Genomic DNA, 115,343 nt, shown 5'->3' with positions numbered 1-115,343 from the left:
AAAATGTAGTGAATACTTTGAAAGGCAGAACTACAGTTACAACAAATGCTCTGGAAGGATTGAAAGTGGTCGATATCATTGAACGCATCTATTCTCTTCGTCCGGCATCGTTACTTAAATCGAATTAACATCCATTTTTTTCCATGCATCAGGAATTATTACAAAAAAAGAAAAAACTTGCTGTCCTAGGCTTAGGCTATGTAGGATTACCAATTGCACTTGAATTTGCAAGTAAAATAGAAGTGATCGGTTTCGATATTAACGAAGAACGATTAGATAAAATGCGTAAAGGCATTGATCCAAGCGGTGAATTGTCTGCTGAGCAATTCAAGAACAAATCTATTGAATTCACATCTTCTCTTGATAAATTAAAAGAAGCTTCATTTTTCATAGTAACAGTTCCAACCCCAATCGACGAACACAATCTGCCGGATTTAAAACCACTGTTGAGTGCAACTAAATCGATCGGCAAAGTTTTGAAGAAAGGCGATTACGTTGTTTATGAATCAACAGTATATCCCGGATGTACTGAAGAAGATTGTTTACCAATTCTTGAAGAGCTTTCAGGATTGAAATGTAAGACTGATTTTAAGATCGGCTATTCTCCTGAAAGAATTAATCCGGGTGATACAGAACATACCATTACAAAAATTCTTAAAGTAGTTTCAGGATGTGATGAAGAAGCATTGAATGAAATTTCAGAAACATATCAGATCATTGTTAAAGCAGGCGTACACCGTGCTTCATCGATCCGTGTTGCAGAAGCAGCAAAGATCATTGAAAACACTCAGCGTGATGTGAACATTGCCTTGATGAATGAATTAAGTATCATTTTCAATAAAATGGGAATTAATACTTATGATGTTCTTGAAGCTGCCGGAACAAAATGGAACTTCATCCGCTTCCAGCCGGGTCTGGTAGGTGGACATTGCATAGGAGTTGATCCGTATTATCTTACTTACAAAGCACAGGAACTTGGATATCATGCACAGGTGATCAACAGTGGTCGTTATGTGAATGACAGTATGGGATTTTATGTTGCCAAGCAAACTGTAAAGAAAATAATTGCACTTGGAAAAGATGTTTCCAAGTCAAAGGTACTTGTACTCGGTGCTACATTTAAAGAGAATGTTGAAGACATCCGGAATTCAAAAGTTGCTGATGTAGTCAAAGAACTTATTTCTTATGGTGTAACGGTTGAAGTGAGTGATCCGCGTGCCAACAGCTCAGAGCTTAAACTCGAATACGGATTTGAACTAACGAAAAATATCGGCAACGATTATGATGCCGTTATTATAGCGGTCAATCATTCTGAATACAAAAATTTCGACGAAACCTGGTTCTCAAAAGTTCTTGGCAAAGACGGATTGATCATTGATATAAAAGGGATTTATAAAGGAAAATTTTCAAAGACTCATTACTGGAGTTTATAAAATGAAAATACTTGTTACCGGTGGTACCGGCTATATCGGATCTCATACCGTTGTTGAACTGATCAGCAAAGGTTATACTCCCGTTATTGCTGACAATTTCAGTAACAGCCGAAAAGATGTTCTGGCGGCAATTGAAAAGATCACAGGGCAAAAATTAATATTTGTTGAAGTTGATATTTGCAATAAAGAAAGTGTACTGAAGATCTTCAAAGAGCATTCAATTGCTGCTACAATTCATTTTGCTGCATTCAAAGCAGTAGGAGAATCAGTAGAGCAACCTTTAAAGTATTACAGGAATAATCTCGTTTCGCTGATAAATTTACTGGAAGTATATAATGAATTGAAACTTGATAATTTTGTTTCTCTTCTTCATGTTCCGTTTATGGACAAACGCAAGAGTTACCGGTTTCAGAAACTACTCCCTTATCAAAGGCAGAATCTCCCTATGGGAATACGAAACAGATCGGCGAAGAGATCATGGCAGAAACTCTCAGGTTTGCAGAATTCAATGGCATTGCATTGAGATATTTCAATCCTGCAGGCGCACATGAATCAGCGCTGATTGGTGAATATCCATGGCAGCCGCCTAGTAATCTCGTTCCTGTAATCACACAAACAGCAATAGGTAAGCGTGAATCCACAACAGTATTCGGAAGCGACTACAATACAAAAGATGGAACTTGTGTAAGAGATTATATACATGTAGTTGACATTGCTAAAGCACATATTTCAGCAATAGAGTTACTCATAAAGAAAAAGAATTCTTCGAAGTTTGAAATTTACAATCTTGGATCAGGGAATGGCAATACTGTTCTGGAAGTAATCCAAACGTTTGAAAGAGTTACCGGACAAAAGTTAAATTATAAACTTGGTGACCGTCGTGCGGGTGATGTAGAGAAAGTTTATGCCGACACTACAAAGGCAGGCAAAGAATTAAACTGGAGAACAGAATTGAGTCTGGAAGATATTGTAAGATCGGCCTGGGCCTGGGAAAAACATATCAATGAATAAAATTTATAAAAAAACTATTTTGATTACAGGCGGAGCCGGATTTATCGGTTCGCATGTTGTTCGGTTATTTGTCAATAAATATCCTGATTACAGAATTGTAAACCTTGACAAACTGACGTACGCCGGGAATCTTGCCAATCTTGTTGATGTTAGCTCGAAGCCAAATTATACTTTCATAAAAGGTGATATTGTTGATGCTGAATTGATCAATAAACTTTTCACTGAAGAAAAGATCGATGCTGTAATTCACCTTGCCGCTGAATCGCACGTCGACAGAAGTATCTCCAATCCGATCGAATTTGTAATGACTAATGTAGTCGGCACAGTTAATTTACTGAATGCAGCAAGAAAATCGTGGAGTGATTTCAGTTCCGGAAAAAATCTGTTCTATCATGTTTCTACTGATGAAGTTTACGGAACATTAGGAGAAACAGGTTTGTTCACTGAAAAAACATCATACGACCCGCATAGCCCCTACTCCGCTTCCAAAGCAAGTTCAGATCACTTTGTGAGAGCCTATTATGACACTTACAAATTGCCTGTTGTTATTTCGAACTGCTCCAACAATTACGGGTCATTTCACTTTCCGGAAAAATTAATTCCACTTTCAATAAATAATATTAAGAACATGAAGCCGATTCCTATATATGGAAAAGGTGAAAATATCCGCGACTGGCTTTTTGTAGAAGATCATGCTTCTGCAATTGACACAATTTTTCACAAATCAAAAACCGGAGAAACATATAATGTTGGCGGCAATAACGAATGGAAAAATATTGACCTGATCAAGTTATTGTGTACGATCATGGACAAGAAATTGAACAGAAGTCCGGGTACCAGCGCTTCTCTGATTACCTTCGTTAAGGATCGTGCCGGACATGATATGAGATATGCAATTGATTCTTCGAAATTACAAAAGGAATTAGGATGGAGTCCATCATTAAAGTTTGAAGAAGGACTCGAGAAAACGGTTGAATGGTATCTTACGAATGAAGAATGGCTGAAAAATGTAACTTCAGGAGATTACTTAAATTTTTATGAGCAACAATATGTTGCCCGATAACAGTATTACAAAACGAAAAATGGCAAATAAATTTCATTCAGAAGATCTTAGCAAATTTTCTTTTCTCATCACAGGCGGATCCGGATTTATCGGATCTAATCTTGTAGAATATCTGATTGAAAATAATGCAGGAAAAGTTCGTGTACTCGACAATTTGCTTACGAGTTCGCGTATCAATATTGAAAAATTTATTGGCTTACCGAATTTTGAATTTATCGAAGGCGACATTCGTGATCTAACTACGTGCCATCAGGCATGTGAAGGCATCCATTTCGTTTCCCATCAGGCAGCTTTAGGATCTGTACCGCGCTCAGTGAAAGATCCGATTGCCACTCACTCTATCAATGCAACAGGTTTTCTGAATATGCTCGTTGCTGCGCGCGATGCAGGGGTTATGCAATTTGTTTATGCCAGTTCGTCTTCAGTATACGGCGACCATCCTGTACTTCCGAAAATCGAAGCTGAAACCGGAAATCCACTTTCTCCTTATGCAGTAAGCAAAAAAACGAATGAGCTTTATGCAAATGTGTTTGCATCGACTTATAAAATGCGCATCATCGGATTAAGATATTTTAATGTCTTTGGTCCAAACCAAAGTCCTGAAGGTGCATATGCAGCAGTGATTCCATTGTTCATGCAGGCAGTACTTGATCACAAATCGCCATTGATCGATGGTGATGGAGAACAAACGCGCGATTTCACCTACGTTGAAAATGCAGTTCAGGCGAATATGCGGGCTATGCTGACAAAAAATGAAGGCGCTCTGAATCAGGTGTACAATGTCGCAGTAGGCGAACGGATTTCAGTGAATGAACTATTCAGGTTAATAGCCAAATTAACTGATTCAAGCTTAAAACCAACGCATAGAGAAACCCGTCCCGGTGATATTCGGGATTCACTTGCAAACATCAGTAAAGCAAAGGAATTTCTCGGATATGAGCCCACTATCCGCGCAGAAGAAGGATTAAAACGTACCTTTGCATGGTTCCGTACATCCGGAGTTAATACAAAATAGCATGTCAATTTTTAAATCTCTCTTCGGTACAAAGAAAAAAGAAGAAGATTATCCGAAGCTAACCGATCTTTCTGTTTTTCACACAGACATTCACAGTCATCTTATTCCCGGTATAGACGATGGAGTACAATCACTTTCAGAATCTATAGAAATGATTCAGGGCATGGTCGATCTTGGTATCAAAAGGATCGTAACTACTCCGCATATCATGAGCGACTATTACAAGAACACACCGGACATCATCCGACGTGGACTTGATGATGTCAGAAAAGAATTACAGAAACAAAATATCAATATAGAGATCGACGCTGCTGCAGAATATTATCTTGATGAAGGATTTTTACCTAAGCTAAAACAGAAAGATATCATTGCTATCAAAGACAAATATCTTTTATTTGAAATCTCATACATCAATCCACCTGACAATTTACACAGTATCATTTTTGAGATCAATGTAGCTGGTTACATTCCTGTGCTTGCACATCCTGAGCGCTATCCTTTCTGGTATAATAAGTTTGAAGAATTTCAGCGTATCAAAGAAACCGGTGCATTGTTACAATTGAACACTAATTCTCTCACCGGTTACTACGGTGGCGGAGCAAAAGCCATTGGAGAAAAAATGATCGATCTGAATATGATCGATTTCATAGGCAGTGATCTCCACGGACAGCGCCACCTCGACGGATTAAGAAAAGTTGTTTCTGAAAAACACTTACATAAACTTGCAGCTATCGGTGTAAAGAATGCAGGGATATAAGTTGAATAGTGAATGGTGAAAAGTGAAAAGTGAAAAGTGAAAAGTGAAAAGTGAAAAAGGTATCTGCAAATGTTATCCGCTTACACCCCTTCATAGTCATTTACATTCTTTTCGTTAAGCCCAACAGCATCACCTACCCCAAGTCCCGTCAGGGACGCCCCCAAGTCCCGTCAGGGACGCCCTCTACACAGAACCACAACATCGTACCCCAAGTCCCGTCAGGGACGCCCTCTAGGTAACACAGAACCACAACATCGTACCCCAAGTCCCGTCAGGGACGCCCTCTAGGTAACACAGAACCACAACATCGCACCCCAAGTCCCGTCAGGGACGCCCTATCGGTACCACAGAACCACAACGTTGTATCCCAAGTCCCGTCAGGGACGCCCTATCGGTTCCTAGAAGTGCACAAGCCTGACCCGAGATACCACCTCACCCCTGCCAGCACCCTTAACCATTTCAACAAAGTAAAAACCTTTTCCTACACCTGAGAGATCAAAACTGATACTATTTTCCCCTATGTCTATTTTGCCTTTATACATTTTATAAACCAATCTACCGGACACATCAATTAAACTTATCTGAACATCCCTTGCATCAACAGAATTGAAATAGATCGTAGCAATTCCTGATACAGGATTCGGATAAACTTTTATTTGTAGGTCGTTTGTAATTACTGAAGCAACCTCGGTGATGGTTACTGACTTTGTTACTGCAGTACATCCCAGAGAATCAATTACCATTACATAATAATCACCATCCTGAGTTGGTAAAAAATATTGATTTGTCTCGCCGGGAATTGCAACGCCTCCATTATACCACTGATAGGAATATGCCGGAGTGGAAATGATCGTGTCTCCTGAAGTGGTTAAGAAAGGGATACCAGGACCGGGATAAACTGTTATATAATTTGGAAAGACAGTTGAATCACAACCAAAAGAATTACATGCTACAAGAATTACATCATAGGTACCTTGAGAAGTGTATGATATTGCAGAAGGATTCTGCAAGGAAGAAGAAGCAGGTAATGCACCAGGAAAATACCAATTCCAGGAAGTGGGATTATTTAATGACTGATCGAGAAAATCTATTGTACCATCATTGCAAATAGACACACTGTTGCTGGTGATCTGACCATCCGGCAATGCTCCCGGTGAAAAGCAGGTCATTTTAAAGAACACCGGTTGATCTGCAATTCCATTAATCTTCACCGGACCATAAGAGCCGGGAGTAACAGGAAAATCTTGCGAGTGAGTTGTTGAACTAATTAAGATTGTATCATTCACACCACCATTGTCAAGTATAGATACTTTCGGTGAAGGAAAATCATAGAAGCTACCGGAATAATCGGCATCACTTCCACCAACATAAGTTGATCCACCACACCCATAACCTGTTCCGCTTGCATTTAAGTTAACAACAAAAAAATCATATGTACCTGCATTATTTGGCTGCAGGCCACCGGGAGAGGTTGGAAAGAGATCTTGTGATATTCCGGAAATATAAGCTTCACCGACACTATTGATTGCTAAACCTGTTCCAAGATCACCCCAGTCACCGCCAAGAAAAGTTGAATAGACCAATCCTGATCCGGCGCTATTTAATTTTGTGACAAATGCATCGGTCATCAAAGCATGTACCGGTTGCAATGCTCCCGATGTAATTGGAAAAGTCGGAGTGTAAGTAGTTCCTGCAATAAAAACTTCATCCGTAGATTGATCTACAGCAATTGCATTACCTTCTCCTGGTCCAATGAAAGTAGAATAACTTATCGATACAGGCATTGTTGTCGACAATTTTGTAACAAAAACCATTGTTCCATCGATGCCTCCATTGAAGACGTTATTATAAGCTCCCGGAGAAGTCGGATATAACATTGGACTAGAATTATTAAATACAGTCCCGGTAATAAAAACATTTCCATTTGAATTAACCGCAATGCTTTTCCATGACATAAAGAAAACTGTCCTCCTCCTATTCGTGTGGAATAAACCAAACTATTATTTCCGGTTTGATTGATATCAAATTTAGAAACGAAAACATCATTATCACCGGTTGGAAAAGCCTGTGAATTTTTAACAGGAAAATTGCCTGTTGTTGTATATCCTGTAATATAAGCAATCCCGCTTGCACCTAATGCAATTCCATAACCGCATTCACCACCTGTTCCACCTAAAAAAGATGAATATACTAAACCTGTACCGTTGGGATTCAACACGGTTAAGAAAGCATCTGATCCGTTACTGTGAACAGGTTGATATGCATTAGCAGTTGAAGGAAAATTTGTTATGCCTGTTATATTCAGATCCACTATTCCGGTAACAAATGCGCGTCCAAGATCATCCACTTCGATATCGGTTCCGAACTCAGAGGAACTTCCCGGTAAATATGTTCCATATATCAAGGTAGTACCATCACTGGAATATTTAGCAACGAATATTTCCGGATAAACATTTCCCGGTCCTGAGTAGGCGCCGGGAGTAATCGGAAAAGTACCATCGACCATCCCCGTGAGAAAAACATTTCCTGCATTATCCATTTCATTCGCAAAACAGTAATTGATATTATTTCCACTGCCGGGAATATTTGTATAAGATGCCCACACCATTTGAAACAACGGATCAATTATAAGGTCATAGTGAATGTCATAGCCATTTGCAGCAGTAAAACCAAAAGTTGAATCATTCAGTAAAACATACCTGATATCTATAAATTGTTTGTTGCCATTTTTAATTTGCCATGCAACAGGTCTCCTCTGGACCTGCGTATGCCATTGAGTTCTTACTTCCAGCTCACCGGCACTATTAATAGTCAAAGCTTCTACCCCTTCATAAGCTGATTGAATAGAAGCGATCGAACTACCGGGATGCAGAATATAGTCATACTTCAGATCATATTGATGTCCATAAAATTTCAGGTCAATCTGATTGTAAATATTTTTATAATTTATTTCGGAATATTCCTCAGGATGAATCACCCAATCGGAAGGATCATTTCCAAAAAGATACGACAACTTACTTTCAACCAGTCTTTCCCCCGATACATTAATTGTCGCTGCAGCATTTAAGAATTTCAGATTCCAAACATAATAAGTATGAACTTCTGAACCATCAGGATTCTCTATTTCTTCGCCGGCATTACAAAAACTGATTCCATCGTTCAGCAATGAAACACTGGTAGCTGTATAAGATCCTTTATAAATAATTTCAGGAATCCACTGTCCTTGATTTTTGATAAAACTAACCTGAGAATTACTTCCCAAATTGTTGACGATCGGAGATCCGGCTGCTACATGAAGTGTTTCCATGAGCATCACAAATAAAATAATAATTGGTGTAGTTTTTTTCATAACGCAGGTTAAATGTAAGAAGCTTAATATTCCATACCTATGAGCTTATCCCATGTAGGTTAACGATGTAGGTGATTGATTATGAAGGCAATATTCACCTTTTAAATTAATGAATACGCTTAAAGTTGCTGAACGGGAATAATTGGGTTATGAAGAGTGAAAAGAAGTAGAATGAAATGAAATGAAGTGAAATGAAGTGAAATGAAGTGGAATGAAGTGGAATGAAGTGGAATGAAGTGGAATGAAGTGAAATGAAGTGGAATGAAGTGGAATGAAGTGGAATGAAGAAAAAAGAAAAAAGAAAAAAATCGGGTATCTACAAATTGCTTGGTATTAGTTCATAGTTATTAGTTATTCGTTATTCGTTATTCGTTAAAAAGTTTTTTTTTGAAAATTAAAGACCCAGTGGATATTGAATTTATCAATTAGAGAACCATATTTTCCGCCCCATGGCATATCATTCAGAGGTTCTGTGATTTTACCGCCGGGGCTTAGTTTTGCAAAAAGTGAATTAATCTCTTCATCGCTTGTGCAATTCAAACATAGATGAATAGTATTGCCTTCAGATCTTTTTTCCATATTCAGGTCAGAGGCCATTAAGACAATATCTCCGCTTGTAAGCATTGAATGCAAAATTTTGTCTTTCATTTCCGTTGGCATTTGAGCAGCCATTTCGGGCATCTCACTTACGGTTTGTAAAATAAGTTCTCCACCCAGACATTCTTTATAAAAGTTCATTGCTTCCCGGGTATTCTCAAAATTCAGATAAGGATTAAGTTTTGCCATTTGCCTTTCATATTATTTATACAAGAACAAAATTAATCATTGGCAATTAAAATCGAATGGACAGTAACGACAATTTGAGGGGTTAATTACGACAAACAAAATTATCCGTTTTACCAATCATGCGAAACATACACATAGCGTAAATCCAGTTTCGGATTTTTAGCAGGCAATTGCAACGATACTAATTTCTTGTTTGATCTTTTGTCTATAAAAGTTACTATCTGGTAAGTTTCTTTCAATTTCTGCTCCTCCCTCTTTTCAATATCCTTCTTTGCAGCATTAAACTGAGATTGATTTTCAAAGCCAAGCCATGGCTGATCCTGATCATACACAATTTCCTGTACCGGTTTTATTGCCGAATAATTTAACAATATCGCATTGAGAGAATAATAATAATCAAGTAAATCGTAGTGATACATTCCAGCGGTTGAACTGCTATAATAGTGAGACAATACATCTACTGAGTCCCCCATTACATAAAGTTGAAACGGAAGAAATGCACTATCAGCTTTAGACTTTTCCTCTATGAACCCTGTATCGGAATAGGAAAAATATCTTTCTGTAATATTAAAAACACTATCCTTTGCACAATACTTTTCTTCAACAAGCACGACATCATAATTTATACTATCCAGTCTGGCATATAATTTTTTTTCTTCCCTTTGAGCAATCAAACGATTGAAATACTGATTGTAATTTTTGTCTGTCATTTTCAAATGACTCTTCGTTAAAGAATCTACAGTAGAGGATATAGATTGAGCACAGGCAAAATCATAAATCAACAGAAACAATAAACCGAAATACGCTTTTCTCATGAAGTTGGTATATATAAGTCGAAAGTTGCACCCTGATCTACTTTACCATGGGCTTTTATTAATCCGTGGTGATTGTCAACAATCTTTTTCACAATCGCCAATCCGATTCCTGTTCCCTTATATTCTGATCTGCCATGTAAACGCTGAAAGACTTCAAATATTTTCTCACTGTATTGCTGTTCGAACCCAATTCCATTATCAGTCAAACTGATATGACAATATTCTTTTCCACTTATCAATGCAGGTTCATTAAATTTATTTGCAAGGCCAAGTTCACCCATTACAATAATTTTTGATAGACGTTTTGCATCCGAAAATTTAAGCGAATTACTGATCAGGTTATAAAGTAACTGTCTAAACTGAAAGGGAATTACTGAAAGCGTTGGTAAAACGTTTGACTCCAGTACTGCCTTTTTATTATGAAATTCTTCTTTCAGATCTTCTTTAACTTCATTAAATATTTTATTGAGATCTGTGTAGACAAATTTTCTTTCGCTGGAATTTGTGCGTGAGTATGAGAGTAAATCTTCGATTAAAGTCTGCATCCTTCTTGCGGCATTTTGCATCCTTTGAAAACTGTCTTTCCCTTCTGCAGAAAGATTTGCCTCTTCCTTCTCCATGATGCGGGTAGAAAAAGTCTGAATTTTACGTAACGGCTCCTGCAGATCATGACTGGAAATATATGCAAATGACTGAAGTTCCCGGTTGATCTTTTCAAGTTCTGCATTCTTTTCTTCAAGCTGCGTCGTTCTTTCTACGACTAAATTTTCAAGTGAATTAGATAACTCTCTGAATTTTTTTTCACTTTCTTCAAGTTCCCTTTGGTGGTTTTTTAAATCTGTAATATCTCTGATTGTTCCAACTAACTTTTCCGGTTTTCCTTCTGCATCATAAAACACTTTTCCTTTACCTTCCATATAGTGAATTGTTCCATCACTCCAAACCAATCGTGATTCATAAAATAAACTTCCTGTTTTAAAAGCTTCTGCAAAAGCCGCATCTCTGATTTCTCTATCATCAGGATGCAGATGTGATAAAAGCTGTTCGTGTGTCAGTTTTACATCCTGATCGTAACCAAAGACTTTTAAATATCTCTTTGAATATAGAACATCTCTTGTTCTCAAATTAAGTTCCCATGTTCCCAATTCACTTGCATCAAGTACAATATTCAATCTTGCTTCACTTTCTTCAATCTTTCTTCTCGTCAATACTTGCTCAGTGACATCGGACGCAATTACAAGAATTCCGGATATTGTGCCATCAGATTCCCGATAAGCATCATATATAAAATTTACAAACTTTTCCTCAATTTTCCCATTGCGCGGTAGACCAACTGATCTTTCAGTTCCTTCATACTTTACACCAGTGGTAAAAACACCAATAAGAAGTTCATCGAAACCTTGTCCTTTCACCTCAGGCAGTCCGACAAATAAAGGTTTATTCATTACATCATCCGAAGTTTTTCCCCAAAGCTCCAGCATCATGTTATTTGCAATTTCGACAACAAAATCTTTTCCACGCAAAACACACATTGCAACCGGTGCCTGCTTGATATTATTCAAGAACCTGTTCGTACTCTCTTCAAGAGTTTTCAATGCTGTAACTTTCCCTGTCGTTTCAGTACAGGTTACGAATACACCTCTTGGCTTACCCGACTCATCTTTTACCGGACTATAACTGAAAGTCCAGTAGACATCTTCCATCTTTCCATTGCGATAAATCGGGATCAACTGATCTTCACTCCATGTAGCATCACCTGTTGTTAAAACCTTATCGATCAAAGGACGAATAATATGCATGATCTCCTGCCAGTAATCTTCTGCACGGCCACCAAGGATATGCGGGTGCTTTCCATCATTACCCAAACTTGGGCGATAGGCATCGTTATAAAAACAAACTAACTCTTGTCCCCAAAACAGGAACATCGGAAATTTAGAATTTAATATTATGCTGATAGTAGTACGCAGACTTTGCGGCCATCCTGAAGGATCCCCGACAGATGTTTTACTCCAGTCTTTTTGTCTGGTCAGCTTACCCATTTCACCACCACCGGAAAGAAACTGGAATTCAGTAGTTGTTTGCTCCTTCTGCATAATAAAAAATTACGGTTTGAGTATAAAATCTTCTCGCCCAGGTTGCAAATTGTCAATTTTCGCTGAATTAACCAAAGCCTTTTGGATAACTTTTTTAAATTTAGAAAAATCACCCGGTTTCTGAATATAGTATGTTGCACCTTTTTCATAAAGTGTTTGTACATATTCAATGTTAAAAAATGTAGAGAAAATAACTACAATCAGATTTTTCAGATTTTGATTCTGACGAATTTCCTCCAGACATTCCAATCCCGATTTTATTGGAAGATTCAGATCCAGAAATAAGATATCATAGGAAGAAGCGCTAGTGCTGCTTAACAGATCCATCAATTGCACTCCATTTCTGACAACCTTTAGTTTTGCCGAATAAAATAATTCATCAAGGGCAATTTGAAAAAATGTGCTGTCCTCATCATCATCATCTGCTAAGATAAGATTATTGATTATTTTTCTCATTCGAAAATCCAATTAATCTGAACAGGGTAAACTTTCAAAAGAATTGCATAAGAACTTATGCGTATTTAACCCTTCAACCAGAAACAACAACAAATGAGCACATCTTTACTCAAAGTGTGTTTCATAATTTACCCAATATATTAAATTTAATAGAAAGGGTCAAATTATCCCTTTAGGTATATAAATATCAAAAGTTGCACCATGTCCGGGCCTGCTACATGCTGTAACAATTCCATTATGATTATTAACAATCCGTTTTACTATTGCTAATCCAATTCCTGTTCCGGCATATTCATCTTTACCATGGAGTCGTTGAAAGACACCGAAAATTTTATCTTCAAACTCTTTCTTGAAACCGATACCATTATCTGAAATCGAAATTAAATAATATGAGATCCCTTTCATTAGATTCTTTTGTGGAACCGTTTTGGAATTCACGATCTTCGAAGAAATAAGTATTTTTGGAATAGTATCAGGCAAAGTAAATTTCAAAGAATTACTGATCAGATTATACAATAACTGACGAAACTGAAATGCAATAACTTTCAAAGCAGGCAAATTCTTCAAGACAATTTCTGCTTTCTTTTCTTTGATCTGAAGTTTTAGTTCAACCAAAATTTCTTCTGCAACTTTATTCAGGTCACATAATTCAAATTTTCTTTCTGTCGTATTTAAATGCGAAAACGTTAACAAGTTTTTTATAAGTGTTTGCATTCGCATAGCTTCCTTATCGATGATCTTAAAATATTTCAGACCATTCTCCGACATCAGGTTTTTATCAATTTCTATGATCCTTTTTGAATAGGTTTGAATTTTCCGGAGCGGCTCTTGCATATCATGACTGGAAATATAAGTGAATGCTTCAAGTTCCTTGTTGATGGTCAGCAATTCAGCATTCGTTATTGCTAAATTTGAATTTGAGGCCTTTAACTCATTTGTTCTTTGCAAAACAGCAGCTTCCAGTTTTTTTTCTTCCGCTCTATGTTCCAGAATTTCTCTATCATACAATTCCTTTTCTTTTGCTTTGAGAAGTTTTGTTTTCGTCCGTAACTCAGTAATGTCGCGGATCGCAAGCAGAATAAGTGGTTCCCTATTCGTCTTCTGGATGATCCGGTTTGCATTAAGCAACATCACTTTCTCACCTATATTCGGAAAGATATGTGAAACTTCATAATCATGAAAACTGGAATTCTTCGGAATGATCTCTTCCAGTAATTTCCTCAGATGGGGAATATTCCATTGGCGGTTTCCAACATTAAATAACTGAATACCTCGCACTTCATCTTCTTTCACATTAAATTCCTTGTAAAAAGAACTATTAGCCGACTTAACACACAAATTTTTATCAAGTACAATCATTGGCTCATGAATGGTTGCTGTAATCGCTTCTGAATAATTATACGACTCATCTAAAAGGTCATTTCTTGTCTGCAGTTCCTGATTTGTTGTAGTCAACTCTTCATTTGCACTTTCAATCTCTTCCTTCGATGTTTCTAATTCTTCGTTAAGTGTTTGCAACTCTTCATTACTCGAAACTACTTCTTCATTTGCACTCTGTAATTCCTGCATGAAATTTTCCTGTTCGTGAGAAAATGCCAGCGCATCCGCATGTGCCAATGCAAGTTCTTCCTCTAATTTTTTAATTCGTTTATCCTTTATAACCGAAGATGCCTTTTTACCTGAGATTTTACTATCTGTTATTTCAGGTGCTGCAGTTAATGTGAAAACTACAAGTAACAATGGTTCTTCCCATTCTATTGGAACCGGGAGAATTTCTAATTGAAGTAAATTATTTTGATTATTGATCAAAAATTCTATTCCGGATTTTATGACTCTATGCTTTGTTCTGATGACTTTAGAAATAGTATTTCTTAACTCAAATGCTATTTCCGGTTTAGCCATTTTCAGGATATTGAACGTCGCTTTACCGGATGGATTTGCCAGATAAAGTTCCGTCGGCCCTTTAAAATGCTGAATTTCCATGTTGTAATTGATGGTAACATTCGCAGGAATAAATTCTTTTAACAATACTCTATCAATAGACGTTTCAAGATTACTCAATGCTGTGGCAGTTTTCTTCTTGCTCCCATTAAAAGAAACTTTGTGATTTATTGGAAGTTCAAATGTTCCGGATTGATTTCTTGCAAGCCGTGGTGAAAGAGCCGGAAGAGAAGCAACACCAATGTTCTTCTTCCTTACATAGATCTTGAATTTTTTATTGAAAGGAACAAACAAGTTTGTAGACAGATCAATAGATTCTGATTTACCAACCATTAAAAATCCATTCTCGTTTAAAGAATAGTGGAAAGTTCTGACTGCTTTTTTCTGCGCAGGATTATCCAGATAGATAAACAAATTACAACAACTCACAAAATCCAATCTTGAAAAAAGCGGGTCGGAAAGCACATTATGCGGTGCAAAGACACACAGATCCCGAACTGATTTTATTATGCGGTAAGCACCTTCTGATTTTGTAAAAAAACGCTGAATTCTTTTTGGAGAAATAGACTCAAGATCTTTTAAAGTATATAATCCGATTCTGGCTTTAGCAATTGCACGCTCACTCAAATCAGACCCGAATATTTGTATTGGAATATCAGCAGAAATATCGTCCTGAAGTTCCATCAGCATCATAGCAATAGAATACGCTTCTTCTCCAGTAGAACAAGCCGGCACCCAGATCCGCAAAGTTTCACCGTCCTTCTTGTTTTTTATCAGGCGTGGAAGCAATGATGATTTCAAATATTTATAAGTGTCCGTTTCTCTGAAAAAACTTGTAACGTTAATCAATAAGTCCTGATATAAGATCTCAACTTCTTCTGTTTTCTCATTCAACAACTTTACATATTCTGAAATTGTTTTTATTCTGTACAACAGCATTCTTCTTACTATCCGACGCTTGATAGTATTCATCTTATATAAAGTGAAATCTCCACCGGTAGTCTTATGAAGTAAACCAAGAATTTTCTTAAGATCAGGATTATCGTTTTCTATCAGGCTTTCACTTTCAACTTTTATTTTCCTGTTTTTTACAAATGGATGTTTACTTAAATGAATAAGTTCAAGTGCAATTCCTTTTGGCGGCAAAATAAAATCCACTGCTCCGGCAGCAATTGCAGATTGTGGCATGCTCAGAAATTTAGCACTTTCATTTTGCGCAAAGGTCAATCCGCCCTGGTGTTTAATATCCCTCATTCCGGAAGTTCCATCATTTCCATTTCCACTCAATAGTACTCCGATCACTCTGTCATTTTGAGCTTCAGCTAAAGAAGAAAAAAGAACATCAATTGAAACAACAGAACTTGTTTTCGAACGAGGCAACAATTTTATGTGGCCATCGGTAACTTCAATTCCTTTGTTGAATGGTATTACAAATACATTGTTCGGTTCGATGAGATCCATGTTATCGATCTCCTGCACTTTCATAGCAGTAGTCTTTGAGAGTATTTGAACAAGCAAACTTTTATGATCCGGACTTAAATGCTGAACATAAATAAATGCCATCCCTGTATCAACAGGAAGATTCTTGAGTAATTCGGTAATAGCTTCGAGTCCACCGGCAGATGCTCCAATTGCTACAATTGGGAAAGACGCTTTTTTAATAGCTTCCTCTTTAGTCATAGACTTTGAAGAAGTTTTCTTCGCAACTGATTTAATTTGTAAAGCAGATTTTTTCTTCTTAGATTTTTTATCAGTTTTTTTTACTGCAGATGACTTTTCTTCAACGCTTTTCTTTGAAATATTTTTTTTTCCGGATGTTTTTTGTAAAGCGACTTTTTGTAAAGATTTCAATGAGGATGATTTAAACTGTAATGCAAAAATGCTATTATCGTGAAGATAACCTTTCTAACTGAAAAACCCTATAAAAACAAGTTTATTTTTAGCTGGAGCTATTAAAAGGAAAACTTCATGCCAAACAACTCCAAATCGGTAGATTGCAAATGAAAGAGGCAAGAATATGATATATTAACCCGTTGTTCGAAATTCAAAACGTTCGCCCTTCGACTTCTCTCAGGGACCGTTGGGTTTTGGGCAGATATGTGTGAATTTTTTGCGAAGAAAATTCCCTTAAAATTGAAGTTAAATTTTCTTCGCAAAAAATTCACACATTACCACTTATAAGACGCTCCCCGAGCGAAGTCGAGGGGCAATAATTTCGAAGAACGGGTTATATTATTAACTTTAGTTCTCATACATTTCCATCTGCAACCTTGTTTCTTCCAGATCAAGTTCCCGTTCAACCTTTCTCAAGATCTCTTCACTGGCCAATCCACTTCTGTGTAATCCTTCAATTGCTTTCCGTTCAACCTTTATGAGGTCGATCTGCATTTTTGAAAATTCATTAAAAACACTTTGCGGCAACTGCTTTCCTTTTCCAAAGTAATTAGCAGGCAATTCTGTTTTTTGCAAACGATTATATTTTACTTCATACTTACTCTTGATGTTTTGCAACAATTCTTCAGAGGTCATTGCAAGATTTTCTTCGATGTGAGAAATTGCAGTAGAAACTATTTGAGTACGGACAGTATATTCTTCCAATACTATGGAATGTGGCTCGATCTTTAACTTTCTGATCAGCCATGGCAATGTTAGGCCGAGTAATACAAGTGTAGAAAGTATCACACAAAATGTGAGATAGATGATCAGATCTCTATGCGGAAAAGTTTCACCATTTGGTAACGTTAATGGCAATGCTAATGCAGCAGCCATCGATACCACACCTCGCATACCGGCCCACCCGAATACAACCATATTCCTGGGATCAAATGGTTCTGTTTCACGGATACGTTTGCTTAGCCAGCGAGGTAACATGGCAGATGGATAAACCCAGATAAAACGAACAATAATCACTGCAAAGCTGATCACTAATCCATACATCAAAAGTTCCGGAATCGAATAGTGATTGATTCCTTTCAACACACTTCGCAATTGAAGTCCGATCAGGATAAAGATCAGACTATTCAGAATATAAATGATCACTTCCCATACTGAATATGCCATTATCCTGCTCTGATGACTAAGCGCTTCCCCTGAGCGAAATGAAATATATAATCCGGCAGTGACGACTGCCAGTACTCCGGAAAAATGAAAGTGTTCCGCTAATAGATATGCAGCAAATGGCGTAAGAACTGTAAGTGTAACCTCAATCACAGGATCACAGACCCAGCGTTTATGTACTTGCAAAATGAGATAAGCCAGTGTTAGACCTAAGGCAATTCCGGCACCGGCAACTACTATGAAATTTAATCCGGCCTCCCATAAAACAAAATTTCCGAGTGTAATTGCAGCCAGTGCGTATTTGTATGCGATCAGACCACTGGCATCGTTTACCAGACTTTCGCCTTCAAGTATTGCAATTAACCGTGGACTTAATCCTAATCCTTTCGTAACAGATGTTGCTGCAACTGCGTCCGGAGGAGAAACAATAGCGCCAATCAAAAATGCAAATGGCCAGCTTAATCCGGGAATGATCAGATGAGCAACAACAGCAACTAAAGCAGTTGTAAAAAATACGAGTCCAATGGAGGCCAGGCTTATTGGTCTGATAGCTGATTTGAATTCATGCCAACTTGTATTCCATGCAGCTGCATAGAGAATTGGAGGAAGAAACAACAGGAAAACAACTTCCGGACTCATTTCCACAACAGGTAATCCCGGAATCAGACTGATCATTACACTGGAAATAACCAATGCTATTGGAAATGGAAAATTATATTTCTTACTCAGAATTCCCAAAAAAGCAATCCCGAAAAGCAGGATGACAATTATGCTGACGTTATCCATAAATGTTTAAGTTGTGTGAAAAAACAAATATAGGTTTTTAGAAATTACTTTTTATTTCTTAATAAAAAGCAAATAAAACTATCAGATTGAAATATCATTTCTTAATTATTTTCGCAACTTTTTTTATGTCATTTATGTGTACTTCAAGAAAATAAATTCCTTTTGAAAGAAAATCAAGATTGATCTCTTCGTCATCATCAAGTCTAAAATTTTCGGTCATTTTCCTGAATACTTCTTGTCCTAAAACGTTTCTTATTAGTATACATGAAGTGGTATTTGTTCTTTCATCCAATGAAACTAAAACTGAGCCGGTAAATGGATTTGGAGAAACTTTCAGCCCATCATTAATATTCAAATATGCATTGACACCAAGACCTAACGAAACATAACAAGTATTTGTAGCAACAGGATCATTCAAATCAAAATAAATAAAGGCAGTATTTTCGATCTGGTCGGTAATTGTAGTTGACGAAAGTGCTTGAATCCTGTACATAATATTTCCATGACTAAGTGCTTCATTGGTTCCGCTATCAACAAGATTTATATTGGTAAATCTAAATTCAATAACCCTATTAGGATAAAATATAGTCCGATAATTATGACTCGAACTTACAACTTCAATTGTAGATATATCAAGATTAACATCTATTGTATCCAGAATTCTGATCTCATATGCTAGATCGTTACCTGTATTTTGAAAATGAATTGTAAAATCAATATAACGATTTGTTGACGACAAAACTGTAGCAAGATCAGTCGGTGATGCAGTTTTGAAATTTGGATCAAATGAATTTGAAACAAGATGGTTAGTGATCTTTATATTATCAGAAGGCATTATATCTGTTCCACTGGCAGTAACTCCTGCAACATACTCAACATAAGAACCACTTATCAGACCAGTTGGTGCAGTAAGGCTGATTATAATATTAGAGGATTGCATTAACGAAAGTCCTGAAAAACTCCAGATAAGTGAATCCCCGCTAAGACTATAACCTGGAACAGAAACAGAATCAATAATAAATCCAGTTGGCAGTACAAAATACACTTGCCCGTTCTCCATTGCAGGTCCTTTATTAGAGTATGTTAAAGTAATATTTATTGGCAAACCAGGTCTGGTAGTATTCCGACTCAATGCACACGAAACCTGCATATCATGAACTCCAGGTATTGGTTGTATAGCAAAATCTTGACCACTCAGTGTTGCTCCACTACCTGAGAAATTAATTGTTCTGTTAGCAGGAATAGATGTAAAATAGCTTGGCAAGTTAGCTACACTTAATGTATAATTACCTGTAGGAATATAATCAGAGAATTCTCCGGTGCCCATACAACCGGTATAATATGGAGGAGCATTTAAAAATCCATTCGAGTAAGGTAAATCACCTATGTCAAAAACTGAATTAGAATTCATATCCAGATAAACCCGGCCTGAATATATATTGCTTCCGCGCACATAAAACCCATTTAGCAGTTTCATTGAGTCATCAAGCGCATTATAAAAGTTCACGTCATACAAACCAAGTGGTGCAATAAAAGGAATTGTAATAAATGCAGCCTGATAACTATCATCATCTATTGAGAAATCCCGTCTCCTTGAATAATTAATTGTGTATGATCCCTGGTTAAGGGTGAATTGCATTGTCCTTGTAGCTTGCCGAAAATGTGTATTAACACCGGAAATAGCCGGAAGTAAGGTCTGACCTTCATAACCATCCGATGGAGTTATCCCAGTCAGTTGAGGAACATTACTGGATGTTATAGAAAAAGTATTTGACCAGGGCTGAATCGGTCCTCCAAAAGCGTTTTCCCTTACCCGCCAATATGAAGTACCATTAACTGCAGTCAATGTTACTTGAGTGTCAAAAACATAAATTGTAGCCTCCGGGATAAAAGCAGGAGATTTACTTTGTTGAAATTCATAAGAGAAAGCTGAAATATCAGTCCATTCATAAACTACTAAACCTCCGGGAACGGTCAGACCGTCAGCAGGAGCTATCAGTGTTGGTTGGCAAATTCCGTTTTCAATATTTAGAAAAACAAGAAACAAAGCTATTATAGTCGGAAAGATATTCTTCATTAAGTACTGCTTTTAATTAGTTTAAGAATTTTATAAATCTATAAAATAATAAAGAATTCACAAAATTAAAATAGAATTAATGAATGAAAATAACTAAAAGTTAAAACACACGCCCTGTGTAAATACCACTTTTACACTCAATACGATAAACATATACTCCTTCAGGAAGTCTGAAGTCAAATTCGTTCGTATTAGTGCATGAAAAAATTATTCTTCCATTCATATCAAAAACAGTTACCTTAAAATTTCCTGACATATTATTTACAACATAGCTGTCTGTCCCTTGCTTAGAAATAAAAGGCTTATCGTTCTTTTGAACTTCAAGATCAATAAAATTAATCAAGCCATTATCGTCAGCTTTTAAAAAATACAACTTTGGGTAAGATGCGGTATGTTGCACCTGACCACACACTACGACTGAATGATCAGATGATTCAATAATTGAATTCCCGGCACTCGCTACACAGCCGATTGGACCTGGCAAGCAATAATCACGTTTCCATAAAAAATTACCGATTGAATCTGCATTTATAATAAACAGATCAACATTGTTAGATTGATCAATCGTTTTTCCGGTAATATAAATTCTACCATTCTGAAATATATCGAAAGACGTTGGTATATTATCATTTGATGTTGTCAGTGTCTTTCTCCATACTACATTTCCTGATGAATCAATTTTCATTAAACAAACTTGTGTGAATCCAAGCGTATCGAACGATTGTCCGCAAATTATAAATCCATTATCAGACGATTGAATCCTTATTCCACTTATTTCAGTTGCATAATCATATACTGAAGAGTCAACAACAATTCCTGACATATCAACCTTTCTGACGAAGGTTTTAGTTGCACCGTTCAAGACACCAACTCCTAATACATAAAAATGATTATTCTTAAATACCAGATCACGCACTGAGTAAACATCCGGTATTCGTGAGAAATTTTGTATCACGGTAACATTTCCTGCAGAATCAATTTGAAAGAACAATACACCGGTTGAAGTCAGATTATCAGCAAACCCCGTGATCAGATTGTTATTACCTATTACTAGCTTTGTATTCTGAAATTCCTTCAATGAATCCGAAATTATTGCTGTCCAGATTTCGGTTCCGGTAGAGTCAACATATTTAATTGCAACTTCCTTGCGAACATTCGACATATTGAAATGATCATATGTTACAGGAAAGATGAATCCACTTTTGTATGGAGTCAGTTCACCTACGATCTCATCAATTGTTCCATTGGAAAAATAGTTAGTATGGAGAACATTCCCATTCTGATCAAACTGAGTAAGGCATTCCGTCGAAATACATGAACCACAATCATCAGACAATGAGGTAACATAAAATTTTCCGTTTAACTCTGCAACCGAGACACCATACTGTTTAATTCCGATCTGCAAATATGAACGCTCAAAATTAGACTGTGCAATTGTGGGTGACCATTTGCAAAAGATTAAAAGAAATAAAACAATTTTCAATTTCATAATACGATGAATTTGGCACCACTAAATCTATTAAATTTATCAGTTAAATTACAAAAATATATTCCCGGCGACAAATTTTGCAATGAAATACATTTATTTGCTGAACCGTTATAAATTATCCTCCCACTGAAATCAAAAATAGATAGTACTTTATAATTTTCAGAATCCCGAATATTCAATACATTCATATGTTGATCGTAATAAAAGAAGTTTCATTCTGAACATCTGATTTTTCTCCTGACGTCCGATAAATACCATGGTTGATAAGGATCGATGAGGTAAACCACATAAATCCTTTTATACGATTATCTCCATTTGTAAACGAACAACCACAATTTGAGCAGGAAGAAGCTGTTGCGGATAAGAGATTTGTATACCAGGTATTTTCAACATCGTGGAGTGTAGTTAATGGCGATGAAAGATAATTTCCCAGAAAATCATCCCAGTAGTTTCCGGCATTTGGATAATTAGCACAAACAGCTTTCGGGAATGTGGAAGATTCTGCAGACATCAGGTTTAGAATTTCAGTTCCGCTCCTACCCGATGGCTGACCGAGCCAATAAAGATTATCGCAATTATAACCAAACAATACATTTGGATTCTGATGATAATCCACAAGCAATATTCTATCGACAAATGTGAGATCGATCTCATCAGCCTGTCGTTGCGGATCAGGAACGGTAACCAGGGGTGAATTAAATTCCTTCAATCGAAGTTCCATCTCTGATCTTAGATTCCCATATTTCCCAGCACAGATCACATTTCTTCTGATAAAATTCATCAGCTCCAGGAGATCCTGATACGCATAATACTCTTTTGAATAAACAGCATCATCACTATAGGCCGGGTGGTCGGAATAAAAACCGGATGTCCAGTATTCGTATTCAACACTCAGGTAATCAATATAGCCGCCAAAATATGCCGATGTCGAATTATAGTTTGCTATTCGTACCGCGGCTTTAGCCATTTCACCTTTAAGTAATTCCCTTCCTTCGGAGAATTGATTGACATTTGCAATCCGCATTGCATCCGGCGGAAAACAATCCGTTCGAACCACCAATTTTCTCCAGTTGATTCGTGGCGTGAATGTATATTGAACAAAACTTTTATCGCTGATCACAATTCCGACCTTAATATTGCGTGCATGAGCAGCATTCACAAAATAAAAAATGTCAGGTTCAAATGCAGGATCACCGATCACATATCCGTTTGGAAAATCAGTCGAATTAGAATTGTGGTCGAGGCCGAACAGTGCAACATAGGTAATGTTTCTGTTTCGGATCTCATCCAGAAAATCAATTGCTGCAATCGCATTTCCTACGTGAATCTGATAGATCAGATCCTGAGCACAATCAACATAGGTACCACGGATTCCAACGGGAGGTTGTGACTGAGCGAATGTAGAAACAGCAATTAAAATAGTTATGAGGAATAGTAATGATCTTTTCATGTTGATTGAGGTTTGCAATTGTTTATGCAAACCTAATGTCACATGATTTTTTTTACAACCAATAAAAGCAGGAACTTATATGCAGAGAATATAATTAGCCGTTCTGATTCAACTGAATTAATAGTCCTGACTCTTAAATTTTGGATGGCACTACATTCTCCGCACTAGCATTCAGAGAATGTACAACAGAATAAACAGCAATACTGATCACAGAAGCAAAGAAGCACCAGACAGAAACCAGATAATCATTATAGAAAATAGTTGTAATCACATAAGAGATCAGAATTGCAAATCCTAACATCCACATCCGCTTTATTCCTGAAAAGAATGGTGGAAAGATCGTTGCCAGCACATATAAAATTCCACAAACAAAAGCAGCTGACTGCGGGTATTGCTGATCGTATGCAATGTGCATTCCATCGCTCTGTGCATTTACCGGATAATTTAGAAGGCAATAACCTAAATAAACTGAAACGGCTGTCCCACATAATAATAATATTTTTCCGAATGATTTTCCTTTACCTGTATCATTCATTTTCATCACAGCAAATGGAACCCAAAATGGCCAGACGATTTGTGCAAAGAAAAGAAATATGAAAGTCATGCTTACTTTCAACTCTGCAAATGCTGGTTTGGTCAATGATAACCATAGAAATCCTTCCGAGAACTGTTGAATGGCAAATATGATTGGTATACTTGCGAAGAAAATCTGTGATGGCACTCTGACTTTTCGAACAGAAATAGCACCGATAACAGTCAATACAGTTCCTGCAGTGAAACTGGCATTAGCAGAAAAACACATACTCCGATTTTTAAGTAAGCTACAAAATTTTTCTGATAAAAATTATTTTTCTGAAATAAACTACCTGTCAAGTTTGTCTAATGAGGAATTCCAGCCGGCTGTACACTCTTTTATCAATTCAACCGGTATTCCGGGCTGTTCAATTGTCATTTTTGTTTCACCATTCGCTTCTTCAAATGCAACATGGACCTTTACATTCGACCAATCACCCGGCATATTGTAATATTCAGGAGAAACAATATTACCATCATGGTCAGCGAAATAATCATTGTAAAAAATTTCTTTCATCGGATTAATTTCTGTGATTTTGCATATAGACCAAATCTCTTCGCCTTTTTCCGAAACCATATTCGCAAAGATCTTTCCTCCTGGCTTGAAATCAATTTTACAACTTGTGCAATCATACTCTTCCGGCCCCACCATTTTTTGAAACTTGCAGGTTCTGACCATGCTTTCCATACTTCTTCTAATGGCAGATTGAAATTTCTCGTGATCTTAACAGTACCGGTCTTTCCATCTGTTGTTGTATCGTTCATTTTTCTTTCCATGGGTTCTTGATTTAATTTTCTGAAAGGAAAATATATGCCAAATGAATAAAACACTAAGTCCACTAAAAATCGTCACAAGAGCACTTATGAAAAAAAGCCTCACTTGTGCTCTTGTGCTAAAAACTTAGTGATCTCAGTGTTAAATTATTTTAATCGTTAATGGCAAACCACCACTCTCTCCACTTCAATCATTTCATCCGCAAAACATTTCACAAAATAAACTCCATCAGGAAATCTTCCCACATCAATTGATTCTCCATTAAAATTATCATCCTGATAAACGATTTTACCAATTGAATTAAAAATGCTGATCGATGAATTTTTATTTGCTTTGAAATTAATAATATTCAGATTTTCATTCGCAGGATTTGGAAAAATTGAAAAATCAAGATTCGATTCATTCTTAATATTATTGAACAAAGGATTTCTGATCACATGAATATCGGCCCGGTTTCTATCGTGTGCAATAAAATAAACTGAACCATCAGGAGCAGCGCAAACATCTCTTACTCTACCGTATTCAGAAGTGAGATAAAAGGTCTTTACTAGAACACTGTCGTAAGTTGCGTTCATTGTATACGCTATCAATCCCTGATTAAATCCTGTAACTGCCTGAATGAGTCCGTTGAATTCCGGAATTGCAGCATTGTTATAGAAATCAATTCCTGAAGCCGGATTCCTACCTACATCAATCGGAAAAACTGCGATGCTGTCATAGTAATCGCAACTGTCTGAATTATTAAAGCAACTGTCACCATCATATATCCACCAGCCATAAAATCTTCCAGCTTCAAGCAGATTCACTTCATCATACTGCATTCCGTATTCGGAAACAATTAAATTTCCATTGGGAGTTTGTACAATTCCCTGCGGATTGCGGTGACCATAAGTGAAAGTATAATCAGCTCTCGGATTATCTATTGGAACGCTTCCATCAGGATTTACACGAAGTACTTTTCCGCTATTATTGAAGAGCGTATCAAACTGAGAAAAGTACTCAGCCGTTGCAACATATAATTTATTGTCATCACCAAACAAGATGCGGCCTCCTGAATGTTCACCGCCATGATACCAATCCAGAATGAATTGCGGGTTGTAAAGTGAATCGCCTGTGAGACTGTAATCATACTTATAAACCTGGATGTTGTTACCGGCAGCATAATAGTATGCAGAATCAATAGCCAGGTAAACGAATGGATTATTTTGAAAATCATGATGAGTAGCAACACTCATAATAAATCCTGAATCGATTTGAAGAATGGTATCGACAATATGAGTTGTCGGATCATAAGTGCAAAGTCTTGTCTCATTTGTATACCAGAGTTTTTGATCCGGTCCCCAGAAGATATCCCATGGACCGCTAAAATATCCACCGGTAAAATGATTCGTATCTACGGCTACTGAAATTTCCACAATCGTATTGCCGATCGTATCAGTAACTGTTTGTGCTTTTGATTGAAAACAACAGAACGAAATAATAATCGTAAAAATTAGAAGGTGAAAGTTCATCTTTTTCATAGGATCAATTATGGATAAATCACTCTTTTATAAATAACAGCGAATGAATACCCTGATCAACAAAACGAATAATATAAATCCCTGAACTCAGTTCTGTAAGATCTGCCTCAACAATAGAATCATTTGTCTTTCCAATTTTCATTGTCATAACAATTCTACCGGAAAGGTCACACACTTTAATCTCATCGCTTATGTTTGCGAAGTTACCGGACAAAACCACTCTTCCATCAGACGGATTCGGATACAGAACATATTGATTTAAACCTGGATCAGCGCCAATTCCACCAATGATTTGTCCTACTCCTGCATCACAACTTCCAGATGAAACATTCTGCGTGTGATCCACATAGACATAACCGCTGGAATCAAGATTACCATTGATATCGTACGTATACCAATTAGTAAGGTCACCTGAGGTACATTCATGCATTATTTCTTCAATTAATAGTCCGCTGGCATTATAAGTAAATGAGGCAGTATCAAGATAGCATTCATCATAACCAAATGTTGAATCGATCCACATATCCCAGTCATAAGCTACCAGTTGATTTCCTGCATTGAAGTATTGCTCCTTTTTTACATAAGGGTGGTTAATCCCACCATTATCCCACACAAATTGCTCTTCACGGATCTGATTCAAGTTTGCATCATAAGTATACTGAACAAGTAAAGAGTCAACAGACCCTGAAGATTCAAAATTTCTGAAATAATAATCGACCAGATTATTTGGCAGGTAAGTATAATAATACGATAAATTATATGTCGAATAGTTCTGTGAAATGGATTCTATAATTACCCTGCCGGCAGAATCATATGTTACAATTCTTCCGGTTGCAGGAATAAAAACTGAATTTATTACAGCACCGGAAATGGTTGTAATAGAATTAGCGACCGAATCATAGATGAGAGAATCCATACCAGTCCCATTATATATAATCACTCCATCCCGTAATTTAGTTCTGGTTGTAATTCTAATAAGAAGATCACCTGTAGAATTGTAGATAGAACGTACTGAATCAATATGCTCATCATTATTAACAGTACCAAGTGAAGTATTTACGATACAATGTTCCGTAAATACAGAATCTACAACTGTGTTTTGCGCGAAGAGATTCAGGGGAAGAAGGGCAATAATAAAGTAAAAATATTTCATGGTTTTTGAGGTTTTAGTAAAGATAAATAATAAACAATATTGTGAATGTAATATTATATGAATTTTGGCCAATCCTCTTAAAATCCGGATGAATATATTACGCAAATTCTGAACGAAATCGCATAATAAGGGCATGAGTTCTTCAAAAAAAATATGTACTTTTAACCTTCCTAAAAAACAAAAAAACTTATGTTAAAAAAGCTATTATTCTTACCAGTCATTGCATTTCTATTAGTAGCATTTAATGCAGCTACAACAACCTGGAAACTGGATACTGCGCACTCCTATCTGGGATTTTCTGTTGGTCACCTTTCTGTTTCTGAGATCAAAGGTTCAGTCGTGATGACAGAAGCTACGATCACAACAACATCAGAAGATTTCTCTGATGCTACTGTTAGCATGAAAGCCGATATGAATACGATCGACACAGACAATGAAAAAAGAGATGCACACTTAAAAACAGCAGACTTTTTCGACACAGCGAAATATCCTGAGCTTACATTTCAAAGTACTTCATTTAAAAAAACAGGTGCTGATAAATATGTGATCAAAGGCAACCTTACAATGCATGGAATCACCAAAGAAGTGACATTGGATGCAACAACAAAATCAGGAACAAATCCAAACAACAACAAACCGATCACAGGAATGAAGATCACCGGTTCCATCAACCGACTTGATTTCGACATTTCAAAAAGCGCACCTGAAGCGGTGTTGACGAATTCAGTGGCGATTGAGGCGAATTTGGAGTTTGGGAAGGAGTAAACTTATTATCCTACAAATTCTATTCGACGACTGACGTGTTCATTAATTACCCAAAGAAAAAATGAACCGTTGTTGCTTAATAACCGAAAAGGTCCCTACTTGATGACAGAAGTGTTTCATTCAAATCGAAAGTAATAAATGAAACGCAGTCTCTTAATAACCGAAAGGGTCCTTATAGGATGACAGAGGTGTTTTATTAGCAACGAAAAAAATAAATGAAACGTCCTCGCTTAATAACCGAAAAGATCCCTCCTGGATGACAGGTCAAGTAGACAATATATGAAGCGGGGAAAATAAAAAGTATTTTTGGCATAGCCAAAAATACTTTTTATTTTTTCCCGCTTCGACATAAATGATAAGTAGCAGGTGTCATCCAGGAGGGAACTTTTCGGTTATTAAGTCAATAGCTTTGTATAAAACATTTTCATTATTAAAAACTACTTTTTCACTATAAGACCGATCACAGTAATGAAGATCACCGGTTCAATCAACCGACTTGATTTCGACATTTCCAAAAGCGCACCGGAAGCGGTGTTGACGAATGCGGAGGCGATTGTGGCGAATTTGGAGTTTGGGAAAGAATAACTTTACAGGATGACAGAGTTGTTTAAATAGCATCGAAAAAAATAAATCAAACGTCGTCTCTTAATAACCGAAAAGGTCCCTTCTGGATGACAGGTCAAGTAGCACAATAAGTTAAACGAACTCGTGATACAGGAGGGAACTTTAGGTTATGAAGTCAACACAGTTCAGAATAGAAACATTATTGATCATAGTTGTTCCAAGTTATACTTCCATCAGTCCACACCAATAATGATTTTCGTATGTTAATTTGTTTTTCGCATTGTAACTAAACCAATAATAACTCTAGTAAAACCTATAACCTCCTCTTACCTCCAAATCGAATCCAAATTCTGCCAATTAGATATCAGTTGACAATTATCGTTATCTCTTCAGAATTTAAGGTTTCGCCATTACAAATTATACTTATAGGTGCCAAGGTAATAGTCTCAGGTTTTAGAACTTTAAATTTATATTTCACAGATTGTACAGTAATCTTTTTACCATTAACGATCTCAGAACTTATAGAGGTTTGACTGCCGAGATACTCTGTAGTTTCTGAAGATTCAAACCGTTGATAGCTGTGGATTAAATCAGAACAATTATTTTGATAGGAAATCACAAACTCCTGTCCGGCTTTAACTCTAATAACTTTTTCAACTGCTCTGAATTCTGTTTTATCCGGATCTAAATCAATTTTACTCTCTGTATTGCTTTTAAATTCTTGATTAAATTCTTCCAGCTCCTTTTGAAACTTCCTATGAAATTCAGATTCCTTACTATTGTTCCATGCTACAACACTATCTGCAGCAGAGATTCTTTCATTTAGGACAAAAACACTGCCACCTTTCAACCTGTATTCTCTTTCATTCTTTGTATAAATCAAATCAGGCAAATTACATTTTCCGACAGTAGACGAAGACACAACCATTCCAATTTTAGTATTTTCATCCTTTGTTTCAATTGAATATCCAATTTCTTTTGTCTTTATATGAGTAATATTTTTCACCGATTTAACATGAAATGCACTGATGAATTTAGAGTACGAAGAAGAATCTTTTTCTCTTGCTTTATCTTTCTCACTAATTTTATAACCCTGTGAGTATTTCCCAACAAGGACATATGTTATTCTAAATGGTTCGTTGATCTTTACTGTGTCTTTCGAAGACTTGCAGCTTTCCATTTCGACTTTTATTTCTTTTATTTTAAACTTGTCATCGATCTTTATTGTCTTTGCCAATTCGGTGTATTCTGCCTTACAATCTTCTTTAAAAGGATCATCTATACAATTCATTTGAATATAAAATCCTTTGCACGGAATTGAAAATTTATGGCTTCTCAATTTATATTTTATTCCACTTTTAGTTTCTACTGTATATGTCATAACTGCATAAACACTTTCAATACCCGATATCATAATAGTTTTTGGTTCTTGAGAATATTTCATATCTATAAAAACACTAGATGCATCAAGGTTTCTATTATAAATCAGATCTTTGAATTCACTAAAATCATCAGAGTACTTTATTTTACTGTTAATAATGATCGTTGGAATCATACCATGGTACGATTTATTATACTTACAAAATGCTCCAACCATTTCCTCATCTTTACCTTGGAAATTTTTTTTAACTCCTCATAATTTGAAAAATTACCCAAGTTTGAATTTAGTTCTTTATTATTCGTTTCAATCCAATAAGCAGGTCTCTTCATCGAGAAACCAAAACGGCTATTCTCAAATAACTCTTGCGCATTAGTTACAGTGAAATTAAAAACAAGGATGAGTAGAAGTGGAAATTTATAGTTCATATTTCTTTAAGCCAATTTAATGAAACAATAATAACTAATAAAGAGAAAATAACTAATACAAAAAGCATTTGAAGAAAGCTTTCAATACTGCAAACTTAACAAATTGAAAAAATTAGTTCAACTGTGATTTACACCACCACCCCACTCATTACCCCCACAAAATCATCAAACAAATAAGTACTGTCATGTGGCCCCGGAGCTGATTCAGGATGGTATTGAACAGAGAAAGCAACACGGTCGCGGACACGCATACCTTCGATTGTATTGTCATTTAAATTGATGTGCGTGATCTCTACATCTTTTGATTTACGCATCTGGTCTTCGATCACGGAGAAGCCGTGATTTTGTGAAGTGATCTCGCAACGACCGGTGATAATATTCTTTACAGGGTGATTGATGCCTCTGTGTCCGTTGAACATTTTGTATGTACCGACACCGCACGCTTGTGCAAGTAACTGCTGGCCCAGGCAAATTCCGAAAAGTGGAATGTTTTGTTTGAGGATATCTTTGATGTTGCTAATAACATCTGTCATCGTTACAGGATCGCCGGGACCATTACTCATCATAATGCCATCCGGTTCCCAGTCGTGAATATCTTTGTATTTTGTATTGGCAGGAAAAACCTGAACGTAACAATCTCTGTCTACAAGATTGCGGATAATATTTTTCTTCACACCGAAATCCATTACTGCAACTTTACGTTTTGCATTCGGATTACCTGCGAAGTAAGGTTTCTTCGTACTCACTTTACTCGACAATTCCAGACCTTCCATAGAAGGAACTTGTTTCAATTTTGCCTGAAGAATTTCTATGTCAGTTGTATCAGATGAAATGATACAGTTCATTGCACCTTTAGAACGGATATGACGCACGATTGCGCGAGTATCTACATCTTCTATTGCAACAACCTTGTTCCGTTTAAAGTACTCGTCAATCGATTCCACTGCACTCTTGCGGCTGTACTGTAAAGAAAAACTTCTGCAGATCAATCCGGAGATACTGATGCCGTCGCTTTCTACTTCCTGCGCATCACCGGCACTAATACCATAGTTTCCGATATGAACATGTGTCGTAAGCAACATTTGTCCGAAGTAAGAAGGATCCGTAAAAATTTCCTGGTAGCCGGTCATGCCGGTATTAAAGCAGATCTCCCCCGTCGCAGTCCCCATAGCCCCCGCTGCCGAACCATGAAAAATGGTTCCATCTTCTAAAAGTAAAATAGCCGGGGATTTTTGTTGGTATTTCATGACGAGAGAAGTTTGGCGAAGGTACTGATTTTCTCCTTTCTGAGATCGGAGTGTTTATAAATTGATTCTTCTTGGGGGTTCAAAGGTTTTCAGGTTTGCAGGTTTACAGGTTTGCAGGTTTGCAGGTTTGGGGTTTCCACAGAATGTGCCTATTTTATCCCTTTAATTGTAATTAATAGATGGTAATAAAGAACAAATTTACCTACAACGCTAAACCTGCAAACCTTAAACTTGCAACCTGCAAACCAAAATATCAACCAAATTCCCATCCACTATAAATTCCGTATTTTGCGTCCAAAACAAAACCACATGGAATCCACTTTCGACCTTGCCCGCACCAGTCGCGGAACCCTTGAAAAATTTCTGACTAAATATTCTCTGGAACAATTGAATAAGATCCCGGCGGGATTCAACAATAACCTGATCTGGAATATAGGACATATCGTGGTTGTGCAACAGATGCTCATTTACAGATTATCTGGCTTACCGATGCTTGTAACTCCTGAAATGGTCAACTCCTACAAACGGGACTCAAAGCCGGAAGGCGATGTTTCGCAGCGGGAGGTGGATGCAATCAAAGCACTTCTTCACCATCCGATCGACAAAACTCAGGAGGACCTGAAAAACGGAATTTTTCAGAATTACACTGAATTTACTACCCTCACCGGCTATACCATCCGTAATGCTAAAGAGGCCATCATGTTCAACAATTTTCACGAGGCCATACATACCGGTGTGATGATGGGAATCAGGAAGTTTTTATAAGGGCTGATTTAAAGTTTGCAGGTTTGGCGTTAAAGGGGCTTTTTTCGAATTGTTCCTTTGACGGAAATTTCTCCTTTCAAAAAACTAAAGCTTTATGAATCTACGATTACAATTACCTGCAGAAGTAACTAATCGAACAAAGTATAATCCGGTTTTAAATTCACTCACATCAACCGAAGGGTTCTTTACGTTATCAAATTTTTTGTGATATATAATATTCCCTAAAACATCAGTAATACTTATTTCAGAAACTGATTGCTTCGTTGTAATATTTAACAAGAATGAAACCGGGTTCGGAAAAATCTGGACTTCATCATAATTAATATCCGGATTCGCTTTAGAATTAAGATCCAGTTTTGCAAGAATTACATTATAAGAACTGACACAATGTAAAGTGTCGGGTCCAAACACTCCCGGATCGCTTTGGGAAATTCCCACTACATTAAAATTATCATTTGAGTCATACACATTATCATAACCATTGTCATCTGATGTACCTCCCGCCTGAATCACCCAATTTACATCGCCGGTCAATGGATCTAATTCTGCAACATACAGATCATTCACCGGAGGTTGAGTAAAATTTTGCAGAAGCGTATTACCAAACATAATAGAATCACTGTTGAATGATCCGGAAATTCCAATCTTACCAGACGGACTCCAGTCTACTCCGAAGATCTGATCAACTGAGCTCCCTCCGATCTGAAATTTCCACTCTAAATCACCGGAAGAATTCATTTTTGTGATATAGGAATTTAATGTCCCTTTGTTTACTAAATATTCTGAACTATCTAAAAATAGTGTATCACACTGAAAGCTACCTATAAAATAAATATTTGAAAAGTCATCAGTAGTAACTCCAAAAGATTTATTATGATAACTTCCAGTACCTGAAAAATTTTTACCCCAAACTTCATTACCTGCGGCATCGTATTTCAAAGTAACCACATTTTGCCTTTGAATGTTATTAAACAGAGTATCGTTTGCAAATATAAAACAAGGGTCATAAACATCACCGATTACTATTACATTTCCGGAAGGATCGGTTGTAATTCCCATTGTCCTCACAGTAGACCCTCCACCATATGTACCATGGAAAGTTTTTGCCCAGACACACTCTCCTGAAGTATCTAATTTTGCAACATATCCATAACTTTGATTTGAATCAGCGGGAACGGTCAAATTGCCGAAATCTATCAATTCAGCATAACACGTTCCACCAATAAAAATATTATCTCCATCGGAGTAAATTGTATAAGTGTTAACCAAGGAATAACGAGAAGAACCTTTAATACTTTTCGCCCAAATAACATTCCCGGTTGGAGAATATTTTATCACAAAACCATTGTATCCGCCTCTTGATTCAATATCAATTGAATCGACAGTAAGAACAGAGTCATTGAAATTTCCTGCTGCATAAATATTTCCTGAGTTATCTGTACAGATCTTTAATATACTTTCAACACCATCTCCATGAACACCTCTTCCCCACAGAACATTTCCTGACGGGTCATATTTTGCAATGAATGAGTCGTAATATGTTCCTGACGCCGTATCATTCCCAAAAACAATAGTTCCATTCCAGAAAGTTCCTGAAACGATTAAATTATCGGAGTCATCGACAGCAATACGCGTATCTCTTATTTGTCCTGCCCCTGAATTTTGCCTCGCCCAGATCCATGAAGGAGTTTGCGCATCAGAAAAAGTGCTGATTAAAATAAACAACAGAAAATAAACACTACATATTCTTCTGATCATTGCTTGATAATTTTACTGACTACATTTGAATCTCCATCATTCAATTCAAGAAAATAAATTCCGTTTGTCAAAAACTCCAGATTGAATGTAGTAAATTCATTGCCTTTCAGATCAGATACTTTCTTACTGAAAACAATCTGGCCAAAAATATTTTTGACATTGATAATTCCTGAAAAGTTATCAGTTCGATTAAGGTTAAATGACATCTCTCCGGTAAAAGGATTTGGAGAAACTGTGAAGTCAGACTTACCGAAAAGTTCATCTAATCCTACACTGATTGTCACGTAACATGTATTAGTCATTACAGGAGAATTTTGATCAAAATAAATATAAGCAGTATTCGAGATCTGGTCTGCAAAGGTAAGAGTCGGCAACGCCTTTAAACGATAAGTGATATAGCCGTGACTCAGTGGTTCGTTTGTCCCGGTATCAGGAAGATTTATTCCGTTGAAATGAAATCCCATCACACGGTTCGGATAAAACACCACATTAAAATTATGACTGGAACTTATAACTTCAAATGTTGACAGATCGAGATTTGTACTTATTGTATCAAGTATTCTTACGAGATATGCAGTGTCAGTTCCTGTATTCTGAAAATGAATCGTGAAGTCTGCAAATTGTCCTGTCACCATCTGCAATACAGAAAGATTTTCCGGTGATACAGTCTTATAATTCGGATCAAATGAATTTGACACTAGCTGATTTTGTGCGTGAATATTATCTACAGGAAAAATATCTGAGCCGCTTGCTTCGACTCCTGCGACATATTCAATATACGCTCCTATGGGAAGACTATTTGAGACGGAAAAATAAATGACAATATCATCACTTCCTCCGATCGGCAATCCTGAATAATTCCAGAACATTGTATCACCGCTCATAGTATATCCGGATACAGATGCTGAATCAACAGTGAGACCTAACGGAACAATTGCATAAACACGTCCGCTTTCAGTGACCGGTCCTTTGTTTCTATATGTAAGTGTCATCTCAATAGGAAGTCCCGGACGCGCATTATTTCTGTTCAATGCGAATGAAACTTTTACATCGTGTACACCGGGTATTGGTTGAAGAGCGAAATTCAAGCCGCCTACAATAGAATCATTTCCAAGTAGAGTAATTGTTGTATCAGATGGAACAGAAACATAATATGAAGGAAGATTGGCTACATTCAAAGTATAAGTTCCTGCAGGAAGAAAATCGGAATAATTTCCATTCGGTAAAGTATTGGTATGAGTCGAAGAAGAGGTAGTAACGATTGCCTGTGAATATGGTATGTCACCAGCATCATAAACTGCATTTGAATTCATATCAAAATAGACCTGCCCTTGATAGATATTGCTGCCATGCACATAAAACCCATTATGTATAATCATTGGACCATCTATCGCATTATAATAGTTAACATTATACAAGCCCGTAGGAGCTCCTTGAGGTACCGTGAAAGAAGCAGATGGATAGGTTGTGTCTGTCGACCAATAATCATAACGCCTATAATAAGTGAAATTAAAATTTCCCTGGCTGAAATTAAACTGCAATGTTGAACTCGCTATTGCGAAATGTGTATTAACCCCAGATAAAGTAGGTTGAAAATTTTGTCCGACATATGCGTTATCAGGATTGATACCTGTCAGCTGAGGAGAACTTGTTGAAGTTACAGAAAAAAATTCGACCACGTACCGAAATAACCGCTCTTAACACGCCAGTATATTGTACCATTTATAGAGTTCAAGGGTAATTCTGAAACAGATGAATGGGCTTTAAAAACTGTAATAAATGTGCTGTCATAACTTACCTGCAAGGAATAGCCGGTCGAACCGGATACATCTGTCCAGTCAAAAAGTATCGTTCCTGCCGGAACAACTTGTCCATTTGCAGGACTTAATAATGTTGGCTGAGAAAAACTTTTTTCCGTTTTGCAAAAGATGAAAGCTAAACTAAAGATCAGTGTAATTATTTTTTTCATGTGCGGGTTTTTATTTTTTCTCTTTACTTCCAAACTATTCGATAAGCTAAACCACTTCAAAATTTGTTGTTTTTCCCTATGAAGAATTCTGATAGCAGAATAAAACAAATATAAAAAATTAAAAATACAATTCTGTTTTTTAATGAGTTGGGAGTCGAAATTTGTGAGTCGAAAAACGAATTATGACTCACAACTCACAAAAAAAAAGAGGACAGAACTTCCGCTCTATCCTCTCTTTCAAATTTTATTAGTAACCGACTACTCGTCAGATTTCTTTTTCTTCGCTGCTTTTTTAGGAGCTTCTTCACCTGCATCAGCTTTTGGTTTCTTTGCTGCTGCCGGTTTCTTTGCTGCTTTTGGTTCTGCAGTTTCAGCTGCATCATCAGTTGCTTTTTTCTTAGCACCACCACTACGGCGAGTTGCTTTTTTAGCAGGAGCTGCAGATGCTTTTCCTTCACCACCATAGATCGTGTTGAAATCTACCAGTTCCATCATGCACATTTCTGCATTGTCGCCGGGACGATTTTCAATCTTGATGATACGAGTATATCCACCCGGACGATCAGCAATTTTCGGTGCGATCTCACGGAATAATTCTGTTACAGCATCTTTGTCTTGCAGATAAGAGAAGACAGTACGACGTGAATGCGTAGAGTCGTCTTTACCGCGAGTTAAGATCGGCTCAACATATTTGCGGAGCGCTTTCGCCTTTGCAAGCGTTGTGTTAATACGTTTGTGCAGGATTAGCGATGCAGCCATATTAGAAAGTAATGCCTTTCTGTGGCTTTGCGTTCTGCCGAGATGATTGATTTTTTTACCGTGTCTCATTTTTCTATTCTCTTAAAGCGATCACCGTTCTGTTCCGGAGATCATACTGAATTATTTTTCCTCCGGATTATTTGCGATCGAGGTATTTACCGACATTCATTCCGAATGTTAGATTTTTTGAACGTACCAGTTCTTCTAACTCTGTAAGTGATTTCTTACCGAAGTTACGGAACTTCAAAAGGTCTGCTTTGTTATAAGAAACAAGGTCGCCCAGTGTTTCAACATCGGCAGCTTTCAGACAATTAAGTGCACGCACTGAAAGATCCATATCAACAAGTTTAGTACTCAACAGCTGACGCATGTGAAGTGTATTCTCGTCTAATTCTTCAGTCGGTGTTTTCTCTTTTGTCTCAAGTGTGATTTTCTCATCAGAGAAAAGCATGAAGTGATGGATCAGAATTTCTGCTGCTTCTTTCAATGCTTCTTTCGGGTGAATAGAACCATCAGTCGTGATCTCCATGATCAGTTTTTCGTAATCTGTTTTTTGTTCAACACGATAGTTCTCGATTGAATATTTCACGTTACGGATCGGCGTGTAGATAGAATCTACAGCGATCGTTCCGATTGGAGCACTGCTGTTTTTGTTTTCTTCAGATGGAACATAACCGCGGCCTTTGTCGATGTTAAGATCGATCGTAAGTTTCACGCTTGTTTCCATATTACACAATACTAATTCCGGATTCAACACCTGGAATGCAGTAGTGAATTTGCTGATATCGCCTGCAGTAAACTGAGTTTTACCGCTTACACTGATCGTTACTTTTTCAGTGTCTGTTCCCTGAATCTGTTGTTTGAAACGCACCTGTTTTAGGTTCAGGATAATTTCAGTAACATCTTCTACAACACCTTTGATGGTAGAGAACTCATGATCCACGCCTGAAATTTTGATTGAAGTAATTGCATGTCCTTCTAATGAAGAAAGCAAAATTCTTCTCAATGCATTACCGACGGTAATTCCATACCCCGGTTCTAGTGGACGGAACTCGAACACACCGTGACGGTCGTCAGAGTTAATCATGATCACTTTATCCGGTCTCTGAAATGCTAAGATGGCCATTGTATCGTTTGTATTTAAAGGTTTGATTGGTTAAAAATGGAAAGTATGTAATGAGATCTTTCCGCTCTCTGTAAACACGTAAGTGGTGAGTTGTAAGCAGTGAGTGGCAAAGCGAAACTGTGCTACTCACTACTTACTGATTACTACTTACTGTATAGTTCGACAATCAACTGCTCCTTGATCGATTCTGGGATCATGTCGCGTGATGGTCCGCTAAGGACTTTTCCTGTCATTGATGCTCTGTCCCACTCTAACCATGCATGACGGCTAGCTGAAGATGGAGCATTGCTAACGATCACCTCAAGAGCTTTTGATTGCTCACGAACTGCTACTACGTCACCCGGGCGACAAGTATAAGAAGGGATGTTAACTACTTTACCATTCACAGTGATATGACGGTGAGAAACTAATTGACGAGAAGCCATACGTGTTGGTGCAAGACCAAGACGGAATGTAACGTTATCTAAACGAAGCTCGATCAACTGTAAAAGGTTTTCACCTGTTACGCCACCTTTGCGGGAAGCACGGTCGAAAATTTTCGCGAACTGACGCTCCAGAATTCCGTACATGTATTTCACTTTCTGCTTTTCCATTAACTGGACAGCGTACTCGCTTTGTTTAGCACGTTTCTTAGTTTGTCCGTGTTGTCCTGGAGGATAGTTCTTTTTTTCAAGTACTTTATCCGGTCCGAAGATTGGCTCACGAAATTTACGTGCGATCTTTGAAGTAGGGCCTATATATCTTGCCATGGTAAATTATTTCTGATCTTTAATAAAACTAAATAAAATTATACTCTACGCTTTCCTTTAGGACGGCATCCGTTGTGAGGGATTGGAGTTAAGTCCATGATCTCAGTAACTTCGATACCTGATTGGTGAAGTGTACGGATAGCTGACTCACGTCCGCCGCCCGGTCCTCTTACGAAAACTTTCACTTTACGAAGTCCAAGGTCGAAAGCTGCTTTCGCGCAATCAGCAGCTGCTAACTGAGCAGCATACGGAGTGTTCTTTTTCGAACCTTTGAATCCCATTTTCCCTGCTGACGCCCAAGAGATAACTTGTCCTGAATCATTCGTCAAAGAGATGATGATATTGTTAAAAGTGGCGCTGATAAATGCTTTACCGAACGCTTCTACTTTCACCACTTTTTTCTTAGCGGCTTTAGTACTTTTGTTTGTTGTTTGTTGAGTTGCCATGAGGATCAATTACATTTTAGTTGCCTTCTTCTTGTTGGCAACAGTTTTACGTTTACCTTTTCTGGTACGGGTGTTCGTTTTAGTACGTTGGCCACGAACCGGAAGGCCATTACGGTGACGCATACCACGGTAGCAGTTGATATCAACCAGACGTTTGATGTTCAGTTGAGTTTCAGAACGCAGCGCACCTTCAACTTTTAATTCGTTGATGATTGTACGGATCTTCGTAAGTTGATCGTCATCCCATGCATCTACTTTCACGCTTTGGTCGATTCCGGCTTCATTCAGGATACGTTCAGCCGTTGAGCGACCGATTCCGAAAATGTACGTGAGGCCAATGACGCCTCTTTTGTGTTTTGGTAAGTCAATACCAGCAATACGAGCCATTTATTCTTGGTTTGTTTGTTTTGTTTTTATATCAGATGTTATCTAAAACCTGTCGGGATTACCCTTGACGCTGCTTAAAGCGTGGATTCTTTTTGTTGATAACATACAATCTTCCTTTTCTGCGAACGATCTTGCAGTCGACGCTTCTTTTTTTAATAGCAGGTTTTACTTTCATCTCTATTATTTTTGGTGAGTAGTAAGTGGTAAGTGGTAAGTAGAATCCTTACTCAAGTTCACTATTTGCTATTCACTATTCGTTTATGACTATTCGTTTTTGTATTCCTTTTTCAATATTTGTATGTAGTGCTACTTACTACTTACCACTCACTACTTACTTATATCTGTAAGTGATTCGTCCTTTAGTAAGATCGTAAGGTGACAACTCCACTTTTACTTTATCACCGGGAAGGATTTTAATATAATTCATTCTCATTTTTCCCGAGATGTGAGCGATGATCTCGTGACCATTTTCCAGTTCGACTCTGAACATTGCATTTGACAATGCTTCAGTGATCGTTCCGTCTTGCTCTATGTTTGCTTGTTTTGCCACTCTCAGTTGGTAACTTTTGTATTTATGTTATTCTTTAATGCTTCTTCAATAAATTCGAATGAGCTTAGTATATCCGCTGTGCCTTTTCCTATTGCCACTGTATGTTCAAAATGTGCCGAAGGTTTTCTGTCCGCTGTACGGATCGTCCAACCATCTTTCTCATGAACTACTGCTTTCGTTCCCATGTTGATCATTGGTTCGATGGCAATAATTAAACCCTCTTTCAGTACTAAGCCGGTACCACGTTTTCCGTAATTGGGAACTTCCGGTTTTTCGTGAAGGTGCCGACCTATTCCATGACCGACTAATTCACGAACCACAGAGAAGCCGTGTGATTCTGCATATTCCTGAATTGCTGAACTGACATCACCGAGTCTGTTTCCGACAATGGCTTTTTCAATTCCTTTCAACAGCGACTCACGTGTTATTTTCAATAACTGTGCACTCTCTTCTGCAACTTCACCGATAGCAAATGTATATGCAGAATCGCCGTAGAAACCATTTTTAAGTACACCGCAATCCACTGAACAAACATCACCTTCTTTCAATACATCTATATTAGGGATGCCATGAACGACTTGAGCATTCATTGAGATACACAATGAATTTGGAAATCCATTGTAATTCAAAAACGCCGGTGTCGCCTGGTGATCACGGATAAATTCTTCCGCAATACGATCCAGCTCCAGTGTGGTAATGCCCGGTCTGATAGCTTTCGCTACTTCAGCAAGGGTTTTGGCAACAAGCAAAGAACTCTCTCTTACTAATTCAATCTCTTCTTTCGTTTTATAAAATAGCATCGTAATTGGATGTTATATTATTAAACAGCCGAAGCGGCTTGTGTACTTCTTCCTTTGATTCTTCCGGTCTTCATTAATCCGTCGTAGTGACGCATCAATAAATGACTTTCTATCTGTTGTAATGTATCTAATACAACACCCACAAGGATCAGCAAGGAAGTACCACCGTAGAAGTGAGCGAAGTTGTTGTTAATATTCATAAGAAGGGCAAACGTTGGCAGGATGGCGATGATCGCAAGGAAGATCGATCCCGGAAGCGTAATGCGTGATATTACATCATCAATGAATTCTGATGTACTTCTTCCCGGCTTGATGCCCGGAATGAATCCGTTATTCTTTTTCATATCATCAGCCATCTGATTTGCATTTACTGCGATTGCAGTATAGAAATAAGTGAAGAGGATGATCAATGTAGCGAATACGAAATTATACCAGAATGATGTGAAGTTTCCGAATGTTGCAAGAATACCTTGAGAAGCAGCTGCATCAGGGAAGAATTGAGCGATCGTTGCAGGAATGAACATGATCGCCTGAGCGAAGATGATCGGCATTACACCTGCAGCGTTTACTTTAAGAGGAATGTACTGACGTACTCCACCGTATTGTTTGTTTCCAACGATCTTCTTGGCAAAGTTGACCGGTATTCTTCTGGTCCCTTGTACGAGCAAGATGGTGAAAGCGATTACTGCACCTAAGGCGACGAGTTCTAAAAGAAGTACAACCATTCCACCATTTGAATTTGCACGTGACAGAACTTCATCACGGAAAGACTGTGGTAGACGGGCAATGATACCCACCATGATGATCAGAGAGATTCCGTTTCCAAGACCTTTGTCCGTGATACGCTCACCTAACCACATTACGAATATAGTACCGGCAACAAGGATAACGATCGATGTGAACCAGAACGTGAAAGGAGAAACCAGTTCAGGATTAGTTACTGAGATGATTGCATTCGGAACTTGTGCACGAAGATTCACGATGTATCCCGGAGCCTGGAAAGCTGTGATGACCACAGTTAACCAACGGGTAATATTATTGATTCTCTTTCTTCCTGATTCACCTTCTTTCTGCATTTTCTGGAAATAAGGAACTGCAATACTAAGAAGCTGGATCACGATCGATGCAGAGATGTATGGCATGATACCAAGTGCAAAGATCGAAGAATGCGAGAACGCACCACCGGAAAACATATCTAACAGACCCAATACACCACCAGAAGTCTGGTTTTGCAGAGCTGAAAGTTGATTAGGATCAACACCCGGTAACACGATGTGTGTACCTAGACGGTAGATCAAAAGAAAGAAGAGCGTATTCAATATACGTGTTCTTAGATCTTCGATCTTAAATATATTCCGGATAGTTTGTATCAGATTTTTCATACTTGAATTTAGATGGTAGTTGTAGAACCGCCTTTTGTTTCAATAGTAGTTGTAGAAACGCCTTTTGTTTCAATTGTAGTTGTAGAACCACCTTTTGCTTCGATTGCTTCAGTAGCTGTTTTAGAGAAAGCGTGTGCTTTCACTTCAAGTTTTGATTTTACTTCACCACGACCTAAGATTTTCACTCTGTCGTTTTTTGAAGCAAGACCATTTTTTACCAGCATATCAACGTCGATGCTTGACACTTTTAATGTTTCAGCAAGTGACTGAAGTGTATCAAGGTTGATTCCGTGGAATTCTTTACGGAATGGATTCTTAAATCCGAACTTAGGAATACGACGTTGCAAAGGCATTTGACCACCTTCGAAACCACGCTTAGAGCTGTAACCTGAACGTGACTGTGCACCTTTGTGACCACGCGTAGAAGTACCGCCGCGACCTGAACCGGTACCACGACCGAGTCTCTTATTTGTTTTTACTGAACCTTTAGCAGGTTTGAGTGATGATAGATTCATGATTAATGTCTTGTCAATATTAACAATCGCTAATGTATTGCTTAATTTTGTGTTACTGTTACCAGATGCTTCACTACGTTGATCATTCCTTTGATCTGTGGAGTATGTTCCACTTCAACTGAACGGTTCATTTTTGTCAATCCTAAAGCATTCAGAGTTTTCTTCTGATTACTTGGGCGATCGATACCACTTTTTACAAGTGTAATTTTAACTGTTGCCATTGGTTATGGTTGTTATATCATTAAGGCGATTAGCCATTAAATACTTTGGTCATTTTAATTCCGCGGTGTTGAGCGATAGTAGCAGGATCCCGCATGTTTGACAATGCATCTATTGTTGCTTTTACCACGTTGTGTGGGTTAGAGCTGCCTTTTGATTTTGCCAATACATCATGGATACCAACGCTTTCAAGTACTGCACGCATGGCACCACCTGCAATCACTCCTGTTCCGGGCGCGGCAGGTTTAAGGAAAACCAATGCACCGCCGTATTTACCGTATGATTCGTGAGGAACTGTTCCTTTCATGATCGGAACTTTTACCAGATTTTTTTCGCATCGTCGATACCCTTCTGCACTGCATCGGTTACCTCTTTTGCTTTTCCAAGTCCGTGACCTACAACTCCTGCTTCATCACCAACTACGATGATTGCTGCGAAGGTGAAAGCACGACCACCTTTCGTTACTTTAGTAACACGGTTTACAGTTACGAGACGATCTTTCAATTCGATCTCGCTTGACTTAACTCTCTTTACGTTTGTTGCTGACATAGTACTTTTATTCAATCAAAATGAATGATAATTAAAACTGTAGACCTGCTTCACGGGCACCTTCTGCAAGAGCCTTGATACGGCCATGATAAAGGTAACCTCCACGGTCAAACACAACGGCACTGATTCCGCTTTGCTGTGCTTTTCCTGCGATCATCTTACCTACTTCTTTTGCGACATCAACTTTATTTCCTTTTACGGTAAATTCTTTTGCACTTGAAGAAGCGGCAACTAATGTTACTCCTGCTACATCATCGATAAGCTGGGCATAAATTTGTTTATTGCTACGGAAGACAGATAAACGCGGACGTTGTGCTGTTCCTTTGATCGTACGACGAATACGTGTACGGATACTATTTCTGCGGAGCTGTTTTCTTAACATGATCTCAATTATTTTTTAGCGGCTGACTTACCGGCTTTTCTTCTCAGAACTTCGCCGCTGAATTTAATACCTTTTCCTTTGTAAGGCTCAGGAGCACGCAATGAGCGGATCTTTGCAGCAACTGCACCTAGTAATTGTTTATCTGCGCTTTCTAAGATCACAGTTGGGTTTTGCCCTTTTTCTTGTTTAGTAGAAACTTTAACTTCTGCAGGAATTTCGAAGATGAAATGGTGAGAGTATCCAAGTACAAGATCCAATAACTGACCGTTGTTTGTTGCTTTATAACCTACACCTACTAATTCCTGTTGCTTTACAAAGCCTTCTGATACGCCAATGATCATATTACTGATCAATGAACGATATAGGCCATGCAGAGCGCGATGTTGTTTCGCTTCTGAATCACGATTCACAGTTAGTGTAGTTCCATCGATAGCGATAGAAACTCCATTAACAAGTACCTGTTTAAGTTCACCTTTCGGGCCTTTAACATGCACGGTCTTCCCGTTTACTTTGACCTCAACTTTGGCCGGAATCGTTATTGGTAATTTTCCAATACGTGACATCTGATTTCTTTTTTAATGATTAATAAACATAACAAAGTACTTCTCCACCAACTTTTTCCGTCTTCGCTTCTTTATCGGTCATGACACCTTTAGAAGTTGATAGAATGGCAATACCAAGACCGTTGATTACACGCGGCATAGCTTCTACGCCTGCGTATTTACGAAGTCCGGGTTTGCTGATACGTGTTAAATTACGGATCGCAGGAACTTTCGTAACCGGATGATATTTCAAAGCGATTTTTATAAGGCCTTGTTTAGTGTCCTCTTCGAATTTATAGTCGAGGATGTATCCTTTTTCTTTAAGGATTTTTGTCATTTCCTTCTTTAAATTCGAGGCAGGTATCTGCACGATGCGGTGATTTGCTCTCACGGCATTTCGAATTCTTGTAATGAAGTCTGCAATAGGATCTGTCATTGTACTATTTTTAAACTTGTCCTTGTTTTAATTATTTATTACCAACTAGCTTTTGTAACTCCCGGAATTTTTCCATTCAGAGCCATTAAACGGAACACGTTACGTGATATCCCGAACGTACGCATGTAACCGCGTGGTCTTCCTGTTAATTTGCAACGATTGTGCATACGTACAGGTGAAGAGTTTTTTGGAAGTTTGTCAAGTGCTTCATAATCACCGGCAGCTTTAAGTGCAGCGCGCTTTTCAGCATAACGGGCATTCATACGCGCACGTTTCACTTCTCTTGCCTTCATTGATTCTTTTGCCATGAGTATATTTTCTTTAGCTGGATTATTAATTTGTTCTGAATGGTAAACCGAATTCTCTTAAGAGCTCCATCGCTTCTTCGTCAGTCTTTGCAGACGTAACAAATGTGATGTCCATTCCGGTTACTTTATTTACTTTATCGATATCGATCTCAGGGAAGATGATCTGCTCAGTAACTCCTAGTGTGTAGTTACCGCTGCCATCAAAACCTTTCGGATTGATTCCACGGAAATCACGGATACGAGGAAGAGAAACAGAGATCAAACGATCAAGGAATTCGTACATGTTCACATCACGAAGAGTAACACGTACTCCGATCGGAACATTCACACGAAGTTTGAAGTTCGAGATATCTTTCTTTGACTTTGTCGGTACAGGTTTCTGTCCTACGATCTGAGTCATTTCATTCAATGCTGAATCAATAAGTTTTTTGTCACTTACTGCATCACCTACACCTTGATTCACACAGATCTTTAACAGACGTGGAACCTGCATTGAGCTTTTGTAGTTGAATTTTTTTGAAAGAGCAGGTACAACTTCTTGTTTATACTTGTCTTTTAATCTTGGAACGTATGCCATTATTTGATTACCTCCTCAGACTTTTTAGAATAACGAACTAATTTGCCTTCCACTTCTTTGTAAGCTACGCGAGTAGTTTTTCCTTTGCCGTCGACCAGCATCACATTTGACATGTGAATAGGAGCTTCTTTTTTCACGATACCACCTTGAGTGTTTTTTGCGTTTGGTTTAGTATGCTTACTAACCAGATTGACCCCTTCAACCAGGACCTTACGATCCTTAGAGATCACTTCAAGGACACGTCCTTGAGAACCTTTCGAATCACCGGCCATCACTTTCACGATATCGCCTTTGCGTAGGTTGAGTTTGGGTTGTTTATTGAATTTTCTTTCCATTGTAAGGAACTATTAATCGTTAAATATTAAAGTACTTCTGGTGCTAATGAAACTATTTTCATGAATTGCTTCTCGCGAAGTTCACGGGCTACCGGTCCGAAGATACGTGTACCACGTAATTCGTCTGTAGCTGTAAGAAGCACTACTGCGTTGTCGTCGAAACGGATGTAAGAACCGTCATTACGTTTTACTTCTTTTTTCGTACGTACGACAACCGCTTTTGATACCGTACCTTTTTTTACGTTTCCTGAAGGAAGAGCATGCTTAACGGTTACTACTACTTTATCACCTAAGCTGGCGTATTTCTTTTTTGTACCACCCAACACCCGGATACAAAGAACTTCTTTGGCTCCGCTATTGTCTGCTACTACGCATCTGGATTCTTGCTGTATCATCTATATCAGTTGTTATTCGTTTATCGATGCGATTACTTTGAGGAGTAACCGGTAAATTATTTTGCTTTTTCTAAAATCTGTTTCAATCTCCAGTTTTTTGATTTACTGAGAGGGCGGGTTTCGGCGATCAGAACAAGGTCTCCGATTCCTGATTCGTTTTTCTCATCATGTGCCATGAATTTCGTGGTCAATTTGATGAACTTTCCGTATTTCTCGTGTTTCACTTTACGTTCGACAGCTACGACGATGCTTTTGCTCATCTTGTTGCTGACAACAACACCGATACGTTCTTTACGTAAACTGCGTTTTTCTGTTGAAGTATTTTCCATTGGTCTGATTACCGCTTTTATTAGTTAGAATCGGTTTTTTGACGACTCGTTAATTCTGTATGAATCATCGCTATGCCGCGACGTGTTGCACGAATCTTCATTGGGTTCTCGATTGGAGAAACCGCATGATTCATTTTCATTTTCAGATAGATCGCTTTCTCTTCTTCAAGACGTAAGCGAAGTTCATCTGTTGTTAATTCTTTGATATCTGCTATTTTCATTGCTATCAGTTATTATTCTTTTTTCGGATCAGTACAGATTATTGTGCTGCTGCTGCATAATCACGGCGAATGACAAATTTTGTATTCACTGAAAGTTTTTGTGCGGCTAAGCGTAATGCTTCGCGGGCGATGTTTTCCGGAACACCTTCTGCTTCGAATATCACAGTTCCCGGTTTTACAACTGCTACCCAGAATTCAGGAGCACCTTTACCTTTACCCATACGAACCTCTGCAGGTTTACGTGTGATCGGCTTGTCAGGGAAGATACGTACCCAGATCTGACCTTCACGTTTCATGTATCGCGTTACCGCTACACGAGCTGCCTCGATTTGTCTGCTGGGTAACCAACCTGTTTCAAGAGATTTTATTCCGAATGAACCAAAAGCCAATTCGTGACCGCGGGTTGCATTTCCTTTCGGAACCATTTTATGTTGTTTTCTGAACTTAGTTTTCTTCGGCTGTAACATGATCTACAGTAATTATTTCTGATTAACTCTTAGATTAAAATTTATTTGGGCTTATTTTCTTCCACCCTGGCCACCACCGCGATTTCCACCGCCCTGACCTCCACGATTTCCACCGCCACCCTGGCCACCGCGATTTCCACCGCCACCTTGACCACCGCGTCCGCCACGACCACCTCTGTCGCCGCCTCTGTTATCACCACCTCTTGATGGTGTACCAAAGCCTTTTCCTGAACCTGCACTGCTCGTTGCGTTTGAGCCTACGTTTGGAGAAAGATCTCTCTTTCCATAAACTTCACCTCTGCAGATCCATACTTTGATACCGATCTTACCGTAACTTGTTTGTGCTTCAGAGATCGAGAAATCGATATCGGCACGGAATGTATGTAATGGAACTCTTCCTTCTTTGTATTGTTCTGTACGTGCCATCTCTGCACCACCTAAACGACCTGAGACCATGATACGAATACCTTCAGCTCCCATACGCATTGTAGATGCAATTGACATTTTTGCTGCACGACGGAAAGAGATACGGGCTTCGATCTGACGAGCGATACCATCACCTACCAGTTGAGCATCAGTTTCCGGACGTTTGATCTCGAAAATGTTGATCTGAACATCTTTCTTAGTAAGCTTCTTGATCTCTTCTTTCAATCTGTCAACTTCCTGACCGCCTTTTCCGATTACAATACCCGGACGAGCAGTATGAACAGTAACGGTGATCAGCTTTAATGTACGCTCAATAACAATTTTTGAAACGCCGCCTTTTGCAAGACGTGCCATTAAGTATTTACGGATCTTTTCGTCTTCAACCAGTTTATCGGCGTAGTTTTTTCCACCGTACCAGTTGGAGTCCCATCCTCTGATGATTCCAAGTCTATTGCCTATCGCGTTCGCTTTTTGTCCCATCGTGTTTTATTCTTGATCCGCCGCGGCGGATAAATTTTTTAGATTTTGATAGTGATTATTTTGTTTCTGCTGCCGGAGCTTTTGTTCTTGCTGCAGTTGTCTTTGCAAGACGATTTGCAATTCCTACTTCTTTCTTCGAAGGTTTACGATTCTCCATGTTGTCAAGGATGATCGTTACGTGGTTTGAACGTTTACGGATCCTGTTACCACGACCTTGCGGTGCCGGACGAAGACGTTTCAACATTCTGCCGCTATCAACAGCAATTGTTTTCACATACACAGTTCCTTCATCGATCTTCTGACCACTTTTAATTTCCCAGTTTGTGATAGCAGACTGTAAAAGTTTTTCAAGACGTTTTGCCGGTAATTTGGCATTGTAGTGAAGTATGTTTATTGCCTTCATGACTTCAACTCCACGGATAAGATCCGATACAACACGTGCTTTACGTGGTGAAGTTGGCGCCTGCACATTACGTGCAATCGCTGTGGTCTTCAAGGTTTCTTTGCGCTTTTCTGCAGCTAATCTTTTTCTAACTCCCATGACTTAATTGAGTGTTTATTATTTTTCGTTACGGTTACCACTGTGACCACGGAATGTACGTGTTGGTGAGAACTCACCGAACTTATGACCTACCATGTTTTCGGTTACGTAAACCGGAATGAATTTATTTCCATTGTGCACAGCGAATGTGTGACCTACGTAATCCGGAGAGATCATCGAAGCACGTGACCATGTTTTGATCACAGTTTTCTTTTTACTCTCATTCATCTTTACCACTTTTTTATCTAAGTGATGAGCGATGTATGGACCTTTTTTTAGTGAACGAGCCATTGTTTTTTGGTTATTTGTCTGTGATGTTGCTTTTGATTATTACTTCATCACTCCGACTTTATACTTTATTTCTTACGTCTTTCAATGATATATTTATCTGTAGTCTTATTCTTGCGGGTCTTGAAACCTTTTGCAAGTAAGCCTTTACGTGAACGTGGATGACCACCACTTGCACGACCTTCACCTCCACCCATCGGGTGATCAACCGGGTTCATGGCAACACCACGAACTCTTGGACGACGACCAGCCCAACGTGAGCGACCGGCTTTTCCTAACTGCTCCTGCATATGATCTCCGTTAGATACAGTACCGATCGTCGCAAGACAAGTAGTAAGGATCATACGTGTTTCACCTGAAGGCAATTTGATGATTGCATATTTACCGTCACGGGCTGCAAGTTGTGCATATGTTCCTGCACTACGAGCGATATCTGCACCTTGACCCGGGCGCAATTCAATTGCATGGATCAATGTACCCAGTGGAATATCTTTAAGGAACATTGCATTTCCTATTTCAGGAGTTGCAGTTTCGCCGGACATGATTTTTTGTCCAACTTTAATTCCGTTTGGAGCTATGATGTAACGTTTCTCTCCGTCTTTGTAATAAACAAGAGCGATACGTGCTGTACGATTCGGATCATACTCTACCGTTTTAACTACGCCTTCAACACCGTGTTTATTACGTTTGAAGTCGATCAGACGGTACATTCTTTTGTGACCACCACCTACATAGCGCATAGTCATTTTTCCATCATCATTACGGCCACCCGATTTTTTAATCGGAACGACCAGAGATTCTTCAGGACGGGATGCTGTTATATCGTCGTATGAATCAACAATCGTGTGACGTTGACTCGGAGTAATCGGACGAAGTTTCTTTACTGCCATTTCTAGTTAGTATTAAATGTTGCTATAGAAGTCGATTGTTTCACCTTTTTTCAAAGTAACAACGGCTTTTTTATAAGAACCTGTACTTCCGGTTGTAACACCAGTCTTAGTATAACGGGTCTTAATTTTTCCCGGAACACGCATAGTATTGATGCGTTCAACTGTTACGTTGTACATTTTCTCGATTGCCAGTTTGATCTCGATCTTATTGGCTTTGTAGTCAACTACAAATCCATAGTGCCCAAGTTTTTCACCGGCTTTTGTCATCTTCTCAGTGATGAGAGGTTTTTTCAGGATACTCATTTGTCTAAGAATCTATTTTCGATAACTGATACAGAACCTTCGACCAGCACGAGCGACTGTGCATTTAGGATGTCGTAAGTATTCAATTCTGCTGCAGTAGTTATTTTTTTGCGCTCAAGGTTACGGCTTGACAAGTAGATATTCTTATCGTGTGCCGGTAATACAAGAAGAACTTTTTTATCAGTCAGATTAAGATTCTTCATGATGCTTGCGTAATTGCTGGTCTTTGGAGAATCCATTTTGAAATCTTCAAGGATCATTGCATTTTGTTCTTTCGCTTTGTAAGTAAGAGCTGAAAGACAAGCAAGGTGTTTAAGTTTCTTGTTTAGTTTGAAATGATAATCACGTGGACGAGGTCCGAATGCGCGACCACCACCAACGAATAAAGGCGACTTCATTGAACCTGCACGGGCACCACCGGTACCTTTTTGACGTTTCAGTTTCTTTGTAGTACGTGCGATCTCAGCACGCTCTTTCGATTTGTGAGTTCCCTGACGTTGATTGGCAAGAAATTGCTTCACATCAAGATAGATTGCGTGATCGTTTGGTTCTATTGCGAAGATGCTTGTATCAAGCTTTACCTTCTTACCGGTTTCTTTACCGGCTGTATTTATGATAGCTACTTCCATGATTATTTCTCCACAATTACATATGATCCAATATGACCCGGAACCGCTCCTTTGATAACCAAAAGATTTTGTTCAGCAATCACTTTAATTACTTCAAGGTTCTGGATCTTAACACGCTCATGTCCCATGTGACCACCCATACGCATACCCTTCATAACTCGTGAAGGATCTGAAGATGCTCCCAATGAACCCGGCGCACGAAGACGGTTGTGCTGACCGTGAGTCTGCATACCTACTCCACTGAAATGGTGACGTCTTACAACACCTTGAAAACCTTTTCCTTTTGATGTTCCGATCACGTTCACAAATTCACCTGCTGTAAAAAGATCAGCTTTGATCTCACTACCTAATTCAGGTGTTTCAGGAAATTCACGAAACTCAACTATTTTACGTTTAGCTCCTGAGTTCACTTTTTTGAAATGACCAAGTTCAGCTTTTGTAGAATGTTTATCCTTTTTGTCGTCAAATGCCAATTGAACAGCATCGTATCCGTCATTACTTTTTGTACGGATCTGGCTGACAACACACGGTCCGGCAAGGATCACGGTGCATGGAAGATATTTTCCATCTGCGCCGAAGACACTTGTCATTCCGATTTTTTTTCCAATTATTCCAGACATTGTTTTTTGTTTTTATTAGTCAGAGGTTTGGTTTTTACACCAGACATTCACTTTTGAATTCGTTATTCAGTTTATGATGCTTTGATTTCAACTTCTACTCCACTTGGTAATTCAAGCTTCATTAGTGCATCTACAGTTTTTGCTGATGAGTTATAGATGTCGAGCAAACGCTTGTATGAACATAATTGAAATTGTTCACGCGCTTTCTTGTTCACGTGCGGTGAACGAAGTACAGTGAAGATTTTTTTATCTGTAGGAAGTGGAATAGGACCATTCACTACAGCACCTGTGATCTTCACAGTTTTCACGATCTTCTCTGCTGATTTATCAACCAGATTGTGATCGTATGATTTTAATTTGATGCGGATTCGCTGAGACATTTTAAAGAACGTTTATTATTGATTATACTATCAGTTTCTAATTAAGCTTGTACAGATTTTGTTTTGCCTTTTGCTTTAGCAATTACTTCTTCAGCAAGTGAGCGAGGAGCTTCTGCATAATGAGAGAATTCCATTGTAGAAGATGCACGGCCTGAAGTGATGGTACGAAGTGTAGTCACATAACCGAACATTTCAGAAAGAGGAACTTTCGCTTTGATAACCTGAGCACCTGCACGAGTATCCATTCCTTCTAACTGTCCACGACGTTTGTTAAGGTCACCCATAACATCACCCATGTAAAGATCCGGAGTTACAACTTCCACTTTCATGATAGGCTCCATCAATGTAGCTTTTGCTTTAGGAGCAGCTTCACGGAAACCGATCTTCGCACAAATCTCGAAAGACAATGCATCTGAATCGACTGCGTGGAATGAACCGTCAAACAATCTTACTTTCATTTGTTCGATCTGGAATCCGGCAAGAACACCAGTGCCCATTGCAGAATCAAATCCTTTTTGAATTGAAGGAATAAATTCACGTGGAATAGAACCACCTGTGATTTCATTTACGAACTGAAGTCCTGTGTTTCCTTTTTCCAGCCACTCAGCATCACACGGAGAGATCTCGAATTGGATATCGGCAAATTTACCACGACCACCTGTTTGTTTCTTATAAACTTCACGGTGAGTTGCGCTACCGAATAGAGCTTCTTTATAGTTAACCTGAGGAGCACCCTGGTTACATTCAACTTTAAATTCACGACGAAGACGGTCAACGATGATCTCAAGGTGAAGCTCGCCCATTCCGCTGATTACGGTCTGACCAGAATCTTCATCTGTGTTCACACGGAACGTAGGATCTTCTTCAGCAAGTTTTGCTAAAGCCATACCTAATTTATCAACGTCAGCCTGAGTTTTTGGCTCGATCGCTAATCCGATTACCGGAGCAGGGAAAGTCATTGACTCAAGAACGATCGGGAAAGCAGGATCGCAAAGTGTATCACCTGTTTTGATCTCTTTAAAACCAACTGCTGCACCAATATCACCGGCTTCGATAAAATCGATCGGAGATTGTTTGTTTGCATGCATACGGATGATACGGGAGATACGCTCATTCTTATTTGAACGGGAGTTCAATACATAAGAACCTGCATCAAGACGACCAGAATAAACACGGAAGAAAGCCAGACGACCCACAAATGGATCAGTCATGATCTTAAATGCAAGAGCAGAAAATTTCTCTTTTGCATCAGCTCTACGCTCTTCAGGAGCATCTGTATTTGGATTGATACCTGAAATTGAAGGCACATCCATAGGAGATGGTAAATATTGGATAACGGCATCAAGCATCGCCTGAACACCTTTATTTTTAAATGCAGAACCACAAAGAAGAGGAGTGATCTTCATAGCGATCGTAGCTTTACGGATCGCAATACGAAGTTCATCTTCAGTGATGCTATTCGGATCTTCGAAGAATTTCTCCATCAAACGATCATCGAATTCAGCAACTGCTTCCACAAGATTAGCACGCCAGTGATTTACATCAGCGATCATATCCATTGGAATAGGCACTTCATCAAATGTTGCACCTTTAGTTGCATCATGCCAGATGATGGCTTTGTTCATGATAAGATCTACAACACCTGTAAACATATCTTCAGCACCGATTGGTAATTGAAGAGGAACAGGATTTCCATGAAGACGTTCTTTTACCTGAGCAACAACGTTAAGGAAGTTTGCACCGGCACGGTCCATTTTGTTAACGAAACCGATACGAGGTACCAGGTATTTATTCATCTGACGCCATACTGTCTCAGACTGAGGCTCAACTCCACCTACAGCACAAAAAAGAGCAACGGCTCCGTCAAGTACACGTAATGAACGCTCTACCTCTACGGTAAAGTCAACGTGACCCGGAGTGTCAATGATGTTTACTTTATATTGTTCGTTTAAATAATCCCAGTAAGTAGTCGTGGCAGCCGATGTAATTGTGATCCCACGCTCTTGCTCCTGAACCATCCAGTCCATAGTAGCAGCACCTTCGTGCACTTCACCGATCTTGTGTACTTTTCCTGTATAGTAAAGCACACGTTCAGTTGTAGTAGTCTTACCTGCATCAATGTGAGCAGAGATACCTATGTTGCGAGTATGTAATAATTCTTTTGACATTTGATTATTTTTCCGTTAATCATAACGATAGTTTTCTTTTCGCGATAACAGGACACTTTGAATGATCATTTTACTTTCAGCTTTCGCTGCGACATTCAGTTATCCGGTCTAATTCCTTGCACGTTACTGCGGCAAGTCAGTGGTTATCTTAAAAAAAAGAACTACTTGTTATTTTGTTTTTCCGTTTCCCTTTTACCGGCTCCGGCACTCTCTCTGCCCACTGGCAGATTTTCACTCTTCACTTTTCACTCTTTCGATTCTCTTCACTCTTAACTCGAATATTATGCTCTGAAATGCGAGAAAGCCTTATTCGCTTCTGCCATTCTGTGCGTATCTTCTTTTTTCTTTACTGCTGCACCTTCACCTTTAGAAGCTGCGATGATCTCTCCTGCCAATTTTTCCGCCATTGATTTCTCATTACGGTTACGGCTATAAGAGATCAACCATTTAATTGTTAAAGCAACGCGACGATCAGGACGAATTTCGCTTGGGATCTGGAATGTTGCTCCACCTACACGACGGCTTTTCACCTCTACTGTAGGCATTACGTTTGTCATTGCCTTTTTCCAAACATCAAGACCTGTTTCTTTAGTCTTTTCTTCAACACGGTTGATAGCTGCATAAAAAATTCCGTATGCAGTACTTTTGTTCCCACCGTACATTAGGTTATTCACGAAACGTGTTACCAGAGTATCATGAAAAATGGGATCCGGTAATAAAATTCTCTTCTTTGGTTTCGACTTACGCATTTACTTATTTATTGAAGTATTCGGTTTACTTTAATTTAATTATTTCTTTTTTGCCGGAGCTGCCGGTGCACCTGGTTTAGGACGTTTAGTTCCGTATTTACTACGTTGCTGTCTGCGGCCTTCAACACCTGCTGTATCCAGAGTTCCACGGATAATGTGGTAACGAACACCCGGTAGATCTTTAACACGACCACCACGGATCATTACGATACTGTGTTCCTGAAGATTGTGACCTTCTCCGGGAATATATGCAGTAACCTCAAATTTGTTCGTTAAACGAATACGGGCAACTTTACGCATCGCCGAATTCGGCTTTTTTTGGAGTCGTTGTGTACACACGTGTACAAACACCACGACGCTGTGGACATGAAGCCAAAGCGGGTGATTTACTTTTATCAATCAGTTTTGAGCGTCCTTTGCGAACTAACTGCTGTATCGTAGGCATTCTTCGAGGTGATTACTGTTAAACTCTGTTTAATTATTATTCGAAATCCCCCTTTTTTGGGGAATGCAAAGGTAATCTTAAGTTCTTATTTACCAAATAGTGTTGATAAAATATTTTAAACAAATTGAAAAGAATGAATTAGTGCCACTTTAAACGATAAAAACGCCATAATTCAAAGTCCTGAATTCTAAAAAATATTTTGAAAAAATCAGAAAAAAAGAGTTTTGCTGAAAGTTGAGTAAAAAGGAAAAGCCGGCGTCTAAAATTGCCGGCTTTCTTTTATAGTTTTTGTACAAAAATCGATAAAAAACGGAATGTGCTGATTTTAAGCTACTTTCAGTTTATTTGCATTCGTTTTAGCAAATTTTTCTTTAGCATAAGCCAGGGTTACTACAAATTCTTTGGAATTGCCTTTCGAAGTAGGTAATTCAAACATTGCATCCAATAAAATGGCTTCACAGATCGATCGCAATCCACGGGCTCCCAATTTGAATTCGAAGGCTTTATCAACAATAAAATCGAGTACGCTTTTATCCAGCTCCAGCTTAATTCCTTCCAGATCAAACAGTTTCTCGTATTGTTTCAATAATGCATTTTTAGGCTCCGTCAATATTGAACGCAAGGTCACTTTGTCAAGTGGATCCAGATGAGTAACAACCGGCAAACGACCGATCAATTCCGGAATGATTCCAAATGATTTCAGATCGACCGGACTGATATACTGGAGATAATTGGCTTTATCGAAATGATCACCATCACGACCGGTTTTATAACCGATAGCATTGGTCATCAGACGTTTGGCGATTTTTTTCTCAATTCCGTCAAAAGCGCCTCCGCAAATGAAAAGGATATTATGAGTATCCATTGCAATCATCTTCTGCTCCGGATGTTTACGACCTCCCTGCGGTGGAACATTTACTATGGAACCTTCAAGAAGTTTCAGAAGTGCCTGTTGAACCCCCTCACCGCTGACATCTCTGGTGATCGATGGGTTATCACTTTTGCGGGCGATCTTATCGATCTCATCAATATATACAATTCCACGTTCAGCAGAAGCGACATCATAATCTGCCGACTGCAACAAACGTGTTAAGATACTTTCAACATCTTCACCAACATATCCGGCTTCAGTTAAAACTGTAGCATCAGCGATACAAAACGGTACGTTCAGCATTTTTGCAATTGACCGGGCAAGTAATGTTTTACCGGTACCGGTCTCACCAACAAGAATGATATTCGATTTTTCAATCTCAATTTCATCCTGCTTTTTGATCTTGCTTGAAATTCGTTTGTAGTGATTATAAACTGCAACCGCTAAAACTTTTTTCGCATCATCCTGTCCGATCACATATTGATCAAGAAACTTTTTTATTTCGACAGGCTTCAGCAAAGTCATGTGTGAGTTGATAGTGTTTTTCAACTTACTATTCATCTCATCATTCAAAATATTCTGGGCTTGCTGAATACACTGATCACAAATATGACCTGTAATTCCTGCTATAAGGACGTAGGTTTCGCTTTTATCGCGACCACAAAATGAGCACTTTATTTCTTTCTGATTTTTCATTCGAACAAGGAACTTTTTTCAACAGTAAAATTAAACGCAATTTAGTCAAAATAGTTTGAATACCTCAAAAAAATAGCCTTCTCTCATACACTTTCTTCAATGTGTTGAGTTTTAAACAAAAACAACATCTAATACTGTGTTATTTTTTTTGTTTGGGGTGTTTCTCTCCCCCCCCCCCCCACCCCCCCCCCCCCCGCGCGGGGGGGGGGGAAACCCCCCCCGCGGGGCGTTTTTTTACTCCCTTTGGCATAAAACTATTTACAAAAAGACCCCCCAAAATCGTTTTGAAATAATAAAAATTATTTCTTTCTTGTCAACACCTCATCAATCATTCCATATTCTTTTGCTTCTTCAGCTGTCATCCAGTAATCACGATCAGAATCTTTCCATACTTTATCGAACTCTTGTCCTGAATGAGATGCAATGATCTCATACAATTCCTTTTTCAATTTCTGAATTTCTCTTGCTGTGATTTCAATATCGGAAGCTTGTCCTTCAGCACCACCCATTGGCTGGTGAATCATGATCCGTGCATGTTTTAATGCAGCACGCTTTCCTTTAGCACCTGCACACATTAATACAGCACCCATAGAGGCCGCCATACCTGTACAGATCGTTGCAATGCTTGGTTGAATAAATTGCATTGTATCATAGATACCAAGACCTGCATAAACAGATCCACCCGGACTGTTCAGATAGATCTGAATATCTTTCTTTGCATCGACTGATTCGAGAAATAAAAGTTGTGCCTGAATGATGTTAGACACATAGTCATTGATTCCCACACGAAGGAGGATGATACGATCCATCATCAGACGTGAAAACACATCCATTGTTGCAATGTTCAACTGTCGTTCTTCTATAATTGTAGGAGAAATGTAATCTGCTCTGACTGCAGAAACGAAACTGTCAACTGAATGGCTACCTATTCCACGATGCTTAACAGCGTACTTACGAAATTCATCTGCGTAATTCATAATTTGTTTTTTAAGTTTATTCTGAAATTAAAGACGGCGAAATGACCAAAATATTTCAGCAGTCCAAAATTAATTAGCCGATCAAGACTGTTTGCTGAAGGGGGAATTAGTTTTCAACAGTCCTACGCACGATTCAGGTTGCAGGTTGCAAATAATTAGGTTTGCTGGTTTCAAAGGTTAAAGGTTGGCTTTGCGAACCTGTCAAGCCAACTTTGAACTTTGAACTTTGAACTTTGAACATAAAAAAAGGCCGATACTCTGTACCGGCCTTCCTTTTTTCTCTATTCTCGACTCTTAGTGATGATGTTCCACTTCATGTTGTGTCTTCTCATTCATCTTATCGACCCATTCCTGATATGGCATTTCAATCATATCAAGTTTGATTTCTTTTTTCAAAACATCAAAGACCTTATTATCGCGGATGATACGTTCAACTCTTTCGCCGTTATTTTCAGACTGGAGATAATTATTTGCCAGTTCCGTAAGTTTTTCATCTTCGGGAGCCGGTACGCCATATTGTGAGAATTGCTGAATAACCATTTGTTTTGCGACTTCATTTACTTCTTCAGGACTTACTTGTACATTGTTTGCACTTGCAATTTTCTCCTGAACAAGGTTCCATCGAAGATCTTCAGAAATATGGTAATAGTCGTGATCAAAAGTGTGCTCATCAACTTCTTTTTCCTGATTTGCTTTCAGCATTCTTTTCAGAAATTCATCCGGCAATGGAAAAGAATTATTTTCAAGATACATTAACTTCATATCCTTACGAAGTTTCTTATCACTCTCTTTTTCGAAATAAGATGCAATACCTTCACGGATCTTCGTTCTGAATTCATCTTCAGTCGAAACAACTCCCGGACCGAATAACTTGTCGAACAATTCCGGATTCAATTCTGCTTTTTCAACTTTATTAACAGTCATTATTGTAAAGCGATATGCAGAATGCAATGCAGGACTGTCTTTATCCACTTTCAACAATGCTGAAACTTCAGCTTCGCTATTGAAAGTATCCACTGGAGTAAAATCAATCGTATCTTCTTTTTTCAAGCCGATAAATTTCGATCTTTTGTCTGCATCGGTGATCATTTCTAAAGATAAAGTAGTCGTTGTTTTATTTCCACCTTCTTTTATTTGTCTGTCTTCATCAAGTTCATTGAATTCACCATAAAATATAGTTGTCTCATCCGATACTTCCGGATTAGAGAACTTACCATAACGACGGCGAACGTCATTAATATCGTCTTCTACCATTTTATCATCAATCTTAACAAGGTAGTAAGGGATCTTTGTAGCAGGAGTTACGACATTGAACGATGGAGCCAGACCCACTTCATATTCAAATTTAAAATCGCGGCCATCTTCAAAGATGATCTCGCTGGAAGCTCGTTTAGGAAGCGGCGAGCCAAGGACTTCGATCTTATTAGAGTAGATATATTTCCCCAGTTCTTCACTCAGCATGCGGTTCAATTCTTCAACTAAGACAGCCTTACCATACATTTTTTTCACCATACCAATTGGCACATGTCCGGGACGGAATCCGGGTACTTTTGCTGTCTTAACATAGTTACGGAGAACATTATTCACCCGACCTTGATAATCTTCAGGCTTTAGTTCAATGGAAATGATCGCATTTAAATCGTCGATCTGGCTTTTAGAAATATTCATGATGAATGGGTTTAAACACAAAATCCCGAAATATTCGGGATTTTTGAGGTTAAAGTTAGTGCGGGCGGAGGGAGTCGAACCCACACGGTTGCCCGCTAGATCCTAAGTCTAGTGCGTCTGCCAGTTTCGCCACGCCCGCGATTAACAATATTATTTAGAAGAACGTTTCTTTCAAAACGGGACGCGAAGATACATTAAAATAATCTGAAACTCCAACACATAATTTATGGAAAAAATGATTTTCCCGATCTTTCTATAAATTGTATCATTGACCGAACGTTACTTATAAATAAACGCTACTGATTTTGAGATTTTTAAGGTCAAAAAATCCATCTTTACTTTCAGATGAAGAACTCATCACTGATTTCCGCAAGACAGGTAATCCTTCCATAATTGGAGTATTATTCGATCGTTACAGTCACCTTGTTTATGGAGTAAGCTATAATTACCTGAAAGATGAAGAAGATTGTAAGGACGCTGTTCTGCATATTTTTGAAAATCTTGGTCGCGACCTGAACAGGTATGATATCAAAAACTTTTCTTCCTGGTTACATGTCGTTACAAAAAATCATAGTTTACGTCAGCTTTCAAAACGTAAAGAAACTACACCTCTCTCCTATCAGTCTGAATTGGTAGAAGAAGAAGAATCTATTCCTGAGTTCAATGTTCATTTGCCGAACCTATCAGTGGCAATCGATCAACTCAACTCTGAACAAAAGCTATGCATTGAATTATTCTATATACAGGAACTATCGTATAAAGAAATTACAGAGAAGACAGGATTTAATCTTAATCAGGTTAAAAGTTTTATTCAGAACGGAAAAAGAAATTTGAAATTAATCTTATTGCATAAAAAATAAAGTGGAGAATCATTCATCAAAATATCGTCACCTAACCGGAGAAGAGATCTTTGCTTATCACAGCAAACAGCTTTCACCTCAGGAAATGCACCGCATGGAGAAACACATGCAGGAGTGTTCTTTCTGTGAAGAGGCTATGAACGGTGTTTCACAAATGGACGATTCACTTAAGTCAGCCAACATCATCCGTGACCTCCGCAAAAAAGGAAGAAAAAAATTCAACACAAAGAAAAGTGTCTTTGACTTTATCGGAATAAACAATTTGATCGTTTTGCTTTTTGTTATCGGAATGTTGATTTTTGTGGCTGTGCTTCTAATGCGGCTTAAGTAGTTTCTTTCAGACGGTGATTTTATTGTCTGCATGGTCCGGACTTGTGTGGTAAATCAGGTCAAAGGTCAAAGGTCAGAGGTCACGCGTTGATGTGATGTTATTACTTATTTTAAAATGTCACTAAAAGTCAGACTACTCGAAAAAAATTTTAGTACCCATGACCTTTGACCCTTGACCTCTGACCTTCTAACTAAATACTCAAGCATTATCCAACAAAATAAAATCGGCTTGTAACTTATGACTTACCTTACCATGCACCGCACAATTCCGTATCTTCGCATCACCAAAAAACATTTATGTTTAAAATTGATCCCAAAGAAATAAAAACAGGAGTGCTGCATAGTTATATGTTGGCCGCAATTGCACCGCGTCCGATTGCATTTGCGAGCACGATCGATAAAGACGGCAATATGAATCTTGCGCCGTTCAGTTTCTTTAATGCCTTTGGGAGTAACCCGCCTACAGTAGTCTTTTCACCTGCGCGGCGCGTGCGTGACAATACAATTAAGCATACGCTTGAAAATATTTACGAAACAAAAGAAGTTGTCATCAATGTTGTGAACTATGCAATGGTGCATCAAATGTCACTTGCAAGTACAGAATATCCAAAAGGAGTTTCTGAATTTATCAAGGCTGGCTTTACTCCGGTTAAATCCGAACTCATCCGTCCATACAGAGTAAAAGAATCACCGGTTCAGATGGAATGCAAAGTTGTTGAGGTGAAAGAAATGGGTGATCAGGGAGGTGCAGCAAACCTGATCATTTGCGAAATACTATTGATGCATATTGATAAAAGTGTTCTGAACGAAGACAATAAAATTGATGCTCACAAGATCGATCTTGTTGCAAGAATGGGCGGTGATCTTTATTGCAGAGCTTCAGGAAATGCAATCTTCGATGTTGCAAAACCAAACAGTTCATTGGGAATGGGAATCGATCAGTTACCGGAATCTATTCGGAACAGTACTATACTTACTGGCAATAATTTAGGGCAGCTTGGAAACGTCATTCACTTGCCGGATCATACTGAAATAGAAGAATTCCGCAGACGTGATTTCATGAAAGAGTTATTTACAAGATATGGTCATGATGAAAGTACGCTGCAAAGGAAACTGCACGAATTAGCCAAGACCCTTCTCGAACAAAAGCATGTTGAAGAAGCATGGAAAGTGTTGCTTTGTTTGAACAAATAATTTATGTAGGTTTGAAAAATGTCAAACGGTTTTTTCACAAGTGTCCTGCTTCAACTTACAATTGAATACTGGTATTTTACATTGATTGCCTTGCTTCTCAAATTTGCTCTTATCCGTTTTATCACAACAGATACAAGTTTGAAGGCCACTGCTATGTTCTTCACAGGAACTTTTGTCTTCTTTGCATTTGCTTCCATAGGTGGTTTTATTTTTTCATCTGTCAATTTAATGCTGATCCCATTTCTCATGTTTGCTCTTGCGCTGACTATGGAAACTGTTGTATGCATTTTGGTTTTCAGTACTTCAGGTAAAAGAACTTTTACCCCACTTCTGATCTCTAATTTTATTTTGTTTCTGTTGCTCTTTAGCCAGGTGCTTTAAAAAATCTGCGCAAAATTTGCGAGTTCTGCTGGATTGCTCTTTAGTGTAGTGCTTAAAATGATCTGCGGAAAATCTGCGAGTTCTGCGGGATCTGCGGGAGAAAATTAAGCGCAATTTATTATCCCACAGATCTCGCAAATTCCGCAGGTTTTGCGCAGAAAACAGGTTTGCTGACCAACAAAAAAATCAACATTAAAAACTTTGGCACACGAATTGGAATTGCCCCCGAAACAATTAAAATCCAATTTTATGAAAAAGGTAATCTTTACTCTACTCATCCAGATTCTTGTAACAATATCTGTAGCGCATGCGCAAGGATCTGTATTAAATCTGCGCACGACCGGTAATTATCTTTTTGCTGTTCAGGTAGACCATCAACACGTAAGTGCTCCCGACAGAAATTTTACAATTCAAAATCTTAATCCGGGCAATCATTTTGTAAGAATATTCAAAACAAGAGCCGGACACAACTTACGAGAAGTATACAGTGGATATGTAAACGTCCCTTTCAATTCAGCAGTAAATGCAGTCTATGAAAGAACCGGAAGGATCCGAATCGTAAATATTCTTGCTCTTGCTCCGGCATATACTTATCCTGACAACCATTGCAACAATCCATACCAGACACAGGTAGTTTATCAAAATGCCATTACACCAATCTGTGATTCAGAATTCAATCAACTCTTGAATACTCTAAATAATATCAACTTCGATAGTTCACGATTGAATGTTTCGAAACAAATTATTTCTGATAAATATCTGTCAACAGATCAGGTAATAAGGATCTTGAACTTATTCACTTTCGATTCCAGCCGACTGGAATTTGCAAAATTCGCATACGGAAGAACAGTAGACCGTAACCGATACTTTCAGACCTACAACTCTTTTACGTTCAATAGCAGTGTGGATGAGTTGAGTGATTATATAGCGAGATATTCTTAAAGGTCAGAGGTCAGAGGTCAGAGGTCAGAGGTCAAAGGTCAAAGGTCAAAGGTCAAAGGTCAAAGGTCAAAGGTCAAAGGTCAAAGGGCAAAGGTCAAAAAAGATAAAGCCCGAAAAAATTTCGGGCTTTATCTTTTTTATTTATGGCTTAAGGTAAACGTATAAGGTCTTAATTTACTTGACCTTTGACCTTCTTTTTGACTCTTAACTTTGACCTTCTTAAAACAATCCGTTAATCTCAGCATTGATCTTATTGATGATCTTGCCCATGTCTTCCTGGTTGTCGGCGAAATTGAGGTCATCGATATCAATGATCAGAAGTTTTCCTGAATCGTAAGTGGAGATCCATGCCTCATAACGCTCGTTAAGACGTTTCAGATAATCGATGCGGATAGAATTTTCATAATCACGACCACGACGGCTGATCTGGTTTACAAGTGTAGGAACACTTGCACGCAGATAGATCAAAAGATCGGGAGGTGAAACGAATTTTGTCATCACTGTAAAAAGTGACTGGTAATTATTAAAATCACGGGTCGTCATCAGCCCCATTGAATGGAGATTTGGCGCAAAGATGTGAGCATCTTCGTAAATAGTTCTGTCCTGAATAACAGTTTTGCCACTCTGACGAATTTTTGCAATTTGTTCAAAGCGTGAGTTCAGGAAATAAATCTGAAGATTGAACGACCAGCGTTGCATATCTTCATAAAAGTCGTTCAGGTAAGGATTTTCATCAACATCTTCATAATGTGCTTCCCATTTCATGTTTTTGGAAAGAAGATTAGTAAGAGTTGTTTTACCGGCACCGATATTTCCTGCAATTGCAATGTGCAGCGGAGCTAATTGTTTTTTCGTTGGCGCATATTTCTCTGTAGATTTTACAGGTGCTGCCTTTGCAGTTGATTTGGTTGTTGATTCAGACTTCACGGTAGATTTATGATTCGTTTTCCGCAATGAAATGCTTTTAGAAGCCATGGGGATATTGTTTGGTTTGGTTTAGGTTAAGTTCGTGTCTATTCAGAATAAAGTGCTAAAGCTAAAAAGAATAAAAACTCAGTGAGTCACTTGTTAATAAATAAAGTTGCTGACCTTCGATTCTTGCATTTAAAATTGAATCATGAACCGGAAGTAAAACTTCCTGTTCAGCAGCAGTTTTGGAATCATATCTAAACAATTTATTCTCTTTTACAAAGAGAATATTCTGATCGATCACTTGAAACGACTTCAGCCCTTTGAATGGCAATAATTTGTAATATGTACCGAAAAGGTCAAATACTAAAATACCATTTTCCGGATCACTCATATAAACAAATCCGGAACCTTCTGTGAGAAAACGAGGTTGTACTTTGTATCCTAATACCTGTGTAAGATTACCACTCTGATAGGCGATCTGCAGATTGAGGTCAAGCTTTTTCAACTGATCATCATCGTTATCGTAGATCCAGTACCCGCCGTTTTCAGAACCACATGCCACAATTGGTTGATTGATCTCTGATGCTCTCAGATTGATTGAAGATTGCTCTGCAAGCTTATTGTTCAAGACAACTAATTGTGCAAAGTCGGGATAGAACATCAGAATCTTCATTGGGTTTGACGCATCAATACTTCTAATACTCCCGAGATTATTCCTGCTGAAATTTGCAATTGGCTTGCCATTTGGATCGAATTGCAGTAATTGATTTCCAATTATCACATAAGTGTTTCCCAGCTTATCAGTTGTCAGAAAAGAAAGATTTGAGAAAGGAATTGAATTTATCTGATGATAATCGCCGGTTGCGGCGCAACAAAGGACAAACAAAATTAATACCTGAATTCTTTTTACGAGCATCTGTCTGATCAAATATTTACTTTCTTCAACACGGCCTCAATTTCTTCAATAAAATCTCTGTCATTACTTAATCGCGGAACTTTGTGTTGACCACCTAACTTACCTTTACTCTTCATCCATTCATAAAACGAACCGCAAGGCAATAATTTAACAATTGGTAAGCGAAGTGCAATATCTTTATATCGCTTCGCCTCATAATCTGAATTAAGTGATTTCAAGGCATTGTCAAGAACATTTGTGAAATACTCCAGACTCATCGGCGATTTTTCAAATTCGATCAACCATTCGTGTGCTCCATTTTGTTTTTCAGAAAAGTATATTGGAGCAACTGTGTAATCTTTCACAATGGAACTGGTTTTTTCACATGCAATTCTGATCGCCTGATCTGTATTCTCAATGATCACTTCTTCGCCAAAAGCATTGACGAACAATTTTGTTCTTCCGGTAATTTTAATTCTGAAGGGATACTTTGATGTGAACTTCACAGTATCGCCAATTACATAACGCCATAGTCCGGCATTTGTTGAAATGACCAGTGCATAATTTTTATTCAACTCAACTTCACCAAGGGAAATTGTTTTTGGATTTTCTTTTCCATATTCTTCCATCGGCATAAATTCATAGAATACGCCATAGTCGAGCATCAATAGCATCTCTTCAGAATCAAGCTGATCCTGAATTCCGAAAAATCCTTCTGAAGCATTATAAGTTTCTACGTAATTGAATTTATCGGATGGAATGAGTTGTTTGAATTGATCCTTGTAAGGAGTAAAGCTTACAGCTCCATGAATAAACAATTCAAGATTCGGCCAGACTTCCAGAAGATTTTTCTTTCCTGTTACTTCCAGAATTCTTTTTGCCAGTACAACAGTCCATGTAGGGACACCGCTGATATTAGTTACATTTTCAGCCACTGTTGCAGCGACCATTTTTTCTATCTTCTCTTCCCATTTCTCCATCAATGCAATTGATAGTTCGGGGGTTCTGATCAGTTGTGCCCAGAATGGCATGTTCTGCATAAGGATCGCAGAGATATCGCCATAAAATGATTCTGTATTCTCAATATTCAAATGATGACTTCCGCCAAGGGTTAATCCTTTGCCTGAAAAAATCTGTGTATTGGGATTGTTATTGCAATAAATTGAGATCAGATCCTTTCCACCTTTGAAATGGCATTCTTCCATTGCTTCAGTGCTGACCGGAATAAATTTACTTTTTCCGGCAGTAGTTCCTGATGACTTTGCAAACCATTTTATATCAGAAGGCCAGAGAATATTTTGTTCTCCAGCCATAAGTCTGTCAATGCACGGCTTTATCGATTCATAATTCTGAATCGGAACTCTGTTTTTAAATTCTTCATAATTGTGAATACTTTTAAAATCATATTTGATTCCCCATTCAGTATTTTTTGCTGACTCTATCAATCTGAAAAACCAATCTTGCTGTACCTCCATAGGATACTTCATAAAAAGCTCAATCTGATGAATGCGCTTTTTCATGATCCAGCTAATGATTGAATTGATAATAGCCATACTATTTTTTAATTATGCACTGACAGCATCCATATCTTTACTGATCTTCTTTACCAGTCCCTGCAAAACTTTTCCCGGACCAACTTCAATGAAGCGAGTTGCGCCATCGGTGACCATATTCTGAATAGTTTGTGTCCATCGTACAGGTGCGGTAAGCTGAGCGATCAGATTTTCTTTTATTTTGGCAGCATCCGTTTCCGGCATTGCATGAACATTCTGATAGATCGGACAGACAGGAGTTTTTATTTCAACGGCAGCGATTGCAGCAGCAAGTTCAGCGCGAGCGGGCTCCATAAAAGGTGAATGAAATGCACCACCTACAGGAAGTACTAAAGCTCGTTTTGCACCGGCAGCTTTCATTTTTTCGCACGCTATATTAATTCCGTTTATCGAACCACTGATCACTAATTGACCGGGACAGTTATAGTTTGCAGCGACAACTATTTCACCGCTTGCAGAAACTTCAGCACAAATATCTTCAACGATCTTATCATCGAGGTTTAAGATCGCAGCCATTGTCGATGGATTTATTTCACACGCTTTTTGCATTGCAAATGCACGGGCTTTCACAAGTCTTAATCCGTCTTCAAATGACAAAGCTTTTGCAGAAACGAGGGCAGAGAATTCTCCGAGTGAATGTCCTGCAACCATATCCGGCTGAAACGAACTTCCTAACGAATGAGCGAGAATAACTGAATGCAGGAAAATTGCAGGCTGCGTTACTTTTGTTTGCTTAAGATCTTCTTCAGTACCGGAAAACATCAATTCAGAAATGGAATATCCTAAAATCTCATTTGCAGATTCAAACATTCCTTTTGCATCAGAATTTGACTCATAAAGATCTTTTCCCATTCCCGGAAACTGAGAACCCTGTCCTGGAAATAAATAGGCTGTTTTCATAGCTTGTTTTTGTTCTTGAATTGGTAGCTAAGATGGTGAAATTTTTGGAAGTAAGCAAGGTGGGAGTTACTTGTAAAGGCTTGAGGTGTTTTTTTTAAATGTTGCAGGTTACAGGTTACAGGTTACAGGTTGCGAACCTGAAACCTAAAACCTGTAACCTGCAACGGCAATAAATAAAGCCAAAAAAAAATGGCCACTCATCGCGGCCATTTTTAAAAACTTTTATCAAAAAATTATTTTCTTGAACCAAACAATCTCAGCAATGCTAAGAAAAGATTGATGAAATCAAGGTATAGAGTTAACGCACCCATGATAGACATTTTAGCAGTAGATTCTGAACCTGCTTCTGAAGTTGCACCGATCTCTTTTAGTTTTTGTACATCATAAGCAGTTAAGCCTGTGAAGACAATTACCGAAATGAAACTGATCACATACGACATTGTATCACTTCTGAGGAACATATTTACTACTGCAGCGATGATGATTCCAAACAATGCCATCATGAGCAGTGAACCCATTTTAGTAAGATCTGTTTTAGTTGTATAGCCAACTAATGCCATTAATCCGAACATTGCAGCTGATACTGAAAAGATCACATACACACTTGCAGTCGTATAGGCAAGGAATATGAAACTAAGACTCATTCCCATTATTACTGCATAGATCAGGAACAGTGCAGTTAATGCAGTAGATGATAGTCGTTGAAATCCAAAGCTCATCAAAAGCACAAAACCAATTGGAGCGAACATTACGAAATATCCTAATCCATTTAATTTTCCTGTTGCTTCATTGATCAGATAACTTAAGTAAGACATGTCTGTCCCAAATACATAAGCAGTAACAGCAGAAATTGCAAGTGCAACACCCATCCATGAAAATACACTCGCAATGAATGTTTTCGATACGGATGAAGTATCTACTGTTGATTGTTGCTGAATAGAGTTAAAACTCCAATTATTGTTTTCCATATTTTTGTTTGAATTTATCAGTTCAGATATTCGATACAAATATACAATTTGTAATTCTTACTGCATTTGTCAAATTTCGTTCCGAATGGCAGAATTATGAAAGTTTGGCAGAAATTAACCTGAAAAACTCAGCTCTGGTCTTTTCATGCTCAAATTCTCCTGTAAAAGCCGACGTAGTGGCAACGGAATTTTGCTTCTGAATTCCACGCATCAGCATACAAAGATGTTTTGCTTCAATTACAACTGCTACACCAAGTGGTTTCAATGTGTCCTGAATACAATCCCGGATCTCAGTTGTCAGGCGTTCCTGTACTTGCAGACGACGGGCGAAAGCATCTACGACCCTCGGAATTTTACTAAGTCCTACGATTTTCCCATCAGGAATATACGCAATGTGTGCTTTCCCAAAGAATGGTAAAAGATGATGCTCGCACATAGAGTAAAGTTCAATGTCTTTAATGAGAACCATCTGCCGGTATTCATCTGTAAAAAGAGCGGAACGCAGAATCTGTTCAGGATTCTGATCATAACCATTCGTTAAAAACTGAATAGCTTTTGCCGCACGTTCAGGAGTTTTAAGAAGTCCTTCACGCTGTGAATCTTCACCAACGAGATTAATAATTTCCCGGTAATGCTTAGAGATTGATTCAACGAGTTTCGGGTTGAAATGATCGATCTTGGTATAACCGATCGATTCGTCGTTTTCTAAATAGTTTTCTGCCATAATAGTTTCTTAAACACCAAAGTATTCAACAAAGTTTTTATCCGTCTCTTGTAATTTTATAGAATGCAAGGTACAGCCAAGTGAACTGATCGGTTTATGAATCTGATTCCAAAATTCAATGGCCAGAATTTCTGTTGAACTAAACTTATATTTCATAAAATCGACATCAGCATTTATATTCTTATGGTCGACTTTGTCGAGAATATATTGTTTTATGACCTCGCTTACATCAGTAAGATTGGTAACGAAACCCGTTTCCGGATTTACCTCGCCTTTGACCGTCACCCATAGGATGTAATTATGACCATGCCAGTTCGGATTGGCGCATTTGCCAAATACTTCAAGGTTTTTTTCTTCAGACCAATCTTTGCGTGATAATTTATGGGCAGCACTAAAGGTCTCTTTTCTAGTAATATAGATCATTTTGTAAAGATAACGGCTGCAAAGATAAACGTTTGGAATGAAGCTATGTTGAAACAGGCAACTATCTTTGCAGTTATGAAGATATTAATAGCGGCAGCTACAGCTGAAGAAATCTCGATTTTGAAGGAAATTGACACTTATGGACATGAAATCGACTTTCTGATCACAGGAATTGGCATGGTTCCGACGGCCTATATGATCACCCGGCAATTTGCAGCCAGTGAATATGATCTGGCCATTAATATCGGCTTAGCAGGTAGTTTTGACAGAAGTCTGGAAATCGGTGAAGTAGTAAGGGTTGAAGTCGATCATTTATCGGAAGTAGGTGCTGAAGACGGCGACAATTTTCTCACGCTTGAAGAAATGGGATTAGAAGGATTGTCATCTGTAAGTATGGAGATCGATTACCATTCTGATACGTTGAACAGTTTACCTGTCGTTTCCGGAATCACAGTAAACACTGTACATGGAAATGAAGCAAGTATTGAAAGAATTGTTCACCGGTTAAATCCTTCAATTGAAACGATGGAAGGTGCTGCATTTCTTTTTGTTTGTAAAAGAGAAAAGACAATGGCCATTCAGTTGCGGAGTATTTCAAATTACGTTGAGAAAAGAAATCGTGAAAACTGGAATATTGAGTTAGCACTTTCAAATCTGCATAGAACCATTATTCAGATACTTCAGGAAATAACAGAATGAAAAAATTACAGCTCGCATTTTCACCTTGTCCAAACGATACGTTTATGTTCGACGCCATGATCCATGGAAAGATCGATACGGAAGGATTGGAATTTGAAGTTGTTCTGGAAGACGTAGAGACTCTCAACAAGAAAGCACTTGCAGGAGAATCAGAGATCTCAAAACTTAGTTTCTACGCTTATACAAATGTGACTGAAAACTATCAGTTGCTTTCTTCAGGGAGTGCTTTAGGAAAAGGAGTCGGACCATTATTCATTTCAAAAAGAAAGTTTAATGATCCTGAAAACGAAATCAGATCGATTGCAATTCCAGGTAAGAATACTACAGCATATTTTCTCTTCCGGACATTTTTTCCGAAACTTACCAATGTAAACGAGATCGTTTTCTCCGATATAGAATCTGCTATTTTAGATGAAAAAGTTGATGCAGGAGTGATCATACATGAGAACAGGTTTACGTATGAAACAAAAGGTTTACTGAAGATCGCAGACCTTGGCGAAATGTGGGAGCAGAAAACAAAGCTACCGATTCCATTGGGCGGCATTGTTATCAGAAGAGATCTCGACGAGAACACAAAAAAGAAAGTCGAACGAATTTTACGTAAAAGTGTAGAGTATGCTTTTGCAAATCCCGAATCATCCGGCGAATATGTAAAATTACACGCACAGGAAATGTCACCCGAAGTCCGCAAAAAACATATAGACCTTTATGTAAACTCCTACTCTGCCGATCTTGGTGCGAATGGGAAAAATGCAATACATGAAATGTTCCGGATCATTGGCGTAAGTGACAAAAATATTTTTGTTTAAATTTAAATAGCGTAAGCGTAAAATCAGGAAATTAATTTTATTTGTACTATGATCATTGTAACAGGTGCCGCCGGATTTATCGGAAGTTGTTTAGTAGGTAAATTAAATGCTGAAGGATTTAACGACATTGTAGTTGTCGATGAATTCAGTCATTCTGAAAAGAACAAAAATCTGGAAGGAAAGACTTTTTCTCAAAAAGTGGAGCGCGACCAGTTTCAGCAATGGCTGAAAGACAATCATCGCTTTGTACAATTTGTTTTTCATATCGGAGCACGAACAGATACAACTGAATTCGACAAAGCGATCTTTGATAAATTAAATCTTAATTATACCAAAGAGATCTGGAATACCTGTGTTGAATTCGGCTTACCTCTGGTTTATGCATCCTCTGCTGCAACTTATGGTAATGGCGAATTCGGATATGACGACAATGAATCGATCATTGAAAAACTTGTTCCATTGAATCCATATGGCGATTCTAAAAATGATTTTGACAAATGGGCAATTGCTCAGGAGAAGAAACCCTATTTCTGGGCAGGATTAAAATTTTTCAATGTGTACGGCCCGAATGAATTTCACAAAGGCCGCATGGCATCAGTAATATTTCATGCTTTCAATCAGATCAATAAAACAGGCGGAATGAAATTATTCCGGTCGCATAATCCTGAATACAAAGACGGCGAACAGCTTCGTGATTTTGTGTATGTAAAGGATGTTACATCAGTTTGCATGTTCCTGCTGAATCACAGAAAAGATTCCGGCATCTACAATTTAGGATCAGGCAAAGCCCGTACATTTTTAGACCTTACGCGCAACACTTTCAAAGCAATGGAAAAACCGGAGCACATTGAATTTATGGATACGCCAATTGACATCAGAGACAAGTACCAATATTTCACAGAAGCGAATATGAAGAAGCTGAAAAGTATTGGCTACAATACTCCGTTTCATACATTGGAAGAGGGAGTTGAGGATTATGTGAAAGGGTATTTGATGGGAAATAAGTATTTGTGAAAGGGTTCAAGTCTTTTGGAGAAAATTTAAACACTGAGAACACAAGATCACAATAAGATCACGGAATTAAATTCATCCTCTGCGGATTTTCTGCGTATTCTGCGCAACTCTGCGGGAAATAAAATGCCCTTGCATTAAATCGTAGTCCTTCTACAGAGCTTCGAATTAAGGTTTCTACCGTACAATCCTCATCTCATCAATCAACCTCGTCGCTTTTCCAAATTTTTCTACGATAAATAAAAAGTAATGCATATCCATTGCAATGTTTCTGCAGGTATTCTCATCAAAGTAATAATCACTCATATTACCTTCCCACAGTCTGTCAAAATTAATTCCAATCAGCTGACCTTTTGCGTTTAGAACCGGACTTCCGGAATTACCACCTGTTGTATGATTGGAAGAAATGAAACCTACAGGCACAGAACCATTTATTGCATAAGTCCCGAAGTCTTTTTTTCGAATAAGCTCTTCCAGTTCAACAGGAAAAAAGAAATCAGGATTATCTCTGTCAATTTTTTCAAGGATACCATCAGTTGTAGTATTGAAAGCATAATACTTTGCATCCGCAGCTTTCATTCCGTTTACATTACCATAACCAACACGCAGAGTACTGTTTGCATCCGGATAGTATTTTCTGTTTTTATCTGTTTCGCGTAATAGTGCAATATATTTTCTTTGCAGCTTATTCAATTCAACATTCAGACCTGCTACTTGTACCGACAAATTGAGTGCAATTGATGAAATCTCTTTCCCAAATTTATACCCTTCATCTTTTAACAGACGTTTGATCTTTCCTTTTTTAAAATTGTCCAGATAACTGATCACAGCAGAAGAGTCGCTTAACAATGACTTTTCAAATATTTTATCCGTATAATTCTGGATCTCTTCGTCATTTTGAAATTCTGAAAAGAAAGAAGGTTTATAGTCTTTTGTTAACTGGCTATTCGCAAGTTTCAACATAGCGAAACAAACTTTTTTATCAGTAGGTTTCGAATAATTTTTATGGAAGCCCCTGTAATCAGCTTTCAATCGTATAAGCTCTTTATTCAGCGCTTCTTTACCAACGGTGTCATTTTGCGAGAGTGTCACAAGTTTTTGAAACTTCAATGCGAGCTGTGCAAATTCAATTCCTTGTAGTGCTTCAACATAATAATCCTGATTATGACTTAAAGGCTTGAGGCGACTATTGAAGATTGCAATACTGTCGATGATCGGTTTTGCTTTTCCATTTGATTCAGAGATTATCATTGATTCATACTCTCTTTTTTTCTCAACAACTTTGAAAGATTTCAGCCCAAGATTTTCTCCACGCCATTTTTTAGAATAATTGGAAATCGTTTTGAATTTAGAAGAGTATTTTAAGAAGATAGTATCGTTGGAATACATATCGGAACGCCAGTGATTAAGCCGTTCTTCCCTGATCTTTATTTTATTTGGATTGGTTTGCGAATAGATCAGATCTAAAGATGAAGCAGTGAGATATTGATTTGTCTTACCGGGAAATCCGTAAATAAAAGTAAAATCCCCTTCCTTCACACCTTCAATATTTATTTCCAAAAACTTTCCTGCTTTGTAGGGTACATTTGTTTTGGAATAATCTGCAGGCTTGTTAGTAGAATCACAATAGATCCTGAACATTGAAAAATCACCGGTGTGACGTGGCCATAACCAGTTATCAGTTTCGCCACCAAACTTCCCAACTGATACCGGTGGAGTTCCTACCAATCTGATGTCACGGAAAACTTCCGTCAGAAAAAGAAAATATTCATTGCCCCCATAAAATGATTTTACCAATGCTTTAATATTCTTTTTTTCATATGTCGCTATGATACTATCGCTTATAGCTTTGATAGTAGCATTCCGAACTTCTTCACTTTGACCTTCTGGAACCCGGCCTACTATCGAAGTAACGTCAATTATTTCCTTTATAAAAGTGACAGTTAAACCCGGACAAGGAATTTCTTCTGAATCAGATTTTGCCCAAAAACCATTTACAAGGTGATTGTTTTCAATTGTACTGAGTGCCTGAATATTTGAGAATCCGCAATGGTGATTTGTAAGTAATAATCCTCTGCTGCTGATAAGTTCACCTGTGCATCCGCCACCAAATTGCAAGATAGCATCTTTAAGGCTTCCGTTATTTACACTATAAATATCTTCTGCAGTGATCTTCATTCCCAGTTGCTGCATTTCAGTTTCATTGAACTCTTTCAGCAATTGCGGAAGCCACATTCCTTCTCTGGAAAATGCATTTAAAAAAAAGGATAATGCAAATAGGAGAGCAATTGATTTTTTCATGGCCTTTATGAAATTACAATTCAAGACACGGAGAATGTGATGACACCATCCGTATACTGAATTTGAAATTAGAAATAAATGATCGGTATGGTTACTTATCTTGCTTCAAGCAAAGTAAGGTCACGTTGCATTTCTAAAAGAGACGATTTTATTTTTGACAACGTATTCTTTAATGCAATTTTATTTACGAAGGCATCCTGATCTGCCTGAGATGCAGAGAAAATAGGAATGTCGATTGGATTATCATGTAACTGAACTTCGTTGCCATTAGCATAGAAATCAGGTCTTACTGTACGCTTATCTTTTAATTCAGTTTTTGCTCCTTTCAGAGTAAATCCTTTTTCTTTAACGAGGTGATAAATTTTCTTAAAATTTTCGATATCAGGTTGAGTGTACATCCTGTTACCTTTTTTATTGGTAGCCGGGCGGATCACATCAAATTCCTTTGACCAGAAACGGATATGAGAAGTATTAACGTTGAACATTTGTGCAACTTCACCGATGGTGTAGTATAATTTCTCGATTTCTTTCTCTTTATACGGCATTTGTGGTCCTTTTAAGTTTAGCGAATATAGAGTGTATGTTTTAAATATCCAACAACTTTTTCATGCAGGCAAAAAAAAACCTGCACCGTAAGATGCAGGTTTTCAGAAGTCTTAACAAATTACTCTTGTACAACCATTCTTGACTGATAAACACTTTTGCCGCTTATCATTTCAACAATGTAAATACCTTTCGAATAATTCTGCAAGTCAACCGGAATAATATTTTCTCCCGCCGTTGAATTATATTCCGCAGTCCATACAACTCTTCCATTCATATCATAAATTCTGATGTTGTAGATCTGATTTTCCATCGGGAAGAAACTCAGATTGAAAACACCCTGACTTGGATTGGGATAAACAGTGAAATCAATATTTTCAATTGATGAAACGGCTTCAATATCTCTTACTCTGGCAACACTTGGTGTTGTAAACGGAATACGTAACTGGTCAGCTGATTTTACATTGTTACAAATTGCTCTCAGATAAACAGAGTATACTGTTCCGGGAGTCAGACCTGTTAACTGATATGAGTTCGGAGTTCCGGCAGGTGTTGGTATAACAACAACTATAGAAGAACCTTCAGGCGATCCTGAAACGCGGTACTTCAATTGAAGTGAATCAGAGATTGCCGTTGTACTCCATGTGATCAATGCACTTGTAGAAGTAATGTTGCTTGCAGAACCACTTGTCGGAGGAATCGTACAATTATTTGGCTGCGCAGTAACACTTGTTGTCTGAGTAGCAGTACTTGCGCATGATCCACCTGAAACAGTATATGTAATCGTATATGGTCCACCTGTTCCGGCAGCCGATGGTCTGAAATAATTACCTGTCATGCCCGGACCGGAAAACACTCCACCTGCAGGAGTTCCTGTTAAAAATGCTCCTGAACCATTCGGTGCATAAGCCGGCGCAAGTCCTGTGAACGATACACTTTGTCCACTTCCTACCGTTACTGTAATTGTTTTTGTATCAGAACATGAACCGCTTGTACCAATCACAGTGTACGTAGTAGTTGTAGCCGGACTTGCAATGACTGTACTTCCTGTTGTTACATTTAATCCTGTTGAAGGAGACCAGTTGTATGTTGTTGCACCACTTGCAGTGATTGAAACATTACCACCGGGACATATCGTTGGGTTCTGAACTGAGAAGGTCACATTTGCTGAACCTGCTCCGACTGTAACGGTAATTGTTTTCGTATCACTGCATGAACCTGTTGTTCCGACTACTGTATAGGTTGTAGTCGATGCTGGATTCGCAACTACTGTACTTCCTGTTGTCGCGCTTAATCCCGTTGCCGGAGACCATGCATAAGTTGTTGCGCCGTTTGCAGTAATCGAAACACTTCCGCCCGGACAAATCGAAGGATTTTGTACAGAGAATGTTACCGATGGAGATGCAACGGTTACTGTTATAGTTTTTGTATCACTGCATGATCCTGTTGTTCCAACTACAGTATAAGTTGTAGTTGTTGTAGGATTCGCAACAACTGTACTTCCTGTTGTTGCACTCAGGCCTGTTGCCGGTGACCATGTATAGTTCGTTGCACCGCTTGCTGTAATAGAAATATTTCCACCTTGACAGATCGTAGGATTTTGCACAGAAAAAGTTACGTTAGCAGCACCTGAGCCAACAGTCACGGTTATCATTTCTGTATCTGTACAGGCACCCGTTGTTCCAACTACAGTATAAGTTGTTGTTGTTGCCGGATTAGCAATTACGGTACTTCCTGTTGTTGCACTCAATCCTGTTGACGGTGACCAGTTATATGTTGTTGCACCACTGGCAGTGATTGAAACATTACCACCCGGACAAATCGATGGATTTTGCACATTGAAAGTAACATTTGCACCTGCAATAGTTGTATTTGCAACAGGTAATGTTGTTGTTTTATAATTTACAGTTTCAGCAGCGCCATTATATTCTACAACTGAGAAATGATAATTTACTCCCGGAGTTAGTCCTGTTACGTTAGTATTATTTGCAGTTCCATCATACACGATAAAATTTCCACCACCAAGATCTGCACCACTACCGAAAGCAGCATTTGCAGAATAAACCATTCCATCAACAGGCAAAGCAGAAACTGCTGAACCGGCTTTAGCAATTACAATTCGTTTCGCACCATTACCACTGATCCAGTTTAATTGTGCACTTGAACATGTAGTTGTTCCGATAGTAAGTGATGTTGAAGAATTCGTTGGCTCTGCAGCAAATGCAGCACCCATTCTTGCAACAAAAATATCTGCAAGTCCATTTGAAGTTAATGTCGACGGACCAAAAGCTACAGTATTTTTAAAATCACCGGTAACATAAGTGACACCTGCTGAAGATGTAGTAATGCCGCGGGCTTTATCATACACTGCAGAACCAGCACCTTTTACCCACTTGATAGCCGCAGTAGCAGCATCATAACATGCAACAAATGCGTCCATATCGCCGGCACTTTGAATGTTAGTACCACCAAAATTCACCCAACCGCCAAACTCTCCGCAAACAAAAACGTTTCCGTTGTTGTCGGCACTTACACCACGGGCGATGTCAGCATAACCGCTTCCCATTTTTATAGCCCATGTTGAATTTCCATTGTTATCTGTTTTCAAAACAAAGCCATCACTATTCCATGAACTTGTCAGAGAAATTCCACCGAAGTTTGTTGTAAGTTTAAAGCTACCTGCCTGATAAAAGTTTCCTGCTGCATCTTTGAAAAGTGAATACACAACTTCATCCTCTGTACTTCCATATTTTTTAACCCATGAAACTGTACCGGTGCTTTGACTGGCTTTTGCAAAATAAATATCAGTTTTACCTGCGCTCGTCTGATTACCTGTTCCGAAATTTACCGTGTTTGAAAATACACCATTGATAAAAAGATTTCCGTTATTATCAGCAAGCACCTGATATCCTCTGTCAGCATTACTTCCACCAAAACGCTTTGCCCATTGGCATAGTCCGCTTGAATTAAATTTCGCAAGATAAATATCTTCGCCACCTGCATTGCCTGTAGTTGTTTTGTTATTACCAAAATTGGTAATTCCACTTGAAGAGAATCCTGTACAGTAAATATTTCCTGCTTGATCCAGACTCAATCCATATCCTCTTTCCTCACCTGTTCCTTTTATCGGGGAAACCCATTGAATATTTCCGCTTGAATCATACTTAGCTATGAATGCATCATTACCACCTGATGACGTAATTGAAATTCCATTTCCGAAACTGGAAGTAGCTTCATACTCTCCGCTGATGTAAACATTCATTGCTGCATCAGTGACAATACCATAAGCTTTATCGCCTTCCAAACCTCCGGCTTTTCTAACCCATAACAATGTTCCGTCTGCATTATATTTTGCAACAACAATATCGTGTTGTCCGGCAGCAGTCAAAACTGTTCCGCTGAAATTGGCTACGCTTTCCAGCATACCTGTGATCAGAACATTTCCGTTTGCATCGGTTGTTATTCCGACACCTTCATCATAAGTAGCACCGCCACCTGATACTGCCCATTTAAAATTTTGAGCATTTGCAGATGAGAAAATCAAGAGTGCAAAAACCGCGAATTGTAATTTTTTTAACATGTTGTCTTATATTAAGTTAAGTGGCGCGAAAGTACAGGTAATATTGAAATAATCCAATGGGTTATTTGGCAAAAGCCGCTATGGGCGCGGTAAAGCGAAGGAAATAGTTGAAAAAGTGAGATTGGAAGAGATTAAAGGGTTTACAGGTTGACAGGTTAACAGGTTTGCAGGTTGCGAACCTGCAAACCTGTCAACCTCCTATAACACCATGTAATTAATCAAAAGCTTGTCCGGCCTGAGAAGAAATTTCCAGCATTTTTCGTGTATTCTTCAGGAGTAAGATCATTATAATAGAAGTTGACCGGATTTACAGGATTTCCATTTTTCCGAACCTCATAGTGTAAATGCGGTCCTGTAGAAGTACCTGAGTTTCCAACGAAACCAATCAGATCGCCGCGCTTCACTTTTTGTCCAGGTCGAACATTAAATTTGCTCATGTGTCCGTATAAACTTTCATAGCCGTACCCATGATTGATGATGATATTATTTCCATAACCACGCCCATCCTTTTCAACCTTTACGACAGATCCATTTCCTGTTGCATAGATCTCTGTTCCGACAATAGCAGTGAAATCCATTCCTGTATGTAATTTTTCTGTTTTGTAGATGGGATGAATTCTCCAGCCATAACCGGAAGCTACGCGTGTCATATCTTTATTCGACACAGGTTGTATAGCAGGAATTGCAGCAAGCATTGTTGCTTTATTCTTTACCAGTTGCCAGACTTCATCGTACGATTTCGACTGAACATACAATTGTTTAGAAAGTTGATCGATTCTCTTTGTAACATCGACAATGAGATCAGCATTATAATAGTCACGAAGTTTATTGTAACGATCAACACCACCAAATCCCGCTCCACGAACACTAGATGGAATTGGTTCTGCTTCAAAGATGACTCTGTAAATTGTATTGTCTCTTTCCTGAATATCTTTCAGTACTTCTGCAACCTGATCACTTCGCTGCTTTAATAGTTCAAGCTGATAAGTGGTTTCTTCAAGTTGGCGTTTTAGTCTTTTTTCTTTCGGAGAATCAAAAAAGTTATATGCAATGAGCATGATAATAGCTCCAAAAACTACAGCCGTAGCCAGCCAACCCATTAAACGAAAAAATCGCTTCTTCCAGCTAACGATGACTCGTTCGTATTTCAGCGTGGCAGTATTGAAGTGATATTTTACGTTCGGCATTCTATAAAAATTCGTTTATCCTGTTTATATTCGCACGACTTTGGGCGTGCAAATATACGCTCTCAAGATACTACAACCAACTTAAAATACAATGATGACTTCGGCTCAAATCCGGACCGCTTTTCTTGATTTTTTCAAGAGTAAAGGCCACCATATCGTTCCTTCCGCACCAATGGTAGTGAAAAATGATCCTACGCTCATGTTCACCAATGCGGGTATGAATCAATTCAAGGATATTTTTCTCGGAAATTCACCGGCAAAATATGCGCGGATCGCGAATACTCAAAAATGTTTGCGGGTTTCAGGTAAACACAATGACCTTGAGGAAGTTGGAATTGACACGTACCATCATACCATGTTTGAAATGCTTGGGAACTGGTCGTTCGGCGATTATTTCAAAAAAGATGCAATTGCATGGAGCTGGGAATTGCTGACTGATATTTACAAACTTCCAAAGGATAGATTATACGTCACCGTATTTGAAGGCGATGCAAAAGAAAACCTTGCATTCGATCAGGAGAGTTTTGATCATTGGAAAAAAGTGTTGCCGGAAGACAGAATTTTGAGAGGTAATAAAAAAGATAATTTCTGGGAAATGGGTGCAACGGGTCCGTGTGGTCCTTGTACTGAAATTCACGTTGATCTTCGTTCCGATGAAGAAAGAAAAAAAGTTGACGGAAAAACGTTAGTGAATGAATCGCATCCACAAGTGATTGAAGTTTGGAACAACGTCTTCATGGAATTCAATCGCAAGACAGATGGAAGTCTCGATAAATTGCCTGCGCAACATGTCGATACAGGAATGGGTTTTGAACGTTTGTGTATGGCCATGCAAGGCAAGACTTCGAATTATGATACTGATGTCTTCCAACCGATGATTCAATTCATTGCATTGAATTCAGGAGTAAAATATGGCGCTGCAGAAAAAACAGATATTGCCATGCGTGTAATGTCTGATCACATTCGTGCAATTGCATTAGCGATTGCTGACGGACAATTACCGAGTAATAATAAGGCAGGGTATGTGATCCGCAGGATTCTTCGTCGTGCTGTCCGTTATGGATTTACTTTTCTGAATCTGAAAGAACCATTCATGAATAAACTGGCTCCAATTCTTGCAGAACAGTTCAAAGATGTTTTCCCTGAATTAAAAGCCCAGCAGGATTTTGTGATCCGTGTGATCACTGAAGAAGAAAATGCTTTTCTTAGAACATTAGATACAGGAATAAAAAAATTCGAAGAATACAAAGGCAAGAATGTGGATGGCAAATTTGCATTCGAACTTTTTGATACATTCGGTTTTCCAATTGACCTTACAGAATTAATGGCTCGTGAAAGAGGCATGGAAGTCGACATGGTTGGCTTTAATAAGAGTCTGGACGAACAAAAAGAAAGATCGCGTGCAGCAGCAGTGGTTGATACTGATGATTGGGTAATTGTTCGCGAAGGAGAAGAAGTTGAGTTTACCGGCTACGATGAATTTGAAGGTGATGCAGAGATTCTTCGTTACAGAAAAGTAAAAGCTAAGAACAAAGAACAGTATCAGTTGGTACTAAATCGTACTCCTTTCTATGCAGAAAGCGGCGGACAAGTCGGTGATACAGGTTTCATTGAAGCAAATGGAGAAAAGACAACCATTACAGATACGCAGAAAGAAAACAATCTGATCATTCACTACGTCGATAAACTTCCGAAAGATGTGAGTGCAACATTTTTCACTCAGATAAATGGAAAGCGCAGAAAGCAGATCAGCAACAATCACTCTGCTACTCACCTTTTGCATTCTGCGTTGAAACAAGTTCTGGGTTCGCATGTGAATCAGAAAGGATCGCTTGTTAATGAAGCTCAGACACGTTTTGACTTTTCACATTTTGCAAAAGTATCAGACGAAGAAATTCAGAAGATCGAAAAGATCGTGAATGAAAAGATCCGTGAAAATATTTTGCTCGATGAAAAGAGAAATGTTCCGGTGCAGCAGGCAATGGAAATGGGTGCGATGGCATTGTTTGGTGAAAAGTATGGTGAGTTTGTTCGCGTGATCACTTTCGACCCTTCCTACTCCATTGAATTGTGTGGAGGAACTCATGTAAAAGCAACCGGACAGATCGGACAAATAAAAATTGTTTCCGAAAGTGCAGTAGCTGCCGGTGTTCGTCGTATCGAAGCAATCACTGCCGATAAAGCGGAGGCATATTTCGAAGAGCAGCAATTGCAATTGAATTCCATCAAAGAATTATTGAAACATCCGAAAGATCTTGTACAACGAATCCAGGGGTTGATGGATGAGAACACAGCGCTTCAGGAACAGATCAATGTTTTTACAAATGAAAAAACACAGGTCATTAAGAAAGAATTGCTCGGAAAGATCAAGTCAGTAAATGGAATAAATTTCCTTGCCGAACAAATTGAATTACCGACTGCAGATGCTCTGAAAAATTTATCATTCGAATTAAAGAATCAGGTAGAAAATTTATTCTTCCTTGCCGGAGCCGAGATCGATGGCAAAGCATTGTTGAGTCTGATCGTTTCCGATAATTTAGTAAAAGATAAAAACCTGAATGCAACCAACATCATCCGCGAATTATCGAAAGAGATCCAAGGTGGTGGTGGCGGGCAACCTTTTTATGCAACGGCTGGCGGTAAAAATCCGTCGGGGTTGAAGAAAGCGATTTCGATGGCGGAAGGTTTTTTGGGTTAAGGCTTTAAATTTAGCGCGTAAAATAAAACACGGAGAACACATAAAAAAAGGGAGAAAAAGGAGAATATATTAATTCTCTTTTTTCTCCCTTTTTTTCTCTATGAACTCTGTGTTAAAAAAACTCACTAAGCGTACAGCTTAATCATTGTAAACATACCTAGTCCCAAAATGCCTATCCCTTCCCCCTCTCGTTGAATCCATTTCGTAATTCTGTTCTTCTAAAATATTTCCTTCGTCGTCATAGACAAATGCATTTCTTTTGATGAGCATTCCGTTTACATCGTAGATCTCTTGTTTTAGTAAACGGTTCTGGTCGTCGTATTCATTTTTTACATTCTTGCTGTAAAAATCTTTGTAGATCTTTTCAATGACATTGCCTTTGTCGTCGTAAATATTTTTTACTCCTGAGATCAATTTGCCTTCAGGGTTTGTTTGGACTGAAGTTAATTCATTTCCCTTTTCATCAAACGTATTCAATGTTCTTGAGATCATCTGGCCGTTAGCACCACTTTCAATTTCTTCAATTTGTGTTCCTGATAAATAATTGAAAACTGTTTTTGAAACGATTGATTTTTTATCATCCAGAATTGCCCGCTCGATGACTGCACCTTTGTCGTCGTACTTAATTTCTTCACGCGAAGCAAATTCGCCTTCTTCATCAAGCGTAACGATCGCTACAATGTTTTCCTTCGCATCGTATTCATAATTCGTTCTTGAACCTTCTTCAGTTCCATAGTATTTTATTTCGCTGACAACATTTCCTTTTTCATTTCTCTGCAGGACACGCTTTTCACGGGCATCATCGACTACATAATGCAGTTCATGTTCAATCAATTTTCCGTGGTCGCCGTATTTGTAGGTGCTTTGTTCTTCAAGCTCACCATCAGGACTGAATTTGGATTCAGTTACAACCCGGCCTTCAGAATCAAGTTCAACGGTTAACTCCAGATATTCCTCATCTGCCGTTGGAGTAAGATCAGAAAAATTAAAATTTTTATAATTTCTATTGTATCTGTGAATGCTTTTGTGCTTTGTCATACAAACTATTTTTTTCCTGCAAATTGTAATACTTCTTTTTCTGTAATTTTCTTATCCGATAAGATCACGAGCCGTTCAACAACATTTCGTAACTCCCGGATATTTCCTGTCCAGTTGATCTTCTGCAATTCTTTCAAAGCCTCCGCAGAAAATGCTTTCACCGGCATGCCGTAATCCTGGCAGATCTCATTGACGAAATAATTTGCCAGCGTTGGGATATCATCTTTCCTGTCGTTCAGTGACGGTACATGAATCAATATTACCGACAACCTGTGATAAAGATCCTCTCTGAAATTTCCTTTTTCAATTTCCACTTTCAGATCTCTGTTTGTTGCAGCAACAACTCTCGGACTTACTGTAATCTCCTTCTCGCCACCAACACGCGTAATTTTATTTTCCTGCAATGCGCGTAAAACTTTTGACTGAGCAGAAAGACTCATGTCACCGATCTCATCAAGAAATAAAGTCCCGCCCGAAGCTTGTTCAAATTTACCGATACGTTGTTTTATTGCTGATGTAAATGCACCTTTCTCATGCCCGAATAATTCACTTTCGATAAGTTCAGAAGGAATAGCAGCGCAATTCACTTCGATCATCGGTCCGGCAGAACGATTGCTCTTTTCATGGATCCAGCGGGCAACAAGTTCCTTTCCTGTACCATTACTTCCCGTCACAAGAACTCTTGCTTCAGTCGGTGCAACTTTTTCAATGATCTCTTTTATTTGAGCAATGGCAGGAGAATCTCCAACCATTTCGCGGGTCTTATAAATTTTGCGCTTTAGTGTTTTGGTTTCAGTGATCAATGAAGAACGATCTAGAGCATTTCTCACGGTAACTAAAAGTCGGTTCAGATCCGGTGGCTTTGAAATATAATCGTATGCACCTTTTTTCAATGCGTCAACTGCAGTCTCAATAGTTCCATGTCCGCTGATCATTACAACAGGCAGATCCGGATTCATTTCCTGAAGTTTTTGCAATACTTCAATGCCATCCATCTTAGGCATTTTGATATCAGATAAAACAAGATCGTAATTTCCTGTCTCTGCTTTTTTTATTCCTTCGGCACCATCATTTGCAATATCTACTTCGTACTTTTCATAGGAAAGAATTTCTTTCAGGGTATTACAAATTGCTTTTTCATCGTCGATGATCAGGATCTTGGCCATATACTTGTTTTGAGAGGGCGAAGATAATCAAAATGTTTGCAGAGTGCTTGTAGACTGTTGATCAAATCATACGTGTAGGCGTGATATTTTTTAAACACGGAGAAAAAGGAGAAAAAAAGGGAGAAAAAGGAGATCTCTTTTTTTCTCCCTTTTTTTCTCCTTTTTCTCCGTGTTTAAATTTTTTTTCTACAGCTACTGCTTTCAAGCCTTCCCCGAAATAACCATACTCAAAGCCCCTTCCTTCAGCGCATACTTCGACAAAGTCATCTTCTTAATATCGGTTTTATTCAAAACCATTGAAGTACAAATTGTAGCCATGACGATCATGTCAATCCGCATTTTAACCAGGCCTTTCATTAGATTTCTTTGCATTGCGGTTGAGTACAATATTTTCTCATGCAATTTTAAATACTCGTCAATTTTGAAACTATAGGAATTTTTATCGCTGATCACATTCCTGTTATAAAATTCATATCCTATCATTTCTGCAAATGTGTCAAACGATCCTGACGAACCGATCAGATGTTCCGGTTTAAATTTCTCAACTGCATCAACCATTATCGCAAGTTCATTGGAAAGAAATGTTTCAATCGAACTTATTTCAGCAGGCAAGATCGGATCTGATGGCCTGAACATTTCGAGTAATCGCGCTGCACCAATATTAAAACTGTGCTTCCAGAAGATCTTATCTTTATCTGCAATAATAAATTCTGTGCTCCCGCCGCCAATATCCATGATCAGAACCGGTTGATCATTCAGAGAAATGCATTGTCTGACGCCGAGGTAAATAAGCTCAGCTTCCTTTTCTCCGGAAATAACAGTGATCTCAATTCCGGTTTTCTCTTTCGCCATTGCAACAAAGTCATGACCATTCGTTGCGCCTCTTATCGCTGAAGTTGCAAATGCAAAAACCTTTTCAGGCATATGAATGTCGATGATCTTTTTATAATGTTCTAGCGCTTTTATCCCTCTTCGAAAAGGAATCGGCGCGATCTCATTCTTATGAATTGCACCTTCTCCCAATTTGACAACAGACTTTGATTTAAAAACTTTTTTCCAAACGCCGTTTTTATTTACCGAAGTGACCAGTAAATGAAATGTATTTGTACCAAGATCTAAAATTGCTATCCGCAAATTACATGTATATTAATTCTGAAAACGAAGCCATTTCCACAGCTCCTTATAAGTAACTTTTTTGCCGTACATTAAAATCCCTACTCTGTAGATCCGTGCTGCAATCCAGGTTGTAAAAATAAATCCTGCGATCAACAGAACCATTGAAAGAACAATGTGTTCCCATGGAACTCCAAATGGAATCCGCACCATCATTACAATCGGCGAGGTGAACGGTATGACAGAAAACCAGAAGGCGACGTTGCCCTGTGGATTGTTGATGACCGTTGCAGCTGCAACATAAGCAATAATGAGTGGTATCGTGACAGGCAACATGAACTGCTGCGTGTCTGTTTCCGAATCGACTGCAGCGCCTATAGCAGCAAACAATGCACTATAAAGCAAGTAACCACCAAGGAAATAGAAAATAAACATACCGATCAATAGCGGGAAGTTTATTGTTCCCAAAATTGAATCAAGCTTCATCATTTTATCGCCTTTGATCGGCGAGTCCTCATCAGCTTGTTGCATCGCTTCTTCCATTCCCGGTCGAGACTTCATGATCATCTCCGCTTTCTCTTTATCAGATTTTCCGGACATCAGTGACGATGTCAAGGCGAAAAAGACAGTCGAGCTAAGAATGACCCACAATAAAAACTGAGTTAATCCAACCAAAGCGACTCCAACAATTTTCCCCATCATCAATTGAAATGGTTTTACAGAAGAGATAATGACTTCCACTATCCTGCTCGTCTTTTCTTCCAGAACACCACGCATAACCATTGCACCGTATATAAATATGAAAAGATAGATCAACAGTCCTGCTGCAAATCCAAGTCCTGTAGTAAGAGGCGTACTTGTTTCCTTGTTTTCAAGATCCCGGGTTTGAATATTGACATCGGTTTTGATTGCTAAGAGTTTAGATTCATCAATACCCGCAGAAATGTATTTCTGTGTATTGATCTCCTTTTCAATCGTAAATTTTATTTTAGAAATTATATCAAATCCCGGTTGAGATTCAGAATAAAAGGTAACCGCTTTCTCCAGACTACTCAGATTTTCTGTTGCCGGTATAACCAATACACCAAAGTAACCGCGGTTCTTACTTTCGCTTCTGACTTTTTCTACATCTTCATTCAGATATTCAAATTTAACACGCTCATTATCTTTGAATTTATTTACAAAAATATGTGTGTTATCGATCACACCAATTTTCTTTACTTCCGTATCGACTTTATCGAGTAAAAAAGCAGAAACAAAAATACCACTCATCAGCAACGGCCCTAAAAAGGTCATCACGATAAAAGACTTTTTCTTTACCCGTGTCAGATATTCCCGTTGAATTACTAAAAGGATCTTATTCATAACAATTTGATTTCTGTTTAAACTAGTTTCTATTCTCGCTTACTTGTTTGATGAAAATATCATTCATACTTGGAACGATCTCTTGCAGTCCGATGATCTGTACATGCGGCATCAGCAATGAAAGCATATCATTCACTGTCAGATTGCCAAGCATTTTCACTTTTGCAGTACTGTGTTCTTCCTCTTCTTTAAGGTCGATCAATTCAAATCCTGTCCACAGCGCATTTGTAAATCCAATTCTGTTTCCGACATAATTGATTTCGAACATATGACTACGAAATTGTTTACGGATATCTTTCACACTTCCATTCAGAATAACGTGTGCATTATCGATCAAAGCAATATTATTACACAGCTCCTCCACACTTTCCATTCTATGCGTTGAGAGCACGATTGTAGTTCCTTTGTTTTTAAGTTCCAGTAATTCATTCTTCACAAGCTCAGCATTGATAGGATCAAAACCAGTGAATGGTTCATCTAAAATTAAAAACTCAGGTTCATGTAAAACAGTTGTGATGAACTGAACTTTCTGCGCCATTCCTTTTGAAAGTTCTTCCACCTTCTTTTTCCACCACGCCTGGATCTCGAATTTCTCAAACCAGAACTTCAATTTTTTCATTGCATCAGCGCGCGACATTCCTTTCAGTCGTGCAAGATATAATGCCTGCTCGCCTACTTCCATTTTTTTATAGAGGCCGCGTTCTTCAGGAAGATAACCCATCTGCAAAACATGTTCTGTACTTAAAGGCTGACCTTTAAAAAGAATGCGTCCTGAATCGGGCGCAGTAATTTGCGTGATGATACGGATGAGTGAAGTTTTTCCGGCACCATTCGGGCCAAGTAAACCAAACACACAATGAGATGGTATGTGAAGGGTAACACCATCCAAAGCTCTATGCGCTGCATAATTCTTTGAGACATTTTCAATTTCAAGAATATTCATAAGGATCGTAGAAGATGCGTAAATGTAAAAAACCCCGGCTGAATAAACAGTCGGGGTTTAATTTATTTTTACATTTCTTCGAACATAAAATTGTAGAGTCTTTTACTCGAAAAACTCTCTCACTCTGTCGCGGAATGTTTTATCGCTTTTGCCCGGATTTGGTTTAAAATTCGGAGAATTCCGGAGTTGCTCAAGCAACTTTTTTTCTTCAGCGGAAACATGTTGTGGTGTCCAGACATTGATATTCACCAACAGATCACCTCTGCCATAACTATTTACAGAAGGTAGTCCTTTGCCTTTCAAGCGTAATACTTTTCCGGCCTGCGTTCCTGCATCGATCTTGATCTTTGCTTTTCCATCGATAGTTGGAATCTCCAGCGAAATTCCCAAAGATGCATCAGCGAAATTGATATAAAGATCATGTAGTAAATTATTTCCGTCGCGCTGAAGATGCGGATGCTTGATCTCTTCAATTACAATATAAAGATCTCCGGCAATTCCACCACGCTCAGCAGCATTTCCTTTTCCGCTAACTGTTAATTGCATTCCTTCTCCAACTCCCGCAGGAATGTTAATGGAGATCACTTCCTCGCCATGTTGCAATCCACTTCCATGACACGACTTACATTTATTCTGAATCGTTTGTCCTTCGCCATTACAAGTCGGACAAGTTGCAGTCGTTCGCATTTGACCGATGAAAGTACTGGTCACTCTGTGTACCTGACCTGCACCATTACAAGTTCCGCACTTATGAAATGAAGAACCATCCTGAGCACCGGATCCTTTACAGGAAGTACATGAAATATGTTTGTTGACTTTTATTTTTTTCTCTACGCCTTGAGCAATTTCTTCAAGTGTTAAGCTGACTTTTACTCTGAGGTTTGTACCACGGTTAACTCTTCGTCCACCTCTGCTGCCACCACCAAAGAAACTTTCAAAACCATTTCCTTCGCCGCCGAAAATATCTCCAAAGTGTGAGAAGATATCTTCCATATTCATTCCACCTTGTCCACCACCGCCGGCGCCATTCATACCTCTGTGACCAAACTGATCATAGCGTTGACGTTTTTCAGAATTGCTGAGAACTTCATAAGCTTCAGCAGCTTCTTTGAATTTTTCTTCAGCCTCTTTATTTCCAGGATTTTTATCCGGATGGAATTTCAAGGCCATCTGCCTGTAGGCCTTTTTAATATCGCCTTCAGCAGCACCTTTTGCTACACCAAGTATTTCGTAGTAATCTCTTTTAGACATAATTTTTAAAGGCAATCTTAATTTCCAACAACAACTTTAGCATGACGGATTACCTTATCATTTAAAAAGTATCCTTTTTCAACTTCATCAATCACCTTTCCTTTTAGGTCAGGAGTAGGAGCCGGAATATTTGTAATAGCATCATGAAGATCTGCATCAAATGGTTTTCCGGTAGCATCCATCGGCTTGAGGCCTTTGCTTTCTGTAGTTGATTTTAATTTAGAATAGATAAGATTGATACCCGCTTTTATTGCTTCAACATCACTGGTACTTTCAAAAGATTTGATAGCTCTTTCCATATCGTCAAGAATAGGAAGAATTGCTAAAAACACATCTGACCCTGCAAGTTTTGATTGCTCAATTCTGTCGCGGGACACTCTGCGTTTATAATTCTCAAATTCAGAATACATGTAGAGATATTTATCTCTTGATTCTGTTAATTCAGCTTCCAATTTTGCGATTGGGTCAATTTCTTCAACATTAGCATCAGGAAGAGCAGCCTCCATTGGAGTGCTTTCATCCGTCAGATTTTCATTTTCCGCAGTATTATCCATGTCACCTTTATGGTCTTTCGATTTCATTTTATTTCTGATATTTTTAAAAATTGACAAAATTCAAGGGTTTTGAGCAAGCTTCAAGTACTTTGCCACTTCAATTTAGAGGTCAATTTGGCAGGCGCAAATATACGGTTTTCTGTCGGGCTAAAAGGCGAAAAACTTCAATTCAGCATAAAATTAGAAAAGTGAATAAGCGATCCGGTTTAGGAACTAATTAATGATCAAGGTTTTTTAACAACTAAATTCAGATTCAGGTTGTTTTCCATTAAACTATAATCAAGTGATTCAACGGAAAAATCACCATTGAGATCGTGATAATTATAGTTATTGAGAAACTGCGTCACGAAAGCCTGTAGTTCATTTAGATCAGCCATGGTCACTTGTCCATCTGCCACTCCTCCTGAAATTCCATTTGAAATATCCCCGCTATAAATAGCAAACACACCCGGACTTACTTGAATCTGATTAGATCCGAAAGCATTGCCTGCAGCTGTAGTGAAATCATAGCTACCACCGGAAGTAACCGAAACCGGATTTGCACTCCAGGTCTGTAAAGCATTTCTATGATTAATAACCACATAATATTGTTGTCCAATGGCAGCAGTTGGAAAAAGGAATGACCCATTGCCTGTAACATTGATTGTTCCTTTACTAAGATAACTCAAAGCATATGGAGAAACGGTATTGTGCAATTCCATTGTTAATGTATCACATAAAGTCGGATACAAAACAGGATTCACCGTGGCTCTCATCGTACTGCTTCCAACATAATAGCCTTGAATAAATACTTTTAGATTGAATGAAAATGCACAGTCAGAAATGGAAATATTACTGCCATTATTAGCTCCCGTTGTAACAGGCGATGACGAAACAATTCTTATTCTGAATCCTGAACCATTTACGACATTAGAAGGAATCAATGCACTGATCGTTCCGTTACTTATTGAAGTCAATGAACCTATTGGAACAACATTGGCAAAACTTCCACTTGAGTCACTGAGTTCTGCAGTAAAAATATTACCGGGATTATAATTACATGCAACAGTGAATGGAATATTGAATGGAATATTTCTGCACATGGATGAATTTAACGGTACCAATATCGTTGCCGAGTTTGGAATAACAGTCACAACCATTGTGTCCCTTGCGAAAATTCCCGAAAGTGCATGAGTTGCAGTAAGAATGTATTGTTGAGTAGATACTGGAGTAGCAACAGGATTACTGATCAATGAAGTTACCAATGTAGCAGCCGGGCGCCATGAATAATTTATTCCTGCAGTCGAAGCTCCTCCAATAGTTGTTGATCCTCCACTACAAATTGTTACATCCGGTCCTGCGATTGCAGCAACAGTTGCATTCACATTGATATTATCCAGATATAAGTTGTTTCCATATCTTGCTACATTTCTGAAGGCAAGAATAAAACTTTGACCTATGTATGCATTGAGATTGATTGTTTCTGTACGCCATTGAGTTGAAGTTGGCGTAAATGCTGACGTAGAATTTCCCGGCACTGTTGAAAGCGTTGCACCTCCTTTATTATAAACTTGCGTAAACGTATTTCCGCAATCTGTTGAAATTAAAACCTGCAAGGTGTCTTGTTCGGTCTGATTGGTATAGCTCCAGTAAGCAACATCAAATTTAAGTGTGATGGAATTGTATGACTCGCCATTCAATCGCGGAGTTCTGATCTCATCCTTCTTTCCTGTTGCATTCTGAGTCCAGTTATTAAAATAAATGGATTGTATTTCATTTCCAAATCCGCTCACTGCTGTACTCACTTGCCATTTGACTCCATCAGCAGCATCATCAAATTCAGTCCAGCTTGAAGGAGGGTAAATTGCTCCTTCAAAATTTTCAGCTAAAGGTATATTACCTCCTTTAGTACTGATGTAAGCAGTTCTTGTGAATGTATTGGTAGAAACTCCATTTGACACAGTGAGAGTAACGTTATAAGTTCCTGCAGACGAATAAGTGATCAGTGGGTTAGCAAGTGTTGAAGTTCCGGGTGTACCTCCGGGAAATGTCCACGCCCAGGATGTCGGGCTTCCTGTTGACAGATCTCCAAACTGAACAGAGCCACCTAAACAAGGGTAAAGATTATTTGCTGAAAAATTAGCTGTAAGAGTTCTTACACTTGATATAGAGGTTTCGAATATTCCGCGTCCATAAGTGGCAACTCTGAGAATCGAATTTGGTGTGCTGTCGTTGTAAATTGAAAGATCGACAACTTCTGTTCGAGTCGGTAAATTGGTATTAAAAATTGTCCATGAAGAATTAGAAGAATTTTTAAAATACACAGTATTACTTGTCGCAAGAAAAACAAGTTCATTTGATGAAAAATATTCATCCGCAAGAATCCTCACGTGATTAGTTGAAGGTAAATTCAAAGTGATATTGGTCCATGTTGCACCATTATCTGTTGACCGGTAAACCCTCGTATTACAAGTTATGTAAATTGTATTCGGTGAATTTCTGATTGAAGTAATGCTTGCTGCATTATTCGTATTATTCGGTAAAGCGTAGGATGTAAAGGTTGGTGTTGCGCTTAATGCATTTGTACTTACATAGATCATAGCATCGGCTGTGATAATGTACAACCGGTTCGGATCAGCAAAGGAACAATGCATTGCCATGATCTTTTTTCCAAGATTTGCAATCTGCGTCCATGTCGGTGTTGTTGCCAACAAATTGGTCGTTCTTAAAATTACTGTATCAGCAACAAATGCAAGATTTGTATTGCTTCGATGAAAAGTTATGTCCTGCAAAAGTGTAACGTTAGAAGGAAGCCCATAAGTAACATCATTACCTGTAACAAGTGCGCGTTGATTTTTACTATGGTAATAGACCATCGTACTTGAAGGTCTGTAATCAAACGAACATTTGCTCGACCAGTCACCACCGCGATTTGTAAACCAACCCGTACCTGTTGAATATAATTCACCATTATCCTGAGTACCTATACTTACAGTTTCTCTTTGCGTTGGACTGCAGTTACCATGATAAATTTCATAGCCATAAATACCATCACTCTTAGGAACCCAGTTTGCACCACCATCGGTACTTAGCCAGACACCACCATCATTCATATTGTAAAGCTGAGAACTGTTGTACGGATTCTGAACCATTTGATGCATGTCTGTATGTAACACCTGCGACCAAATGGTTTGTTGTATCCATGTTAATCCACCGTCTGTCGATTTATAAACACAGTGCGCTACATACCAGATTGTATTTGGATCTGTCCGGTCAACTCCGAATCCATGGTTATAATCACCTTGTCCGGAACTTGCTGAACTATTTGAGTAATAAGAAATGAAAGGAGAAGAAGTTGTTTTCATTCCGGTAAATGTTGTACCGCCATCAACCGATTTATAAACCATTCCGCCATTTGCAACCATTGAAAGGTACACCACATTGCTGTCAGCAGGTGTAACTCCAAGTCGAACACCATTTCCATTCGTAACACCTGATGGCAATACAATTCCTGCATTTATCTGAGTCCATGTATCTCCAAAATCAGTTGACCTGAAAAAAGCAGAATCAGTAGTCGCTGCAAAAAGAGTCCGGGTAGTTGAATTCGCTTTTGCCTTAAGATCATCAAAAGCTCTCGAAGCAGTTTTTAATGTCCAGGTAGAACCTGCATTAGTTGTTTTGTAAATACCTGTATTGGTAATTGCTACAATAGTATTTGCATTGGCAGGATCCATGATCATATCAATTACTAATTTGCCTGACAATCCAAGAGGAGCAAAAGTATTTCCTCCATCTGTTGATTTCCAGACACCGCTACCGCTATAGTAATAATTGTGATCACCTGTACCTAAATAAATGATCTGATCATTTGAAAAGTCTATACAAACCGATGCCAATCGCATCACAGGCATTGCATCAGTACCGGGAGCTATTGTCCAGGTTGTACCACCATTGTTTGAAATAAATAATCCGCCACGCGCACTTACTGCATAAAATTTATTTGGATTAGTTGGATGAAATTTCATCTGACTGATTCTGCTGATACCATGAATCTGTCCGCTTACATTAGTAGGAAATTGTGCAGGCAATAATGCACTCCAGTTTGATTGGGCAAAAAGAGAATTTGAAAACAGTAAGAATAAGAAGAATAAGTACAGTTTGGATTTCATCAGACTTAGGTGACACGAATTGAATTAGAAATTATTTTTTATCGGACGACTTTTTCATTTCTTCCTGTTGCCGCATCCAGATAGCCGTTCTTTCCTCCTGGGTCAGAATATGACCATTTTCCTGAACATAAGGTCTTACTTCTTTCTTCCAGTTTTTGAAACGTTTTATATGGTAAGCCATTTTTTCTTTTTCAACCAATTCCTTTCGTTGCTTGTCTGTTGTGATTGCTTTATCCTCACGCTTCATTTCTTTTTCGTATTCATCTTTCGCTTCCTGATCGCCGCCCATTAATTCCTCCTCGACTTCATCCAGTCTGATGTCGTTTAATTTTATAAAATCTTCGTACGCTTTTACGGCTTCAAAATAATTGACATTCGGATCTTCCATCATGTTGATCCAAACCGGATTTTCCGGATTTGAAACCGGTGTTTGACCGGTTTGAGCTGAGGCTTTAAAACTGACATAAACAATCAGTAGCCCTAGTATTATTTTAAATTTCATTTTTGTGTTGGCAGAATACAATACTACTCAAATATCCAGTGAAAACCAACCTTAAGAGTTAAGGGCAAAATGTATTCTTGGAATTTTCAGGATTAAAAGCGGCAAAGTTCAATTTTCAAATATTTTTATTGGGGTAAAAGAATTGCATAAAAAAAGCAGAGGTTTTTTTCCTCTGCTTCCTTATTAGAATTTGAATTCTAAATTAATTATTTCATTTGGCCCTGAAGAGCTTGGTCAAGTGCGGGACCACGAAGATCTCTGCCTACTATGATACCATTACCATCGATCAACCAGTTTGCAGGAATCGATTTGACGTTATAAATTGATGCTGCATCAGAATTCCACCATTTAAGATCACTGACGTGTGAAGTCCATGTCAAACCATCTTGTTTAATTGCATTTGTCCAGCTTGTTTTGTCTTTGTCAAGTGACACACCATACACAGTAAATCCTTTTCCACTTTTGAAATTAGAGTTTTTAAATTTTGTGTAAGCCTGAACTACAGCCGGATTTTCACGTCTGCATGGTCCGCACCATGATGCCCAGAAGTCAATCAATACCATTTTTCCTTTTAAACTTGAAAGCGGAATTGGTTTGCCTTCGGGAGACATATAACTTAATTCAGGAGCTTTGTTTCCTACTTCAATTCCTACAGTAGCTGTGGATTTTTGAGCGAAACTTACTGTTGAAGCAGTCAATATAACTGCCAGAGCGAAGATTATTTTTTTCATAATATTTTTTTTGCAGGCCTGATGGGGCAATTATCCTGCCATTTTGGATTAAAGATAACGCTAAATTGGGCTAAAAGTTTGGTATTTCACAATTTTTTAGCTGCAATTATTTAAACCCTGACAATTTTCGCTCCAATTGCATTCAATCGCTCGTCGATTCGTTGATATCCACGGTCAATTTGTTCAATATTGTGGATTACACTTTTGCCTTTCGCAGATAGTGCTGCGATCAGCAATGCCACCCCTGCTCTGATATCCGGCGAAGTCATTTGGATCGCTTTTAATGGAACTTTTCTGTTCAATCCGATAACAGTCGCGCGGTGTGGGTCACACAAAATGATCTGTGCACCCATATCAATTAGTTTATCGACGAAGAATAACCGACTCTCAAACATTTTCTGATGAACTAAGACAGTTCCGTTTGCTTGTGTAGCTGTTACCAGTACAACACTTAAAAGATCCGGAGTAAATCCGGGCCAGATAGCATCAGCAACAGTCAGAATTGATCCATCAATAAATGATTCGATTTCGTAATTCTCCTGACGGGGAATGAAAATGTCATCGCCCCTTAATTCCATCTGTATTCCGAGTCGTCTAAACATTTCAGGAATAATTCCCAGATGCTGATACCCGACTTCTTTAATTGTGATTTCTGATTTTGTCATTGCTGCCAGCCCGATGAATGAACCGATCTCAATCATATCCGGAAGCATTTTATGTTCTGTGCCTTTCAGAGAAGTCACTCCTTCTATCACCAGCAGATTCGAACCGATACCTGAGATCTTTGCTCCCATTCGATTCAACATCTTGCAGAGTTGCTGTAAGTAAGGCTCACATGCAGCATTGTAAATTGTTGTAGTTCCCTCAGCAAGAACAGCGGCCATTACAATATTTGCAGTACCTGTAACTGATGCTTCATCAAGTAACATGTATGCACCTTTAAGCTTTTTTGCTGTTACATTATAGAAACTATCCTGATCATTATAGTCGAACTGTGCCCCTAACGATTGAAAGCCGACAAAATGAGTATCGAGTCTTCTTCTGCCGATCTTATCACCACCCGGTTTTGGAATTCGCGCTTTACCATAGCGGGCAAGTAGCGGCCCAACGATCATGATCGACCCACGCAGAGCAGAAGCTTGCTTTTTAAAATCCGGAGTATCGAGATAATCAATATTGATATTCTTTGCATGAAATGTGAACTCGCCTTTCAGTACACCTGTTTGTTCAACCTGAACACCAAGATGTTGAAGAAGTTCGATCAGTTTATTTACATCCCGGATGTCGGGAATGTTTCTGATCACCATTTTTTCAGGAGTAAGGAGAACTGCACACAAGATCTGCAGAGCTTCATTCTTTGCTCCCTGTGGAACCAATTCACCTGAAAGTTCAAGCCCGCCTGTTACTTCAAAACTATTAGCCATAAATTAATTTTTAGTCGTCTGAAACGACACACGAAGAAAAAATACTTCCTGCAATCTTTGTATGTGAAGATACTAAAGTTTTGAACAGATATAATTGAAAGAGTTTATCTTTTTTTCTAATATAAGATGGATAATAAAACCTCCTGCTTCTATTGGATGCAGAAGTAATTCCGGCACCTCATCTTTGTAAAAAAAACAAGATGAAAAAAACAAATATATTCCTTGCCTTCCTGCTAATGGCAATAACTTTAAATGCCCAGATTGCACAGCAACATCAACCACCTCCATCCAATAATTTCCCTTATACGAGAGGAATGTTAGTTGACTGTACAAATGAGATCGTTGTTGATATGAAAAACGGAAACCCGCTTGGTGCTTTCGATGAATTAAAAACATATATCAGGGAAAATTTCATTGGATACATTGCTTTATACGATCTTGATCATAACCTGATCATTGGCAAACCTGTTTTAGAAATGTATCTGAAACAAATGATTACAGGGTTGAAATTCGAATTCCCGCAATTACGCATTGGAGTCGTTGGAAAAAAGTCTGACTATACTATCAGGACCAGAAAACTAAAGGCTAGCGATTATTTTTCACCAGTCATGTTTGGTAAACAGTCCGTATAATTTAAATCAATTGGATTCCATGATAAATTATGTGGGGAGTTCGGAAGATATGCAACGTTCCGAAACATTAAAATTTTTTCTCCGAACTGTCGACTTCACAAAAACCATCCCGAGCGACGGTTTGAGTACTTGCAAATCGGCTATTGACGTTTTCTATCTTGAAGATCGCTATTGGAAGGACGCAAGTTCAGGCACGTTGAATCTGGTTAAATCGAAATTTGAAAGTTATAAATCGGTCTTGCGATTTCTGCAGGCGTTGAAGTGTCCTTGTTATGATATCAGCATAGAATCCGAATTTGAACCTACTAATTATTTCAGATTGCAAGGATGGACAATTACAGATCAGATTGAACAGGCAGATCCGTTGATCGATAAAATGATGATTCCTTTCTACACAAGTCCATTTAATGCTAATGGAGCTTTTGACATCAATTGTAAATTACTGCATTTGCTATCCGATCAGTTTTCCAGAAACGGGACAACTTTTTATACAGGCTTTAGCGCACAGAGTAATTCATTCAGTTTTTGTAATTCGTCAACTACACCTTTGGAACATCTTGGCCGCTATCTGATGGGAATAATTCCAATGGCATCCGGCAACATGTATTCAGTAGAAAAAAGTTTTCTCGATAAACTGAATAACCCCGCTTATATGTGCGCAGGTTGTTCGTGTTACAGCTATAACGAAAACCAATATTCATCAGGCAATCCAACTGCAAATATGTGCGCCGGTTCAATGTGGTTTACTTATTCAATGCTTAAAAATAATGGACTGTTCAGAAATGGCTCACAGAAAGAGAACTTGGTTTCAAACAGCAAAATTGAACTTCAAATTATAATGGGCATTTCTCACATTGACATGTCCTTAACAAATGGGGAATTTTTTACTGTTATACTTTATGATAGCCAGGGGAGAAAAATTGCCGAACAAATATCAAATTCTCCATCGCACACTATTGAAATCTCCGGATTAAAAAGTGGCACATATTTTTTAAATGCAATCTCAATCAGTGGCAGACACTTCAACAGGGTCGTACCTGTTCTCCATAGATGATTCCCGTAAGAATCTGAATACCGTGCTAAATTGTGTTTCCGGATTTTCTCTTCAGTAGAAACCGGAACACAAAAAGCACATTTACTTTTTATGATCAGAGTTTTAATCTGTAGTACGAATAATTGAATTGAGAATATTTGCCGGAAGAAAAGGTAAGTCCCAGGGGTGTGAGAAAATAAGCGTATTGTTGAAATGCGGACTTGCTTTTTTATTCCGGTCAAAAAATTGCGCTAATATTCTTTCCCGCAGAGATGCGCAGAATACGCAGAATAGCCGCAGATTTTTTTGTTATCCTAGAAAATAATTGATATTTCTATTCCGCAGGAATCTCTGCGGTTTTTCTGCGTATTCTGCGCATCTCTGCGGGAAATAATTTTTTTGTGCTTTTTCTCTCAAACCTCGTAAAAACCCAGGATACATACAGAATGAGGCTCATTAAAATTTGCATTAAATAAATCACATTTTGTAACATAAAAAAAGCCACCCGGTCAGGTGGCTGTATTTTTTTAATCGCTATTGCTAACTTAATTACTCAATAGTATTTCACCGGTTGATCTTCAAACTTCAACGATTTCTCTTTTGAATTTTCATCACGCAAAATGCGGCTATGCAGGGTGATCTTGTTATCAAATAAAAACCGGAAAAATAATTTCGTCCAGGAAGTATGTGACTTAAGTGTATCATAGAAAGCGGGTGCTTGCTTTTTTAATTCCGGAAGTTTATTCCATGGAATGGAAGGAAAATCATGATGTTCATTGTGAAAACCAACATTGAAGGCAACATTATTAAAGAACCCATAGTAACTGTATGTTTCCTGCTTTTCATCGAGTACTAAATAATGTTCCTGGATCCATCTTGCGCCCAATGGATGAAATCCAACAGAAAAGAAAAAACTAAGGGCCATAAATGCCATCGCTTTCCATCCGAAGAAGTAAATGATTGCAAAATCAAAAGCAAACTGAACTACCCAGTTTACTATTACCCAGCTATCAATTGGCTTTATGTATTTTAATCTGAACGTACGTTTTAACTGAACAAATGGAAACAATAATAACCAAAGCGCTTTGCTGAAGAAATTATTTCCCAATATACGTGCTTCCCAGAAATCTGGTAAGTCAGCATCCAGATCATGATTTCCCTGATGAACATGATGCATTCTGTGATATCTAGTAAAAGAAATCGCACTTGGCAAAACATGCGGCAAGTTGGCAGTCATCGATGCAATGTAATTCGGAACTTTTCCCTTGAACAAAAGATTATGCGAGCATTCATGGATCATCACAAACAGTGCATGATTAGCAAAAGCTCCATAAGTGTAAGCTACCAGAAACACAAGCCACCATGAACTGTCTTTCAGCAAATAAGAAATTACGATCATTGAAATCACTATTCCAACAAGAGGAATTATTGTAAATGGATTTTTACCTATTAAATTCCTTACTTGAGGGTATTGACTTAATATCTGTTTGGTACGGGCCTTATGTGGTTCGGGTTCGTGGGAGTAACGAAACTTAGAATTTGACATTGATGAACTGATTATTTTTTCCTTCTGTTATTATTACTATTACTGTTTTTGTTCTTATTCATTTGCTGACGAGACTTCGGCTTAGGAATATGATTGTCACGTTGCTTTTCTTTACTTAAAGCAAGGATTTCATTCGTATGATTCAGTCGAACTGTTTCGTGAAGTTTCACCGCTCCTTCTGTTAACTCTTCCATGTGTTTGAAGATCGTTGCATCATCAACAGTGTCTTTATTCCATGTCAGATAAGACATCTTCATAAAGTTTGCGAGATTCTGAATGATCTGCTCTTTCTTAGGGCTATCTTCCAGATCAGTAACTTTTCTGATCATGTCTTCCATTACTTTACCGTAGTATTTGTAATGAATATCACTTGTCGGATAAGAAACCGGCAATGGCTTTGCGTGAACAATAGATTTTTCGGGAATTGGATAAGGACTATCCACATCCAGTTTAAAATCGGAGATTATGAAAAGATGATCCCATAATTTCTGTTTGTAATCTGTAATCTCGCGAACAGATGGATTGAGCATAGACATTGCGTTAACAATAGTCACTGCTACTTTGTTTCTTTTTTCACGATCTTCAATCAGAATTGCAGCATCAACCATTTTCTGAATGCTTCTGCCATATTCCGGAATTCTCAAATGATTTCTTTGAGTGTTATATTCAAGATGTTGAATATCTGTAAAAGTCTCAACTTCAGAAGTTGATGATTTTCTTTTTAATGCCATTTAAAATTTTTTAGGATTAGTACGGACTAAAAAACGAAGTTCCGTTGCGCCCGGCTTTAATGTGCCTGTCAGTGATGCAAATATAGATAATGGATTGATACTAGCCAACTATGCGTAATTTAGCGAATCTGAGCAGAAGTTGCTTATTTCCAAAGCCCGGGAAGGTAACCGTAGCTTTTCTGTCACCGGGATTGCCCTCAACCTTTATCACTTTTCCCAGGCCGAACTTCACATGTTCAACTTCCATACCTTCGGCAAGATTAGCAGTATCATCACCTTCGAAAGTCGGAATATTGTCAACAGTTGCAGTATTTAACTTCTTCAGGCTTCCGTTATTCAACTTTTGCTGAATATCGAGTAAGGTTGGTTTTGAACTTGTTGATGTGGTCGAACGTTCCCATCTGTCAAATGGCATATCTTCGAATGCAAAATTATTCTTGGATGGTCGCTGAATAGTTTCTTCAATGAACTTCGGATCGATTTCTTCAATGAAACGCGAAGGTTCACAATTGATCAGATTACCCCATTTATAACGCGAGTTTGCAAAACTGATAGTCAGTTTTTTCTCCGCTCTGGTGATGGCAACATAAAACAATCGTCGCTCCTCTTCAAGATCTTCTCTCGAATTCATCGACATCTGCGATGGAAATAAATTCTCCTCCAATCCTACAACATGCACAGCCGGAAACTCTAAGCCCTTTGCAGCGTGAATTGTCATTAAGGACACTTTATCATCGCTTCCCTCTTCATCATCATCTGCATCGGTCAACAATGCAATATCCTGCATGTATCTGTCAAGTGTCCGTACAATTGTATCCGGATCCTGATTTACATCTTCATCGCCATCCGGAGTGATACTTCTTCCTGTATCTACGAATTCTTTGATACCATTCAGTAATTCCTGAATGTTTTCATAGCGACTTAATCCTTCGGGCGTTTTGTCCTGATACAGATCACGAAGTAATCCGGATGATGTTGCAATAGTATTAGCCAGATCAAATGCATTATCAGACTTCAGTTTCACCTCGAAGCTTCTGATCATAGTAACGAACTCATTGATCTTTCCATGTGTTCCTGAATTAAAGGCACACGGATTTTGAAACGGATCGATGATAAGATCCCAGATACTTTTATCTTGTTCGGAAGCAACAACAATCAGTTTTTCAATCGTCGTTTTTCCAATTCCTCTTGTTGGAACATTTATAATTCTCTTAAGAGCTTCTTCATCATTGTGGTTGATGACCAAACGGAAATAAGCAAGTAAGTCTTTAATTTCTTTTCTTTTGTAAAACGAAAGTCCGCCGTAAATGCGGTAAGGAATTCCCATTTTCCGCAAAGCTTCTTCCATTGAACGCGACTGTGCATTGGTCCGGTAAAGAATTGCAAAATCCTTATTGTTCCACTGCTGATGCATCTTTGTATCAAAGATGGAATTCGCAACCATGACACCTTCTTCATTGTCGCTTAAGGCGCGCATCAATTTTATCTTATCACCTTCGGCATTATGCGTCCAGACGTCTTTCTTAAGTTGATTTTTATTTTTTTCTATGACGCTATTCGCAGCATTAACGATCACTTGAGTTGACCGGTAATTTTGTTCGAGTTTAAAAACTTTCAGATCAGGATAATCACGTTGCAGTGAAAGGATGTTCTGAATGTTTGCACCACGGAATGCATAGATCGATTGCGCATCATCGCCAACAACACAAAGATTTTCATAGGCTGCAGCAAGTTTTTTTACGATCGAATACTGAGCAAAATTTGTATCCTGAAACTCATCTACTAAAATGTATTTGAATTTATGCTGATACTTGTGGAGTATCTCAGGATATTTATTGATCAAGACCCAGACATTGAAAAGAAGATCATCGAAATCCATTCCCGATGCTTTGAAGCATCGTTTAACATAGAGCTCATAAAGTTGTCCGAGTTTAGGCCGGCCTGAAGAATAATCATCACCAACAAATTCAACATTCTTCTGATATTCACTCCATGAGTACAGATTATTTTTGGCTGAAGAAATTCTGTTCAGCACAACATCAGGTTTATATAATTTGTCGTCGAGTCCTTGTTCTTTGATAATGTCTTTCAGCAAACTTTTTGCATCATCCGTATCATAAATGGTAAAGTTGGAAGGGTATCCGAGTTTTTCAGCTTCTATTCTGAGGATCTTTGCAAAGACGGCGTGAAAAGTTCCCATCCAGAGATTCTTCGCTTCACTCCCGGTGATCTTTTCGATCCGGCCCCGCATTTCTTTGGAAGCTTTATTGGTAAATGTGAGCGCAAGAATATTAAAAGCATCCACACCTTTATGCAAAAGATGTCCGATTCGATAAGTAAGAACTCTTGTTTTCCCTGATCCGGCGCCGGCAATGATCATAACCGGGCCATCGGTATGGATTACCGCGGCTTGCTGGGCTTCATTAAGTTCTGCTAAATAATTATCTTTCATCCGGATCTGTGGAAAACACTATAAAAAAGCCGGTTTCAGCCGGCTAAATGTTTCTCAAAAATACCACTTTTCAGGCTTCAAATCGCACTTTGTTCAAATTCTTCCAATAAATTATAGTCAACTTTAACAAAAATGGGAGGAGGTTTTGTTTATTAACTTGAAAAGACGATATTTGCGTCCCTTTTTAAAACATCATCGGAGAATGGTGATCCACTAGGTCGGTGGAGAAGGGATCAAATAACCATCAAATAGAAGAAAAATGTCAGTAAAAATCAGATTATCACGCCATGGTAAGAAGCACAATGCTTACTATCATATTGTGGTAGCAGATGCTCGTGCTCCAAGGGATGGTAAGTTTATCGAAGTTATTGGTAACTACAACCCCAACACGAATCCTGCGACCATCAATCTCAACTCCGACAAAGCACTGGCTTGGCTAGGCAACGGAGCTCAGCCGACAGACACTTGTCGTGCAATCCTTTCTTACAAAGGAGTTCTTTTCCGCAATCACCTTCAAAAAGGAGTTGCAAAAGGAGTTCTTACTCAAGAGGCAGCAGATGCAAAATTTGTAGCCTGGGAAGAAGGAAAAGTAAATAAGATCGAAGAGAAAAAAGTAAATCTTACAAGCAGCGCTAAAAAATCTATGGAAGATCGTTTAGCTGATGAGAAGAAAAAGAAAGAAGCGAAAGCAGAAGCTATTCGTATCAAAAATACACCTCCACCGGTTGAAGAAGCAGCTCCTGTAGCTGAAGAATCAGCTCCTGAAGCTCCGGCTGCAGAAGGTGAAGCTCCGGCAGAAGCATAAGCTTTTCCGGTATAACTTTAAAAATCCGTTTTGCAGATTGCAGAACGGATTTTTTATTTTACACCCGTGAAATCAATTAACATCAATAAACTTTCAAGAGTCGGTTTTATCAACCGGACGCATGGCTATAAGGGCAATTTAAATTGCGTGACGGATATTTCACGACCGGAAAAACTGATCAAACTTGATTTCCTTTTTATTATGATCAATGGGTTGCCCGTTCCGTTTTGTATAGAAGAGTTAGAAGTGAACGGCACAGATTTTTTTGTAAAACTCGAAGAGATCAATTCAGATGTTGAAGGCAAGAAATTCCTGGGCAAAGAACTTTTCGCAGAAAAAATGCGCGAAAAGAAATCAAATGTTCTTATGAGCTGGAAAGATGTAGAAGGTTTTACAGCAACTGATGAATCTTTCGGTGAATTAGGAATCATAACAGAAGTAGCAGAATATCCGATGCAATACATCGGTAAATGTATGATCAATGAAAAAGAAGTTCTTTTTCCTCTGAATGATGATGTAGTTACTGAAGTGGATGAAGACTTGAAGGTTGTTTATCTGGATCTTCCGGAAGGGCTGCTGGATATTTATCTCGCCACTTGATTTTTTTAAGTCAAACGTCAATATGAATGTCTCAAATTTGTTTGTTAAATAATATTAAATAGTTAAACACAATCTGCGGCTATTCTGCGTATTCTGCGCAATTCTGCGGGAAATAAATCAACTTTCCTATTCTTATATAGTTGAATTCAAGTCTCACAGTGCTACTCACAACTTACCACTTACTACTCACCAAAAATAAAACCTTCGCATTTAAAAAAATTCTCCCTAAATTTAGGAAACAATTTTTCCACGCATCAAAGAATGTATGAGCGAAACGTCTTTTCGATTTAAACAATTTACAATTCATCAGGAAAAGTGCGCGATGAAAGTAGGTACCGATGCCGTACTTCTCGGATCGTGGGTACTTCCGGAAAATGCAAATCATATACTTGATATCGGTTCAGGAACCGGAATCATTGCATTGATGTTAGCACAGAAATCAGAAGCTGAAATTGATGCTATCGACATAGATGAAAATGCATACAATCAGACCAAAGAAAATTTCCGCATCTCACCCTGGTTTTTCAGAATGTATCCGCATCATATTTCTTTACAGGAATTTGCAAAAGATAAAGTCCCTTCATACGATCTCATCGTAACCAATCCGCCTTACTTCCATCATGCATCTAAACCAAATGTAGAAGCAAGAATTCACGCACGACATAGTGAAGTGCTCACCTTTGATGAATTGATCGACGGTGCAATCAAATTGCTTTTACCTAATGGAAGATTGTGTGTAATTCTTCCTTGTAAAGAAGGAATGGAGTTTTTAGACAAAGCTCAGAAGCGCGGATTGTTTTGCAGAAATCTTTTACGCGTACGAACACGTTCCGATAAATCAGAGAAACGATTATTGATGCAATTTTCTTTTCAATTTGGGACGATGACTGATGAAGAGATTACTATTCAGGAAGAAGATGGATCGTTTACGAATGATTATATAGAATTGACAAAGGAATATTATATTAATTTGAAAAACAGTCTTACGAAATAAGAAACGGCAGGAGTATTCTATGAAAAGACAATCCCTCAAAACTAAAGTCCAACCTTAAACAAGTAAACAGATTTTCAAATTACTTTTTCGTTAAAACGAATTCCATAATGCTCAAGTTCATTCAACACCGGTTCATAGATAGATTTATCGATCGGAATTTGCACACCCTTCAACGCAATCTTTTTATTGAGAATAAATTTTGCTGCAATTGCAACAGGTAGCCCAACTGTTTTTGCCATTGCAGTATAAATAGAGTTATCACCTTTTACAACCAATGAAGAAGTATGATGAACATTTTTACATGCTAATTTATATTCGAAAATATGCTGCATAACGATCATGTCTTTGTCCTCAGGTCGAAGTAACCATTTCCGTTCCAATAAAGTTTGTAAGATCTGTGCAGGTGTCGAATCAGGAACAGTGATCGGATCATCAGCAAGAATTCCTGTCCACTCTACCAATTGAATGGATTCGTCATTCACAGTACAATTCATAAATGCAGCAAGCCGGTCTTTCAGCGTAGCTCCTTTGACTGATTTAGGAATAAACGATTCCACAACCTGAGCGTAAGTCATCTTAGAAGAACCTTCAACAACAAAAGAATCATCCGTAAGTCCTAGTTTTACAAAAACATTCCAGCCTTTGCAATATCCTTTCTGACGCAATGTTCCACGCAGCATTGTTGGAATTGTTTCAAGTCCGTAATGATGTCTGTAAGCTAATGAATCACGGTTTGCATATCCATCATAAGAATTATTTTCGTCGACACTTATCGTTTCTATTTCCGTGAACAATCGATTGTATGGAATGTATTTGTACTTGCCATTCTCTACAAATCGTGCTGTTCCCTGCCCTGCTAAGATCACATTGCGCGGGTTCCATGAAAATTTATAACCCCACGGATTGTCATTCGATTCAGGAGCAACCAATCCTCCTGTATATGATTTGAAAGAAGTGAGCTCGCCACCTTTCGATTTTATTTCATCAATGATCTGCATTGCACTCATGTGATCGATTCCCGGATCGAGTCCGCATTCATTGAGTAAAATTATATCGGCAACTTTTGCACCTGCATCCAGTTCCTGCATTTCAGGAGAAACATAAGATGCTGTAACCAGATCTTTTTTCTGCTTGACACATTCTATTGCAACCGGTAAATGCATATGAGCAGGCAATAGTGAGATAACGATATCAGCATTTGCAATATGTTTCTCACGGTCCGTCTCACTTGTAATGTCAAACTGAACAGCTGTAGCCGCCGGGTGATCATTCGTTTTCTGACGTGCACTTTCAACGGAAACATCTCCCACAGTCAACGTCCAGTTTTCGGTCTGGGCATTCTCAAGAAAATAATTGATCAGACTGGAAGAAGACCGACCGGCTCCGATTAATAAGATACGACGCATAACAGGAAATGAATTTCGGGCGAAGATAACAAATGGCATTGCAATGGATCAGTGCAACTGTTATTATTGTCAAAACAATCTGAAAATGCTATTTGATTATCAGAATTTCAACAAGTTAACCTGTATAAATCAGGAAAATAACAGTCCACAAATGTCTTATGAAAGTTCCTTTTTTATACATTTGGCACGTTTTTAGTAATCCCGAAAACCCGAAACGAAAAAACAATCCACATAAAATGAAAAAAGCAATTTACTTACTAGGTCTCGCATTCTTTTTTTCTGTTGCAGTGAATGCACAGGCAAATAATGCAATTCTCTTCGCCGAAAATGGTGAAAAATTTCAAGTCATTCTGAACGGAATTTTACAAAATGCAACTCCGGAAACGAATGTAAAAATGACGCAACTGGTCGCAGATCATTACAAAGCAAGAATCGTATTTGCAGATGCAAAATTAGGCTTCGTTGATTTCAACATGTTCTTTAATGAAATGGGTTCAGAAGTTACCTGGAATATCAAGCAAAACAACAAAGGACAATACGTTACACGATATGTAAGCGCAGTTCCAATTGCACAAGCACCACAAACTCCTTCTTCTCAAACAGTGGTTGTGTATACTACAACAGCACCTGTTTCAGAACCGGTAGGATCAACTACTACTACAACAACACATTCACAAACTACAACATCGAATGGCGGTAGCGACAACATCAGCATTAATATGGGTGTAAGCGGAACCGACATGGATGGTACAGGTGGCGGAAGTATCAGCATCAATGCATCCGGTTTCGGAATGGATGATGGTGCAACGACATCTTCAAGTACAACAACTACTACAACAACACATTCATCTACAACTACAACAACAGGTTCAACTCCTGTTTATACGAACACTCCACCTCCAACACAGGTAGTTTATGTGCAAGGTTACAATGGCAAGATCGGTTGTCCGATGCCTATGAATCCTGCAGATTTCGGAGATATGAAAGAAACAATCCGTTCAAAAGATTTCGAATCCACAAAACTTACAATTGCAAAGCAAGTATTACAAAACAACTGTCTGACATCACAACAAGTAAAAGAAGTTCTGACATTGTTTGATTTTGAAACTACAAAAGTTGATTATGCTAAATATGCCTATGATCACACATATGATCTGGGAAATTACTACAAGATCAATGATGCATTTGAATTCGAATCATCAGTTACAGATCTCAACAATTATATATCAGCAAAAAGATAATTATAATGAAGTTAAAAAAACCCCGCCGGATAAGCGGGGTTTTTTATTTCATATCTTTATCGACGAGTTCAAATAGCAAAAAATAATATGTCAAAATATATTACCCTCGGCTCCATCTTCGCAGGCACAGCAGTTATCCTGGGTGCATTCGGTGCTCATGCCTTGAAAGAAAAACTGAGCATTCAGCAATTACAGGTTTTTGAAACCGGAGTTAAGTATCAGTTCTATCATGCCTTTGCAATTTTGATTCTTGGACTTTTGTCAGAACGATTTCATGTACCGGCATTAAATTATTCCTTCTGGTTCTTTACGGCAGGGATTTTGTTATTCTCGGGTTCATTGTATTTATTGAGTACGATTGATATCAACGGACTGTCCGGAATTAAAAGCATACTTGGTCCGATCACACCATTAGGCGGGCTGTGCTTCATTCTGGGATGGATCAGTTTGATCATTGCTGTTAAAGGAAAATAAACACTTCACAAAAAGAAATATTATGTCAAAAAAAATCCTCCTCTTATCGCTTGCAAGTTTTTTGTTCTTTGCATGCAAGTCAAATAAGGAAACTGCAACTGCTGCAGATTCAACTGTAATTTCTCAAACTAAAACTGAACCCGTGAAGACAGAACCAACAATAACGACAGCACCTGTTGAACCGGTAAATGCAGGTGCAACTGCGAAAGTAGATTCTTCAAAAGACGATCTTTATCGTTTAAGTGTTGTATTTTTTTCCATTGGTTCCGGAACCGATAATAAAGCGATGAGAGCATTTGAGGATCTTATAAGCGATTTCGCTGTTAAATCAGGCAAAAACATAGATTACGAAAAAACGCCATGGGGCCGGGAAGGTGAGACAGATTACTGCCTGCGACTCAACGAATTAGATGAAAAAAGTCAGGCGGAATTTGTGAAACAGACCACCGAAACTCTGAAAGATGCAAAATGGGTCCATATCTATGAGAACCAACCCTGTAAGCACAAACGAAAACGTTAAATTGGGCTTTCTGAGAATTTTTCCCTTTCTTTGCACAACGTAAAAAAACACCTTACTCATGAACGAATTTGGCCTAAAAGCGAAGGATGCAACCATCGCTGACCTGGGTTTAAAAAATGTTGCCGACGCATACTGGAATTTACAGCCTGCAGAGCTTGTTGAAGAAACCATTCTAGGTGGCGAAGGTATGTTAACCGATACCGGTGCCCTTGCTGTTGACACAGGAAAATTTACCGGAAGATCCCCAAAAGATAAATTTATAGTTTGCGATGAGACCACTGAAAAATCAGTTTGGTGGGGCGACATCAATATCAAATTTGATTCTGAAAAATTTGATCGCCTTTATCATCGTGTTACAGGATACCTTCAGGGCAAAACTATTTATGTCCGCGATGCTTATGCTTGTGCGGATCCAAAACACAGATTAAATATCCGTGTTGTAACTGAATCACCATGGGCAAATTTATTTGCACATAATTTATTCTTACGTCCTACGAAAGAAGAAATTCTGAATGCTGTAAAAGCAGAATGGACGATCATCTGTGCTCCCGGATTTATTGCGGATCCTAAAGTTGACGGTACACGTCAGGGAAATTTTGCAGTATTGAATTTTACAAAAAAGATAATTCTTATTGGCGGAACTGCATATACAGGTGAGATCAAAAAAGGTATTTTCTCTGTATTGAATTATGTTTTACCACATGAGAAAAAAGTTTTATCAATGCACTGCTCTGCAAACATTGGTAAAGCAGGCGATACTGCTATCTTCTTCGGATTATCAGGAACAGGAAAAACAACTTTGAGTGCTGATCCAAACAGAGGTTTGATCGGTGATGATGAGCATGGCTGGGCAGATGATACTGTTTTCAATTTTGAAGGCGGTTGTTATGCAAAATGTGTGAATCTTTCCAAAGAAAAAGAACCACAGATCTTTGACGCTATTAAATTCGGCGCATTGGTTGAGAACATTGAATTTATTGAAGGAACAACGATCGTTGATTACGATAATATCAGCAAGACTGAAAACACTCGTGCAGCGTATCCTATTCATCATATCGACAATGCAGTAGAACCATCAATTGCAGGAATTCCTAAAAACATTTTCTTCCTTACATGTGATGCCTTTGGTGTTCTTCCTCCTATATCTAAATTAGATGCAGGTCAGGCTATGTACCATTTCATTTCAGGATATACTGCAAAAGTTGCAGGAACAGAAGTTGGTGTTACAGAACCGACAACAACATTCTCTGCTTGTTTTGGAAAAGCATTTTTGCCATTACATCCAACGAAATACGCAGAACTACTTGGTGAAAAACTGAAGAAACATAATGTAAATGTATGGCTTGTTAACACAGGCTGGTCTGGCGGATCTTATGGTGTAGGTAACCGGATGAAGTTATCGTTCACAAGATCGATGATCGCAGCAGCGTTGAATGGCGAACTTGACAAAGTTGAATTTGAGAAAATGCCGGTATTCGGACTTTCAATGCCGAAGACTTGTCCAAGTGTTCCGACAGAAATTTTGAATCCAAGAAATACATGGGCAGATAAAAACGAATACGATGCAAAGATGAATACACTTGCATCTTCTTTCGTTCAGAACTTTGCTCAGTATGCAGAATACGCTACTCCGGAAATTCTTAATGCAGCACCGAAATTAACAGTGAATGCATGACTGAATTAGGGTTAATATAATTTTAAAAACCTTCTTCCTTCGGAGAAGGTTTTTTTGTTTCTTGTCAGTTGTAAAAAAAATCGTGTGGATCTTTATTTCGGAAATATTAATTCAGCAGGACAGATAATTCTGGAAGATGATGAATTCCGTCATCTGAAAGTTGTCAGGAAAAATGTTGGTGAAAAGATCCTGATCACTGATGGCGCCGGAAATATTTATACTTCTGTTATCTCTGAGATCAACAAACACGATTGCATTGCTACAATAGAATCGAAAGAAGTCCAGAAGATTTCCCGGCCACTGTTTCATCTTGCAATTGCACCCACAAAAAACATTGACCGGATCGAATGGCTTTTAGAAAAATGTGTTGAGCTGGGATTATATAAGATCTCTTTTCTGGTATGTCGTCATTCAGAAAGGAAAGATGTAAAAACAGACCGATTGAAGCGAATAGCTATCTCTGCAATAAAGCAATCGGGCAAGGCGCTGTTACCTGTGATCAATGAAATGCAGCCTTTCAATAATTTCCTGAAAACAGAGTTAGAAGAACAGAAGCTTATCTGTGCTATGGAAGCCGGTCCAGAGAATCATTTGAAAAATATACTTAAGCCGGGGAAAGATGCAGTAATTCTCATCGGACCGGAAGGTGATTTTCATGAAAGTGAAACTCTTGCAGCGAAGGAAAACGGTTTTGTATTAACGAGTCTGGGACCTGAAAGATTACGGACGGAAACTGCGGCTATGGCGGCTTGTGCTTATTTCAATTTTAATAAGCATGGGAAAGAATAGTTTACGCTTAAAATTAAACACTGAGATCACTAAAATATATCACAAGAACACTTGTGCTCTTGTGCCAAAAACTTAGTGATCTTGTGTTAAAATCTTTAAACTACACTCTATTAATTGTACATTAGCATAATGAGAAATTTCTTCTTCGCAATAATTGCATTTTCTTTTATCAATAATGCAAAGGCTGCAGATCCATCTTTTAAGATTGCCTTATTGAAATATAATGGTGGTGGCGACTGGTATGCAAATCTTGAAACTTCGTTACCTAATCTTATCACGTTTTGCAATACTAATCTTGGGACGAATATCAATCCTGAACAAGCGATCGTAGAGGTTGGCAGTCCGGAAATTTTCAATTATCCGTTTCTTCACATGACCGGACATGGCAATTGGGTTTTGTCAAATGCTGAAGCAGAAAATTTAAGAAAGTATCTTGTCAGTGGTGGCTTTTTACACATTGACGATAATTTTGGTATTGATCCATTTGTCCGGCCGCAACTAAAAAAAGTATTTCCCGAACTTGATCTTGTTGAACTACCTTTCTCCTATCCCATCTACCATCAGAAATTTGACTTTCCGGATGGCTTGCCAAAAATCCACGAACATGATGGAAAACCTCCGCAAGGATTTGGATTGATCTACGAAGGCAGACTTGTCGTTTACTATAGCTTTGAAAGCGATTTAGGCGATGGCTGGGAAGACTACGATGTACACAAGGATAAACCCGAAGCACGACAGAAAGCTCTTAAAATGGGCGCTAACCTGATCCAGTACGTTTTCAATCAGCAGATGAAATAATTAGAAATTTGTATTGAAATAAGATTCGGTTAGGATTAACCTATTTTTTTTGTCTTCCTGAATAATATTATCTTATTTGGCAGTATCATACACACAAACACACTTTACTTAACACATGACACTCATTATCGAAAAGCATCCGGATATTTCCCGGCTGTCGAACTGTTTCAAAAAAATTGAAACCCTTGCAAACGATTTAGGATTAGAAGTTGACGAATTGATCATTGATAAATTCAAAAAAGTTCGTTCAGCAGAAAATCAAACTACGGAACCTCAGAAAGAATTTGCTAAGTATAGAGCGAATTTGTTTCGGGAGAATGACTGGAAGGTCATATTTTAACTAATAACTAAAATTGAAAAATGGTGTAGCTACAGAAGTAGTTACCTTGATTTGGCTTTTGGTTTTTTTTCTGAATTGGCAGGTATAAAATTTATTTTCATTATCTAATTATAGACATGAAACAGTAAGGCTTAATAACCGAAAAGGTCCTTTCAGGATGACCTTGAATTGACCAAAAATAAAAAGATTCGGGCCTTCGCCCGAATCTTTTTTTCCCTTTTGCATTTGAAGTAAACCGACTCGTCATCCTGGAAGGATCTTTTCGTTTTCTAGTAGAGCCCTCTATTTAGCAAAACGATGAATAATGAATAATGAGGTATATACAGAAGTAGCTATTTCAATTAGGCTTTCGATTTTTTCTAATTACAAATCTCTAATCCCAAATTACAAAAAAAAAATATCCCCTGAAGAACTTCTCCAGGGGATTTTTCATAAATGATATTTTCGAATTATTGTACTGCAGCTTTGAAAGAAGCGTCGTTGAATAATTTAATGAATTCACGATCTTCAGCAGCCATTGATTTCAATGAAGCATCTTTAGCGATAGCTGATGTAAGGTTAGATACAACACCTGTGTTATCACCTTTACGGGAAGAGATAATTGCTTTAAGGTACATTCCCATAGCTGTATCTTTATCAGGAGAAGCATCGATTGTGCTCATTGCACCATCTTTGTCACCTGCTAATAATTTAGCTAAAGCAGCATTGAAGCTATTTACTCCTGAGTAATGAGATACGGCAGCAGAATAGTTACCGTTACGGATATCAATGATTCCCATATTTTCATTTACTTCGGAACCTGCAGCACTTGCTTCTGCATAAGCTGCAGCAGCATTTGTGCGGTCACCTTTACGGCTATAAACAGCACCCATGTTATTTTTAATAACCGGATTGCTTGGGTTCAATTGATCAGCTTTTGTGAACTGAGTCATTGCTCCATCAACATCACCTGTTGAGAAAAGAACCATTCCAACATTGTTTGCTGCTCTCCAGTCTTGTGGATAGATACGCTCAGCAGAACGATAGATAGAAAGTTTTTCGTTGTTATCAGTTGTCAATGTTGCAGCATAAAGGATCTCTTCAACATTTAATGAATCAGGATTTGATTTTGCAAGTGCAGTGATCTGCTCATCAGAACGACCGATTTTATCAGCATTGATAGTAATTGCAGAACGACGTAATTTAGGAAGTACACCTTCTGCGATCTCATCATATGCTTTACCCATTTTCTTAATTTCCATTTCACGAGCTTCAGCATCTGAATTAGAAGCAACGATACGAAGGATCATATCTTTCTGAGGCATATCAGAATTTTGCATCAATGTCTGGAAACCTGCCCAGTCTTCATTCGTAGTGCTACGAGTGAACAATGAACTGTCTGCGCTGATCTTGATACGCTCTTTAGGTTTACGATCTTTGTTCATCATTTTCGTCATTGCATCTGCCATATATTTTGCAGATGATTTCGAACGATTTTCAGCAAGATCAGTATTGATTTTTTCAGTTCCATCAGGTGATGCATAACCCATGATGCTTACGCCTTTTACAGAATAAGGAGCAACAGATAATGCTTTCATTGCTGAATCCAACATTGAAAACTGAACTTTGTTATTGATATCACACTTCTTCACTTTGAAGTTAGGATTTACATTTGATGTATTGATCAAATAGTAAATTCCGCCATCAAAATTCGCCGGAGTAATTCTTTGGAAAGCATCTTTTCCTACGATTGCTTTTTCGTCAGCTTTAACTAAAAGCGGAGTAACGATCGTACCGTCAGCAATTTTAATTGCTCCGATCTCTTTCGTTGTTTTGCCTTTAGTACCTGTTGATTTAGCCATAACATCAGCGGCTTTCATGTCAGCTGTGTAAGCGATCTTGTCAGTGTAGGTAAAACTACCGCCTGCTTTTTCGTTGATCTTAACACCGGCTGTTTGTGATTTCTCACCAACAATAGTGACAGATTTGTACGAATGCTCAGCTGTAGAAGATTTAATAACCGGAGTTACTACAACATCTACTTTTTTAGCGAAGTACTTTGGAGGGTACGTACCCTTAACTGAGATAGCAACGCTGTCGCCATG

At 38.4% G+C, this 115,343-nt stretch carries 109 protein-coding genes, 1 tRNA gene and 4 pseudogenes (2 of these 114 cut by a window edge); 29 read left to right on the top strand and 85 right to left on the bottom strand.

Going from position 1 to position 115,343, the window contains the following annotated elements; genetic code table 11:
• From IPL24_07665 to IPL24_07640, 6 genes and pseudogenes are all read left to right on the top strand, one after another.
• Positions 1 to 128, top strand: partial view of a Gfo/Idh/MocA family oxidoreductase gene (locus tag IPL24_07665; GenBank protein ID MBK8363559.1) — the 3' end only. It extends 913 nt beyond the left edge of the window; only the last 128 of its 1,041 coding nucleotides appear in the window; its start codon lies beyond the left edge, outside the window; the stop codon is at positions 126 to 128.
• Between the two features lie 15 nt (positions 129 to 143).
• Positions 144 to 1,433, top strand: coding sequence for a nucleotide sugar dehydrogenase (locus IPL24_07660; GenBank protein MBK8363558.1), 1,290 nt, complete (start codon positions 144 to 146; stop codon positions 1,431 to 1,433).
• A gap of 1 nt (position 1,434) precedes the next feature.
• Positions 1,435 to 2,444, top strand: a pseudogene (galE, locus tag IPL24_07655) (UDP-glucose 4-epimerase GalE).
• On the top strand, positions 2,437 to 3,507 hold the full coding sequence (gene rfbB / locus IPL24_07650; GenBank protein ID MBK8363557.1) for a dTDP-glucose 4,6-dehydratase: 1,071 nt from the start codon (positions 2,437 to 2,439) through the stop codon (positions 3,505 to 3,507). The pseudogene galE and the gene rfbB overlap by 8 nt, the downstream one beginning before the upstream one ends.
• A gap of 19 nt (positions 3,508 to 3,526) precedes the next feature.
• Positions 3,527 to 4,522: an SDR family oxidoreductase gene (locus tag IPL24_07645; GenBank protein ID MBK8363556.1), complete on the top strand. Its 996-nt coding sequence runs from the start codon at positions 3,527 to 3,529 to the stop codon at positions 4,520 to 4,522.
• A 1-nt stretch (position 4,523) separates the two neighbouring features.
• On the top strand, positions 4,524 to 5,279 hold the full coding sequence (locus IPL24_07640) for a capsular biosynthesis protein (GenBank protein ID MBK8363555.1): 756 nt from the start codon (positions 4,524 to 4,526) through the stop codon (positions 5,277 to 5,279).
• A gap of 398 nt (positions 5,280 to 5,677) precedes the next feature.
• Here IPL24_07640 and IPL24_07635 read toward each other — a convergent pair whose 3' ends face one another.
• The 16 genes from IPL24_07635 to IPL24_07560 all read right to left on the bottom strand — a co-directional run bounded on the left by IPL24_07635 (position 5,678) and on the right by IPL24_07560 (position 27,599).
• Positions 5,678 to 7,156, bottom strand: coding sequence for a T9SS type A sorting domain-containing protein (locus IPL24_07635; GenBank protein ID MBK8363554.1), 1,479 nt, complete (start codon positions 7,154 to 7,156; stop codon positions 5,678 to 5,680).
• Positions 7,048 to 8,628: a hypothetical protein gene (locus IPL24_07630; GenBank protein MBK8363553.1), complete on the bottom strand. Its 1,581-nt coding sequence runs from the start codon at positions 8,626 to 8,628 to the stop codon at positions 7,048 to 7,050. The genes IPL24_07635 and IPL24_07630 overlap by 109 nt, the downstream gene beginning before the upstream one ends.
• 372 nt (positions 8,629 to 9,000) lie before the next feature.
• Positions 9,001 to 9,414, bottom strand: a complete 414-nt coding sequence (locus tag IPL24_07625; protein MBK8363552.1) for a VOC family protein — start codon at positions 9,412 to 9,414, stop codon at positions 9,001 to 9,003.
• A gap of 110 nt (positions 9,415 to 9,524) precedes the next feature.
• A complete protein-coding gene (locus IPL24_07620) occupies positions 9,525 to 10,124 on the bottom strand; it encodes a hypothetical protein (GenBank protein ID MBK8363551.1) in 600 nt (199 codons plus the stop codon).
• 101 nt (positions 10,125 to 10,225) lie between these two features.
• Positions 10,226 to 12,322 carry a PAS domain-containing protein gene (locus tag IPL24_07615; protein MBK8363550.1) on the bottom strand — a complete coding sequence of 699 codons (2,097 nt, stop codon included), beginning with the start codon at positions 12,320 to 12,322 and terminating at the stop codon, positions 10,226 to 10,228.
• A 9-nt stretch (positions 12,323 to 12,331) separates the two neighbouring features.
• Entirely contained in the window at positions 12,332 to 12,778 is a 447-nt protein-coding gene (locus IPL24_07610; protein MBK8363549.1) for a response regulator, read from the bottom strand.
• 159 nt (positions 12,779 to 12,937) lie between these two features.
• Positions 12,938 to 16,570, bottom strand: a complete 3,633-nt coding sequence (locus IPL24_07605; GenBank protein MBK8363548.1) for a hypothetical protein — start codon at positions 16,568 to 16,570, stop codon at positions 12,938 to 12,940.
• A gap of 390 nt (positions 16,571 to 16,960) precedes the next feature.
• On the bottom strand, positions 16,961 to 18,562 hold the full coding sequence (locus IPL24_07600) for a Na+/H+ antiporter (protein MBK8363547.1): 1,602 nt from the start codon (positions 18,560 to 18,562) through the stop codon (positions 16,961 to 16,963).
• A gap of 94 nt (positions 18,563 to 18,656) precedes the next feature.
• Entirely contained in the window at positions 18,657 to 20,639 is a 1,983-nt protein-coding gene (locus tag IPL24_07595; GenBank protein MBK8363546.1) for a T9SS type A sorting domain-containing protein, read from the bottom strand.
• 100 nt (positions 20,640 to 20,739) lie between these two features.
• The gene (locus IPL24_07590) at positions 20,740 to 22,128 is read right to left on the bottom strand and encodes a T9SS type A sorting domain-containing protein (protein ID MBK8363545.1); all 1,389 of its coding nucleotides are present in this window, start codon (positions 22,126 to 22,128) and stop codon (positions 20,740 to 20,742) included.
• A complete protein-coding gene (locus IPL24_07585; protein MBK8363544.1) occupies positions 22,125 to 22,316 on the bottom strand; it encodes a T9SS type A sorting domain-containing protein in 192 nt (63 codons plus the stop codon). Before IPL24_07585 ends, IPL24_07590 begins: the two co-directional genes overlap by 4 nt.
• The gene (locus IPL24_07580) at positions 22,313 to 23,578 is read right to left on the bottom strand and encodes a hypothetical protein (protein MBK8363543.1); all 1,266 of its coding nucleotides are present in this window, start codon (positions 23,576 to 23,578) and stop codon (positions 22,313 to 22,315) included. The genes IPL24_07585 and IPL24_07580 overlap by 4 nt, the downstream gene beginning before the upstream one ends.
• Positions 23,579 to 23,711: 133 nt before the next feature.
• Entirely contained in the window at positions 23,712 to 24,380 is a 669-nt protein-coding gene (locus IPL24_07575) for a hypothetical protein (protein ID MBK8363542.1), read from the bottom strand.
• A 60-nt stretch (positions 24,381 to 24,440) separates the two neighbouring features.
• On the bottom strand, positions 24,441 to 24,830 hold the full coding sequence (locus IPL24_07570) for an SRPBCC domain-containing protein (GenBank protein MBK8363541.1): 390 nt from the start codon (positions 24,828 to 24,830) through the stop codon (positions 24,441 to 24,443).
• Positions 24,831 to 25,084: 254 nt separating this feature from the next.
• Entirely contained in the window at positions 25,085 to 26,437 is a 1,353-nt protein-coding gene (locus tag IPL24_07565; GenBank protein ID MBK8363540.1) for a PQQ-dependent sugar dehydrogenase, read from the bottom strand.
• Positions 26,438 to 26,465: 28 nt separating this feature from the next.
• Entirely contained in the window at positions 26,466 to 27,599 is a 1,134-nt protein-coding gene (locus IPL24_07560; protein ID MBK8363539.1) for a T9SS type A sorting domain-containing protein, read from the bottom strand.
• 189 nt (positions 27,600 to 27,788) lie between these two features.
• Between IPL24_07560 and IPL24_07555 the strand changes: the two genes are divergently transcribed.
• The gene (locus tag IPL24_07555) at positions 27,789 to 28,364 is read left to right on the top strand and encodes a polyisoprenoid-binding protein (GenBank protein MBK8363538.1); all 576 of its coding nucleotides are present in this window, start codon (positions 27,789 to 27,791) and stop codon (positions 28,362 to 28,364) included.
• Between the two features lie 928 nt (positions 28,365 to 29,292).
• Here the strand turns inward: IPL24_07555 and IPL24_07550 are convergent.
• On the bottom strand, positions 29,293 to 30,483 hold the full coding sequence (locus IPL24_07550) for a hypothetical protein (protein ID MBK8363537.1): 1,191 nt from the start codon (positions 30,481 to 30,483) through the stop codon (positions 29,293 to 29,295).
• 379 nt (positions 30,484 to 30,862) lie between these two features.
• Positions 30,863 to 31,981, bottom strand: coding sequence for a glutamine-hydrolyzing carbamoyl-phosphate synthase small subunit (gene carA, locus IPL24_07545; GenBank protein ID MBK8363536.1), 1,119 nt, complete (start codon positions 31,979 to 31,981; stop codon positions 30,863 to 30,865).
• A gap of 309 nt (positions 31,982 to 32,290) precedes the next feature.
• Between carA and IPL24_07540 the strand changes: the two genes are divergently transcribed.
• Entirely contained in the window at positions 32,291 to 32,746 is a 456-nt protein-coding gene (locus tag IPL24_07540; protein ID MBK8363535.1) for a DinB family protein, read from the top strand.
• A gap of 84 nt (positions 32,747 to 32,830) precedes the next feature.
• Here the strand turns inward: IPL24_07540 and IPL24_07535 are convergent, their stop codons facing one another.
• The 40 genes and pseudogenes from IPL24_07535 to IPL24_07340 form a co-directional block, all read right to left on the bottom strand.
• Positions 32,831 to 34,504: a T9SS type A sorting domain-containing protein gene (locus tag IPL24_07535; protein MBK8363534.1), complete on the bottom strand. Its 1,674-nt coding sequence runs from the start codon at positions 34,502 to 34,504 to the stop codon at positions 32,831 to 32,833.
• Positions 34,501 to 36,183: a T9SS type A sorting domain-containing protein gene (locus IPL24_07530; GenBank protein MBK8363533.1), complete on the bottom strand. Its 1,683-nt coding sequence runs from the start codon at positions 36,181 to 36,183 to the stop codon at positions 34,501 to 34,503. The genes IPL24_07535 and IPL24_07530 overlap by 4 nt, the downstream gene beginning before the upstream one ends.
• On the bottom strand, positions 36,162 to 36,473 hold the full coding sequence (locus tag IPL24_07525) for a hypothetical protein (protein MBK8363532.1): 312 nt from the start codon (positions 36,471 to 36,473) through the stop codon (positions 36,162 to 36,164). Before IPL24_07525 ends, IPL24_07530 begins: the two co-directional genes overlap by 22 nt.
• A gap of 258 nt (positions 36,474 to 36,731) precedes the next feature.
• Positions 36,732 to 37,301, bottom strand: a complete 570-nt coding sequence (gene rplQ / locus IPL24_07520) for a 50S ribosomal protein L17 (protein ID MBK8363531.1) — start codon at positions 37,299 to 37,301, stop codon at positions 36,732 to 36,734.
• A 67-nt stretch (positions 37,302 to 37,368) separates the two neighbouring features.
• The gene (locus IPL24_07515; GenBank protein ID MBK8363530.1) at positions 37,369 to 38,358 is read right to left on the bottom strand and encodes a DNA-directed RNA polymerase subunit alpha; all 990 of its coding nucleotides are present in this window, start codon (positions 38,356 to 38,358) and stop codon (positions 37,369 to 37,371) included.
• A 143-nt stretch (positions 38,359 to 38,501) separates the two neighbouring features.
• Positions 38,502 to 39,107: a 30S ribosomal protein S4 gene (gene rpsD / locus IPL24_07510; GenBank protein ID MBK8363529.1), complete on the bottom strand. Its 606-nt coding sequence runs from the start codon at positions 39,105 to 39,107 to the stop codon at positions 38,502 to 38,504.
• A 38-nt stretch (positions 39,108 to 39,145) separates the two neighbouring features.
• Complete coding sequence (rpsK, locus tag IPL24_07505) at positions 39,146 to 39,553, bottom strand: 30S ribosomal protein S11 (GenBank protein ID MBK8363528.1); 408 nt, start codon at positions 39,551 to 39,553, stop codon at positions 39,146 to 39,148.
• Positions 39,554 to 39,562: 9 nt separating this feature from the next.
• A complete protein-coding gene (rpsM, locus tag IPL24_07500) occupies positions 39,563 to 39,940 on the bottom strand; it encodes a 30S ribosomal protein S13 (protein MBK8363527.1) in 378 nt (125 codons plus the stop codon).
• 58 nt (positions 39,941 to 39,998) lie between these two features.
• Positions 39,999 to 40,115 carry a 50S ribosomal protein L36 gene (rpmJ, locus tag IPL24_07495; protein MBK8363526.1) on the bottom strand — a complete coding sequence of 39 codons (117 nt, stop codon included), beginning with the start codon at positions 40,113 to 40,115 and terminating at the stop codon, positions 39,999 to 40,001.
• Positions 40,116 to 40,271: 156 nt separating this feature from the next.
• Entirely contained in the window at positions 40,272 to 40,490 is a 219-nt protein-coding gene (infA, locus tag IPL24_07490; protein MBK8363525.1) for a translation initiation factor IF-1, read from the bottom strand.
• A gap of 2 nt (positions 40,491 to 40,492) precedes the next feature.
• Positions 40,493 to 41,290, bottom strand: a complete 798-nt coding sequence (gene map / locus IPL24_07485; protein MBK8363524.1) for a type I methionyl aminopeptidase — start codon at positions 41,288 to 41,290, stop codon at positions 40,493 to 40,495.
• Between the two features lie 20 nt (positions 41,291 to 41,310).
• The gene (gene secY, locus IPL24_07480) at positions 41,311 to 42,672 is read right to left on the bottom strand and encodes a preprotein translocase subunit SecY (protein ID MBK8363523.1); all 1,362 of its coding nucleotides are present in this window, start codon (positions 42,670 to 42,672) and stop codon (positions 41,311 to 41,313) included.
• 8 nt (positions 42,673 to 42,680) lie between these two features.
• Positions 42,681 to 43,187, bottom strand: coding sequence for a 50S ribosomal protein L15 (gene rplO / locus IPL24_07475; protein MBK8363522.1), 507 nt, complete (start codon positions 43,185 to 43,187; stop codon positions 42,681 to 42,683).
• Between the two features lie 41 nt (positions 43,188 to 43,228).
• On the bottom strand, positions 43,229 to 43,408 hold the full coding sequence (gene rpmD, locus IPL24_07470) for a 50S ribosomal protein L30 (GenBank protein ID MBK8363521.1): 180 nt from the start codon (positions 43,406 to 43,408) through the stop codon (positions 43,229 to 43,231).
• Between the two features lie 29 nt (positions 43,409 to 43,437).
• Positions 43,438 to 43,955: pseudogene (rpsE, locus tag IPL24_07465) on the bottom strand (30S ribosomal protein S5).
• A gap of 31 nt (positions 43,956 to 43,986) precedes the next feature.
• Positions 43,987 to 44,337: a 50S ribosomal protein L18 gene (gene rplR / locus IPL24_07460; GenBank protein ID MBK8363520.1), complete on the bottom strand. Its 351-nt coding sequence runs from the start codon at positions 44,335 to 44,337 to the stop codon at positions 43,987 to 43,989.
• A gap of 8 nt (positions 44,338 to 44,345) precedes the next feature.
• Positions 44,346 to 44,900 carry a 50S ribosomal protein L6 gene (gene rplF, locus IPL24_07455; GenBank protein ID MBK8363519.1) on the bottom strand — a complete coding sequence of 185 codons (555 nt, stop codon included), beginning with the start codon at positions 44,898 to 44,900 and terminating at the stop codon, positions 44,346 to 44,348.
• A 19-nt stretch (positions 44,901 to 44,919) separates the two neighbouring features.
• Positions 44,920 to 45,315: a 30S ribosomal protein S8 gene (gene rpsH / locus IPL24_07450; protein MBK8363518.1), complete on the bottom strand. Its 396-nt coding sequence runs from the start codon at positions 45,313 to 45,315 to the stop codon at positions 44,920 to 44,922.
• A 38-nt stretch (positions 45,316 to 45,353) separates the two neighbouring features.
• Positions 45,354 to 45,623 (bottom strand): 30S ribosomal protein S14, encoded by a 270-nt coding sequence (rpsN, locus tag IPL24_07445; GenBank protein MBK8363517.1) that lies wholly within the window; start codon positions 45,621 to 45,623, stop codon positions 45,354 to 45,356.
• A gap of 25 nt (positions 45,624 to 45,648) precedes the next feature.
• The gene (rplE, locus tag IPL24_07440; protein MBK8363516.1) at positions 45,649 to 46,200 is read right to left on the bottom strand and encodes a 50S ribosomal protein L5; all 552 of its coding nucleotides are present in this window, start codon (positions 46,198 to 46,200) and stop codon (positions 45,649 to 45,651) included.
• A complete protein-coding gene (gene rplX, locus IPL24_07435; protein MBK8363515.1) occupies positions 46,200 to 46,535 on the bottom strand; it encodes a 50S ribosomal protein L24 in 336 nt (111 codons plus the stop codon). The genes rplE and rplX overlap by 1 nt, the downstream gene beginning before the upstream one ends.
• Positions 46,536 to 46,561: 26 nt before the next feature.
• On the bottom strand, positions 46,562 to 46,930 hold the full coding sequence (gene rplN / locus IPL24_07430; protein MBK8363514.1) for a 50S ribosomal protein L14: 369 nt from the start codon (positions 46,928 to 46,930) through the stop codon (positions 46,562 to 46,564).
• Between the two features lie 56 nt (positions 46,931 to 46,986).
• On the bottom strand, positions 46,987 to 47,259 hold the full coding sequence (rpsQ, locus tag IPL24_07425) for a 30S ribosomal protein S17 (GenBank protein MBK8363513.1): 273 nt from the start codon (positions 47,257 to 47,259) through the stop codon (positions 46,987 to 46,989).
• Positions 47,260 to 47,279: 20 nt separating this feature from the next.
• Positions 47,280 to 47,480, bottom strand: coding sequence for a 50S ribosomal protein L29 (gene rpmC, locus IPL24_07420; GenBank protein MBK8363512.1), 201 nt, complete (start codon positions 47,478 to 47,480; stop codon positions 47,280 to 47,282).
• A gap of 38 nt (positions 47,481 to 47,518) precedes the next feature.
• Positions 47,519 to 47,947, bottom strand: a complete 429-nt coding sequence (rplP, locus tag IPL24_07415; protein ID MBK8363511.1) for a 50S ribosomal protein L16 — start codon at positions 47,945 to 47,947, stop codon at positions 47,519 to 47,521.
• 51 nt (positions 47,948 to 47,998) lie between these two features.
• Positions 47,999 to 48,853 carry a 30S ribosomal protein S3 gene (gene rpsC, locus IPL24_07410; protein MBK8363510.1) on the bottom strand — a complete coding sequence of 285 codons (855 nt, stop codon included), beginning with the start codon at positions 48,851 to 48,853 and terminating at the stop codon, positions 47,999 to 48,001.
• Between the two features lie 55 nt (positions 48,854 to 48,908).
• On the bottom strand, positions 48,909 to 49,394 hold the full coding sequence (gene rplV, locus IPL24_07405; GenBank protein MBK8363509.1) for a 50S ribosomal protein L22: 486 nt from the start codon (positions 49,392 to 49,394) through the stop codon (positions 48,909 to 48,911).
• Between the two features lie 18 nt (positions 49,395 to 49,412).
• Complete coding sequence (gene rpsS / locus IPL24_07400; GenBank protein ID MBK8363508.1) at positions 49,413 to 49,685, bottom strand: 30S ribosomal protein S19; 273 nt, start codon at positions 49,683 to 49,685, stop codon at positions 49,413 to 49,415.
• Positions 49,686 to 49,750: 65 nt separating this feature from the next.
• The gene (rplB, locus tag IPL24_07395; protein MBK8363507.1) at positions 49,751 to 50,572 is read right to left on the bottom strand and encodes a 50S ribosomal protein L2; all 822 of its coding nucleotides are present in this window, start codon (positions 50,570 to 50,572) and stop codon (positions 49,751 to 49,753) included.
• A gap of 12 nt (positions 50,573 to 50,584) precedes the next feature.
• Positions 50,585 to 50,875 (bottom strand): 50S ribosomal protein L23, encoded by a 291-nt coding sequence (gene rplW, locus IPL24_07390; GenBank protein ID MBK8363506.1) that lies wholly within the window; start codon positions 50,873 to 50,875, stop codon positions 50,585 to 50,587.
• Positions 50,872 to 51,504 carry a 50S ribosomal protein L4 gene (gene rplD, locus IPL24_07385; GenBank protein ID MBK8363505.1) on the bottom strand — a complete coding sequence of 211 codons (633 nt, stop codon included), beginning with the start codon at positions 51,502 to 51,504 and terminating at the stop codon, positions 50,872 to 50,874. The genes rplW and rplD overlap by 4 nt, the downstream gene beginning before the upstream one ends.
• A 2-nt stretch (positions 51,505 to 51,506) precedes the next feature.
• Complete coding sequence (rplC, locus tag IPL24_07380; GenBank protein MBK8363504.1) at positions 51,507 to 52,124, bottom strand: 50S ribosomal protein L3; 618 nt, start codon at positions 52,122 to 52,124, stop codon at positions 51,507 to 51,509.
• Between the two features lie 71 nt (positions 52,125 to 52,195).
• Positions 52,196 to 52,504, bottom strand: a complete 309-nt coding sequence (gene rpsJ / locus IPL24_07375; protein MBK8363503.1) for a 30S ribosomal protein S10 — start codon at positions 52,502 to 52,504, stop codon at positions 52,196 to 52,198.
• Positions 52,505 to 52,545: 41 nt separating this feature from the next.
• Positions 52,546 to 54,672 (bottom strand): elongation factor G, encoded by a 2,127-nt coding sequence (fusA, locus tag IPL24_07370; protein ID MBK8363502.1) that lies wholly within the window; start codon positions 54,670 to 54,672, stop codon positions 52,546 to 52,548.
• Between the two features lie 281 nt (positions 54,673 to 54,953).
• Positions 54,954 to 55,421 carry a 30S ribosomal protein S7 gene (gene rpsG / locus IPL24_07365; protein ID MBK8363501.1) on the bottom strand — a complete coding sequence of 156 codons (468 nt, stop codon included), beginning with the start codon at positions 55,419 to 55,421 and terminating at the stop codon, positions 54,954 to 54,956.
• A 39-nt stretch (positions 55,422 to 55,460) separates the two neighbouring features.
• Positions 55,461 to 55,866, bottom strand: a pseudogene (locus IPL24_07360) (30S ribosomal protein S12).
• Between the two features lie 325 nt (positions 55,867 to 56,191).
• Positions 56,192 to 57,433, bottom strand: coding sequence for an ATP-dependent Clp protease ATP-binding subunit ClpX (gene clpX / locus IPL24_07355; GenBank protein MBK8363500.1), 1,242 nt, complete (start codon positions 57,431 to 57,433; stop codon positions 56,192 to 56,194).
• A gap of 299 nt (positions 57,434 to 57,732) precedes the next feature.
• Positions 57,733 to 58,410: an ATP-dependent Clp endopeptidase proteolytic subunit ClpP gene (gene clpP / locus IPL24_07350; protein ID MBK8363499.1), complete on the bottom strand. Its 678-nt coding sequence runs from the start codon at positions 58,408 to 58,410 to the stop codon at positions 57,733 to 57,735.
• 294 nt (positions 58,411 to 58,704) lie between these two features.
• Positions 58,705 to 60,078, bottom strand: coding sequence for a trigger factor (gene tig / locus IPL24_07345; protein ID MBK8363498.1), 1,374 nt, complete (start codon positions 60,076 to 60,078; stop codon positions 58,705 to 58,707).
• A 59-nt stretch (positions 60,079 to 60,137) separates the two neighbouring features.
• A tRNA-Leu gene (locus tag IPL24_07340) sits at positions 60,138 to 60,217 on the bottom strand.
• A 166-nt stretch (positions 60,218 to 60,383) separates the two neighbouring features.
• On the opposite strand from IPL24_07340, the gene IPL24_07335 reads away from it, so the two are divergent.
• From IPL24_07335 to IPL24_07315, 5 genes are all read left to right on the top strand, one after another.
• Positions 60,384 to 60,938 carry a sigma-70 family RNA polymerase sigma factor gene (locus IPL24_07335; protein ID MBK8363497.1) on the top strand — a complete coding sequence of 185 codons (555 nt, stop codon included), beginning with the start codon at positions 60,384 to 60,386 and terminating at the stop codon, positions 60,936 to 60,938.
• Between the two features lies 1 nt (position 60,939).
• Positions 60,940 to 61,269 (top strand): hypothetical protein, encoded by a 330-nt coding sequence (locus tag IPL24_07330; protein MBK8363496.1) that lies wholly within the window; start codon positions 60,940 to 60,942, stop codon positions 61,267 to 61,269.
• Between the two features lie 296 nt (positions 61,270 to 61,565).
• On the top strand, positions 61,566 to 62,462 hold the full coding sequence (locus IPL24_07325; protein ID MBK8363495.1) for a flavin reductase family protein: 897 nt from the start codon (positions 61,566 to 61,568) through the stop codon (positions 62,460 to 62,462).
• A gap of 18 nt (positions 62,463 to 62,480) precedes the next feature.
• Entirely contained in the window at positions 62,481 to 62,843 is a 363-nt protein-coding gene (locus IPL24_07320; protein ID MBK8363494.1) for a hypothetical protein, read from the top strand.
• 249 nt (positions 62,844 to 63,092) lie between these two features.
• Positions 63,093 to 63,785 (top strand): DUF4476 domain-containing protein, encoded by a 693-nt coding sequence (locus IPL24_07315; protein ID MBK8363493.1) that lies wholly within the window; start codon positions 63,093 to 63,095, stop codon positions 63,783 to 63,785.
• A gap of 219 nt (positions 63,786 to 64,004) precedes the next feature.
• Here the strand turns inward: IPL24_07315 and IPL24_07310 are convergent, their stop codons facing one another.
• The 7 genes from IPL24_07310 to IPL24_07280 all read right to left on the bottom strand — a co-directional run bounded on the left by IPL24_07310 (position 64,005) and on the right by IPL24_07280 (position 70,160).
• Positions 64,005 to 64,619 (bottom strand): deoxynucleoside kinase, encoded by a 615-nt coding sequence (locus IPL24_07310; GenBank protein ID MBK8363492.1) that lies wholly within the window; start codon positions 64,617 to 64,619, stop codon positions 64,005 to 64,007.
• Between the two features lie 202 nt (positions 64,620 to 64,821).
• Entirely contained in the window at positions 64,822 to 65,613 is a 792-nt protein-coding gene (locus tag IPL24_07305; GenBank protein MBK8363491.1) for a hypothetical protein, read from the bottom strand.
• A gap of 8 nt (positions 65,614 to 65,621) precedes the next feature.
• On the bottom strand, positions 65,622 to 67,145 hold the full coding sequence (locus IPL24_07300) for a GH3 auxin-responsive promoter family protein (protein ID MBK8363490.1): 1,524 nt from the start codon (positions 67,143 to 67,145) through the stop codon (positions 65,622 to 65,624).
• A 12-nt stretch (positions 67,146 to 67,157) separates the two neighbouring features.
• Entirely contained in the window at positions 67,158 to 68,045 is an 888-nt protein-coding gene (gene fabD / locus IPL24_07295; protein ID MBK8363489.1) for an ACP S-malonyltransferase, read from the bottom strand.
• A gap of 233 nt (positions 68,046 to 68,278) precedes the next feature.
• Positions 68,279 to 69,013, bottom strand: coding sequence for a Bax inhibitor-1/YccA family protein (locus tag IPL24_07290; GenBank protein MBK8363488.1), 735 nt, complete (start codon positions 69,011 to 69,013; stop codon positions 68,279 to 68,281).
• A 94-nt stretch (positions 69,014 to 69,107) separates the two neighbouring features.
• Positions 69,108 to 69,737 carry a GTP cyclohydrolase I FolE gene (gene folE / locus IPL24_07285; GenBank protein ID MBK8363487.1) on the bottom strand — a complete coding sequence of 210 codons (630 nt, stop codon included), beginning with the start codon at positions 69,735 to 69,737 and terminating at the stop codon, positions 69,108 to 69,110.
• Positions 69,738 to 69,746: 9 nt separating this feature from the next.
• A complete protein-coding gene (locus IPL24_07280) occupies positions 69,747 to 70,160 on the bottom strand; it encodes a 6-carboxytetrahydropterin synthase (protein MBK8363486.1) in 414 nt (137 codons plus the stop codon).
• A gap of 75 nt (positions 70,161 to 70,235) precedes the next feature.
• Here IPL24_07280 and mqnB point away from each other — a divergent pair, with 75 nt between their 5' ends.
• Genes mqnB through rfaD form a run of 3 tightly spaced genes read left to right on the top strand, consistent with a single transcriptional unit; the run spans position 70,236 to position 72,682 of the window.
• Positions 70,236 to 70,859 carry a futalosine hydrolase gene (gene mqnB / locus IPL24_07275; protein ID MBK8363485.1) on the top strand — a complete coding sequence of 208 codons (624 nt, stop codon included), beginning with the start codon at positions 70,236 to 70,238 and terminating at the stop codon, positions 70,857 to 70,859.
• Positions 70,856 to 71,668 (top strand): 1,4-dihydroxy-6-naphthoate synthase, encoded by an 813-nt coding sequence (locus tag IPL24_07270; protein MBK8363484.1) that lies wholly within the window; start codon positions 70,856 to 70,858, stop codon positions 71,666 to 71,668. The genes mqnB and IPL24_07270 overlap by 4 nt, the downstream gene beginning before the upstream one ends.
• A gap of 48 nt (positions 71,669 to 71,716) precedes the next feature.
• Positions 71,717 to 72,682 (top strand): ADP-glyceromanno-heptose 6-epimerase, encoded by a 966-nt coding sequence (rfaD, locus tag IPL24_07265; protein ID MBK8363483.1) that lies wholly within the window; start codon positions 71,717 to 71,719, stop codon positions 72,680 to 72,682.
• A 174-nt stretch (positions 72,683 to 72,856) separates the two neighbouring features.
• Here rfaD and IPL24_07260 read toward each other — a convergent pair whose 3' ends face one another.
• The 4 genes and pseudogenes from IPL24_07260 to IPL24_07245 form a co-directional block, all read right to left on the bottom strand.
• Positions 72,857 to 74,980: a S46 family peptidase gene (locus IPL24_07260; GenBank protein ID MBK8363482.1), complete on the bottom strand. Its 2,124-nt coding sequence runs from the start codon at positions 74,978 to 74,980 to the stop codon at positions 72,857 to 72,859.
• 95 nt (positions 74,981 to 75,075) lie between these two features.
• Entirely contained in the window at positions 75,076 to 75,525 is a 450-nt protein-coding gene (locus tag IPL24_07255) for a MerR family transcriptional regulator (protein ID MBK8363481.1), read from the bottom strand.
• Positions 75,526 to 75,644: 119 nt separating this feature from the next.
• Complete coding sequence (locus IPL24_07250; protein ID MBK8363480.1) at positions 75,645 to 79,103, bottom strand: T9SS type A sorting domain-containing protein; 3,459 nt, start codon at positions 79,101 to 79,103, stop codon at positions 75,645 to 75,647.
• A 214-nt stretch (positions 79,104 to 79,317) separates the two neighbouring features.
• Positions 79,318 to 80,290, bottom strand: a pseudogene (locus tag IPL24_07245) (M23 family metallopeptidase).
• Between the two features lie 94 nt (positions 80,291 to 80,384).
• Here IPL24_07245 and alaS point away from each other — a divergent pair.
• Positions 80,385 to 82,988: an alanine--tRNA ligase gene (gene alaS / locus IPL24_07240; GenBank protein ID MBK8363479.1), complete on the top strand. Its 2,604-nt coding sequence runs from the start codon at positions 80,385 to 80,387 to the stop codon at positions 82,986 to 82,988.
• Positions 82,989 to 83,126: 138 nt separating this feature from the next.
• Here the strand turns inward: alaS and IPL24_07235 are convergent, their stop codons facing one another.
• The 11 genes from IPL24_07235 to murA form a co-directional block, all read right to left on the bottom strand.
• The gene (locus tag IPL24_07235; GenBank protein MBK8363478.1) at positions 83,127 to 84,026 is read right to left on the bottom strand and encodes a hypothetical protein; all 900 of its coding nucleotides are present in this window, start codon (positions 84,024 to 84,026) and stop codon (positions 83,127 to 83,129) included.
• Positions 84,027 to 84,031: 5 nt separating this feature from the next.
• On the bottom strand, positions 84,032 to 85,192 hold the full coding sequence (locus IPL24_07230; protein ID MBK8363477.1) for a sigma-54-dependent Fis family transcriptional regulator: 1,161 nt from the start codon (positions 85,190 to 85,192) through the stop codon (positions 84,032 to 84,034).
• A 201-nt stretch (positions 85,193 to 85,393) separates the two neighbouring features.
• Positions 85,394 to 86,326 carry a Ppx/GppA family phosphatase gene (locus tag IPL24_07225; GenBank protein ID MBK8363476.1) on the bottom strand — a complete coding sequence of 311 codons (933 nt, stop codon included), beginning with the start codon at positions 86,324 to 86,326 and terminating at the stop codon, positions 85,394 to 85,396.
• 12 nt (positions 86,327 to 86,338) lie between these two features.
• The gene (locus tag IPL24_07220; protein MBK8363475.1) at positions 86,339 to 87,670 is read right to left on the bottom strand and encodes an ABC transporter permease; all 1,332 of its coding nucleotides are present in this window, start codon (positions 87,668 to 87,670) and stop codon (positions 86,339 to 86,341) included.
• Positions 87,671 to 87,692: 22 nt separating this feature from the next.
• Positions 87,693 to 88,613, bottom strand: a complete 921-nt coding sequence (locus IPL24_07215; GenBank protein MBK8363474.1) for an ATP-binding cassette domain-containing protein — start codon at positions 88,611 to 88,613, stop codon at positions 87,693 to 87,695.
• Between the two features lie 102 nt (positions 88,614 to 88,715).
• The gene (gene dnaJ, locus IPL24_07210) at positions 88,716 to 89,864 is read right to left on the bottom strand and encodes a molecular chaperone DnaJ (protein MBK8363473.1); all 1,149 of its coding nucleotides are present in this window, start codon (positions 89,862 to 89,864) and stop codon (positions 88,716 to 88,718) included.
• Positions 89,865 to 89,881: 17 nt separating this feature from the next.
• On the bottom strand, positions 89,882 to 90,445 hold the full coding sequence (locus IPL24_07205) for a nucleotide exchange factor GrpE (protein ID MBK8363472.1): 564 nt from the start codon (positions 90,443 to 90,445) through the stop codon (positions 89,882 to 89,884).
• A gap of 197 nt (positions 90,446 to 90,642) precedes the next feature.
• On the bottom strand, positions 90,643 to 94,566 hold the full coding sequence (locus IPL24_07200) for a PKD domain-containing protein (GenBank protein MBK8363471.1): 3,924 nt from the start codon (positions 94,564 to 94,566) through the stop codon (positions 90,643 to 90,645).
• Between the two features lie 31 nt (positions 94,567 to 94,597).
• Positions 94,598 to 95,068, bottom strand: coding sequence for a hypothetical protein (locus IPL24_07195; protein MBK8363470.1), 471 nt, complete (start codon positions 95,066 to 95,068; stop codon positions 94,598 to 94,600).
• A gap of 206 nt (positions 95,069 to 95,274) precedes the next feature.
• On the bottom strand, positions 95,275 to 95,799 hold the full coding sequence (locus IPL24_07190; protein MBK8363469.1) for a TlpA family protein disulfide reductase: 525 nt from the start codon (positions 95,797 to 95,799) through the stop codon (positions 95,275 to 95,277).
• A gap of 110 nt (positions 95,800 to 95,909) precedes the next feature.
• Complete coding sequence (gene murA / locus IPL24_07185; GenBank protein MBK8363468.1) at positions 95,910 to 97,223, bottom strand: UDP-N-acetylglucosamine 1-carboxyvinyltransferase; 1,314 nt, start codon at positions 97,221 to 97,223, stop codon at positions 95,910 to 95,912.
• A 200-nt stretch (positions 97,224 to 97,423) separates the two neighbouring features.
• Here murA and IPL24_07180 point away from each other — a divergent pair, with 200 nt between their 5' ends.
• The gene (locus IPL24_07180) at positions 97,424 to 97,855 is read left to right on the top strand and encodes a hypothetical protein (protein MBK8363467.1); all 432 of its coding nucleotides are present in this window, start codon (positions 97,424 to 97,426) and stop codon (positions 97,853 to 97,855) included.
• 121 nt (positions 97,856 to 97,976) lie between these two features.
• The gene (locus IPL24_07175) at positions 97,977 to 98,909 is read left to right on the top strand and encodes a T9SS type A sorting domain-containing protein (GenBank protein ID MBK8363466.1); all 933 of its coding nucleotides are present in this window, start codon (positions 97,977 to 97,979) and stop codon (positions 98,907 to 98,909) included.
• Positions 98,910 to 99,441: 532 nt separating this feature from the next.
• Here IPL24_07175 and IPL24_07170 read toward each other — a convergent pair.
• The 3 genes from IPL24_07170 to IPL24_07160 form a co-directional block, all read right to left on the bottom strand.
• Positions 99,442 to 100,434 carry a fatty acid desaturase gene (locus tag IPL24_07170; GenBank protein ID MBK8363465.1) on the bottom strand — a complete coding sequence of 331 codons (993 nt, stop codon included), beginning with the start codon at positions 100,432 to 100,434 and terminating at the stop codon, positions 99,442 to 99,444.
• 11 nt (positions 100,435 to 100,445) lie between these two features.
• Positions 100,446 to 101,165, bottom strand: a complete 720-nt coding sequence (locus IPL24_07165) for a DUF4290 domain-containing protein (GenBank protein ID MBK8363464.1) — start codon at positions 101,163 to 101,165, stop codon at positions 100,446 to 100,448.
• A gap of 100 nt (positions 101,166 to 101,265) precedes the next feature.
• Positions 101,266 to 103,617 carry a UvrD-helicase domain-containing protein gene (locus IPL24_07160; protein MBK8363463.1) on the bottom strand — a complete coding sequence of 784 codons (2,352 nt, stop codon included), beginning with the start codon at positions 103,615 to 103,617 and terminating at the stop codon, positions 101,266 to 101,268.
• A 259-nt stretch (positions 103,618 to 103,876) separates the two neighbouring features.
• On the opposite strand from IPL24_07160, the gene IPL24_07155 reads away from it, so the two are divergent.
• The 3 genes from IPL24_07155 (at position 103,877) to IPL24_07145 (ending at position 106,016) form a co-directional block, all read left to right on the top strand.
• Positions 103,877 to 104,422, top strand: a complete 546-nt coding sequence (locus IPL24_07155) for a 30S ribosomal protein S16 (GenBank protein ID MBK8363462.1) — start codon at positions 103,877 to 103,879, stop codon at positions 104,420 to 104,422.
• A gap of 66 nt (positions 104,423 to 104,488) precedes the next feature.
• Positions 104,489 to 105,022 (top strand): hypothetical protein, encoded by a 534-nt coding sequence (locus IPL24_07150; GenBank protein ID MBK8363461.1) that lies wholly within the window; start codon positions 104,489 to 104,491, stop codon positions 105,020 to 105,022.
• A 322-nt stretch (positions 105,023 to 105,344) separates the two neighbouring features.
• The gene (locus IPL24_07145) at positions 105,345 to 106,016 is read left to right on the top strand and encodes a methyltransferase (protein ID MBK8363460.1); all 672 of its coding nucleotides are present in this window, start codon (positions 105,345 to 105,347) and stop codon (positions 106,014 to 106,016) included.
• Positions 106,017 to 106,090: 74 nt separating this feature from the next.
• Here IPL24_07145 and IPL24_07140 read toward each other — a convergent pair whose 3' ends face one another.
• The gene (locus tag IPL24_07140; protein ID MBK8363459.1) at positions 106,091 to 107,422 is read right to left on the bottom strand and encodes a saccharopine dehydrogenase NADP-binding domain-containing protein; all 1,332 of its coding nucleotides are present in this window, start codon (positions 107,420 to 107,422) and stop codon (positions 106,091 to 106,093) included.
• 236 nt (positions 107,423 to 107,658) lie between these two features.
• Between IPL24_07140 and IPL24_07135 the strand changes: the two genes are divergently transcribed.
• The 7 genes from IPL24_07135 to IPL24_07105 all read left to right on the top strand — a co-directional run bounded on the left by IPL24_07135 (position 107,659) and on the right by IPL24_07105 (position 113,259).
• Positions 107,659 to 108,663, top strand: coding sequence for a DUF4476 domain-containing protein (locus tag IPL24_07135; GenBank protein ID MBK8363458.1), 1,005 nt, complete (start codon positions 107,659 to 107,661; stop codon positions 108,661 to 108,663).
• Between the two features lie 87 nt (positions 108,664 to 108,750).
• Positions 108,751 to 109,137, top strand: coding sequence for a DUF423 domain-containing protein (locus IPL24_07130; GenBank protein ID MBK8363457.1), 387 nt, complete (start codon positions 108,751 to 108,753; stop codon positions 109,135 to 109,137).
• A gap of 22 nt (positions 109,138 to 109,159) precedes the next feature.
• Complete coding sequence (locus tag IPL24_07125) at positions 109,160 to 109,657, top strand: hypothetical protein (GenBank protein ID MBK8363456.1); 498 nt, start codon at positions 109,160 to 109,162, stop codon at positions 109,655 to 109,657.
• Positions 109,658 to 109,715: 58 nt separating this feature from the next.
• On the top strand, positions 109,716 to 111,332 hold the full coding sequence (gene pckA, locus IPL24_07120; GenBank protein ID MBK8363455.1) for a phosphoenolpyruvate carboxykinase (ATP): 1,617 nt from the start codon (positions 109,716 to 109,718) through the stop codon (positions 111,330 to 111,332).
• Between the two features lie 105 nt (positions 111,333 to 111,437).
• Positions 111,438 to 112,121 (top strand): 16S rRNA (uracil(1498)-N(3))-methyltransferase, encoded by a 684-nt coding sequence (locus IPL24_07115; protein ID MBK8363454.1) that lies wholly within the window; start codon positions 111,438 to 111,440, stop codon positions 112,119 to 112,121.
• 129 nt (positions 112,122 to 112,250) lie between these two features.
• The gene (locus IPL24_07110) at positions 112,251 to 112,919 is read left to right on the top strand and encodes a DUF4159 domain-containing protein (GenBank protein ID MBK8363453.1); all 669 of its coding nucleotides are present in this window, start codon (positions 112,251 to 112,253) and stop codon (positions 112,917 to 112,919) included.
• A 115-nt stretch (positions 112,920 to 113,034) separates the two neighbouring features.
• The gene (locus tag IPL24_07105) at positions 113,035 to 113,259 is read left to right on the top strand and encodes a hypothetical protein (protein MBK8363452.1); all 225 of its coding nucleotides are present in this window, start codon (positions 113,035 to 113,037) and stop codon (positions 113,257 to 113,259) included.
• 449 nt (positions 113,260 to 113,708) lie between these two features.
• Here the strand turns inward: IPL24_07105 and IPL24_07100 are convergent, their stop codons facing one another.
• A protein-coding gene (locus IPL24_07100; GenBank protein ID MBK8363451.1) for a hypothetical protein crosses the window boundary here: on the bottom strand, positions 113,709 to 115,343 show its 3' portion. It continues 129 nt past the right edge of the window; the window shows 1,635 of its 1,764 coding nt (coding positions 130–1,764); the start codon falls outside the window, past its right edge; its stop codon occupies positions 113,709 to 113,711.

The sequence above is a fragment of the Bacteroidota bacterium genome, from assembly GCA_016711505.1.
In the GTDB taxonomy this organism is placed as follows: domain Bacteria; phylum Bacteroidota; class Bacteroidia; order AKYH767-A; family 2013-40CM-41-45; genus JADKIH01.
Note: the sequence above shows the minus strand (reverse complement) of the source record. Positions and strands in the feature narration are given on the sequence as shown.

Excerpts from the sequence above, each read along its gene's own strand:
- IPL24_07660 (MBK8363558.1), top strand. The coding sequence starts at position 144 with ATGCATCAGGAATTATTACAAAAAAAGAAAAAACTTGCTGTCCTAGGC.
- rfbB (MBK8363557.1), top strand. The coding sequence starts at position 2,437 with ATGAATAAAATTTATAAAAAAACTATTTTGATTACAGGCGGAGCCGGA.
- IPL24_07645 (MBK8363556.1), top strand. The coding sequence starts at position 3,527 with ATGGCAAATAAATTTCATTCAGAAGATCTTAGCAAATTTTCTTTTCTC.
- IPL24_07640 (MBK8363555.1), top strand. The coding sequence starts at position 4,524 with ATGTCAATTTTTAAATCTCTCTTCGGTACAAAGAAAAAAGAAGAAGAT.
- IPL24_07635 (MBK8363554.1), bottom strand. The coding sequence starts at position 7,156 with ATGTTATATCCGACTTCTCCGGGAGCTTATAATAACGTCTTCAATGGA.
- IPL24_07630 (MBK8363553.1), bottom strand. The coding sequence starts at position 8,628 with ATGAAAAAAACTACACCAATTATTATTTTATTTGTGATGCTCATGGAA.
- IPL24_07625 (MBK8363552.1), bottom strand. The coding sequence starts at position 9,414 with ATGGCAAAACTTAATCCTTATCTGAATTTTGAGAATACCCGGGAAGCA.
- IPL24_07620 (MBK8363551.1), bottom strand. The coding sequence starts at position 10,124 with ATGACAGACAAAAATTACAATCAGTATTTCAATCGTTTGATTGCTCAA.
- IPL24_07615 (MBK8363550.1), bottom strand. The coding sequence starts at position 12,322 with ATGCAGAAGGAGCAAACAACTACTGAATTCCAGTTTCTTTCCGGTGGT.
- IPL24_07610 (MBK8363549.1), bottom strand. The coding sequence starts at position 12,778 with ATGAGAAAAATAATCAATAATCTTATCTTAGCAGATGATGATGATGAG.
- IPL24_07600 (MBK8363547.1), bottom strand. The coding sequence starts at position 18,562 with ATGGATAACGTCAGCATAATTGTCATCCTGCTTTTCGGGATTGCTTTT.
- IPL24_07595 (MBK8363546.1), bottom strand. The coding sequence starts at position 20,639 with ATGAAGAATATCTTTCCGACTATAATAGCTTTGTTTCTTGTTTTTCTA.
- IPL24_07590 (MBK8363545.1), bottom strand. The coding sequence starts at position 22,128 with ATGAAATTGAAAATTGTTTTATTTCTTTTAATCTTTTGCAAATGGTCA.
- IPL24_07585 (MBK8363544.1), bottom strand. The coding sequence starts at position 22,316 with ATGAATGTATTGAATATTCGGGATTCTGAAAATTATAAAGTACTATCT.
- IPL24_07580 (MBK8363543.1), bottom strand. The coding sequence starts at position 23,578 with ATGAAAAGATCATTACTATTCCTCATAACTATTTTAATTGCTGTTTCT.
- IPL24_07575 (MBK8363542.1), bottom strand. The coding sequence starts at position 24,380 with ATGTGTTTTTCTGCTAATGCCAGTTTCACTGCAGGAACTGTATTGACT.
- IPL24_07570 (MBK8363541.1), bottom strand. The coding sequence starts at position 24,830 with ATGGTCAGAACCTGCAAGTTTCAAAAAATGGTGGGGCCGGAAGAGTAT.
- IPL24_07565 (MBK8363540.1), bottom strand. The coding sequence starts at position 26,437 with ATGAACTTTCACCTTCTAATTTTTACGATTATTATTTCGTTCTGTTGT.
- IPL24_07560 (MBK8363539.1), bottom strand. The coding sequence starts at position 27,599 with ATGAAATATTTTTACTTTATTATTGCCCTTCTTCCCCTGAATCTCTTC.
- IPL24_07555 (MBK8363538.1), top strand. The coding sequence starts at position 27,789 with ATGTTAAAAAAGCTATTATTCTTACCAGTCATTGCATTTCTATTAGTA.
- IPL24_07550 (MBK8363537.1), bottom strand. The coding sequence starts at position 30,483 with ATGATTCCAACGATCATTATTAACAGTAAAATAAAGTACTCTGATGAT.
- carA (MBK8363536.1), bottom strand. The coding sequence starts at position 31,981 with ATGAAATACCAACAAAAATCCCCGGCTATTTTACTTTTAGAAGATGGA.
- IPL24_07540 (MBK8363535.1), top strand. The coding sequence starts at position 32,291 with ATGGAATCCACTTTCGACCTTGCCCGCACCAGTCGCGGAACCCTTGAA.
- IPL24_07535 (MBK8363534.1), bottom strand. The coding sequence starts at position 34,504 with ATGATCAGAAGAATATGTAGTGTTTATTTTCTGTTGTTTATTTTAATC.
- IPL24_07525 (MBK8363532.1), bottom strand. The coding sequence starts at position 36,473 with ATGAAAAAAATAATTACACTGATCTTTAGTTTAGCTTTCATCTTTTGC.
- rplQ (MBK8363531.1), bottom strand. The coding sequence starts at position 37,301 with ATGAGACACGGTAAAAAAATCAATCATCTCGGCAGAACGCAAAGCCAC.
- IPL24_07515 (MBK8363530.1), bottom strand. The coding sequence starts at position 38,358 with ATGGCCATCTTAGCATTTCAGAGACCGGATAAAGTGATCATGATTAAC.
- rpsD (MBK8363529.1), bottom strand. The coding sequence starts at position 39,107 with ATGGCAAGATATATAGGCCCTACTTCAAAGATCGCACGTAAATTTCGT.
- rpsK (MBK8363528.1), bottom strand. The coding sequence starts at position 39,553 with ATGGCAACTCAACAAACAACAAACAAAAGTACTAAAGCCGCTAAGAAA.
- rpsM (MBK8363527.1), bottom strand. The coding sequence starts at position 39,940 with ATGGCTCGTATTGCTGGTATTGACTTACCAAAACACAAAAGAGGCGTC.
- rpmJ (MBK8363526.1), bottom strand. The coding sequence starts at position 40,115 with ATGAAAGTAAAACCTGCTATTAAAAAAAGAAGCGTCGACTGCAAGATC.
- map (MBK8363524.1), bottom strand. The coding sequence starts at position 41,290 with ATGCTATTTTATAAAACGAAAGAAGAGATTGAATTAGTAAGAGAGAGT.
- secY (MBK8363523.1), bottom strand. The coding sequence starts at position 42,672 with ATGAAAAATCTGATACAAACTATCCGGAATATATTTAAGATCGAAGAT.
- rplO (MBK8363522.1), bottom strand. The coding sequence starts at position 43,187 with ATGAATCTATCATCACTCAAACCTGCTAAAGGTTCAGTAAAAACAAAT.
- rpmD (MBK8363521.1), bottom strand. The coding sequence starts at position 43,408 with ATGGCAACAGTTAAAATTACACTTGTAAAAAGTGGTATCGATCGCCCA.
- rplR (MBK8363520.1), bottom strand. The coding sequence starts at position 44,337 with ATGTTAAGAAAACAGCTCCGCAGAAATAGTATCCGTACACGTATTCGT.
- rplF (MBK8363519.1), bottom strand. The coding sequence starts at position 44,900 with ATGTCACGTATTGGAAAATTACCAATAACGATTCCGGCCAAAGTTGAG.
- rpsH (MBK8363518.1), bottom strand. The coding sequence starts at position 45,315 with ATGACAGATCCTATTGCAGACTTCATTACAAGAATTCGAAATGCCGTG.
- rpsN (MBK8363517.1), bottom strand. The coding sequence starts at position 45,623 with ATGGCAAAAGAATCAATGAAGGCAAGAGAAGTGAAACGTGCGCGTATG.
- rplE (MBK8363516.1), bottom strand. The coding sequence starts at position 46,200 with ATGGCATACGTTCCAAGATTAAAAGACAAGTATAAACAAGAAGTTGTA.
- rplX (MBK8363515.1), bottom strand. The coding sequence starts at position 46,535 with ATGGAAAGAAAATTCAATAAACAACCCAAACTCAACCTACGCAAAGGC.
- rplN (MBK8363514.1), bottom strand. The coding sequence starts at position 46,930 with ATGATACAGCAAGAATCCAGATGCGTAGTAGCAGACAATAGCGGAGCC.
- rpsQ (MBK8363513.1), bottom strand. The coding sequence starts at position 47,259 with ATGGAAAATACTTCAACAGAAAAACGCAGTTTACGTAAAGAACGTATC.
- rpmC (MBK8363512.1), bottom strand. The coding sequence starts at position 47,480 with ATGAAAATAGCAGATATCAAAGAATTAACAACAGATGAACTTCGCTTA.
- rplP (MBK8363511.1), bottom strand. The coding sequence starts at position 47,947 with ATGTTACAGCCGAAGAAAACTAAGTTCAGAAAACAACATAAAATGGTT.
- rpsC (MBK8363510.1), bottom strand. The coding sequence starts at position 48,853 with ATGGGACAAAAAGCGAACGCGATAGGCAATAGACTTGGAATCATCAGA.
- rplV (MBK8363509.1), bottom strand. The coding sequence starts at position 49,394 with ATGGGAGTTAGAAAAAGATTAGCTGCAGAAAAGCGCAAAGAAACCTTG.
- rpsS (MBK8363508.1), bottom strand. The coding sequence starts at position 49,685 with ATGGCTCGTTCACTAAAAAAAGGTCCATACATCGCTCATCACTTAGAT.
- rplB (MBK8363507.1), bottom strand. The coding sequence starts at position 50,572 with ATGGCAGTAAAGAAACTTCGTCCGATTACTCCGAGTCAACGTCACACG.
- rplW (MBK8363506.1), bottom strand. The coding sequence starts at position 50,875 with ATGAGTATCCTGAAAAAACCTCTCATCACTGAGAAGATGACAAAAGCC.
- rplD (MBK8363505.1), bottom strand. The coding sequence starts at position 51,504 with ATGGAAGTAGCTATCATAAATACAGCCGGTAAAGAAACCGGTAAGAAG.
- rplC (MBK8363504.1), bottom strand. The coding sequence starts at position 52,124 with ATGTCTGGAATAATTGGAAAAAAAATCGGAATGACAAGTGTCTTCGGC.
- rpsJ (MBK8363503.1), bottom strand. The coding sequence starts at position 52,504 with ATGTCTCAGCGAATCCGCATCAAATTAAAATCATACGATCACAATCTG.
- fusA (MBK8363502.1), bottom strand. The coding sequence starts at position 54,672 with ATGTCAAAAGAATTATTACATACTCGCAACATAGGTATCTCTGCTCAC.
- rpsG (MBK8363501.1), bottom strand. The coding sequence starts at position 55,421 with ATGCGTAAGTCGAAACCAAAGAAGAGAATTTTATTACCGGATCCCATT.
- clpX (MBK8363500.1), bottom strand. The coding sequence starts at position 57,433 with ATGAAAAATCAGAAAGAAATAAAGTGCTCATTTTGTGGTCGCGATAAA.
- clpP (MBK8363499.1), bottom strand. The coding sequence starts at position 58,410 with ATGAATTACGCAGATGAATTTCGTAAGTACGCTGTTAAGCATCGTGGA.
- tig (MBK8363498.1), bottom strand. The coding sequence starts at position 60,078 with ATGAATATTTCTAAAAGCCAGATCGACGATTTAAATGCGATCATTTCC.
- IPL24_07325 (MBK8363495.1), top strand. The coding sequence starts at position 61,566 with ATGTTTAAAATTGATCCCAAAGAAATAAAAACAGGAGTGCTGCATAGT.
- IPL24_07320 (MBK8363494.1), top strand. The coding sequence starts at position 62,481 with ATGTCAAACGGTTTTTTCACAAGTGTCCTGCTTCAACTTACAATTGAA.
- IPL24_07315 (MBK8363493.1), top strand. The coding sequence starts at position 63,093 with ATGAAAAAGGTAATCTTTACTCTACTCATCCAGATTCTTGTAACAATA.
- IPL24_07305 (MBK8363491.1), bottom strand. The coding sequence starts at position 65,613 with ATGCTCGTAAAAAGAATTCAGGTATTAATTTTGTTTGTCCTTTGTTGC.
- IPL24_07300 (MBK8363490.1), bottom strand. The coding sequence starts at position 67,145 with ATGGCTATTATCAATTCAATCATTAGCTGGATCATGAAAAAGCGCATT.
- fabD (MBK8363489.1), bottom strand. The coding sequence starts at position 68,045 with ATGAAAACAGCCTATTTATTTCCAGGACAGGGTTCTCAGTTTCCGGGA.
- IPL24_07290 (MBK8363488.1), bottom strand. The coding sequence starts at position 69,013 with ATGGAAAACAATAATTGGAGTTTTAACTCTATTCAGCAACAATCAACA.
- folE (MBK8363487.1), bottom strand. The coding sequence starts at position 69,737 with ATGGCAGAAAACTATTTAGAAAACGACGAATCGATCGGTTATACCAAG.
- IPL24_07280 (MBK8363486.1), bottom strand. The coding sequence starts at position 70,160 with ATGATCTATATTACTAGAAAAGAGACCTTTAGTGCTGCCCATAAATTA.
- mqnB (MBK8363485.1), top strand. The coding sequence starts at position 70,236 with ATGAAGATATTAATAGCGGCAGCTACAGCTGAAGAAATCTCGATTTTG.
- IPL24_07270 (MBK8363484.1), top strand. The coding sequence starts at position 70,856 with ATGAAAAAATTACAGCTCGCATTTTCACCTTGTCCAAACGATACGTTT.
- rfaD (MBK8363483.1), top strand. The coding sequence starts at position 71,717 with ATGATCATTGTAACAGGTGCCGCCGGATTTATCGGAAGTTGTTTAGTA.
- IPL24_07260 (MBK8363482.1), bottom strand. The coding sequence starts at position 74,980 with ATGAAAAAATCAATTGCTCTCCTATTTGCATTATCCTTTTTTTTAAAT.
- IPL24_07255 (MBK8363481.1), bottom strand. The coding sequence starts at position 75,525 with ATGCCGTATAAAGAGAAAGAAATCGAGAAATTATACTACACCATCGGT.
- IPL24_07250 (MBK8363480.1), bottom strand. The coding sequence starts at position 79,103 with ATGTTAAAAAAATTACAATTCGCGGTTTTTGCACTCTTGATTTTCTCA.
- alaS (MBK8363479.1), top strand. The coding sequence starts at position 80,385 with ATGACTTCGGCTCAAATCCGGACCGCTTTTCTTGATTTTTTCAAGAGT.
- IPL24_07235 (MBK8363478.1), bottom strand. The coding sequence starts at position 84,026 with ATGACAAAGCACAAAAGCATTCACAGATACAATAGAAATTATAAAAAT.
- IPL24_07230 (MBK8363477.1), bottom strand. The coding sequence starts at position 85,192 with ATGGCCAAGATCCTGATCATCGACGATGAAAAAGCAATTTGTAATACC.
- IPL24_07220 (MBK8363475.1), bottom strand. The coding sequence starts at position 87,670 with ATGAATAAGATCCTTTTAGTAATTCAACGGGAATATCTGACACGGGTA.
- IPL24_07215 (MBK8363474.1), bottom strand. The coding sequence starts at position 88,613 with ATGAATATTCTTGAAATTGAAAATGTCTCAAAGAATTATGCAGCGCAT.
- dnaJ (MBK8363473.1), bottom strand. The coding sequence starts at position 89,864 with ATGTCTAAAAGAGATTACTACGAAATACTTGGTGTAGCAAAAGGTGCT.
- IPL24_07205 (MBK8363472.1), bottom strand. The coding sequence starts at position 90,445 with ATGAAATCGAAAGACCATAAAGGTGACATGGATAATACTGCGGAAAAT.
- IPL24_07200 (MBK8363471.1), bottom strand. The coding sequence starts at position 94,566 with ATGAAATCCAAACTGTACTTATTCTTCTTATTCTTACTGTTTTCAAAT.
- IPL24_07195 (MBK8363470.1), bottom strand. The coding sequence starts at position 95,068 with ATGAAATTTAAAATAATACTAGGGCTACTGATTGTTTATGTCAGTTTT.
- IPL24_07190 (MBK8363469.1), bottom strand. The coding sequence starts at position 95,799 with ATGAAAAAAATAATCTTCGCTCTGGCAGTTATATTGACTGCTTCAACA.
- murA (MBK8363468.1), bottom strand. The coding sequence starts at position 97,223 with ATGGCTAATAGTTTTGAAGTAACAGGCGGGCTTGAACTTTCAGGTGAA.
- IPL24_07180 (MBK8363467.1), top strand. The coding sequence starts at position 97,424 with ATGAAAAAAACAAATATATTCCTTGCCTTCCTGCTAATGGCAATAACT.
- IPL24_07170 (MBK8363465.1), bottom strand. The coding sequence starts at position 100,434 with ATGTCAAATTCTAAGTTTCGTTACTCCCACGAACCCGAACCACATAAG.
- IPL24_07165 (MBK8363464.1), bottom strand. The coding sequence starts at position 101,165 with ATGGCATTAAAAAGAAAATCATCAACTTCTGAAGTTGAGACTTTTACA.
- IPL24_07160 (MBK8363463.1), bottom strand. The coding sequence starts at position 103,617 with ATGAAAGATAATTATTTAGCAGAACTTAATGAAGCCCAGCAAGCCGCG.
- IPL24_07155 (MBK8363462.1), top strand. The coding sequence starts at position 103,877 with ATGTCAGTAAAAATCAGATTATCACGCCATGGTAAGAAGCACAATGCT.
- IPL24_07145 (MBK8363460.1), top strand. The coding sequence starts at position 105,345 with ATGAAAGTAGGTACCGATGCCGTACTTCTCGGATCGTGGGTACTTCCG.
- IPL24_07140 (MBK8363459.1), bottom strand. The coding sequence starts at position 107,422 with ATGCGTCGTATCTTATTAATCGGAGCCGGTCGGTCTTCTTCCAGTCTG.
- IPL24_07135 (MBK8363458.1), top strand. The coding sequence starts at position 107,659 with ATGAAAAAAGCAATTTACTTACTAGGTCTCGCATTCTTTTTTTCTGTT.
- IPL24_07130 (MBK8363457.1), top strand. The coding sequence starts at position 108,751 with ATGTCAAAATATATTACCCTCGGCTCCATCTTCGCAGGCACAGCAGTT.
- IPL24_07125 (MBK8363456.1), top strand. The coding sequence starts at position 109,160 with ATGTCAAAAAAAATCCTCCTCTTATCGCTTGCAAGTTTTTTGTTCTTT.
- pckA (MBK8363455.1), top strand. The coding sequence starts at position 109,716 with ATGAACGAATTTGGCCTAAAAGCGAAGGATGCAACCATCGCTGACCTG.
- IPL24_07110 (MBK8363453.1), top strand. The coding sequence starts at position 112,251 with ATGAGAAATTTCTTCTTCGCAATAATTGCATTTTCTTTTATCAATAAT.
- IPL24_07105 (MBK8363452.1), top strand. The coding sequence starts at position 113,035 with ATGACACTCATTATCGAAAAGCATCCGGATATTTCCCGGCTGTCGAAC.